This window comes from Myxococcaceae bacterium JPH2 (assembly GCA_016458225.1).
GTDB lineage: Bacteria > Myxococcota > Myxococcia > Myxococcales > Myxococcaceae > Citreicoccus.
In genome coordinates this window covers 398,131-512,165 of record JAEMGR010000001.1, presented here as the reverse complement: position 1 = coordinate 512,165, position 114,035 = coordinate 398,131, and the positions used below count along the sequence as shown (strand labels likewise).

The 114,035-nt window shown below is 70.1% G+C and carries 93 protein-coding genes and 1 pseudogene (2 of these 94 only partly in view); 55 read left to right on the top strand and 39 right to left on the bottom strand.

Features of this window, described 5'->3' with window-relative positions; translation table 11 throughout:
• On the top strand, positions 1-348 hold the final stretch of the coding sequence (locus tag JGU66_02180; GenBank protein MBJ6759552.1) for an MBL fold metallo-hydrolase. The gene continues 1,179 nt to the left of window position 1, outside the view; 348 of the gene's 1,527 nt are visible here — the last part of the coding sequence; the start codon falls outside the window, past its left edge; it ends in the stop codon at positions 346-348.
• Here JGU66_02180 and JGU66_02175 read toward each other — a convergent pair.
• From JGU66_02175 to JGU66_02155, 5 genes are all read right to left on the bottom strand, one after another.
• A complete protein-coding gene (locus JGU66_02175) occupies positions 345-1,019 on the bottom strand; it encodes a hypothetical protein (protein ID MBJ6759551.1) in 675 nt (224 codons plus the stop codon). The genes JGU66_02180 and JGU66_02175 overlap by 4 nt on opposite strands.
• Before the next feature lie 84 nt (positions 1,020-1,103).
• Positions 1,104-1,949 carry a GlsB/YeaQ/YmgE family stress response membrane protein gene (locus JGU66_02170; GenBank protein MBJ6759550.1) on the bottom strand — a complete coding sequence of 282 codons (846 nt, stop codon included), beginning with the start codon at positions 1,947-1,949 and terminating at the stop codon, positions 1,104-1,106.
• 8 nt (positions 1,950-1,957) lie between these two features.
• Entirely contained in the window at positions 1,958-3,841 is a 1,884-nt protein-coding gene (locus JGU66_02165; GenBank protein MBJ6759549.1) for an FTR1 family protein, read from the bottom strand.
• 92 nt (positions 3,842-3,933) lie between these two features.
• Positions 3,934-4,425: a dihydrofolate reductase gene (locus tag JGU66_02160; GenBank protein MBJ6759548.1), complete on the bottom strand. Its 492-nt coding sequence runs from the start codon at positions 4,423-4,425 to the stop codon at positions 3,934-3,936.
• Positions 4,422-5,216 (bottom strand): thymidylate synthase, encoded by a 795-nt coding sequence (locus JGU66_02155; GenBank protein MBJ6759547.1) that lies wholly within the window; start codon positions 5,214-5,216, stop codon positions 4,422-4,424. The genes JGU66_02160 and JGU66_02155 overlap by 4 nt, the downstream gene beginning before the upstream one ends.
• Before the next feature lie 56 nt (positions 5,217-5,272).
• On the opposite strand from JGU66_02155, the gene JGU66_02150 reads away from it, so the two are divergent.
• Genes JGU66_02150 through JGU66_02140 form a run of 3 tightly spaced genes read left to right on the top strand, consistent with a single transcriptional unit; the run spans position 5,273 to position 7,818 of the window.
• On the top strand, positions 5,273-5,836 hold the full coding sequence (locus JGU66_02150) for a cob(I)yrinic acid a,c-diamide adenosyltransferase (GenBank protein MBJ6759546.1): 564 nt from the start codon (positions 5,273-5,275) through the stop codon (positions 5,834-5,836).
• A gap of 42 nt (positions 5,837-5,878) precedes the next feature.
• The gene (gene queG, locus JGU66_02145; protein ID MBJ6759545.1) at positions 5,879-6,898 is read left to right on the top strand and encodes a tRNA epoxyqueuosine(34) reductase QueG; all 1,020 of its coding nucleotides are present in this window, start codon (positions 5,879-5,881) and stop codon (positions 6,896-6,898) included.
• A complete protein-coding gene (locus tag JGU66_02140; protein ID MBJ6759544.1) occupies positions 6,871-7,818 on the top strand; it encodes a DMT family transporter in 948 nt (315 codons plus the stop codon). Before queG ends, JGU66_02140 begins: the two co-directional genes overlap by 28 nt.
• A 246-nt stretch (positions 7,819-8,064) precedes the next feature.
• Here JGU66_02140 and JGU66_02135 read toward each other — a convergent pair whose 3' ends face one another.
• A complete protein-coding gene (locus tag JGU66_02135; protein MBJ6759543.1) occupies positions 8,065-8,898 on the bottom strand; it encodes a hypothetical protein in 834 nt (277 codons plus the stop codon).
• A gap of 93 nt (positions 8,899-8,991) precedes the next feature.
• On the opposite strand from JGU66_02135, the gene JGU66_02130 reads away from it, so the two are divergent.
• Positions 8,992-9,882, top strand: a complete 891-nt coding sequence (locus JGU66_02130) for an MTAP family purine nucleoside phosphorylase (GenBank protein ID MBJ6759542.1) — start codon at positions 8,992-8,994, stop codon at positions 9,880-9,882.
• Between the two features lie 27 nt (positions 9,883-9,909).
• Here the strand turns inward: JGU66_02130 and JGU66_02125 are convergent, their stop codons facing one another.
• Both JGU66_02125 and JGU66_02120 read right to left on the bottom strand, forming a co-directional pair.
• Entirely contained in the window at positions 9,910-10,734 is an 825-nt protein-coding gene (locus tag JGU66_02125; protein ID MBJ6759541.1) for a M48 family metalloprotease, read from the bottom strand.
• Between the two features lie 111 nt (positions 10,735-10,845).
• Entirely contained in the window at positions 10,846-11,457 is a 612-nt protein-coding gene (locus JGU66_02120; protein ID MBJ6759540.1) for a superoxide dismutase, read from the bottom strand.
• A gap of 157 nt (positions 11,458-11,614) precedes the next feature.
• Here JGU66_02120 and mutM point away from each other — a divergent pair, with 157 nt between their 5' ends.
• The 9 genes from mutM (at position 11,615) to JGU66_02075 (ending at position 20,285) form a co-directional block, all read left to right on the top strand.
• On the top strand, positions 11,615-12,421 hold the full coding sequence (gene mutM / locus JGU66_02115) for a bifunctional DNA-formamidopyrimidine glycosylase/DNA-(apurinic or apyrimidinic site) lyase (protein ID MBJ6759539.1): 807 nt from the start codon (positions 11,615-11,617) through the stop codon (positions 12,419-12,421).
• A 134-nt stretch (positions 12,422-12,555) separates the two neighbouring features.
• Positions 12,556-14,403 carry a TIGR04551 family protein gene (locus JGU66_02110; protein ID MBJ6759538.1) on the top strand — a complete coding sequence of 616 codons (1,848 nt, stop codon included), beginning with the start codon at positions 12,556-12,558 and terminating at the stop codon, positions 14,401-14,403.
• A gap of 3 nt (positions 14,404-14,406) precedes the next feature.
• Positions 14,407-14,607 carry a hypothetical protein gene (locus JGU66_02105; GenBank protein ID MBJ6759537.1) on the top strand — a complete coding sequence of 67 codons (201 nt, stop codon included), beginning with the start codon at positions 14,407-14,409 and terminating at the stop codon, positions 14,605-14,607.
• Positions 14,604-15,845 (top strand): diaminopimelate decarboxylase, encoded by a 1,242-nt coding sequence (gene lysA, locus JGU66_02100; GenBank protein MBJ6759536.1) that lies wholly within the window; start codon positions 14,604-14,606, stop codon positions 15,843-15,845. Before JGU66_02105 ends, lysA begins: the two co-directional genes overlap by 4 nt.
• Positions 15,846-15,861: 16 nt before the next feature.
• Positions 15,862-16,746, top strand: coding sequence for a 4-hydroxy-tetrahydrodipicolinate synthase (locus tag JGU66_02095; GenBank protein ID MBJ6759535.1), 885 nt, complete (start codon positions 15,862-15,864; stop codon positions 16,744-16,746).
• A 20-nt stretch (positions 16,747-16,766) separates the two neighbouring features.
• On the top strand, positions 16,767-17,561 hold the full coding sequence (locus JGU66_02090) for a 4-hydroxy-tetrahydrodipicolinate reductase (protein ID MBJ6759534.1): 795 nt from the start codon (positions 16,767-16,769) through the stop codon (positions 17,559-17,561).
• Positions 17,558-18,325, top strand: a complete 768-nt coding sequence (locus JGU66_02085; GenBank protein ID MBJ6759533.1) for a fumarylacetoacetate hydrolase family protein — start codon at positions 17,558-17,560, stop codon at positions 18,323-18,325. The genes JGU66_02090 and JGU66_02085 overlap by 4 nt, the downstream gene beginning before the upstream one ends.
• A complete protein-coding gene (folK, locus tag JGU66_02080) occupies positions 18,322-18,858 on the top strand; it encodes a 2-amino-4-hydroxy-6-hydroxymethyldihydropteridine diphosphokinase (protein MBJ6759532.1) in 537 nt (178 codons plus the stop codon). Before JGU66_02085 ends, folK begins: the two co-directional genes overlap by 4 nt.
• On the top strand, positions 18,855-20,285 hold the full coding sequence (locus JGU66_02075; GenBank protein ID MBJ6759531.1) for a hypothetical protein: 1,431 nt from the start codon (positions 18,855-18,857) through the stop codon (positions 20,283-20,285). Before folK ends, JGU66_02075 begins: the two co-directional genes overlap by 4 nt.
• A 13-nt stretch (positions 20,286-20,298) precedes the next feature.
• Here JGU66_02075 and JGU66_02070 read toward each other — a convergent pair whose 3' ends face one another.
• A complete protein-coding gene (locus JGU66_02070) occupies positions 20,299-21,363 on the bottom strand; it encodes a KpsF/GutQ family sugar-phosphate isomerase (GenBank protein MBJ6759530.1) in 1,065 nt (354 codons plus the stop codon).
• Positions 21,364-21,511: 148 nt separating this feature from the next.
• Here JGU66_02070 and fsa point away from each other — a divergent pair, with 148 nt between their 5' ends.
• The 4 genes from fsa to JGU66_02050 all read left to right on the top strand — a co-directional run bounded on the left by fsa (position 21,512) and on the right by JGU66_02050 (position 25,345).
• Positions 21,512-22,165 carry a fructose-6-phosphate aldolase gene (gene fsa, locus JGU66_02065; GenBank protein MBJ6759529.1) on the top strand — a complete coding sequence of 218 codons (654 nt, stop codon included), beginning with the start codon at positions 21,512-21,514 and terminating at the stop codon, positions 22,163-22,165.
• A 68-nt stretch (positions 22,166-22,233) separates the two neighbouring features.
• Positions 22,234-23,370: an acyl-CoA dehydrogenase family protein gene (locus JGU66_02060; GenBank protein MBJ6759528.1), complete on the top strand. Its 1,137-nt coding sequence runs from the start codon at positions 22,234-22,236 to the stop codon at positions 23,368-23,370.
• A gap of 156 nt (positions 23,371-23,526) precedes the next feature.
• The gene (locus JGU66_02055; protein ID MBJ6759527.1) at positions 23,527-24,324 is read left to right on the top strand and encodes an electron transfer flavoprotein subunit beta/FixA family protein; all 798 of its coding nucleotides are present in this window, start codon (positions 23,527-23,529) and stop codon (positions 24,322-24,324) included.
• Between the two features lie 55 nt (positions 24,325-24,379).
• The gene (locus JGU66_02050) at positions 24,380-25,345 is read left to right on the top strand and encodes an electron transfer flavoprotein subunit alpha/FixB family protein (protein ID MBJ6759526.1); all 966 of its coding nucleotides are present in this window, start codon (positions 24,380-24,382) and stop codon (positions 25,343-25,345) included.
• Positions 25,346-25,429: 84 nt separating this feature from the next.
• Here JGU66_02050 and JGU66_02045 read toward each other — a convergent pair whose 3' ends face one another.
• Positions 25,430-25,858: a hypothetical protein gene (locus JGU66_02045; protein MBJ6759525.1), complete on the bottom strand. Its 429-nt coding sequence runs from the start codon at positions 25,856-25,858 to the stop codon at positions 25,430-25,432.
• A 319-nt stretch (positions 25,859-26,177) separates the two neighbouring features.
• On the opposite strand from JGU66_02045, the gene JGU66_02040 reads away from it, so the two are divergent.
• The 10 genes from JGU66_02040 (at position 26,178) to JGU66_01995 (ending at position 38,939) form a co-directional block, all read left to right on the top strand.
• Complete coding sequence (locus tag JGU66_02040) at positions 26,178-26,510, top strand: PqqD family protein (GenBank protein ID MBJ6759524.1); 333 nt, start codon at positions 26,178-26,180, stop codon at positions 26,508-26,510.
• Positions 26,511-26,515: 5 nt separating this feature from the next.
• Positions 26,516-32,398 carry an FG-GAP repeat protein gene (locus JGU66_02035; GenBank protein MBJ6759523.1) on the top strand — a complete coding sequence of 1,961 codons (5,883 nt, stop codon included), beginning with the start codon at positions 26,516-26,518 and terminating at the stop codon, positions 32,396-32,398.
• Between the two features lie 10 nt (positions 32,399-32,408).
• Entirely contained in the window at positions 32,409-32,558 is a 150-nt protein-coding gene (locus JGU66_02030; GenBank protein MBJ6759522.1) for a hypothetical protein, read from the top strand.
• Between the two features lie 9 nt (positions 32,559-32,567).
• A complete protein-coding gene (locus JGU66_02025) occupies positions 32,568-33,341 on the top strand; it encodes a potassium transporter TrkH (GenBank protein MBJ6759521.1) in 774 nt (257 codons plus the stop codon).
• Positions 33,316-34,296: a GNAT family N-acetyltransferase gene (locus JGU66_02020; GenBank protein ID MBJ6759520.1), complete on the top strand. Its 981-nt coding sequence runs from the start codon at positions 33,316-33,318 to the stop codon at positions 34,294-34,296. The genes JGU66_02025 and JGU66_02020 overlap by 26 nt, the downstream gene beginning before the upstream one ends.
• An 80-nt stretch (positions 34,297-34,376) precedes the next feature.
• Positions 34,377-35,531 carry a calcium/proton exchanger gene (cax, locus tag JGU66_02015; protein MBJ6759519.1) on the top strand — a complete coding sequence of 385 codons (1,155 nt, stop codon included), beginning with the start codon at positions 34,377-34,379 and terminating at the stop codon, positions 35,529-35,531.
• Positions 35,532-35,582: 51 nt separating this feature from the next.
• Positions 35,583-36,494: a DMT family transporter gene (locus JGU66_02010; protein MBJ6759518.1), complete on the top strand. Its 912-nt coding sequence runs from the start codon at positions 35,583-35,585 to the stop codon at positions 36,492-36,494.
• A gap of 72 nt (positions 36,495-36,566) precedes the next feature.
• The gene (locus tag JGU66_02005; protein ID MBJ6759517.1) at positions 36,567-37,541 is read left to right on the top strand and encodes an MBL fold metallo-hydrolase; all 975 of its coding nucleotides are present in this window, start codon (positions 36,567-36,569) and stop codon (positions 37,539-37,541) included.
• A 36-nt stretch (positions 37,542-37,577) separates the two neighbouring features.
• Entirely contained in the window at positions 37,578-38,171 is a 594-nt protein-coding gene (locus JGU66_02000; protein MBJ6759516.1) for an MOSC domain-containing protein, read from the top strand.
• A 198-nt stretch (positions 38,172-38,369) separates the two neighbouring features.
• A complete protein-coding gene (locus tag JGU66_01995) occupies positions 38,370-38,939 on the top strand; it encodes a hypothetical protein (GenBank protein ID MBJ6759515.1) in 570 nt (189 codons plus the stop codon).
• An 87-nt stretch (positions 38,940-39,026) separates the two neighbouring features.
• On the opposite strand, the gene JGU66_01990 is transcribed toward JGU66_01995, so the two are convergent.
• Positions 39,027-40,499, bottom strand: coding sequence for a pentapeptide repeat-containing protein (locus tag JGU66_01990; protein MBJ6759514.1), 1,473 nt, complete (start codon positions 40,497-40,499; stop codon positions 39,027-39,029).
• A gap of 44 nt (positions 40,500-40,543) precedes the next feature.
• Between JGU66_01990 and JGU66_01985 the strand changes: the two genes are divergently transcribed.
• A complete protein-coding gene (locus JGU66_01985; protein ID MBJ6759513.1) occupies positions 40,544-41,509 on the top strand; it encodes an RluA family pseudouridine synthase in 966 nt (321 codons plus the stop codon).
• Between the two features lie 24 nt (positions 41,510-41,533).
• Entirely contained in the window at positions 41,534-44,107 is a 2,574-nt protein-coding gene (locus JGU66_01980; GenBank protein ID MBJ6759512.1) for a PBP1A family penicillin-binding protein, read from the top strand.
• Between the two features lie 94 nt (positions 44,108-44,201).
• Here the strand turns inward: JGU66_01980 and pyrF are convergent, their stop codons facing one another.
• Complete coding sequence (pyrF, locus tag JGU66_01975; protein ID MBJ6759511.1) at positions 44,202-45,059, bottom strand: orotidine-5'-phosphate decarboxylase; 858 nt, start codon at positions 45,057-45,059, stop codon at positions 44,202-44,204.
• Positions 45,060-45,067: 8 nt separating this feature from the next.
• Positions 45,068-45,829, bottom strand: coding sequence for an SDR family NAD(P)-dependent oxidoreductase (locus tag JGU66_01970; GenBank protein ID MBJ6759510.1), 762 nt, complete (start codon positions 45,827-45,829; stop codon positions 45,068-45,070).
• A 197-nt stretch (positions 45,830-46,026) separates the two neighbouring features.
• Between JGU66_01970 and JGU66_01965 the strand changes: the two genes are divergently transcribed.
• The gene (locus JGU66_01965) at positions 46,027-46,428 is read left to right on the top strand and encodes a response regulator (protein MBJ6759509.1); all 402 of its coding nucleotides are present in this window, start codon (positions 46,027-46,029) and stop codon (positions 46,426-46,428) included.
• Positions 46,429-46,431: 3 nt separating this feature from the next.
• Here the strand turns inward: JGU66_01965 and JGU66_01960 are convergent, their stop codons facing one another.
• Positions 46,432-47,466, bottom strand: coding sequence for a histone deacetylase (locus tag JGU66_01960; GenBank protein MBJ6759508.1), 1,035 nt, complete (start codon positions 47,464-47,466; stop codon positions 46,432-46,434).
• A gap of 108 nt (positions 47,467-47,574) precedes the next feature.
• On the opposite strand from JGU66_01960, the gene JGU66_01955 reads away from it, so the two are divergent.
• The 7 genes from JGU66_01955 to JGU66_01925 all read left to right on the top strand — a co-directional run bounded on the left by JGU66_01955 (position 47,575) and on the right by JGU66_01925 (position 56,205).
• Positions 47,575-49,638 (top strand): HAMP domain-containing protein, encoded by a 2,064-nt coding sequence (locus tag JGU66_01955; protein ID MBJ6759507.1) that lies wholly within the window; start codon positions 47,575-47,577, stop codon positions 49,636-49,638.
• Between the two features lie 65 nt (positions 49,639-49,703).
• Entirely contained in the window at positions 49,704-50,915 is a 1,212-nt protein-coding gene (locus tag JGU66_01950) for an MFS transporter (GenBank protein MBJ6759506.1), read from the top strand.
• Between the two features lie 53 nt (positions 50,916-50,968).
• A complete protein-coding gene (locus JGU66_01945) occupies positions 50,969-52,234 on the top strand; it encodes an MFS transporter (protein MBJ6759505.1) in 1,266 nt (421 codons plus the stop codon).
• Positions 52,235-52,409: 175 nt separating this feature from the next.
• Positions 52,410-52,868 carry a twin-arginine translocase subunit TatB gene (gene tatB, locus JGU66_01940; protein MBJ6759504.1) on the top strand — a complete coding sequence of 153 codons (459 nt, stop codon included), beginning with the start codon at positions 52,410-52,412 and terminating at the stop codon, positions 52,866-52,868.
• A 39-nt stretch (positions 52,869-52,907) separates the two neighbouring features.
• Complete coding sequence (locus JGU66_01935) at positions 52,908-54,113, top strand: twin-arginine translocase subunit TatC (GenBank protein ID MBJ6759503.1); 1,206 nt, start codon at positions 52,908-52,910, stop codon at positions 54,111-54,113.
• Positions 54,114-54,123: 10 nt separating this feature from the next.
• The gene (locus JGU66_01930) at positions 54,124-55,215 is read left to right on the top strand and encodes an NAD-binding protein (GenBank protein ID MBJ6759502.1); all 1,092 of its coding nucleotides are present in this window, start codon (positions 54,124-54,126) and stop codon (positions 55,213-55,215) included.
• 72 nt (positions 55,216-55,287) lie between these two features.
• Positions 55,288-56,205 carry an MBL fold metallo-hydrolase gene (locus tag JGU66_01925; protein ID MBJ6759501.1) on the top strand — a complete coding sequence of 306 codons (918 nt, stop codon included), beginning with the start codon at positions 55,288-55,290 and terminating at the stop codon, positions 56,203-56,205.
• On the opposite strand, the gene JGU66_01920 is transcribed toward JGU66_01925, so the two are convergent.
• The 3 genes from JGU66_01920 to JGU66_01910 form a co-directional block, all read right to left on the bottom strand.
• Complete coding sequence (locus JGU66_01920; protein ID MBJ6759500.1) at positions 56,206-57,903, bottom strand: hypothetical protein; 1,698 nt, start codon at positions 57,901-57,903, stop codon at positions 56,206-56,208.
• Positions 57,904-58,956: 1,053 nt separating this feature from the next.
• On the bottom strand, positions 58,957-60,273 hold the full coding sequence (locus JGU66_01915; protein MBJ6759499.1) for an alpha/beta fold hydrolase: 1,317 nt from the start codon (positions 60,271-60,273) through the stop codon (positions 58,957-58,959).
• 26 nt (positions 60,274-60,299) lie between these two features.
• Positions 60,300-61,592 (bottom strand): O-acetylhomoserine aminocarboxypropyltransferase/cysteine synthase, encoded by a 1,293-nt coding sequence (locus tag JGU66_01910; protein ID MBJ6759498.1) that lies wholly within the window; start codon positions 61,590-61,592, stop codon positions 60,300-60,302.
• A gap of 482 nt (positions 61,593-62,074) precedes the next feature.
• Between JGU66_01910 and JGU66_01905 the strand changes: the two genes are divergently transcribed.
• Positions 62,075-63,007, top strand: coding sequence for an NAD(P)/FAD-dependent oxidoreductase (locus tag JGU66_01905; protein ID MBJ6759497.1), 933 nt, complete (start codon positions 62,075-62,077; stop codon positions 63,005-63,007).
• Between the two features lie 10 nt (positions 63,008-63,017).
• Here the strand turns inward: JGU66_01905 and JGU66_01900 are convergent.
• Positions 63,018-63,758 (bottom strand): annotated as a pseudogene (locus tag JGU66_01900) (helix-turn-helix domain-containing protein).
• A gap of 186 nt (positions 63,759-63,944) precedes the next feature.
• A complete protein-coding gene (locus tag JGU66_01895) occupies positions 63,945-64,886 on the bottom strand; it encodes a hypothetical protein (protein MBJ6759496.1) in 942 nt (313 codons plus the stop codon).
• A 180-nt stretch (positions 64,887-65,066) separates the two neighbouring features.
• Here JGU66_01895 and JGU66_01890 point away from each other — a divergent pair, with 180 nt between their 5' ends.
• Positions 65,067-66,257: a cytochrome P450 gene (locus JGU66_01890; protein MBJ6759495.1), complete on the top strand. Its 1,191-nt coding sequence runs from the start codon at positions 65,067-65,069 to the stop codon at positions 66,255-66,257.
• A gap of 19 nt (positions 66,258-66,276) precedes the next feature.
• On the opposite strand, the gene JGU66_01885 is transcribed toward JGU66_01890, so the two are convergent.
• The 5 genes from JGU66_01885 to JGU66_01865 all read right to left on the bottom strand — a co-directional run bounded on the left by JGU66_01885 (position 66,277) and on the right by JGU66_01865 (position 70,959).
• Positions 66,277-67,443, bottom strand: coding sequence for a hypothetical protein (locus JGU66_01885; protein ID MBJ6759494.1), 1,167 nt, complete (start codon positions 67,441-67,443; stop codon positions 66,277-66,279).
• Positions 67,444-67,543: 100 nt separating this feature from the next.
• Positions 67,544-68,392, bottom strand: coding sequence for an aldose epimerase (locus JGU66_01880; GenBank protein ID MBJ6759493.1), 849 nt, complete (start codon positions 68,390-68,392; stop codon positions 67,544-67,546).
• Between the two features lie 9 nt (positions 68,393-68,401).
• Positions 68,402-70,057, bottom strand: coding sequence for an L-glutamate gamma-semialdehyde dehydrogenase (gene pruA / locus JGU66_01875; protein ID MBJ6759492.1), 1,656 nt, complete (start codon positions 70,055-70,057; stop codon positions 68,402-68,404).
• A 158-nt stretch (positions 70,058-70,215) separates the two neighbouring features.
• Positions 70,216-70,617: a response regulator gene (locus tag JGU66_01870; GenBank protein ID MBJ6759491.1), complete on the bottom strand. Its 402-nt coding sequence runs from the start codon at positions 70,615-70,617 to the stop codon at positions 70,216-70,218.
• 135 nt (positions 70,618-70,752) lie between these two features.
• Positions 70,753-70,959, bottom strand: a complete 207-nt coding sequence (locus JGU66_01865) for a hypothetical protein (GenBank protein MBJ6759490.1) — start codon at positions 70,957-70,959, stop codon at positions 70,753-70,755.
• A gap of 412 nt (positions 70,960-71,371) precedes the next feature.
• On the opposite strand from JGU66_01865, the gene JGU66_01860 reads away from it, so the two are divergent.
• The 7 genes from JGU66_01860 to JGU66_01830 all read left to right on the top strand — a co-directional run bounded on the left by JGU66_01860 (position 71,372) and on the right by JGU66_01830 (position 79,042).
• Positions 71,372-74,950: a protein kinase gene (locus tag JGU66_01860; protein ID MBJ6759489.1), complete on the top strand. Its 3,579-nt coding sequence runs from the start codon at positions 71,372-71,374 to the stop codon at positions 74,948-74,950.
• Positions 74,951-75,002: 52 nt separating this feature from the next.
• On the top strand, positions 75,003-75,659 hold the full coding sequence (locus JGU66_01855; protein MBJ6759488.1) for a DsbA family protein: 657 nt from the start codon (positions 75,003-75,005) through the stop codon (positions 75,657-75,659).
• Positions 75,660-75,672: 13 nt separating this feature from the next.
• Positions 75,673-76,320 (top strand): hypothetical protein, encoded by a 648-nt coding sequence (locus JGU66_01850; protein ID MBJ6759487.1) that lies wholly within the window; start codon positions 75,673-75,675, stop codon positions 76,318-76,320.
• A gap of 69 nt (positions 76,321-76,389) precedes the next feature.
• Positions 76,390-77,586, top strand: a complete 1,197-nt coding sequence (locus tag JGU66_01845; protein ID MBJ6759486.1) for an acetyl-CoA C-acetyltransferase — start codon at positions 76,390-76,392, stop codon at positions 77,584-77,586.
• 48 nt (positions 77,587-77,634) lie between these two features.
• The gene (locus tag JGU66_01840) at positions 77,635-77,847 is read left to right on the top strand and encodes a hypothetical protein (protein MBJ6759485.1); all 213 of its coding nucleotides are present in this window, start codon (positions 77,635-77,637) and stop codon (positions 77,845-77,847) included.
• A 144-nt stretch (positions 77,848-77,991) separates the two neighbouring features.
• Positions 77,992-78,189: a hypothetical protein gene (locus tag JGU66_01835; GenBank protein ID MBJ6759484.1), complete on the top strand. Its 198-nt coding sequence runs from the start codon at positions 77,992-77,994 to the stop codon at positions 78,187-78,189.
• 130 nt (positions 78,190-78,319) lie between these two features.
• Positions 78,320-79,042 carry a rhomboid family intramembrane serine protease gene (locus JGU66_01830; protein ID MBJ6759483.1) on the top strand — a complete coding sequence of 241 codons (723 nt, stop codon included), beginning with the start codon at positions 78,320-78,322 and terminating at the stop codon, positions 79,040-79,042.
• A gap of 50 nt (positions 79,043-79,092) precedes the next feature.
• Here the strand turns inward: JGU66_01830 and JGU66_01825 are convergent, their stop codons facing one another.
• Positions 79,093-80,733: a sigma-54-dependent Fis family transcriptional regulator gene (locus tag JGU66_01825; protein ID MBJ6759482.1), complete on the bottom strand. Its 1,641-nt coding sequence runs from the start codon at positions 80,731-80,733 to the stop codon at positions 79,093-79,095.
• A 145-nt stretch (positions 80,734-80,878) separates the two neighbouring features.
• Here JGU66_01825 and JGU66_01820 point away from each other — a divergent pair, with 145 nt between their 5' ends.
• The gene (locus JGU66_01820) at positions 80,879-81,721 is read left to right on the top strand and encodes a dioxygenase (protein MBJ6759481.1); all 843 of its coding nucleotides are present in this window, start codon (positions 80,879-80,881) and stop codon (positions 81,719-81,721) included.
• A gap of 34 nt (positions 81,722-81,755) precedes the next feature.
• The gene (locus JGU66_01815) at positions 81,756-82,379 is read left to right on the top strand and encodes a polyisoprenoid-binding protein (protein ID MBJ6759480.1); all 624 of its coding nucleotides are present in this window, start codon (positions 81,756-81,758) and stop codon (positions 82,377-82,379) included.
• 97 nt (positions 82,380-82,476) lie between these two features.
• Here JGU66_01815 and JGU66_01810 read toward each other — a convergent pair whose 3' ends face one another.
• The 4 genes from JGU66_01810 to JGU66_01795 form a co-directional block, all read right to left on the bottom strand.
• Positions 82,477-89,424 carry a hypothetical protein gene (locus tag JGU66_01810; GenBank protein MBJ6759479.1) on the bottom strand — a complete coding sequence of 2,316 codons (6,948 nt, stop codon included), beginning with the start codon at positions 89,422-89,424 and terminating at the stop codon, positions 82,477-82,479.
• Positions 89,425-89,541: 117 nt separating this feature from the next.
• Complete coding sequence (locus JGU66_01805; protein ID MBJ6759478.1) at positions 89,542-90,915, bottom strand: tetratricopeptide repeat protein; 1,374 nt, start codon at positions 90,913-90,915, stop codon at positions 89,542-89,544.
• A 45-nt stretch (positions 90,916-90,960) separates the two neighbouring features.
• Positions 90,961-92,178 carry a threonine ammonia-lyase gene (locus tag JGU66_01800; protein ID MBJ6759477.1) on the bottom strand — a complete coding sequence of 406 codons (1,218 nt, stop codon included), beginning with the start codon at positions 92,176-92,178 and terminating at the stop codon, positions 90,961-90,963.
• Positions 92,179-92,287: 109 nt separating this feature from the next.
• Positions 92,288-93,517, bottom strand: coding sequence for a glutamate dehydrogenase (locus JGU66_01795; protein ID MBJ6759476.1), 1,230 nt, complete (start codon positions 93,515-93,517; stop codon positions 92,288-92,290).
• A 95-nt stretch (positions 93,518-93,612) separates the two neighbouring features.
• On the opposite strand from JGU66_01795, the gene JGU66_01790 reads away from it, so the two are divergent.
• Positions 93,613-94,116, top strand: a complete 504-nt coding sequence (locus JGU66_01790; GenBank protein ID MBJ6759475.1) for a helix-turn-helix domain-containing protein — start codon at positions 93,613-93,615, stop codon at positions 94,114-94,116.
• 37 nt (positions 94,117-94,153) lie between these two features.
• On the opposite strand, the gene JGU66_01785 is transcribed toward JGU66_01790, so the two are convergent.
• Entirely contained in the window at positions 94,154-96,574 is a 2,421-nt protein-coding gene (locus tag JGU66_01785) for a DEAD/DEAH box helicase (protein MBJ6759474.1), read from the bottom strand.
• A 68-nt stretch (positions 96,575-96,642) separates the two neighbouring features.
• Here JGU66_01785 and JGU66_01780 point away from each other — a divergent pair, with 68 nt between their 5' ends.
• Entirely contained in the window at positions 96,643-97,755 is a 1,113-nt protein-coding gene (locus JGU66_01780) for an RNA polymerase factor sigma-32 (GenBank protein MBJ6759473.1), read from the top strand.
• Between the two features lie 30 nt (positions 97,756-97,785).
• Here the strand turns inward: JGU66_01780 and JGU66_01775 are convergent, their stop codons facing one another.
• The 4 genes from JGU66_01775 to JGU66_01760 form a co-directional block, all read right to left on the bottom strand.
• Positions 97,786-99,354 carry a beta-ketoacyl synthase gene (locus JGU66_01775; GenBank protein MBJ6759472.1) on the bottom strand — a complete coding sequence of 523 codons (1,569 nt, stop codon included), beginning with the start codon at positions 99,352-99,354 and terminating at the stop codon, positions 97,786-97,788.
• A gap of 28 nt (positions 99,355-99,382) precedes the next feature.
• Positions 99,383-100,828: a hypothetical protein gene (locus JGU66_01770; GenBank protein ID MBJ6759471.1), complete on the bottom strand. Its 1,446-nt coding sequence runs from the start codon at positions 100,826-100,828 to the stop codon at positions 99,383-99,385.
• 80 nt (positions 100,829-100,908) lie between these two features.
• Positions 100,909-101,616, bottom strand: a complete 708-nt coding sequence (locus JGU66_01765; protein ID MBJ6759470.1) for a hypothetical protein — start codon at positions 101,614-101,616, stop codon at positions 100,909-100,911.
• 14 nt (positions 101,617-101,630) lie between these two features.
• On the bottom strand, positions 101,631-101,894 hold the full coding sequence (locus tag JGU66_01760) for a molecular chaperone DnaJ (GenBank protein MBJ6759469.1): 264 nt from the start codon (positions 101,892-101,894) through the stop codon (positions 101,631-101,633).
• 56 nt (positions 101,895-101,950) lie between these two features.
• Here JGU66_01760 and JGU66_01755 point away from each other — a divergent pair, with 56 nt between their 5' ends.
• From JGU66_01755 to JGU66_01745, 3 genes are read left to right on the top strand one after another with little or no spacing between them, the layout of a single operon-like run.
• Positions 101,951-102,709: a DUF4159 domain-containing protein gene (locus JGU66_01755; GenBank protein ID MBJ6759468.1), complete on the top strand. Its 759-nt coding sequence runs from the start codon at positions 101,951-101,953 to the stop codon at positions 102,707-102,709.
• Positions 102,710-102,719: 10 nt separating this feature from the next.
• On the top strand, positions 102,720-104,999 hold the full coding sequence (locus JGU66_01750) for a theronine dehydrogenase (protein MBJ6759467.1): 2,280 nt from the start codon (positions 102,720-102,722) through the stop codon (positions 104,997-104,999).
• Positions 104,992-105,774, top strand: a complete 783-nt coding sequence (locus JGU66_01745) for a phytanoyl-CoA dioxygenase family protein (protein ID MBJ6759466.1) — start codon at positions 104,992-104,994, stop codon at positions 105,772-105,774. Before JGU66_01750 ends, JGU66_01745 begins: the two co-directional genes overlap by 8 nt.
• Here the strand turns inward: JGU66_01745 and JGU66_01740 are convergent.
• Both JGU66_01740 and JGU66_01735 read right to left on the bottom strand, forming a co-directional pair.
• Positions 105,738-106,346, bottom strand: coding sequence for a short chain dehydrogenase (locus tag JGU66_01740; protein MBJ6759465.1), 609 nt, complete (start codon positions 106,344-106,346; stop codon positions 105,738-105,740). The genes JGU66_01745 and JGU66_01740 overlap by 37 nt on opposite strands.
• Before the next feature lie 131 nt (positions 106,347-106,477).
• On the bottom strand, positions 106,478-107,050 hold the full coding sequence (locus tag JGU66_01735) for a superoxide dismutase family protein (protein MBJ6759464.1): 573 nt from the start codon (positions 107,048-107,050) through the stop codon (positions 106,478-106,480).
• A 353-nt stretch (positions 107,051-107,403) separates the two neighbouring features.
• Here JGU66_01735 and JGU66_01730 point away from each other — a divergent pair, with 353 nt between their 5' ends.
• Positions 107,404-108,147, top strand: a complete 744-nt coding sequence (locus tag JGU66_01730) for an AAA family ATPase (protein MBJ6759463.1) — start codon at positions 107,404-107,406, stop codon at positions 108,145-108,147.
• A 2,205-nt stretch (positions 108,148-110,352) separates the two neighbouring features.
• Here JGU66_01730 and JGU66_01725 read toward each other — a convergent pair.
• From JGU66_01725 to JGU66_01715, 3 genes are all read right to left on the bottom strand, one after another.
• Positions 110,353-111,690 carry a hypothetical protein gene (locus tag JGU66_01725; protein MBJ6759462.1) on the bottom strand — a complete coding sequence of 446 codons (1,338 nt, stop codon included), beginning with the start codon at positions 111,688-111,690 and terminating at the stop codon, positions 110,353-110,355.
• Positions 111,691-112,002: 312 nt separating this feature from the next.
• Positions 112,003-113,604, bottom strand: a complete 1,602-nt coding sequence (locus JGU66_01720; GenBank protein ID MBJ6759461.1) for an N-6 DNA methylase — start codon at positions 113,602-113,604, stop codon at positions 112,003-112,005.
• Positions 113,605-113,692: 88 nt separating this feature from the next.
• Positions 113,693-114,035: the 3' portion of a DoxX family membrane protein gene (locus JGU66_01715; GenBank protein MBJ6759460.1), read on the bottom strand. It continues 125 nt past the right edge of the window; only the last 343 of its 468 coding nucleotides appear in the window; the start codon falls outside the window, past its right edge; the stop codon is at positions 113,693-113,695.

The window sequence follows — 114,035 nt, the reverse complement described above, 5'->3', positions numbered from 1 at the left end:
GTCATCGACCCGCCCGAGGGCAACATGGGCGACTACCTGACGCAGCTGGCGCGCCTGCGGGACTGGCCCGTGACGACGCTGTACCCGGCGCACGGCGGGCCCATTCCAGACGGCCCGGCGAAGCTCCAGGAGTACCTGAAGCATCGCGCCGCGCGCGAGGCGGTCATCCTGGACGCGCTGCCTCCCGAGGGCGCCACGTTGTCGCGGCTGGTGGCGACGGCCTACGCGGACACGCACCCGCTGATGCACCCGGTGGCCGAGCGCAGCGCGCTGGCGACGCTCGAGAAGCTGGCGGCGGAGGGGCGCGTGCGCGAGGAGTCCCTCACTTGGTTCCGCACCGGGGCCTAGAAGCTCCCCGAGAGGCCCACCGCTCCGCCGTCCGGTCCCAGCGTCACGCTGGGCATGACGTGCGGGGCGCGCGCGGAGGACCACTCGAAGCTGGCGATGGCCGCGGCCAGGGGCAGTGACAGCAGCATCGTCACCCGGCCCGCGTCAGCGTCCTGCTTGCCCACGCCCGCGATGTACAGCGCCGTGGACGTCGCGCCCCCAATCAGCGCTCCCGCGTAGGTGGGCACCGCGCTCCCGCGGCCATCCATCCAGTGCCCCGCGACGTAGACGCCCGTCGCCGTGCCGAGCGAGAGCCCCAGCAGCGACAGCCCCACCATGGGCGTCTTGTCCGTGGTGCACACGTCGCCGTTGCACCGCCGCAAGCTGGGCTCGAGCACCAAGGACGTCAGCACGCCCACCAGCAAGCCCGCGCCACCGCCGAGGCCGCCGCCCAGCACCTCCGAGAACACGCGCCGCCCGGTCGATGCGGGAGGCGTCGCCCGGATGCCTTCGAGCCCCGCGCTCGGGGACGTGTTGTCCTCTCGGTGCGTCGGCGTGGCGGGTGGATCCTCGATGGCCGAGACGAGCGGGGGCGGCGTGAGGAGGGGCGCGTCTGTCGCAGCCCGGGCCGGCAGTGCGAGGCCCGTAGCCAGCAGCAGCAGCACTGCCGGAACGTTGCGAACTGGAAACATGGCGACGGCTCCTCGGCGCACCGCCAAGCCGCGGCCGCCAGGGAGGGCGGAAAGCAAGACTTGGACCCGCACCCGGAGGCGGGCCTAGAAGCTGCCCATGAGCCCCAGACGGGCCGAGCCCTGGGCATAGCCGGCCACGGGCACGAGCCGCACGGACTGCCGAGGCGCGACATCCGTGTCGTGGCGGAGGGGGGGCTGGGCCGGGGCTTGGGACAGCTCGTAGCCCACCGTGGCGCCGATGACCGGCAGCGCCAGCAGCGCGGCGGCCATGACGGTGGAGGGGGTGCCCCCACCTTCGCCGTTGTTCAGCGTCACCTGTCCCAGGAGGGCGCCTCCCCAGCCCACCAGGCTGCCCACCGCGGTGGGCCATAGGCGCCCCTGTCCCCCCATGAGCTGTCCGCCCAGGTAGGTCCCCAAGGGAACGCCGATGCATCCACCCGCGATGCCGGCCATCACCGCGAGGATGGAGCACTCATCCGAGTTGCACCCCACCGTGGGCGCGGCGGCCAGGTACCCCGCGAGCCCCAGCCCCAGCACGCCCACGACACCGCCGGCCGCGCCGCCCACCATGTCCACGGCGATGCGCGGCACCGGGTCTCGAGGCGTGTCCGTCACGATGTGGGGAGGCAGGGCCGCGGCGGCCACCGCATGGTTCTGCCCCGAGGCGCTGCCAGCGAAGTCAGGGCGCTCGGTCCGGGGCGCTTCGGGGGCATCCCACCGGGTTGGCGCGCCCTCGTCGGGGACGTCCACCAGGGGCGGAGGTGGGAGCACTCGCGAGGGGCCGCCGAGTGGCTCCTCTCGGGAGCCCACGGCGGTCTCGGTGGTGCTCGTGGAGCCTTCGGTGGCGGCCCTGGAGGTCTGCTGGGCGAACCCGAGGGCGGGCGCGAGCAGCAGGAACATCAGTGCGAAGAGGCGAGGGGGCGTCACCATGCGAAACGCTACTGCAAGGGCGGTGCCCGCGTCGCGCCACTCTCCGGCGGGGGCGCCATCCGCTCACCGCGTGGGCGACGGCGCGACCACACCCACAGCACGGGCGCCAGGGCCAGCAGCAGCTGCGGCAGCAGCGACATCATGTCCGGGTACAGGCCCAGCATGTCCACGGTGATGAAGCGGACGGGGGCCAGGGGCACCACGCCCACCTCCTGCATGGCGTGCAGTCCCTTGCCGAGCAGGATGACGGCCGTCGCCATGAGCACCACGGTGGAGACGCTGAACAGCGTCTTCATGGGCAGCCGGTAGCCCATGCGGCTCACGGCGAAGACGAGCAGCAGGATGACCACCACGCCCAACAGCGAGCCCCAGGCCACGCCCGTGGCCGAGTCCACCGCGAGGCCCTGGAGGAAGATGGCCGTCTCGAAGCTCTCGCGCAGCACGGACGTGAAGGCGATGATGAACAGGCCCGTGGTGCTGCCGCGGCCCAGCGCGCCCTGCATGCGCTGGCGCAGCTCGCCCATGAAGCTGCTCACGTTGGCGCGCGCGTTGAGCCACAGCGCCGCGTACATCAGCATGCCCACCGCGACGAGCGCCGTCAGGCCCTCCAGCCACTCGCGCTGCGCGCCCGCGAGCAGGTGCCGGCCGAGCACATAGGCCAGCGCGCCCACAATCAGCGCGGACACCCAGCCGATGTGCACCACGCGCACCTGCTCCATGGCGCCCATCTTCTTCAGCGCGGCCAGCAGCGCGGTGACGATGATGGTGGCCTCGAAGCCCTCGCGCAGCAGGATGAGCAGCGTCAGCCACACCACGGACAGCATGCTCGCGGTGTCGCCGCTGCTGTTGCGCGCCTGGTCCAAGAGCGACAGCAGCTCACGGCCGTCGTCCTGGAGCTTCGGGCTGCCGCGCTCGGCGGAGATGCGGGCCTGGAGGAACGCCGCCTCCAGGCGCGAGATGAGCTGCGGGTCCCTCGCGCGCAGCTTGGGCTCCACGGGCTCCAGGCCGTTGAGGTACGCGTCCAGGAGCGCCGTCTTCGCGGCGGCCGAGTCGCCCGCGGCGCCCAGGCGCAGCGCCTCGCCCACGCCATGGCGCGCCGTCAGGAGCGAGCGCTCCTCGTCCGCGTCCGGCATGTGGCGGCGCAGGCACGCGACGTTCTTCTCGCCGTACTGCCTCGCGAGCTGCGCGTCCGTGGAGTTGGCCAGGCGCTCCAGCGAGATGCTCGGCGGGGTGCCCTCGCACGGCGGCTGGCGCAGCGTGAAGAGGAAGAAGGCCATGGACCAGCGCTCATCCTCGGAGAGCGTGGGGTAGGCCGGCATGGCCGTGCCGGGCACTCCGAAGCTGGTGGTGTTGAAGGCCTTGTACGGGGTGATGCCGTCCATGCGCTCCGCGTCGTGGAAGCTGGCGGCGCGCGGCTCCATGGTCTCCGCGATGGCTACCTGCGCACGGCCGTCCGCTCCGTGGCACGCGGCGCAGTTGGCCTGGTAGAGCGTGGCGCCTTGCTTCAGGTCCGGCGGATGACGCGGGCTGCGCGCGAGTCCTCCCGCCATCACCAGGTCTTCCACCAGCGTGGCGCAGTCGCGGCTGACGCCCTCCGCGTCCTGGGCGTGCGACACGCGCGCCTGGATGGCCTGCACGCGCGCCACGAAGGCGCTCCCCGCCGGGCCCAGGTCCCGCGCCGTCTCCACGGCCTCGTTCGCGAAGCTCGTCTGCTCCGCCAACTCGAACGCGGAGCGGGACTCGACCGCCGCCGGATAGTCCGCCTGGAGATACTGGAGGATGCCCACCAGCCGATGCCAGGAGCGTCCCTCGTCGGGTGCGGCGGGTTCAGCCCCCAGGGACGAAGTCGACGCGAGCAACAGGCACAAGACCAGGGATGCGGAGCGAGTCACCCGGCCTATGTACCAACCGAAATCCTCTATTTCAATTTTGATATTCAAAATCAAAATTGAGCTGTCCTATCCTGGCGGATGGAGCGGGGCGCTCAGTTGGATTTCGGTCCGCGCTGGTAGGTGAGGAAGGCGTAAGGCAGCTCGCCCTCCGGGTGGCGTTGCTCCTCGACGAGTCGCCAACCGGACAGGTCCAGCTCGGGGAAGTACGTGTCGCCGGGGACGTCCCGCTCGATGCGCGTGAGGTAGAGCGTGTCCCAGCGCGGGAACGTCTGGGCGTAGAGGTCGGCGCCGCCCGCGATGAACACCTCGGCATCGCCCTGGGCCCGGGTGAGGGCGTCCTCCACCGAGTGCACCACCGTCACCCCGGGAGGCGCGTAGTCGCGCTGGCGCGTGACGACGACGGTCGTCCGGCCGGGCAGTGGGCGACCGATGGACTCGTACGTCTTGCGCCCCAGGATGAGCGTGTGGCCCAAGGTGAGGCGCTTGAAGCGCGCGAGGTCCGGGGGCAGCCGCCAGGGCAGCGTGTTGTTCGCGCCAATCACCCGGTTGGCGGCCATGGCGACGATGGCGGAGAGCTTCGTCATACGGCCACGGGCGCCTTGATGGCGGGGTGGGGCTCGTAGCCCTCGATGGTGATGTCCTCGTAGCGGAACGCGAAGAGGTCCGTCACCTCGGGGTTGAGGACGAGGCGCGGTAGCGGCCTGGGCGCGCGCACAAGCTGCTCCTTCGCCTGCGCCACGTGGTTCAGGTACAGGTGCGCGTCGCCGAGCGTGTGGATGAACTCGTGCGCTTGGAGCCCGGTGGCCTGGGCCACCATGTGCGTGAGCAGCGCGTACGAGGCGATGTTGAACGGCAGGCCGAGGAACAGGTCCGCGCTGCGCTGATAGAGCTGGCAGGACAGGCGGCCATCCGCCACGTAGAACTGGAACATCACGTGGCAGGGCGGCAGCTTCATGGCCGGCACGTCCGCCACGTTCCACGCGCTGACCAGGTGACGGCGCGAGTCCGGATTCTTGCGCAGCCCATCCACCAAGAGGCGCATCTGGTCGATGTGTCCGCCGTCCGGTGCGCTCCACGAGCGCCACTGGTGGCCATAGACGGGACCGAGGTCGCCGTCGGCGTTGGCCCACTCGTCCCAGATGGTGACGCCCTGGGCCTGGAGCGAGCGCACGTTGGCGTCGCCGCGCAGCATCCACAAGAGCTCGTGGACGATGGACTTCAGGTGCAGCTTCTTCGTCGTCACCAGGGGGAAGCCCTGGGTCAGGTCGAAGCGGAGTTGGTGGCCGAAGATGCTGAGCGTGCCCGTGCCGGTGCGGTCGCTCTTCTTCGTCCCGTGGCTCAGAACGTGGTCGAGAAGGGAGAGGTACTGTTGCATGGCGGGACCGTGGAACCGATGGACGGGTTCAGGCAGCCCCCATACAAGGGACGCGCATGAAGATCTACACGAAGAGCGGCGACGCGGGAGAGACGGGACTGTTCGGCGGTGGACGCGTGGCCAAGGACGACGCGCGTGTGGATGCGTATGGCGAGGTGGACGAACTCAACGCCACGCTCGGCATGGCGCGCGGCTTCTCGCTTCCTCCGGACCTGGACGCGCTGTTGCAGCGCATCCAGGATCAGCTCTTCACCGTGGGCTCGGTGCTGGCCACGCCCACGGGCACCAAGGCTTCGTCCTATATCCCCGAGCTGAAGGCGTCATGGGCCGAGGACATGGAGCACGCCATCGATCGGTTCGAGGAGGAGCTGCCGAAGATGACGCACTTCATCCTCCCCGGTGGGACGCAGGCCGCCGCGGCGCTGCACCTGGGGCGCACCGTGTGTCGTCGCTGTGAGCGGCGCTCCGTGCCGCTCGTGCGCGAGGGCGATGTGCCCGCGTCGGTGGTCGTCTATTTGAACCGGCTGTCGGATCTGCTCTTCGTGATGGCGCGGCTGGCCAACCACCGGGCGGGCGTGCCGGACGTGAAGTGGATCCCCGAGACGTCCGGCGCGAAGTAGGGCTCGCGGCGCGGGGGCCTTCGGAGGTACGAGGGCGGCGCCTTGAACGTCCTCCCCACCGCGCCCCTGCGTGAACTCGCCCAACAGGTGGGCTTCGACCTGGTGGGCTTCGCGCGCGCCGAGCCCATTCCTCCCGAGTCGCTCCTCTCGTGGGTGGAGGCCGGCTACGCGGCGGACATGGACTGGATGGGCGAGCGGGCCGCCGAGCGGCTGGACGTCTCGATTCTCCTGCCGGGCGCGCGCACGGTCATCTCGTTCGCCAACAACTACTGGCGCGATGACGCGGCGTCGGTGGACTCGCCCATCGCCCGCTATGCGCGGGGCCGCGACTATCACTCGACGCTGCGCGACCGGATGAAGGCGTTCCGCAAGACGCTCTCCGAGCGCTACCCGGAGCTGGGGACCTACGGCGGCGTGGACAGCGGTCCGATGATGGAGAAGGTGTGGGCCGCGCGCGCGGGCCTGGGCTACGTGGGCAAGAACGGGTGCTTCATCACCGAGTCCCACGGCTCGTGGGTGTTGCTCGCCACGCTCATCCTCGACGCGGAGGTGGATGACTACGGGGATGGCCCCGCCGCGGACCGGTGTGGCGCGTGTCGCCGCTGCCTCATGTCGTGTCCCACGGGCGCGCTGGTGGGCAATGGCCGCGTGGACGCGCGCGCCTGTCTGTCCTACCAGACCATCGAGAACCGGGAGCGCGAGGTCCCCGAGGCCTTCCGCCTGAAGTTCGACAACCTCGTGTTCGGCTGCGACATCTGCCAGGAGGTGTGTCCGCTGAATCGCCGGCCTGTGTTCGCGGACCATGCGCGCTTCGAGCCGCGCGCGGTGGCGTCGCTGGGCGCGGTGGAGCTGGCGGCCCTGACGCCCGAGCAGTACCAGGCGCTCATCCCCGGCACCGCGCTGGCGCGTGCACGCTACGACGGGCTTCGCCGCAACGCCGTGTACGCGTTGGGCGTGGCGAAGCAGGCGAGTGCGCGAGGGGTGCTCGAAAAGCTCAGCGGCGACGCGAGCGAATTGGTACGTACCGCGGCGCTATGGGCGCTCAGCCAGCTCGAACCGTGACTTCTTCGCCCGGCGCCTCGTCGCTGGGCTGGGTGTACGCGGCGCTCCTCGTTCAGGTCCTCATCAGCTCGGGGACGTACCTCGCGGGCAAGCGCGCCATGGCGGAGCTTCCGCCGCTCACCGTGGTGTTGTGGCGCTTCCTCTTGAGCGGCTCGGTGTTCGTGCTGCTGCTGTGCTTCACGCCGGGGCCGGTGTTGCCGCCGCGCTCCGAGTGGAAGCGCATCTTCGTGCTGGGGCTCCTGGCGGGGCCGGTGAACCAGGTGTTGTTCTTCACGGGGCTCGCGCGCTCGTCCGCGGCGCATGCGGCGCTGCTGTACGCGCTGACGCCCTTGGGGGTGTACCTGGCCAGCTTGCTGCTCGGGCGTGAGCGTGCGTCGGCGCGGGCCTCGGTGGGCATCGCCACGGCGTTCACCGGGGTGGTGGTGCTGCTCCTGGGCCGAGGGCTGGAGAGCGCGCGCGGGGCCCTGATGGGAGACCTGCTCATCCTGGCCGCGGTGGCGGCGTGGGTCGTCTACACGACCGAGGGCAAGCCGTTCGCGTCGCAGTTCGGGCCCATCCGAGCCACGGCGTGGAGCATGACGATGGCGGCCGTGCTGATGTTGCCGCTGACGCCATGGGTGATGCGGTGGACCCAGGTGAAGGCCGCGAGCGGCGCGGCGCTGGGGTCCATCGCGTACCTGGGCCTGCTCACGTCGGTGGTGGCGTACCTCATCTGGTACTACGCGCTGTCGAAGGTGCCCGCGTCGCGGGTGGCCATCTTCTCGAACCTCCAGCCCGCGGCCACGGCCATCGCGGCGTGGCTGCTGCTCAATGAGGCGCTGCACTGGGAGCTGGCCGTGGGCGGTGGGCTCGTGCTCGCGGGCGTGCGCCTCACTCAGACCGTGCCCGCGCGAGTTGTCGCGGCGAAGGCGCAGGGCTGAGAGACCGCCTCGTCGCGGGCGGCGGCTGGACGACGGCGGCGCAGCAGCCTGCGCTCAGGTGTTTCGCGAGGACCGGCCCGAGGGCTTCGAGTCGAGCCTGGGCAGTGGGTGATGCCGCGAAGTGGCCCGGAGCTTGGAGCCCCGAGGCTTGGGTGGGGCTTGGCGAATCGCCTGCGTTGCGCGCGAAGCCGTCAGGCCGTGCGCCGAGCTCCAGGCGCCCGTGAGATGACGGCCTCATTCGCGGCCTCAGTCACCCGGATCCCAATCGGAGATGTCGTGCTTGGGCTCGGGCGGAGGAACGGGACGCGTCGGCGCGGGCTCTGGCTTCTTGGCCACCGGGGGCGGAGGGGGCGGCGGCTCATCTTCGCTCGCGGCGTCATGCGGGACCGGGGCCGGCGCGGCGGTGCGCGCGACCGACGGCGCGGGGGCGGGGGGCGGGCGGGTCTCCGCTCGCGCCGGACGCGGAGCCTCTTCTTCCGGCTCGGGGGCGGTCGCGGGCGACGGCGCGGGTGCGGGCTTGGGCTCCGAGTCCGCGGCGCGATAGACGCCCTGGCGCGCGGGCGCGGCGGGTGGCGGAGTCTCGGGCGCGGGCGGCTGCTCGGCGGTCTCGAACTTCTGCCCGGGCGCGACGGTGCGGTAGCCCTGGCGCTCGACCTTGGGCGGAGGCGGCGGGTCGTCGAAGGTCTCCTCCTGGGAGCGGCGCGAGCGGGGCGCGGCGGGCTCGGAGTCTCCGAACGGATCGTCCTCGCGCGCCTTGTCCTTCTCCTTCAGCGTGGAGCCCTTGTGGACCGCCTGCCGCTTCAGCGTCGCGTCTGAATCTCTCGCGCCCTCGGGGAGGCCCAGGTCGCGCATCTCCTTCAGGGACGAGTGGCGCGCGCCGCACAGGTCCATGGACTCCTGGCACTGCTGGAGGCAGTGGGTCAGCTTCCCGATGGTCCGCGATTGCCCGCCGTACTCGATGGTGCAGTCCTCCTTGCAGCTTCCGTAATCCTCCTGACAGCCGGTGGGGACGGCGCCCGCCGCGTGGGCGACAGCGCAGACGGTGAACGTGAGCACGAGGACGGACGGAAGGGCACGCATGGCAAATGTGAAAGTTACCAGCCTTCTTCGCTGTCGGCTCCAGGTGCCCGCGATATCGTCGCGGCTCACGTCCGTTCGGGCGAGAGGAGGCACATGGCGGCGGTCAAGGTGGGCATCATCGGGGGCTACGGCCTCGCCCAGGCGCTCGGCGTGGCGGGTCGGGGCGAGTCCCATGTCCTGGAGACGCCGTTCGGTCCCCATGCTGCGCCCATCCTCACCACCGAGTTGGACGGCGTGCCCATCGCCTACGTGTCCCGACATGGCACCGGGCACGTCTACAACGCCACGCGCTCGCCCTACCGCGCCAACCTCTTCGCGCTGAAGCTGCTGGGCATCACCCACGTGCTGGCCGCGGGCTCGGTGGGCAGCCTGCGCGAGCAGGTGGAGCCGCAGCACCTCTTCCTGCCGGATCAGGTGTTGGACCGGACGTATCGCCGCCCCTGTACCTTCTACGACGACGTGGCGGTGCACGTGGAGATGGGCTCACCGTTCTGCGGCACGCTGCGGCGGTTGCTCGCGCAGGCCGCGCCCGCCGCGGAGACGGTGGTGCACCCGTCGGGCACGTATGTCTGCATCGAGGGACCCACGCTCAGCACGCGCGCGGAGAGTCAGCTCTACCGCACGTGGGGCGCGGACGTGGTGGGCATGACGGCCATGCCCGAGGCCCGGTTGGCGCGCGAGGCGGAGCTGCACTACGCACTCGTGGCGCTGCCCACGGAGTATGACGCGTGGTACCCGCGCCCCGAGGACGCGGAGCCCGAGGCGTGGAGCACGCAGGGCTCGGAGCGTCTCCAGGCCGTCACCGCGCGAGGCGCCGCGCTCATCCGCCGCGCGCTGCCCCGCATCGCCGAGTCGCGCGCGTCCTGCCGCTGCGACTCGGCGCTCGCCCAGGCCATCTCCACCGACCGGGGGCGCATCCCCGATGAGGTGCGCACCCGGCTGCGACCCTTGCTGGGGCGCTACCTGCCCGCGGGCGTCGTCTGACCGCGACGGCGCCCGAGCGGGCGCGGACTACTTGCCGCCCAGCTTCTTCTTGATGGCGGGCAGCTGACCCGGGTTGTTGTTGGCGCCGGTCAGCCGGTTCTGCGCGATGTACTTGTTCAGGTCCGCGATGCGCTGCTCATTCGTCGGGTGGGTGCTCAGCCACTTCATCACCGCGGGCGTCTTGCCCTGCTCGGCCTGGAGCTTCTGGAAGAAGGTGATGAGCCCGTGCGGGTCATAGCCCGCGCCGGACGCGTAGCGCGCGCCGTAGGTGTCCGCCTCGGACTCCTCGCTGCGGCCGTGCGCGAGCATGGTGCCGCCGGTGACGAGCTGCGAGGCGATCTGCGCGGCGGCGCCCGGGTTGTTGCCCAGCGCCATCTGGCTGATGGCCTGCAGTCCGTACTGGTTCACCATGGCGCGAGCCGAGTGACGCGCCACCACGTGGCCCGCCTCGTGCGCCATCACTCCGGCCAGCTCCGCCTCGGTGTCCGCCGCGAGCAGGAGGCCCGTGTACACGTAGAGGTAGCCGCCCGGCGTGGCGAAGGCGTTGACCGTCTTCGGATCATTGATGACGTTGACCTTCCACTTGACGTCCGGGCGCTCCTTGCTGGCCTGCGCGAGGATGGGCGCGGAGAGCTGCCGCACGTACTCGACCACCGCCGGGTCCTGCACGTATTGGATCTTCTCCTTCTGCTCCAGCTCCTGCTTCACCTGCTGGCCGATCTGCTCCTCCTGCTGCGGCGACACGACGACGCTGGCGATGGCCTTCTCCGCGCCGATGCGCTGCTTGGTGCAACCCGAGGTCAGGCTCGAGACGAGGGTGAGGCCCACAATCACGTGGAAGATGCGCTGCATGGCCGAGAGGCTCCTTTGCGTTGACTGGCGAATGGGCGACGACGTGCGTTCGCCTCGTAGTCAGCGCCCGGCGCCTGGGCAAGTGCCCCGTGTCGTCCCCCGCGAGCGCGCCTACGCCAGCCGCGACGCGCAGGCCTCGTAGTCGATGTTCTGGAAGTAGGCGTCCACGTACCGGGCGCGCTCCGTGGCCTTGTAGTCCGGCACGAAGGCGTGCTCCCACGCGTCCATCACGAGGATGGGGCGGAAGCCCGCGATGTTGTTCGTCTCGTGCAAGGTGACCCAGTGGTTGGACAGCCACCGGGTGCGCGGGTCCTGGAACGTCACGGCCCAGCCGATGCCCGGCATGGTGGCCACGGCGCGGAAGTCCGTCAGCCAGTTCTCGTACGAGCCGAAGCTCTCGACGAGCGCCTCGGTCAGCGCGTCCGGCACGGGCGTCGTCGCGCCCCCCGGCTGGAGGTTGCCGAAGTAGTACTCGTGCAGGACCATGCCGTTGTACTCGAAGCCCAATCGGCGGGTCAGCTCGGCGTAGGTGGGGTTGGAGCCCGCGGCCTCGCCTCGGGCCTGGAGCCCCGACAAGAGCTCGGTGAGCTTGTTGGTCCGGTTGACGTAGCCCTCGTACAGCTTGAAGTGCACCTCCAACACCGCGTCGCTGATGCCGTGGAGCCCCTTGAGGTGAGGGTAGTGCTGGGGTGCGTACTTCTTCTGCGGAAGGGGAACGGGCATGCGGCCTCCCGGCGCGAGGGACGGACGAGCACTGGACTTTCCTTCATACAGGAGGCCCGCCCACTCCGCGCCGGGCCCCGAGGCGCGGTGTGCTCGGCCGAACACGTGGAGACAGGCGCTGCGCCCGACGTGTGCGCGGTGGTATGTGCCCGCCACGATGCCCGAGCTGCCCGAAGTGGAGATCGCGCGAAGGAACCTGGTGCGTTGGTTCGACGGGCGGCGCGTCGTGCGTGCCGAGGCGGACGACTCCCGCGTCTTTCGCGGCGCCGAGCGCGCCCGCTTCGCGCGCCTGACCGGACGGGTCGAGTCCCTGGAGCGCAAGGGCAAGTACCTGCTGTTCACGTTCGAGCACGGGCGTGGGTTGATGGCGCACCTGGGGATGACGGGGCGCTTCGTGCGCCGGCCGGAGGACCACGTCGAGCGGCACAGCCGCGCCCGCTTCCACCTGGATGACGCCACCGTGTTGCACTTCGCCGACCCGCGCCTCTTGGGGCGCATGGAGCCCGTGCCCGCCAAGGAGCTGTGGGAGCTGGATCCGGTGAAGGCGCTGGGCCGCGACCCGTTGTCAGAAGGGCTCACGGCCGCGCAGCTCCGGGACGCGGTGGGAAGCACGCGCATGGACCTCAAGGTGGCGCTGATGGACCAGTCCCGCGTGGCCGGCCTGGGCAACATCCACGCCGCCGAGGCCCTCTTCCGCGCGGGCCTGCACCCGGCGCGCAAGGTCGAAACGCTGTCGCCGGAGGATTGGCGCCGCCTGGCCCGCGCCATCCACGCCAGCATCGACTTCGGATTGAAGGAACAGGAGGGTGAGGAGCCCGCCTATCTGGAGGATGGCGCCGTCAACCTCTTCCAGATCTACGGACGCGCGGGAGCGCCCTGCGCGAAGTGCGGTACGACGGTGCGCGCCATCACGCAGGGCGGTCGCACCACCCATTTTTGTCCCCATTGTCAGCCTTTGGATTGAAATGACCCGGGGGGTGAGGGCGTTGACGGCGCGAAACCTCGGGCCGGTAAGCGTTGACACCCCCATGGCCCATGGCTTGAATCGCCCGCCCTTTACAGTCGGCCGCGCCGAGCGGCCCCCGGAGCCTGTTGCCCATGTCTCACGCCCTGCTGGCGGCGCTGCTCGTCGCCTCGTCCACGGCCACCGCGCAGACGCCGGTGCCCGAAGGCGGCACGTCCACGCCCGCGCCCACCTCGGCGCCCGCGCCCACTTCGCCCGCCGCGGCGGCCTCCCCGGCGCAGGACACGCCCAGCCGGGATGAACTGGAGCAGAAGCTGGAGGCGGCCAAGAAGGAGTTGCGCGAGGAGATCCGCGCCCAGGCCGCCACGCAGTCCGTGTCCTCCGGTTGGCAGGAGGAGTGGACCGAGGAGAAGCGCAAGCTCGAGATGCTCAACCTGGACGGCTATCTGCGCGTCCGGCCCGTCCTCTTCTACAAGTTCAACCTCGGCAAGCCGGTGCGCGCGCCCGGGCAGCCCAACGGCCTGGAGATCTTCCCCCGCTCGCCGCGCAGCGCGAACGAGAAGACGCAGGCGGGCGCGGACATGCGCGTGCGCCTGGAGCCCACCGTCAACGTCTCCGAGGACGTGCGCGTGAAGCTCCAGGTGGATGCCCTGGACAACCTGGTGCTGGGCTCCACGCCGGACTCGTTCGCCTCGGCGGACGGGCGCAACACCTTCTCGCTGTTCTCCGACAGCCAGAGCCCGCCGAGCGCCGGCATCAACGCGCTGAAGGACTCCATCGTCGTGCGCCGCGCCTACGGTGAGGTGTCCACGCCGGTGGGCATCCTGCGCTTCGGCCGCATGGGCAGCCACTGGGGCCTGGGCATGCTGCGCAACGACGGCAACTGCCTGGACTGCGACTTCGGCGACACGGTGGACCGCATCCAGTTCGTCACCGAGCCGTTCGCGGGCTGGTACATCACGCCGATGCTGGACTTCAACTCCGAGGGCCCCACGTCCGAGCTGAAGAACAGCATGGGCGAGCCGGTGGACCTCACCCAGTCGGATGACAGCCACAGCCTGGTGCTGGCCATCGCCCGCCGCGACACGGATCAGCAGGCGCGCGCGAAGCTGGAGAACAACCAGGGCGTGCTGAACTACGGCCTGTACTTCACCTACCGCACGCAGGCATGGGCGGCCACGGGCTACGAGTCCACGGGCAACGCCAACAGCACGGACTTCGTCCAGCGCGACGCGCACATCTACACGCCGGACCTCTGGCTGAAGTACGAGGAGCAGAACTTCCGCCTGGAGTTCGAGTTCGCCGCGGTGCTGGGCAACGTGGGCAACAGCGCCCAGAGCGCGGCCAGCGCGGGCGCCCCGCTGCGCGACCAGTCGCTGCGCATCGCCCAGTTCGGCGGCGTGGCGCAGGGGGAGGTGCACCTGACCAAGAGCCGGCAGCTCCACCTGGGGCTGGAGCTGGGCTTCGCCTCGGGTGACAAGGCCTTCGGCATGGGCAACTACCCGGGCCGCAGCGGCACGGGCAGCAACGGCACCACGGCCGCGGGCGACGTCGAGGGGCCGCAGTACGGCTGCACCACCGACGGGGCTTGCGACAACGCCATCCGCAACTTCCGGTTCAACCGCGACTACCGCGTGGACATGATCCTCTGGCGCGAGCTGCTCGGCGGGGTGACGGACGCCTTCTACGTGAAGCCCACCCTGCGCTACTCGGTGGCCGAGGGCTTCGACGTGTTCGGCAGCGTCATCTACTCGCAGGCGTTCTACGCCGAGTCCACGCCCTCCGCGGTCAACCACGCGCTGGGCCTGGAAGTGGACGTGGGCGCGCGCTACGAGACCGAGGACGGCTTCGTGGCGGGCATCTCCTACGGCATCCTCTTCCCCATGGGCGGCCTCAAGGACGCGATGTTCCTCCAGCAGGGGCTGAACCAGGACCTCCGCACGCCGCAGAGCATCCGCGGCATGCTGGCCATCAAGTACTAGGCGATGCGCTCCGTGCTCTGGCGGTTGTGCATGGCGGGGGGCCTCGTCGTGGGGCTCTCCGCGTGCGGTATCAAGGGCAACCCGCGCCCGCCGCGTCCACCTCCCGTCACGGAGACGGCGCCGCCCACGGACCCCGCGCGCGGCGCGGTCGCTCCGGTGGGCCCCACTGTCCCCGTTCAGTCGGACGGCGGGATCCCCCCGTGAGCGACTTCGCCTATCAGAAGGGCAGCCTGCACGCGGAGGCCGTGCCCCTGTCGGCCATCGCGGACGCGGTGGGCACGCCCACGTATGTCTATTCGGGCGCGGCGCTCACCCGCCGCTTCCAGCAGGTGGCCGAGGCCTTCGCCGGGCAGCCGCACCTCGTGTGCTACTCGGTGAAGGCCAACTCGAACCTGGCCATCCTCCGGCTGTTCTCCGAGCTGGGCAGCGGCTTCGACATCGTGTCGGGCGGCGAGCTGGCTCGGGTGCGGCACGCCGGCGGAGACCCGCGCAAGACGGTGTTCGCGGGCGTGGGCAAGACGCCGGACGAGATGGCGCAGGCGCTGGACGCGGGCCTGCTGCTGTTCAACGTGGAGAGCGCCGAGGAGCTGGAGGCGCTGGACGCGGTGGGCCGGAGCATGGGCCAGCGCGCGCCGTTCGCCCTGCGCGTGAACCCGGACGTGGACGCGCGCACGCACCGCTACATCTCCACCGGGCTGAAGACCTCCAAGTTCGGCGTGCCGTTCGAGGAGGCGCTCGCGCTGTACACGCGCGCGAAGAAGATGAAGGGCGTGCGCGCGTTGGGGCTCGACTGCCACATCGGCTCGCAGCTCACCGCCACCGCGCCCTTGCGCGCGGCCTTGTCGAAGGTGGCGGAGCTGTACGGCGCGCTCCAGGCCCGCGGCCACGCGCTGGAGTACCTGGACGTGGGCGGGGGGCTGGGCATCACCTACTCGGACGAGACGCCGCCATCGCCCGTGGAGTACGCGCGCACGGTGCTGGATGCGACGCGTGCGACGGGCGCCACGCTCATCCTGGAGCCGGGCCGCTCGTTGGTGGGCAACGCGGGCGTGCTCCTCACCCGCGTGCTGTACCGGAAGCAGACGCCGGAGCGGACCTTCGTCGTGGTGGACGCGGGCATGAACGACCTGCTGCGTCCCGCGCTGTATGAAGCCCACCACGCGCTCCAGCCGCTCGTGCGTCGCCGAGGCAAGGCGGTGGAGGTGGACGTGGTGGGGCCGGTGTGCGAGTCCACCGACGTGCTGGCCAAGGCCCGTCCGTTGCTCCTCCCCCGAGCAGGCGAGCTGTTCGCCTTCATGAGTGCCGGGGCTTACGGGATGAGCATGGCCTCGAACTACAACTCGCGGCCGCGTCCCGCGGAGGTGCTCGTGGACAAGGCCGCCTGGCGTGTCATCCGAGAGCGGGAGCGCGTCGAGGAACTGTGGCGCGGCGAGCGGGCCTGAACGTATAAGCGCCGGCATGAAGACCTTCGAAGGCTCCATGACGGCGCTGGCCACCCCGTTCAAGGACGGGGCCCTGGATGAGGCGGCCTATCGCGCCCTCGTTCGCTATCAGATTGATGGCGGCACGGTCGGCCTCATCCCCATGGGCACCACCGGCGAAGCGGCGACGATGAACGCCGACGAGCGCGCGCGCGCCGTGGCCGTGGTGGTGGAGGAGGCGAAGGGGCGCGCGACGGTGATCGCCGGCGTGGGCAGCAACAGCACCGCGGAGACCATCGAGTCCGTGCGCCGCGCGCGCGAGGTGGGCGCGGATGCCTCGCTCATCGTCACGCCCTACTACAACAAGCCCACGCAGGCGGGCCTGGTGGAGCACTACCGTGCGGTGGCCAAGGCGCACCCGGGCTTCCCCATCGTGGCGTACAACGTCCCGGGCCGCACGGGCGTGGACCTCCTGCCCGAGACGATGCAGCGGCTGTGCGACCTCCCCGAGGTCGTCGCCATCAAGGAGGCCACCGGCAATCCGTGGCGCGCGCTGGAGCTGCGCGAGAAGTGCGGCGAGCGGCTCATCGTCCTGTCCGGTGACGACTTCACCGTGCTGCCCACCATGGCGTGCGGAGGCAAGGGCGTCATCTCGGTGTCCTCCAACGTGGCGCCCCGCATGATGGCGGACCTCGTCGCCGCGGCGCGCGGTGGGGACATGGCGCGCGCGCTCGACCTCCAGGTGCGGCTCAACGAGCTGCACCGGCGCCTGTTCGCGGAGTCCAACCCCATCCCCGTGAAGTGGGCGCTGCACCTAATGGGCCTGTTCGGTCCCGAGGTCCGCCTGCCGCTGGTGCCCCTGTCCGAGTCGCAGGCGCCGCTGATGAAGGCCGCGCTGACGCAGCTGGGGTTGCTGAAGTAGGCCGGCCCGAGGGCGCGCGCATGACTCGCATCGTCATCACCGGCATCACCGGCCGCATGGGCGGCACGCTCCTGCGGCTCGCGCGGGCCACGACGGACCTGCAAGTGGTGGGAGCCACGGTGCGGCCGGGACGCGCGGCGGAGGCAAAGGCCTCCACGGGCCTGACGTGCGTGGAGGAGGAGCTCGGGCTCGCGCTGGATGCGGCCTCCGCGGACGTGGTGGTGGACTTCACCAGCGCGGAGCTGAGCGTGGCCCACGCGCGCGCGTGCGCCGAGCGCGGCGTGGCGATGGTGGTGGGCTCCACGGGCTTCACGCCCGAGCGGACCGAGGCGCTGCGGGGGAGCGCGGCGAAGGTCCCCATCGTCGCGGCGCCCAACACGTCGGTGGGCGTGAACCTCGTCTTCCGCGTGGCCGCCGAGCTGGCGCGGGTGCTGGGCCCGAGCTTCGACGTCGAAGTGTTGGAGGCCCACCACCGCATGAAGAAGGACGCGCCCAGCGGCACGGCGCTGCGGTTGGCGGAGGTGCTGGCCGAGGCGCTCGGGCGCTCGAGCGACGACTTCACCTTCGCGCGGCAAGGCCAGGTGGGCGCGCGCCCGCCGGGCGAGATTGGCGTGCAGACCCTGCGCGGCGGCGACGTGGTGGGCGAGCACACGGTGTATTTCTTCGGCGAGGGCGAGCGCATCGAACTCACCCACCGGGCCACGAATCGAGACCAATTCGGGCTGGGCGCGCTGCGCGCCGCGCGGTGGGTGGCGAAGCGCGCGCCCGGGCTCTACGACATGGCCGACGTGCTCGGCCTCCAGGGGACGAAATGACCGCGCGTTACTGCCGCTTCCTTCACGAGGGCCGCGCGCACCACGGCCGGGTCGAGGGCAACGAGGTGGTGGTCCTCACCGCGGCGCCCTGGGCGGGAGGCAAGGAGACGGGCATCCGCCGCTCGCTGGGCGGGCTGACGCTGCTGGTGCCCTCGGAGGCGTCCAAGGTGGTCTGCATCGGGCAGAACTACCGCAAGCACGCGGAGGAGATGGGCAAGCCCATTCCCTCCGAGCCGCTCCTCTTCACCAAGCCCTCCACGGCCCTCAACGGCCACGGCTCGCCCATCCGCATTCCCCGCGCGAGCCAGGAAGTGCACTACGAAGCGGAGCTGGCGCTGCTCATCGGTGAGCGGCTGAAGAACGCGGACGAGGCCACCGCCGCGCGCGCCATCTGGGGCCTGACCTGCTTCAACGACGTGACGGCGCGCGACATCCAGAAGCGCGAGATTCAACACACGCGCGCCAAGGGCTACGACACCTTCGCCTGCGCGGGCCCGTGGGCCGTGACGGGGCTGGCGTCCGGAGACCTGCGCATCCAGGCCCGCGTCAACGGACAGGTGCGGCAGGACAGCCGGACGTCGGACATGGTGTTCAACGCCGCCCGCCTGGTGTCCTTCATCTCGCACGTGATGACGCTGCTGCCCGGCGACCTGGTGAGCACGGGGACGCCCTCGGGCGTGGGGAAGCTGGAGGCCGGGGACACGGTGGAGGTGGAGGTCGAGGGAATCGGAACCCTGGTGAATCCGGTTGAGATGGAGCCGTGAGCGCTACCGTCTACGTCGGCCTGGGGTCCAACGAGGGGGACCGCGAGGCTCAACTCGTCGCCGCCCTCTACGCCATGTCCCGCATTGACGCCGTGGCCGTGCTGGCGTGCTCGTCGTTGTTCGACAGCGCGCCCGTGGGGCCCGAGCAGCCTCGCTTCCTCAACGCGGTGGTGGCCCTGGAGTGCGGGGTGGCACCGCAGCGCCTGCTGTGCATCCTCCAGCAGATTGAGGAAGACCTGGGACGCCGTCGGGGAGGGCCCCGCTGGTCTCCCCGGCCCATCGACCTGGACATCCTCTTGTGGGACGAGCAGGTGGTCGCGGACCCGAATCTCCAGGTGCCGCACCTGGAGCTGCACAAGCGCCGCTTCGCGCTGGAGCCGCTCTCGCAGCTCGCCCCCGAGGTGAAGCATCCCGTGTTGGGGATGTCCGTGAAGGAACTCCTGGGGAAGCTCGCCCCGCAGGATGTCCACAAGCGCGAGGCCCTCTGGTGGCCCGACGCGAGCACTTCCCGCCTTCCGGTGAACGACTCATGAGCCTTCCCCTCGCCCTGGCGACCGCGGCGCTGCTCGCCGCCGAGCCCTCGACGCTTCCTCCCGGCCACCCGGTCATTCCTCCGGGGACGCAGGCCTCGCCCACGACCGCGCCCTCCGCCGCGATGCCCGCGGGCCACCCCGCGATGGGCACCGCGTCCGCGGCTCCCTCGGGCGCGCTGCCTCCCGGACATCCCACGCTGGGCGCGCCGGGCACGGCGCCGGCCGCGCCCAATGGGCCGCTGCCGCAGGGGCATCCGCCCGTGGCCGAGTCGGGCCGGGCGCCTCCGTCCGCCGAGGAGCTGCTCAAGCAGCTCGACTCCACCCAGGGCCTGCGCGAGCGCGAGAAGACGTTCGAGATCGCCTCGTCGCTGGGGCGGCTCTACTACCTGAATGGCCGGCACACGGACGCCATCACCTACCTGCAGCAGGCCGAGGGACGCGCGCAGCCGGTGCGCGACGTGTTCCTCGCCGCGCGCAAGAAGCTGGGCAAGGCGCCCGTGCCCACGGCGGAGGCGGCGAACTGCGGCTTCACGCCCGGCATGGCGCTGGAGGCCATGGCCACGGTGGCGCAGGAGCGGGTGAAGAAGGGCGACACGGCGGGCGCGGCGGCGTGCGCGCGCGCGGCGCTGACGCCGGTGCTGGACGTGGAGGTGATGCGCGGCAACTCGCTCTACCTCACCGGCAACTCGGCGGGCGCGCTCGCGGTGTACACCCGCGTGCTGGAGCTGGAGCCCGGCCAGGAGGAGGCGCTCTTCGCGCGCTCGTCGGTCCTGTTCGAGTCCAACGGTGAGGACCTGGCCGCGCTGAAGAAGGCGGCCGAGGGCTTCGACATGCTGGCGGATGCGCGCCCCAACTCGCCGCGCGCGCCCATGGCCAAGCAGCTCAGCCAGACGGCCAAGGACACGGTGAAGGCCGGCGGGCGTCAGAAGTACCTGGAGACGCGCGCCGCGGATCGCCGCATCCGGCTGTCCCAGGCGGTGGCCGCCATGCCGGCCCGGGGCAACCCCGCCGAGGCCGATGGCCCGCGCGCGCTCACGCCGGAGATGGTGGAGGCGGTGCAGAACACCGAGCACACGCCGGAGATGGACCAGGGGCTGGCGAAGCTGGTGGAGGAGGGCGAGGAGCACCTGGCTCACGGCCGCTACCAGGAGGCCCTGGCCAACTACACGCGCGTGGTGCCCTTCCAGCCGCAGAACGGGCGCGCCAAGGCGGGCATGGCCTGGGCGCTCGTGGGCCTGGGGCGTCCCATGGCCACGCGCATCTGGGGCGTGGCGGTGCAGTCGGACGCCGCCGCGGTGGACGCGCTGGGCGACACGCTCAAGTCCAAGGGCGACGCCAAGGGCGCCAAGGCGCTCTGGGAGAAGCTGGCCCAGGACGCGCCCGAGTACGCGGGCAAGGCGGGCCTCCAGGCCAAGATGGCCCAGTAGGCCCCGCCAGACTTCAGACGAACTTGGAGGCCAGCAGGTCCTGCACGTCGAGCAGGCCCACCGCGCGGCCCTCCACGTCCACCACCGGGAGCTGATCCACGCGCAGCTCCCGCATCTGCGCCGTGGCCGCGAGCACCAGCGTGTCCGGCGTCACGCACCGAGGGCGCTTGCCCATGACGGCGCGCACCGGCACGTCGAAGTCGGTGTGGCCGCGCTCCACGAGCCGGCGCAGGTCTCCGTCCGTGAAGATGCCCACCAGCAGTCCGTCCGCGTCCACCACGCAGGCCGCGCCCGGGCGGCCCGGCGTGTTGGTCATCACCACCACCGTCTCGGACAGGCGCGCGGTGTCGCGCACCACCGGGTTGGACGGCCCCGAGCGCATCAGCTCGAACACGCGCAGCACGGAGCGGCCCAGCTTGCCGCCCGGGTGCAAGAGCGCGTAGTCGTCCGTGCCGAACGGCCGCGAGCGCAAGAGCGTCATGGCCAGCGCGTCGCCCACCGCGTGCAGCGCGGCCGTGGAGGCGGTGGGCACCAGCCCCATGGGGCACGCCTCTTCAATCCGGCCGATGTCCAACACCACGTCCGAGCCCCGCGCCAGCGCGCTCTCCGCGTCGCCGGTGAGCGCCACCACGGGCACGCCCATGCGCTTGAAGGACGGCAGCAGGCGCACCAGCTCCTCGGTGGCGCCGCTGTTGGACATGGCGAGGATGACGTCGCCCCGGCCCACGCGGCCCAGGTCGCCGTGCACCGCCTCGGCGGGGTGCAGGAAGACGGAGCGCACGCCCGTGGACGCCAGCGTGGAGGACAGCTTCTGGCCGATGAGCCCCGCCTTGCCCATGCCCGTGACGACGACCTGGCCGGTGCACTCGCGCACCAGCTTGAGCGCGCGGAGGAAGGACGGGCCCAGTCGCTCGGTGACGCCGAGGATGGCGTGGGCCTCCGCCTCCAGCACGCCTCTCGCGTAGGCGAGCGTGGCGGCGGCGTCCTCGTCCACGGGGGGCGGCGAGGTGGGAGCGGAGCGGCCGGGGAGGGCCCGCAAGCGGGGCTTCTTGGCAGGGGAGCGAGGGGAGCGAGCCATGGCGACGGGCGCTACCTTTATCCCCGGGCCCGGGGCCCTGGCCACCCTTGACGCATGGGGGGCCATCGGTTACGGGCCTGCACGGCCGGCTGCCTGCGACTGGCCGCACCCACCCTCTACCTGCAGGTTCAATCCCAAAGGGGACGAGATGAAGTTCTTCATCGACAGCGCCGACGTCGGGGAGATCCGCAAGGCCCACGAGATGGGCTGCGTGGATGGCGTCACCACCAATCCGTCACTCCTGGCCAAGGTGGGCCGGAGCCTGGACGAGACCATCCGCGAAATCTGTACCATCGTGGACGGCCCCATCAGCGCCGAGTGTGTCTCGCTCGAGGCGCCCGAGCTCATCAAGGAAGGCCGCGGCCTGGCGAAGATTCACGACAACGTCGTCGTGAAGATTCCCATGGGCGTCGAGGGCATGAAGGCCGTCAAGGCGCTCACCGCCGAGGGCATCCGCACCAACGTCACCCTCTGCTTCTCCGCCAACCAGGCCCTCTTGTGCGCCAAGGCCGGCGCCACCTACGTGTCGCCTTTCGTGGGACGCCTGGATGACATCTCCCAGGACGGCATGGAGCTCATCGCCCACATCCTGGAAATCTTCCAGAACTACGACTTCGACACCCAGGTGCTGGTCGCCAGCGTGCGCAACCCGGTGCACGTGCTCCAGTCCGCCCGCATGGGGGCGCACGTGGCCACGCTCCCCTACAGCGTCATCACCCAGCTGGCCAACCACCCGCTGACCGACGCGGGCATCAAGAAGTTCCTCGCGGACTGGGAGAAGGTCCCCAAGACGAAGGGCTAGTACGTAGGACTGGCGGTCCGGCGGCTCCAAGGGTAATTGTTGACTACTGAATCAACCCGAGGAGCCGCATGGACTTCCAGCTCACCGAATCGCAGCGCGCTTTGCAGGACGCGGCGCGCAAGTACGCCCGCGAAGTGGTCCGCCCCAAGGCCGCGCACTACGACGAGACGTCGGAGTTCCCCAAGGACCTGCTGTCCGCGGCGTTCGAGCTGGGACTCATCAACATGGCCATCCCGTCCGAGTACGGCGGCCTGGGCCTGTCGCACCTCGAGCAGGTGATGGTGTGCGAGGAGCTGGCGTGGGGCTGCGCGGGCGTGGCCACGTCGCTCATCGCCAACGACCTGGCCAACCTGCCCATCATCCTTCACGGCACGGATGACCAGAAGAAGCGGCTGCTGACGCCCTTCACGCAGAAGGTGAAGTTCTCCTCCTTCTGCCTCACCGAGCCGGGCGCCGGCTCGGACGTGGCCGCCATGAGCACCACCGCCCGCCGCGAGGGCGACTTCTACGTGCTCAACGGCTCCAAGTGCTTCATCACCAACGGCGGCTATGCCGACCAGTTCACCGTCTTCGCCACGGTGGACAAGGCGAAGAAGCACAAGGGCATCACCTGCTTCGTGGTGGAGGGCCGTCCGCAGGGCCTGACCACCGGCAAGCACGAGAACAAGATGGGCCAGCGCGCCAGCAACACCACCACCGTCACGTTCGACGAGGTGCGCGTGCCGGTCGCCAATCGCATCGGCGAGGAGGGCCAGGGCTTCCTCGTGGCCATGGCCACGCTGGACAACAGCCGCCCGCTCACCGCGAGCATCTCCGTGGGCATCGCCCGCGCCGCGCTGGAGCACTCGCTGGAGTACTCCGCCCAGCGGCAGACCTTCGGCAAGCCCATCCGCGAGCACCAGGGCGTGCAGTTCATGCTGGCGGACATGGCCATGAACACGCACGGCGCGCGCCTGCTCACCTACGAGAGCGCCTGGGTGCTGGACCAGGGCCAGCGCAACACGCTCCAGTCCAGCTACGCGAAGTGCTTCGCGGCGGACATGGCCATGAAGGTCACCACGGACGCGGTGCAGGTCTACGGCGGCTACGGGTACATGAAGGAGTACCCCGTGGAGAAGCTGATGCGCGACGCGAAGCTCATCCAGGTCTACGAAGGGACCAGCCAGGTCCAGCGGCTCGTCATCGCGAAGGAACTGTTCAAGTAGTACAGCAAAACTGTGACCGGCGGCCGTTTCCCGTTGCCGCCGCGTCACGCGAATGCCTATTAATCCTGCCCGGTCGCGCGGTGCGTCAAGTCACCGCGCAGGGTGTTGTTGGCCCGCCGCACTTTCCAGTCGCTCCTCGCAAGGAGAAGCAACGCCGTGAAGATTCTCGTCACCGCCAAGCGCGTGGAAGATCCCGAGTCGAAGATCAAGGTCAAGCCGGACGGATCGGGCATCGTCCAGGAAGGGTTGAAGTACAAGATCAACCCCTTCGACGAAATCGGCGTCGAGGAAGGGCTTCGGCTCGCGACGAAGCACGGCGGCGAAGTCATCGTCGTGTCCATCGGCCCCAAGGACGTGCAGGAGCAGCTGCGGCACGCGCTGGCCATGGGCGCCCACAAGGCGGTGTGGGTGAACCACGCCGGGGCGTTGGATCAGCTCGGCATCGCGGCGCTGCTCCAGAAGGTGGTGGAGAACGTGAAGCCGGACCTCGTCGTGCTGGGCAAGCAGTCCATCGACGATGACCAGAACCAGGTGGGCCAGTACCTGGCCGAGTTCCTGGGCTGGGGCCAGGCCACGTTCGCCTCCAAGGTCGAGTCGCTGGAGAGCGAGGCGGAGAAGAACAAGGTGCCCGCGGTGGCGCTGACCGCGGACGGCAAGGCCGTGCGCGTGGTGCGCGAGGTCGACAACGGGTTGGCCACGCTGGAAGTGCAGCTGCCGGCCGTCGTCACCACGGACCTGCGCCTGAACCAGCCGCGCTACGCGAGCCTGCCGGGCATCATGAAGGCCAAGAGCAAGCCCATCGAGGAGCTGACGCCGGAGAAGCTGGGCGTGGACGTCACGCCGCGCATCCAGGTGCTGAAGATGTCCGCGCCCCCCGCGCGCAAGGCGGGCATCAAGGTGCCGGACGTGGCCACGCTGGTGGAGAAGCTTCACAACGAGGCGAAGGTCGTCTGAGTCGCGCGAGCGCTCCCTTCGTCACGCACCCTTTCGAGAGACTGGAGTCAGACAGATGCCAATCGTTCTCATCGTCGCCGAGCAGCAGCCGGACGGGAACCTGCGCAAGGCCTCCCTCAACGCCATCTCCGCGGGCAAGGCCCTGGCCGACAAGGCCGGCGCGGAGTTGCACCTGGTGTTGCTCGCCAAGGACCCGGCGAAGCTGGCCGAGGAGCTCAAGGGCACCGGCGCCAAGGCGGTCCACACCGCCGCCGCCCCCGAGTTCGAGCACTACCTCGCCGAGACCTACGCGCCCGCCATCGCGGCGCTCGCCCAGGAGCTGAAGGCGGACTACGTGGGCATGGCCTCCACGGCGCAGGGCAAGGACCTGCTGCCGCGCGTGGCCGGTCGCCTCAAGGCCGCCATGGCCACCGACGTCATGGCCATCAACGGCTCGGGCGCGGACATCACCTTCACGCGCCCCATGTGGGCCGGCAACGTGTTCGCCGAGGTGAAGCTCACCACGCCGGTGAAGGTGTTCACCGTGCGCGCCACGGAGTTCCCGGCCGCCGCGACGGGCGCGGGCGCCGCCGAGGTGAAGACCTTCGCCGCGAAGGTCGAGGCCTCCAAGACGAAGTTCGTCGACTTCAAGGAAGTGAAGAGCGCCCGCCCCGAGCTGACCGAGGCGCGCGTGGTGGTGTCCGGCGGTCGCGGCACCAAGGGCGACTTCAAGGAGATTGAGGCGCTGGCCGATGAGCTGGGCGCCGCCGTCGGTGCCTCGCGCGCGGTGTGCGACGCCGGCTGGGTTCCCAACGACTTGCAGGTCGGCCAGACGGGCAAGGTCGTCGCTCCGCAGCTGTACATCGCGGCGGGCATCAGCGGCGCCATCCAGCACCTGGCGGGCATGAAGAGCTCGAAGACCATCGTGGCCATCAACAAGGACCCCGAGGCCCCCATCTTCCAGGTGGCGGACTACGGGCTCGTGGAGGACCTCTTCAAGGTGCTCCCCGCGCTGCGCCAGGCCATCCACGGCCTCAAGTAGTCACGCGCCCCTCATGGGGTGACGGCTGAAGACGGGGGCGGACGCGGAGCAGCACTTCCGCGCCGCCCCTGTGCCGTTGTGGGGCTACAGCTCGATGTCGCGTCCGCGTCCGGGTGCGGCCTCCGGTGGAGGATGCGCCGTCCGGGGCGTGGCGTCCTCGCCCGAGCGCAGGTCGAGGATGCGCCCGTCCTCCAGCTCCACGTAGAGCTGCTGGAAGACCCACTGGCCCTCTTGCTCGTCGGCCTCCACGTGCAGCGTCCCGTTGGCGCGCGCGCCGTCGAGCGGCAGCGTGAAGGCCGTGCGCGTGTGTCCGTTGACGGTGCTCGTGGTGGCGTGGCGAGGGAAGCTCGGGTGGATGGGCGCGCCCAGCTCCTGCTGCACCTGGGGATGGTCCCTCGCGATGGCCACCGCCTCCGCGTAGGCGCCCGCGCTGTCCTTGAGCGAGCCGAGTCCGAGCAGCAGGGCGCCCAGGCAGCCGCAGGCACCGAGCGCGCCCACGAGGATGATGACCATCACCCACTTCCAGTGTCGTCCCCACCACCCCTGCCGCGGGGCAGGCGCGTGTCCACCATCCGGCATTGCCTCCATGGCGCCGCTCCCCTCCGCGCGCCGCTCCGGGCCGGAGGGAACGCGGGGCCGCCATCAACCATGGTCGCGCCGGGACGGCCATGGCCCCCGCGCCCATCCGGCCGCTTCCCCACACTTGGTGGCGTCCTCCCTCCCCGGGTAGCATGCCCGCCGTGCTCCGTCAGGGCCGGGGAAGCACGGGACACCGCGATTCCACTCCCGGAGACAGAACGGTGTCCGCCCCCATGCCCCGAGCCGTAACTCCATGGACGACTGGCTGAGCGCGGTGCCCCGACTGCACCCTGACGCCGTCTCCGTGCGGTCGCGGGGCGTGCTCTCGGTCCTGGGACCGGGGGAGACGTTCCTCCACACCTTCGAGGATGACGCAGGGGCCTCCCAGGTCGCCGAGCGCATCCTGGAGCTGGCGGATGGCGAGCGCTCGGTGGAGGACATCTCGCGGCAGCTGTGCGAGGAGTTCGACGTGGATCCAGCGCTATGTCGTCAGGACACGGCGCGCTTCGTGGCGCTCCTGGTGGAGCGGCAGGTGTTGGTGCTCGCGGCACGGGGAACCGGGTCCCCACTTCGGCACAAGGAGTGACGGGCATGCATCGAGCGACTTGGACTGGCTTGCTGGCGGCGATGGCCGCGGTGTGGATCTCCGGGTGTTCCTGCGGCGGCGAGCCGCCCGTCGAGTCACAGCTCGCGGTGGACTTCGAGTCCCCCAAGGACGGGCAGCGCCTGGCGCTCGACGAGGATGCGGACTCCGCCACGGACGGCTTCCAGCAGGACGTGGTGGCGGTGGGCCGCGACACGGCGGGCCGCGAGGTGAAGCTCTCCAGCGCGAAGCTGGAGGTGCGCGCCGGCAGTGAGCAGGCCTGGACGGCGGGCCCCTCCGCGCGCATCGACGGCGCCAAGGTGCGCTTCTCCTCGGTCACGCTGCCGCTGCGCACCAGCGTGCTGCGCGTGACGGTGGAGGAGTCCGGCTCTCACCGCACGGCCACGCAGACAGTCACGGTGGCGGTGGGCACGGAGGTGCCCAGCGTGGACCTCTCCTCGCCCGCCGAAGGTCAGGTGCTGCGCGAGGCGGACGACGCGGATCCGACCACGCCGGGCTACCAGGTGCGCTTCGGGCTGAAGGGCACCGCACTGCGCGGCGCCAGCGGCCTCCTGTCTTGCGCGGGCGTGTGCGGCCTTGCGCCCGTGCCCTTCACGCTGGGCCAGGACGGCAGCGCCACCGTGGTGGCCACGCTCACCGAGCCCGTGCGGGAGGCGCAGATGGCCCGCTGCACCGCGGTGCTCAAGCGCGCCACGGGTGACGTGACGTCCGCGCCGCGCGGCTTCACGCTGGACACCGAGGCGCCTCGGCTGGTGGTGGCCTCGCCCGTCGCTCCGGTGGCGAGCCCCACGTTCGACGTGGTGGCGGTGGTGCGCTCGGTGGAGGACGGCAGCACGGCGATGCTGTCGCGCGAAGGCGCGGACTCGGTGCAGACGCAGGTGCGCGCGGGAGCGGTCACCTTCACCGCGGTCACCGTGCCGGGGGATGGCGCCTTCGACTTCCGCCTGCGGCTGACGGACTCGGGCGGCAACGTCACCGAGCAGCCCCTGCGCGTGGTGGTGGCGAGCGCGGTGCCGGTGCTCGCGCTGGAGGTGCCCGCGCTGGTGACGAGCGACGCCAACGGCGACGCGGCGGACGGGGTGCAGGCTCCGGCGACCGTGAAGGTGAACGGGCTGCCGGTGGGCACGGACGTGGAGCTGTGGACCACCGTGACGAGCCGGCTAGGACAGCCGCTTCGCGTGGCGACGGTGGCGAGTGGCGCGGACCGGGTGGCGGCGTTCCAGTTGGACCTGGCCGAGGGCGCCAACACCGTGAAGGCGTGCGTGCGCAACGCGGCGGGCCTGCAGACCTGCTCGCAGCCCACGACGGTGTCCGTGCAGACGGGGCGCTCCACGTGCCGCATCGTGGAGCCGGCCGCGCGTGAGTTCGTCACGGGTGGCTCGGTGGCGGTCCGGGTGGATGCGCCCAACGGGGCGGTGACGCTGGCTGAGGTCGCGTCGGATGGCACCACCATCAGCGTGTCCGCCACGGCCTCGGGTGGCGCCGCGACGCTCACCGCGCCGCTGACGCAGGATGGCGCGTGGAGCCTGGTGGCCTCGTGCGCGGGCGGCGGTCGCAGCCAGCGTGTCATCGCGCGGCGAGACACGGCGAAGCCCGCGCTGACGGCCACCGTGCGCGACGCGGTGGACGGGCGCATCGGGGCGAACTTCGTCGACACGTCCGTGCAGCCCGGCATGCAGGTGGTGCTGGACGTGAAGACGGACGCGGACTCGCAGGTGTTCGTGGACGGCTGTGGCCTGACGGGCACCGCGTCCGCGGTCGCCAATGGCGCGGGGGTGGCCACGCTGCGTGGCATCAGCGTGCCGGCGACGGGGACGTGCACCTTGACGGTGCGCGCGGTGGACCCGGCGGGCAACTCTGCCACGCAGACGGTGGCGGTGGCGTCCGCCTTCGCGGAGTCCTCGCTGTCGTTCGCGGCGCCGGATCCGAACCGGACGCTGGGCCCCGCGGACGGCACGGCGGTGACGGGCGGACTGTCGGTGCCCATGACGCTCGCGTTCGGCGAGGGCGTGTCCGGCGTGCTGAAGCTGTACCGCGACACCACGGAGGTGGGCTCGATGGACGTGGCCTCCGCGGAGGAAAAGAAGACGTTCACGGCCGTCACGCTGAGCGAGGGCGTCAACGTGCTGCGCGCGGTGCTCACCAACACCGCGGGCGCGGGGGCCTGCGCCAGCGCGCTCTACACGCTGGACACCACGCCCGAGGCCATCGCGCTCACCGCGCCGGGTGCCTCCACGCAGTACTCGCTCAACGAGGACCAGGACCCCGCCACGCCGGGCATCCAGCGCCCGCTGTCCTTCACGCTCAACGGCGCGTCGTCGTCGGCCGTGGTGGACGTGTGCACGGACATCGCGCTCACCGTGGACCGCACGCCGTGCCGCGATGGCAGCGGCTGGTTCACCCTGGCGTCGTCGCTGCCCCCGGATACCACGCGCTTCTCATACCCGGATGGTCAGTACTCGCTGAAGGTGGTGCTGGATGACTCGGGCCGCACGTCCGAGTCCGCGCCGGTGACGCTGCGCGTGGACGGCGCGCGGCCGGAGGTGACGGCGCTCGAGTTCGTCGGGGATAGCAACGGCGACCGCATCCTCAACCTCGCTGAGTCTCCGAGCGGCGCGCCGGTGCTGCGCGTGTCCACCACGGGCCTGGAGGCCGGGCGGCCCGTGCAGGTGCGTGACGCGCGGTCGCTCGCGCTCATCGGGCAGGCCGTCTCCACGGGCTCGCGCACGGATGTCACCCTCACGTCGATGGCTTCGCTGTCCGAGGCGGATGCGGCGCTCGTGGTGGTGCTCACGGACACGGTGGGCAACGTGAACCGCACGGTGCAGGCCAATCCGCCCAACCCGTTGGATCCGCTCAACGCGGCGGCGCTGACGGACTTCCGAGTGGACCGCGTGCCGCCCACGGTCAACGTGAGCGCGCCCGCGGTGGGCGCCACGCTGGGGCCCGCGCAGGACGCGGATCCGATGGCCTCGGGCTATCAGCTCCGCGTCAGCATGCTGACCAGCGCGGACGTGGGCGCGGATGGCGTCCTCTTCACGCTGGAGCCGGGGCTCACGCCGGTGTCCCTCACGCCCTCGGGCCGCGCGGTGACGCACGACTTCACCGTGCCGGCGTCGGGCACGCAGACGTACACGCTGACCGTCACCGCTCGCGACAGCGCGGGCAACCCCAGCACGGCGGTGACTCGCATCGTGACGGTGGACCTGGAGGCCCCGGTGCTCTCGCTGGAGAGCCCCACGGCGGGCCAGCAGTCCGACTCGGCGCTCGTCGCGGTTCGCGTGGCGGTGCAGGGCGGAGACGGGCTGACGGCGCGCGTCTACTCGACGCCCGAGGGGAGCGGCACCCGCGTCCAGGTGGGAGCGCTGCCCGTGTCCCAGGGCGTGGCCCAGGGCACGCTCAACTTCCCGGATGGTCGGCAGGCGGTGACGGTGGAGGTGGATGACCCCGCGGGCAATCGCGGCACCGCCAGCGCGGCCGGCGTGGATGTCCACCTGGTGGGCTGTGACGTGTCGCTCACCTCGCCGGCCGACGCCGTGCGCGACTTCATCCAAGCGGACGACGCGGCTCCGGGTACGCCCGGGCTCCAGTACACGGTGCGTGGCCACACCTCGCGCTGCGCGGGCCGCACCGTGTCGCTGCTCAAGGGCACGCCGGCCGTCGCGGTGGGCACCTCGCTCGCGGACGCCAGCTCCGGCGACTTCACGTTCCCCGTGACGCTGGCCGATGGCGAGCAGGGCCGGCTGAGCGTGGAGATGGTGGACGCCAACAACAACCACACCTCCGACTTCGTCGACTACACGGTGGACATCACGCCGCCGACCATCTCGACGGTGTCGCCTCCCGCGACGCAGCTCACCTTCGTGGCCGCGTCCAACGCGCACCTGTTCCCCACGCCCGAGGCGGGCTACGTGAAGGACGTCTCCCCGGGCGGCGACGCCGAGGCGGACTTCGACGTGACGGTGGCGGGGGCCGTGGGTGGCGCGTTCCAGTTCTTCTACCGAGGCCAGCCCGTCTCCACCTCGGCGAGCGTGGCGCAGGACGGCCAGCCGCAGACGGTGCGCCTGGTGCTGCCGCATGACACCAGCGGTTCGCTGGAGCTTCGCGTGCGGGACCGGGCCGGCAACACGGCGGTGCGCACCGTCACGGCGGTGGTGGACGTGGTTCCTCCGGCGCAGGTCTCGGTGACGCGCACGCTCGTCAGCGGCGCGGAGCGCAGGGCGCAGGTGGACGTGGCGTGGACGGCCAGCGGCGACGACGGCGTGTCCGGCGTACCCACGGGCTACGACCTGCGCTGGACGACCGAGACGCAGCTCCCGGGCGGCATCCCGAACGAGACGACCTGGTACAGCAACAAGGTCCGTCAGGAGACCGGTGGTCTGTTGCCCGCGGGCGACACCTCGCGCCGGCTCACGTTGCCGCCGCTGGCGACGTACTTCATCGAGGTGCGCGCGCGCGACGAGGTGGGCAACCTCTCCGACCCGCGCACCATCCCCGCGCTGGTCAACTCGCACGCGACGACGCTGACCAACCCCACCGCCACGCTGGGCATCTTCGGCTCGGCGCTCGCCAGCGGCGACCTCAACGGTGACGGCCGCGATGACCTGGTGGCGGGCAACTTCCGCAACGCCTCGTCGGGCACCGCGGACATGGGCGGCGTGTACATCTACTACGACGCGACCAACGCGAGCGTCGCGCCGCAGGTGCTGCTGCCGCCCACGTCCGAGGCGCAGCAGTACTTCGGCACCGAGGTGGCCGTGGGCAACGTGGGCGACGCGGCCAACGAGCGGCGGCCGGACGTGCTGGTCGGCTCGCCGCGCTGGTCCGCGTTCCGGGGCCGCGCGTTCCTGTATTTCGGCCGGGCCAATCAGACGGTGGACCCCTCGCCGGTGGAGTTCCGAGGCCACGCGGGTGTCGGCGCCACCAACCTGGGCTGGGCCGTGCGCATCCTCCCGGACCTCAACGGCGATGGGATGGGCGAGGTGCTCCTCAGCGCGGACGGCGAGAATGGCGGACGCGGGCGCATGTTCCTCTTCTTCGGACGCACGCGCGCGGACTGGCTGGCCGCCGCGACCGGACACGAAGCGGACAACGTGCCCTTCATCCCCATGGACTCGGCGGACCGCATCATCGAGGGCACCGAGGCCCCCATCGCGCCCGCGACGTCCACGCTGTTCGGCCGGCGGCGCGGACAGGCGAACGTGGGCGACCTGGACGGCGACGGTCATCCCGAGCTGTCGCTCTCGGTCCCCAACGACAAGTTCAACCTCGTGTACATCTTCCGGGGCAGCCTGCTGGCGTCGCGCTCCGGGCCGAACGTGGCGGACCGCACGTTGCTCGCCTCCGAGGCGCTCCAGACGCTGACGCTGGGCGCGGCCGGTGGCGGTGGACCCAACGGCTTCGGCGTGGACGTGGTGGGCGCCACGAGCTTCGGTGGCACGGCGGCCGTGGACCTCGTGGTGTCCCAGCCGAGCGTGAACCGGGTGAACTTCTATCTGGACGGCACCACGGCCGGGTTCAGCGCGCAGCCCACCTCCAGCCTCCAGGTGGCGGACGATGCCAGCGTGTCGGGAGCGCGCTTCTTCGGCTACGTGCTGGCGACCGCGGACATCAACGGCGACACGCTGCCGGACCTCGTGGTGAGCGAGGCCGCCACGGCGGGCTCGTCGGTGTGGGTGATGTACCACGGCGCTTCCGGGCCCACGCCCTTCGACGCGGTGGCGGGCGACGGGTTCGCGCAGACGCGCTTCAAGGGCATCAAGTCGCTCGGCTCGGGGCTGGCGGTGGGCGACTTCAACGGCGATGGCGCCGTGGACGTGGCGGCGGGCGACCCGTTCGACACGCCCGGTAAAATCACGGTCTGGTATTAAGGGGACACCCATGAGGTCGGAACCGAAGGCGCCGTCCCAGAAGAAGCCCTACCGCCCACCCCAGGTGCGGTCCGAGAAGCTGCTCGTCTCGGACCTGTTCACGGTGAGCCGCCCGCTCGACTGCGACCCCGTTTACGATCCGCGGCCCGCCTGCAACTGAGGACCTGGCATGGCGCGGCTGCGCATCGGCGAGTGCGTCTGCGACGTCGATGACGCGCTCCTCGCAGCGGCGCGGCCGCGATGCCAGGCGGGCCCCTTCCTCGTGGGGCCCGAGTCTCACCCCGACCTGTGGCTTGAGCGCGACACTGCGCTGAGCCCGGGCGGGCACCTCTTCCAGCGCGCTCGGCCTGAACTCGGCGGCTTCGCGTTGGAAGGGAGCACGCTGCGCACCTCCGCGCCACTCTCCACGTACCCAGCCGAGTTCGCCCTGCGCGCGCTGTTCCAACTCGCGGTGCTGCGCCAGGGCGGCTTCTGCGTCCACGGCGCGGGCGTCGTCCTGGCGGACGCGGCGCTGGTGGCGCTGGGGCCGAGCGGCGCGGGCAAGTCCACCTTGTCTCGGCTGTGCCTCCAGTCCGGCGCGGCGCTGCTGTCGGATGAGCTCGTGGCGCTCTTGCCCGGGGGGCGTGTGCTGGGCAGTCCGTTTTCGTCCGAGCCGGACCTGGCCGCCTCGCGCGTCGAGGCCCGCGCCCACGCCCTGCTGCTCTTGGAGAAGGCCCCCGCCGAGCGGCTCACTCCCGTGGCTTCGTCCGAGCTGCTCGCGGCGCTGTTGGGCCAGCGGTTCCGCGCGGTGGCGGAGCTGGAGCCGGGGCCTCGGGTGCTGACCTCGGTGGGCGCGGTGGTGGCCGATGTGCCGGGCTTCCGGCTCGCCTTCCGCAAGGACGTGGCGGTGGCGGGCTTCCTCGCGGAGTGGGTGGCGCATGGCACGACAGCCTCCGGCCGCTGACGCCCTCCTGGACCTCCTGGCCCAGCTGCCTCACGGGCACCGTCTCTGGGTGCGCGGCGCGGGGCGGAGCCTGTACCCGCTCCTGCGCAGCGGGGATGCGGTCCGCGTGCAGCGCTGCGGCGTGGAGTCCCTGGCACCCGGGGACGTGGCCCTGGTGCGCCGAGGGCGGCAGCTCACCGCGCACGTGGTGTGCTCCACTGAACCTTGGACGACGGCGTCATTGCTGGGGAACCTGGACCCGCCTGGGGGCGAGCCGCTCGGGCGGGTCGTGGCGGTGCGGCGGGGAAGGGTGGTGGTGCCGTTGCCCCGGCCGTCCCGACCCGCGTTGTGGCTGGCACACCGGGGCCTCTCGGCCATCTGGGCGCGGCCCCGAGCCCGGGTAGTCTACCGGCACGTGCGCGACTTCTTCTTCTCCGGCTGGTCGCTTCCGTTGCGGCGCCTCTTCGTGGGGGCGCTGTCAGTGCGCCTGTTGCGGGAGGAGGACCTGGACGCGCTGCTCGTCTTCGCGGGCGAGGGGCTGGTGGTGTCCGCCGGCTTCCTGCGCCGCCAGCTCCGTGAGCGGTGGGGTCTGCGGCCCGAGGAGCGCGCGGGCGCGGCGGCTGGCGCCTTCGACGACTCGGGGCGCCTGCATGGCTTCGCCTGGGTGGACGACTACCGGCAGGAGGGACTGGCCCTGGAGGGGCTGTGGGTCCGCTCGCTGGTGGTGGCGCCCCGAGCGCGGCGGATGGGCGTGGCCTCCGGGCTGGTGCGCTGCCTGCTGGCCGAGGCGCGGCGGCAGGGCGCGGACCGCGTCCGGGCGGACATCGACGAGGACAACACGGCCTCGCTCAGGACTTTTCGCGGGCTGAGCTTTCGTCCGGCCCCGCCCTCGCTTACCCAGCGCACGAACCAGGAATGGGACGCGGCGGGAGGGAGCAAGCGCCTGGTGGTCCTCGAGCGGGTGTTCGAGGACTGACGCACCAGGGGTTGCGCTGCCCCGCCCGGCTGAGTGAAAAGCACGCGTCCCGTTTTCCGCCATCTCGAGCCGAGGCCCTCGTGAGCACGCCCGCTTCCGCGACTCCACCGCTGTCTGCCGTGACGCCCCCGTCGTCGGGTGCCCCCGCCCCCAAGAATGGGGACGGCTCGTGGCTCAACGCCGACCGCGTCTTCCTGGGGCTGCTGGTGGTGTTCTTCCCCCTGGCGGTCGCCTCCCACTTCTTCTTCCCGGGCACGTGGACGTTCATCCTGTGCGCCGTGGCGCTCGTCCCGCTGGCGCGCCTGATGGGCGAGGCCACCGAGGTCATCGCCCACAAGCTGGGCAGCGGCCTGGGCGGCCTGATGAACGCGTCGTTCGGTAACGCCGCCGAGCTCATCATCGCGCTGGCGGCGCTGCGCTCGGGCCACTCGGACGTGGTGAAGGCCTCCATCACCGGCGCCATCCTGGGCAACATCCTGCTGGTGCTGGGCGCGGCCATCCTCGCGGGTGGGCTGAAGTTCCCCAAGCAGACGTTCAACACGACGGCGGCCCTGTCCGGCTCGGCCATCATGTTCCTGGCGCTCACCGCCATGGCCATCCCGGACCTGTTCCATGCGGTGCGCGGGCCCGCGGCCGACGCGGTCATCTTCCCGATGTCCGTGGCCATCTCCATCATCCTGCTCATCGTCTACGCGCTGTCGCTGCTGTTCGCGCTGCGCACGCACGCGCACCTGTACGCGGGCGAGGACCACGGCACGCCCGAGGAGCTGCCGAGCTGGAGCCCCAAGAAGGCCGCCGTCGTCCTGCTGGGCGCCACCCTGGGCGTCGTCGTGGTGGCCGAGTTCCTGGTGCACGCCATCGAGCCGGCCATCGCCACGTTCGGATTCACGCACACGTTCGTGGGCGTCATCATCATCGCCATCGTGGGCAACGCGGCCGAGCACTCGACCGCCATCCTCATGGCGCTGAAGAACAAGATGGACCTGGCGTTCAACATCGCCTTCGAGTCCTCGAAGCAGATCGCCCTCTTCGTGGCGCCGGTGCTGGTGCTGCTCTCCATCCCGCTGGGCCAGCCGCTGACGCTGGAGTTCAGCCACATGGAGGTGCTGGGCATGGCCATCGGCGTGGGCGCCGGGACGCTCATCGCGCTGGATGGCGAGTCCAACTGGCTGGAGGGCGTGATGCTGCTGGGCGTCTACGCCATCCTCGGCGTGACCTTCTATTTCATCCCCTAGCGTTCCTTCTTTCGTGGCGGGCTGTCGGTGTTGAATTCCTCGTCGGACATCATGCGGAGCACCCCGGGGTCGGCGAGGCTCCAGGCCGACGGCGCCCTGGCGCTCATCACCGCGCTGTGGGGCGTCACCTTCGTGGTGGTGAAGGACGCGCTGGGCTACAGCGACCCCTTCTCGTTCCTCGCGCTGCGCTTTGGGGTCGGCGCGCTGCTCTTGAGCGCGCTGGCGGGCCGCGAGGTGCTGCGTCCGCGCAACCTGCGCCATGGCGCGCTCTTGGCCACGCTGCTGTTCCTGGGGTTCGCGCTCCAGACGATGGGGCTGGCGGAGACGACGCCGTCGCGCTCGGCCTTCATCACCGGCATGTGCGTGCTGTTCGTCCCGCTCCTGTCGCTGGTGTTGTTCCGTCGGGTGCCGCGCCTGGGCTCGGTGCTGGGCGCGGTGCTGGCGGCCATCGGCCTGTACGCGATGACCCGGCCGGACACGAGCTCGGGCACGTCGGGCTTCTCGCGGGGCGACCTGCTGACGCTCGGATGCGCGGTGGCCTACGCGGGCCACATCACCCTCACGGAGCGCTATGCGCCCAAGGAAGGGGTGATGGGGCTGGTGGCGGTGCAGCTGTGGGGTGTGTCGCTGCTGTCCCTGGCGTGCCTGCCCTTCGTGAATCGCTCGGTGACGTGGACGCCGTCCTTCGTGGGAGGCGTGCTGGTGTGCGGGGTGTTCGCCAGCGCGCTGGCCATCAGCGTCCAGACGTGGGGACAGGCGCGCACCACGGCGGTGCGCGCGTCGCTCATCTACGCGATGGAGCCGGTCTTCGCGGCGGGCTACTCGGTCGCGATGGGCTACGAGGTGCTGGGCCCGCGCGAGTGGTGGGGCGGCGGTCTCATCCTCACGGGGGTGCTGGCCTCGGATGTGGGCACCGCGGCGTGGGGCTGGTGGCGCGCGCGACAGCAGGGCACGGCCGCCTGAGACGCGGGCGGCCGAACGCCCAAGTGTCAGCGGCGCACGTCGCTCGGACGCGCTATACCCCCAGCCCTTCCGATGAGTGTGGAGCTGAGGCGAAACGGGTTGCACTTGACGGGGACCGCGCTGTCCCTGGACGCGAAGCGCAAGTCGCCGCTGTCCTTCGTCAGTCATGGGCACGCGGACCACATCGCGCGCCACGAGCGGACCATCGCCACGGCGGCCACGCTGCGCTTCATGACGCACCGGCTGGGGCCCATCAGCGCGCCGCTGGCCGTGCCCTACCGTCAGCCCTTCGAGCTGGGGCCGCTCGTCCTGGAGCTGCTGCCGGCGGGGCACATCCTCGGCAGCGCGCAGCTGCGCGTCATCCGGAGTGACGGCCGCCGCATCGTCTACACGGGCGACCTGAACGTGGTGCCCTCGCTCACCGCCGAGGCGACCGAGGTGGCCGAGTGCGACACGCTCGTCATCGAGTCGACGTTCGGCCACCCGCGCTACCGCTTCCCGCCGCGCGCGGAGGTGCTGGGGCAGGTGGAGTCGTGGGTGCGCGCGCACTTGGAGCGGGGCGCGGTGCCCGTGCTGTTGGGCTACCCGCTGGGCAAGAGCCAGGAGGCGATGAAGTACCTGTCCGGCCGAGGCTTCCGCCTGGTGGCGCACGACTCCATCTACGAGATGGCCGAGCTGTACGCGGAGCTGGGCATGCCCGTCGGGAACGTGCGTCGCTACGAGGGCGCGGTGGAGCCGGGCGAGGTCCTCTTCTTCCCGCCGCACAAGGTTCGCGGAGGTGGGCTCGCTCCGTTGTGGCCTCGGGCCACGGCGGTGCTGACGGGGTGGGCCATGGACCCTGGCGCGGCGCGACGCTACAGCGCGGACGTGGCGTTCCCGGTGTCGGACCACGCGGACTTCCCCTCGCTGGTGGCGTACGCGAAGGCCACGGGCGCAAGCGAGGTCGTCACCTGTCACGGCTTCGCGGATGAGCTGGCGCAGGCCCTGCGCGATGCGGGCCTGGATGCGCGAGCCTTGGGCAAGCCGCAGCAGCTCGCGTTGCTCTGACGCGGCGTCGCGCGGCGGAGTAGAACAGGGGCCTCCATGCGCGCTCCCCACCTCACTGGTCGCCTCGTCCGCGTGCTCGTGTGCACCGAGCAGAAGACGTTCGTCACGCGGGAGGTGCCCGAGGTGCGGCTCTCGTTCGAGGGCATCGAGGGAGACCGTCACGCGGGGCTGACGCGCCCAGCGGATGTCCGCACACCGTGGTTCCCTCGGGGCACGCCCATCCGCAACACGCGGCAACTGTCGCTCGTGGCGGACGACGAGCTGGCGGAGGTGGCCTCCAAGCTCGGTGTGCCGCAAGTGCTGGCCGCGTGGCTGGGCGCGAACCTGGAGCTGTCCCGAGTCCCCCGCTTGACGCACCTGCCGCCCGGCACCCGGCTCTTCTTTCCCGAGGAGGCCACGCTGGTGGTGGAGGGCGAGAACATGCCCTGCACCGGCCCGGGGGAAGTCATCGCGGAGCATCACCCGGACCGCGAGGGACTCGCGAGCCGCTTCGTGAAGGCCGCCTTCCAGCGCCGAGGACTGGTGGCGTGGGTGGAGCGTCCGGGCCTCGTGCGCGCGGGCGACGAAGTGCGCGTGATGCTGCCCGCGCCAGTGACGTACTCGCTGCCCGGCGGAAGTCCCGCGAGCTGACGTCTCGCGCGCAGCTCGCCGAGAGCGGGGCAGGGCGCCCGAAGTCCTGCTCGCCCTGGGCCGTTCCCGAAGCGGGGCCTCGGTCCACGCTCGCCTTACGGCCTGCCGCGGGAGCTGGGGAAGGAGGCCGGGCAGCACCTTGGGGGTCGTGCTGTTGCGGAGGTCCACCTGATGATGCCTAGGAGGCACCTCTTGCCGATGAAGCCCTCTCTCGTGGGACTCGCCTGTGTACTGGGACTGATGGCGGCCATTCCGGCCCATGCGGATGAAGCCAAGGATGTCCTGGGCCGAGACGTCCCCGTCGGCAAGGGGCGACCGGCGCTCGTGCTGTACGCGAACCGAGGCACCCGCGAGGTGCTGCGCGACCACGCCTTCCGGTTCGCCTACAGCCTGCGCCAGGAGCACCCCGTGGTGGTGGTGCACGTGGACCTGCGAGACATCCCCGGTCTCTTCAAGGGCACCGCGCGCAAGGAGATCCGCAAGAGCTACGCCGAGTCCTTGGACGAGATGCGCCAGCTCTTCCGCGAGCACGGCGAGTCCCCGCCCGCGGACCTGGACGCGTCCTTCTTCATGGTCGCGGACTCGGACGGCTCGCCGCACCAGGGGCTGGGGATGGAGAAGGGCTTCCACCAGGCGCAGGCCCAGGTGGTGAGCGCCACGGGCCAGGAGCTGGCGCGCGGCCCCTTCCCGAGCGCCGCCGCGAAGATGGGCCAGGCCATGGCCGCCGCGGGCGCGCCCTCGGTGGCGAGCGCCGCCACGCACCGGTGAGAAAAGCAGAAGGCCCGGCCGCTCTCACGCGCACCGGGCCTTCTCGTGCTTCCGTTCAGCGCCGGGCGGAGTGCGCCCGGCGTCGCCTTACTCTTCCGGCGACTGGACGATGAGCTTCTCCTTGCCGCACACGTCGCAGCGCAGGTGGACGAACAGGTCGCCCTCGCTCTCCTCGGGCACCTCGCCCTCGGGCACGCCCAGCTCGGCCTTCGCGAGCGCCGCGACCTTCTCCGGAATCTCCGAGGCCTTGAGCGACTGCACGTAGGTCATCTCGCGCTCGTGGCACTCGCGCGTCTCGGGCCCGGTGAGCCACGCCGGCTCCATGCCCTCGGGCAGCCGGCTGACCAGCTCCAGGTTGGTGACGGACTCGGCCAGGTACGCCAGCCGCCGCAGTCGCGACTCGTCCGGCAGCGCGGCGAAGACCTGGAAGCCCTCGAAGAGGGCGGTGCGGTCCTCCCCGGTGGCCAGCTGCGCCAGCTCCATGGCCGCGTCGCTGGACTCGAGCGCCTCGTCCCAGTTGTTCTCCGGGCTGAAGCCGGCCTCCAGCAGCGAGGTGTACAGCTGCGTGGCCGCCAGCCGGCGCCGCGCCTCCTGCAGGTGCTCCACCACCTCGTGCGGCAGCCGCAGCTCCAGGAGCGCGCCCGTCGTCCGCGGGTCGATGTCGCCCGTCAGGTCATCCACCTCCACCGAGGCGCGCAGCATGTCCTTGAGCGTCTTCGCGGTGGCGAAGCGGAACAGCGGCAGCACGCCCACTTCGCGCAGGTACATGGCCGCCACGTGGGCGTCCTTGGTGCCCATGCGCAGGGCCTTCTGCGCGCGGTCCACCGCGCCGGGGTCCGCCGACGGCTTCTTGTTCTCCAGCCGCGTCTTCACGGCCTCGCGGTAGAGCGTCTCCAGCGCGTTGCCCGGCGGAAGCCGCTGCGGCAGGAGCGGCCGGAGTCCCGGCACGTCCAACACCCACAGGGGCGGCATGGGCATCCGCTTGAGGGCCCGGAAGAAGAGCGAGCCGGGCGGGTCCTGCGGACGGAAGGGCGGCAGGTCGTCACCCAGGGGCTCGTTGCCCAGGATGGACGGGGCGCCACCCTGCGTGCCGAGCACCTTGTCTCGTTGCTCGCGGGTGAAGGCGGTGATGCCCTGAGCGGGCGGTGGGGGCGGCGGCGGCGCTTCTTCGCCATCCAGGCCCACGACGCGGTCCATGTCCACGTCGTCCATCTCGATGTCTTCCAGGCCCTTGGCGCCCGTGAAGTCACAGCGAAGCAGCTTCAACTTCTCGAAGGTACAGCCCTCGAGGTTGGCGCCGCGGAAGTCGCAGTCCTGCAAGCGACCTCCATGGAAGTAGGCGTTGGAGAGGTCCGAGTCGCGGAAGTTCACCTTCGACAGGTCGCACCGCTCCCATTCCGAACCAATCAGGCCAAGGCCCGACAAGTCCGTGTTGGCGGAGAAGAGCTGCGTGAACGTGGCGCCGGTATGATCGGTCGGAACCTGGCCGGCCTTGCGCAGCCGGTTCCATTCCGCCGAGCCATTCTGGAGCAGCTTCTCGATACTGGGGGCTTTCGGCATGGACCGGGAATTATTCGTGTGGTCTGGTCCGGGCGCCAGCACAAATGATCGAGTACCGAATCGAAGCCGACACCGCCGGGATGCGCCTGGACAAGCACCTGCGCAAGCGGATGCCCAACGTTCCCGTCAGCCACCTCTTCAAGATGATCCGCACCAAGAAGGTGCGGGTGAATGGGAAGCGGGCCCAGCCCGAGCAACAGCTCGCCGAAGGCGACGTGCTCACCATCCGAGGCAGTGAGGAGCAGCTGCTCCACGCGGAGCGTCCGAAATCGGACCGTCCGCCCCCCCCGCCGCCGCCCCTGGAGCCGGACCGGCTGGTCATCCTCACGGAGGACGACTGGTTCATGGCCGTGGACAAGCCCAGCGGCATGGCGGTCCACACCGGCAGCGGCATCACCGGCGGTACGCTGGTGGACTATGTGCGCGCCTACCTGGGCCCCAAGGCGGTCCGCAACGACTTCGCCGCGTCCCCGGCGCACCGGCTGGACCGGGAAACCTCGGGCGTCATCCTGGTGGCCAAGCGCCGCCCGGCGATGGTGCACTTCACCGAGATCTTCACCCACGGCCACCCCAAGAAGCGCTACCTCACGCTGGTGAAGGGGAAGATGCCCCGCGACTCGGGCACCATCGACCTGCCCCTGTCCGAGCACCAACAGACCGCCGAGTCCAAGGCGCGTCGGGGGGTGAACATGCAGGAGGCCCTCACCCGCTGGACGCTCGTCCGCCAATCGAGCGAGGCGGCCCTTCTTTCCTGCACCATCGAGACAGGGCGCACCCATCAGATAAGAAGGCACTTGACGGCCATTGGCCACCCGGTGGCCGGGGACAAGAAGTACGGTGACTTCGCCTTCAACCGCGACGTGCGGGCGCGCTGGGGGCTCAAACGTTTGTTCCTGCACGCTGAGCGCATTGAGTTTCCGCACCCCGAACATGGGGGGAAGGTCGCCGTCGAGGCGCCCATGCCCCCGGAGCTGCTGGACGTGCTGAAGCGGGCCGCGCTCCAGCCTTGAGCCCCAGGACTCGATAGAACGCGTATGTCCGACCCGAAGAACGACCGCAGCCGCTCGAAGCTGGTCCTCGACGGCGTGCCCCCCCAGCGCTTCTTTCTGGTGCGCTTGCTGAAGCTGGTGTGCGTGCTGGCGCTGTCGGGCGCCACCGCCGCCGTGCTCGCCGTGGTGACCGCCTACTACATCTTCTCCGATGGGCTGCCCGCCATCCCGAAGGTGGACGAGTACTCGCCCCCCATCGTCACCGAGGTCTACACCGACGACGCGGTGCTGGCCGGCGAGTTCTACAACGAGCGCCGCAAGGTGGTGCCCTACGAGCGCATCCCCAAGCGGCTCGTGCAGGCCTTCATCGCCAGCGAGGACTCGAGCTTCTTCGACCACCAGGGCGTGGACGTGCTGGGCACCGCGCGCGCTGTCTCCAAGACGGTGATGTCCAAGCTGCACCTGCGGGCCGGCGGCGTCCAGGGTGGCTCCACCCTCACGCAGCAGACCGCCAAGGCGGTGCTCATCTCCGCCGAGGGCTACAAGGAAGCCACCGCCAAGACGCCCAAGCGCAAGATTCGCGAGGCCATCCTCGCGTTCCGGCTGGAGCAGGCGCTGACCAAGGAAGAGATCCTCTATCTCTATCTCAACAACGTCTTCCTCGGGCACCACAGCTACGGCGTGCAGAGCGCGGCGGAGAACTACTACCGCAAGGATGTTCGCGACCTGACACTGGGCGAGATGACGCTCATCGCGGGTCTGCCGCAGGCGCCCAGCCGCTACTCGCCCTTCCTGCGTCCGGAGGCCGCGCGCCGGCGCCGCTCGTACGTGCTGGGCCGCATGCTGACGGAGGGGATGATCTCCAAGGCGGAGCATGACGCCGCCAACGCCGAGCCGGTGAAGGTGTATCCGGTGGAGGACGTCTTCCACGAGTTCGCGCCGTACTTCACCGAGCAGGTGCGCAAGGACGTGGTGGACCGCTACGGCAACCCCGTCCTCCTGAAGGAAGGCCTCAAGGTCTTCACCACCATGGACAGCGAGCGCCAGCGCGCCGCGCAGGACGCGGTGATGGACGGCCTGCTCTCCGTGGACAAGCGCCAGGGCTACCGCGGGCCGGTGCAGCAGCTCGCCGGTGAGGCCGAGCGCCGCGCCTTCATCGAGAAGGCCAAGAAGGCCATGGGCAAGGAGGAGCTGGTCGACGGCCGGCTCTACGTGGGCATCGTCACCGCGATGGACGACGACGGGAAGGGCGCCGACGTGCAGGTGGGCCCGTACCAGGGCCGGCTGCCGCTCTTGGGCATGCGCTGGGCGCGCAAGGTGAATCCGGAGGGTTACTACCCCGCGATGATGATCACCTCGGTGAAGAAGGCCCTGAGCGTGGGCGACGTCATCGTGGTGCGGCACGTGACGAAGAAGGACCTCACGGACGACAAGGAGCAGTGGGACAAGAAGCTCGCGGAGGACATCCCCGAGGAGGGCGCGAAGCTCTTCCGGCTGGAGCAGACCCCCGAGGCCCAGAGCGCGCTCGTCTCCATCGACCCGCATCGCCAGTACCTGAGCGCCATGGTGGGCGGGTACGACTTCGACGACAACGAGTTCAACCGCGCCTTCCAGGCGTGCCGTCAGCCGGGCAGCTCCTTCAAGCCGTTCGTGTACTCGGCGGCGCTGGAGAACCTGAACTGGACCGAGGCCACCGTCATCGTGGACTCGCCCATCGTGGAGCACGACCCGGACAACAAGGTGTCGTGGAAGCCGGAGAACTACAGCGAGGCGTTCGTGGGCGACGTGCTGCTGCGCACCGCGCTGGTGAACTCCATGAACATCCCCGCGGTGAAGACGTTCGCGGCGGTGGGCGTGAAGCCCATGGCCGAGTGGGCCAAGAAGCTCGGCATGACGACGCCGATGAACATGGACTTCTCCGCGGCGCTCGGCTCCTCGTGCGTGTACCCGTGGGACCTGGCCAACGTGTACTCGACGTTCAACCGCTACGGCCGCAAGAAGCCCACGTACTTCATCCGCAAGGTGGAGGACCGCTTCGGCCGCACGCTGGAGGACCACACCGCGTTCGATGACCCCTGGGCGCCGCTCCAGGACCGCGTCGCCGCGGGCTACGCGCGCCTCTTCGAGCCGGGCGATCAGGTGATGAGCCCCGAGACGGGCTTCATCCTCACGCACCTCCTGCGCGGCGTGGTGCTCCAGGGCACCGGCGGTCCCGCGCAGCGGTTGGGCAAGCCCGCGGCCGGCAAGACGGGCACCACCAACGACTCGTTCGACGCGTGGTTCTCTGGCTTCACGCGCGACCTCGTGACGGTGGCGTGGGTGGGCTACGACCTGAACCCGCACCCGCTGGGCCGCTACGAGACGGGCGGACGCGCGGCGCTGCCCATCTGGCTGGCGTACATGAAGCGCGCGCTGGAGGGCCGGCCGCAGTCCGAGTTCTACCCGTGGCAGTCCATGGACCTGGTGCGCCTCAACATCGACAAGAAGACGGGGAAGGTGGCCCCGCTCGGCGCGAAGAACTCCGAGATCATGTTCTTCAAGAAGGGCACCGAGCCGAAGGAAGAGGTGCCCGACAAGAACCAGGTCGGCGTCGACCAGTTCATGATGGGCGCCCAGTAGCGGCCGCCCTTCACGGGAGCGCACAAGCGCGGGCTCCCTTCGCGGGAGCGCCCATCAGTGGGCGCTGCTCGGGAGGTCCTTCTGGCGACGCGCTTCAGGCCCCGGCGCCGTGGAATCGGCGCGAGGGCTCGACGTGCTCCTCCAGCGCCTTGCGCAGCGAGGCCGCGTCGGGGCCCGCCTCCAACACGGAGCGCGCGGCGGTGGGGATGACCTGCCGCTCGCGCCCGGCGAAGAGGCGGGGCAGGTCTCCGAAGCCCGCGCCCTGCGAGCCGATGCCGGGCGTGAGCAGCAGCGCGCCGCCCAGCCGCTCGACGACGGCGCGGTCGCCCTCCGGCAGCGTGGCGCCCATCACCGCGCCCACGGGCAGCGCGTCCGGGCCCGCCTGCGTGTTGAAGGCGCGGATGCCGTCCGCCAGCGCCTGGGCCACGGTGCGGCCCTCTGAGTCCAGGGCGGACTGGAGGCCCACGCCCTCGGGGTTGGACGAGCGCACGACGACGAAGGCGCAGGCGCCGTGGGCTCGCGCGCGCTCCACCGTCTTGGCGAGCGCGCCCAGGCCCAGGTACGCGGTGAAGGTGGCCGCGTCCACGTCATAGGGACTGCCCGCGCCGAAGAGGGCCTCCGCGTACGCGTCCATCGTGGAGCCGATGTCGCCGCGCTTGACGTCCAGCAGCGTGAGCGCGCCCTCCTGCTTGAAGCGCACGAGCAGCCGCTGGAGGACCTGGAGTCCGCCGGGGCCGTGGCGCTCGAAGAAGGCGCTCTGCGGCTTCACCACCGCCACGCGCGGGCCCACCGCGTCCGCCAGCCGCTCGCAGAAATCGCCCAGCCCCTGGACGGTGTCCGGCAGTCCCCAGCGCGCGAGCAGGTCACGCGACGGATCAATGCCCAGGCAGAAGGGAGAGCGCTGCGCCGCGAGGAGCGCGAAGCGCTGGGCGAAGGATGGACGGGACGACATGGAGGACCTCACTTGAGCCGGCGCGCGGCGGCGTCGAAAAGGGGATTGGGCAGCACCTTCACCAGCCGCATGGGCGCGGAGAGCTGCCAGGGGAAGCGGACCTCGGCCTGGGCGCGGAAGATGGCGCGGCCCATGCGCTCCACGGCGTCCTCGGTCTCCATGAGGAAGGGCATGGGGAAGCGGTTCTTCGCCGTCATCTCGCTCTTCACGAAGCCGGGATAGACGCACGTGACGTGGACGCCCGTGCCGGACAGGTCCACCCGCAGGCTCTCCAGGAAGGTGGAGAGGAACGCCTTGGAGGCGGAGTAGGCGGCGTGGCCCGACAGTCCGCGCTGGCCCGCGAGGCTGGAGATGCCCACCAGGTGCCCGCGTCCGCGCTCCACCATGCGAGGCAGCACCGCGCACAGCGTGGCGCAGGCGCCGGTGACGTTGGTGTCGATGATGGCGCCCACGCGCTCCCACTCCATGCGCTTTCCATGGGTGGGGCCGCCGACGCCCGCGTTGGCCACGATGAGGTCCAGGCCGCCGCACTCGTCGTCGAGCTGCTGGATGCGCGCCCGGGTCCGGGCCTCGTCGGTGACGTCCATCTCCACCGGCTCCACGGTAGCGCCGGCCGCTCGGGCCTCGGCCGCCAGCGCGTCCAGCTGCGACAGGCGCCGTCCGGTGGCGAACACGCGCAGCCCTTGCTTCGCCAGCCACAGCGCCAGGCCTCGACCCAGGCCGCTCGAGGCACCTGTCACCAGGGCCGTCCGATAGCTCGTCTCCGCCATGTGTCCTCCGCGCCCGCGCTTCGGGGCGCAACGCTTCTGCCATGGTTGGCCGGGCCTCGGGCACACAAATGCGTGGCGGTGTGGCCCCATGGGGCGGGGTGCGGTTCAAGGGCCGTCATCGCCGCGCGCCACCAGGGCGATGGCGTGCGTTCTGACCCGGTCGCACCGTGGGGCATCCTCTTCAGGGAGCACCGCACATGGGGTCGTGGAACTGCGTGCTGGCCGTGGACGACGACCCCGACATCCTGCTCGCCTTCAAGGACGTGCTGGAGCTGGAGGGCTACGGCGTGGCGCTCGCGCGCAGCGGCGACGAGGCGCTGGCGCTCATGTCGCGCGGCCTGCGCCCGGCCGTCATCCTGTTGGACCTGCTGATGCCACGGATGAATGGCTGGGAGTTCCGCGCGCGCCAGCTCTCGGACGCGCAGCTGGCGGACATCCCCGTGGTGGTCGTGAGCGGACAGGGCGTGAGCGCGCGCGAGGCCGCCTCGTTCGGCGTGGACGGCTACCTGAAGAAGCCGCTGAGCCTGGACCAGCTCCTGGACGAGGTCGCGCGCCACACCGCGGCGGGGCGGCGCGTGGCGGAGCCTTCGCGCGGATGAGGCTCAGCCTCGCGTGAGCACCGGCCAGTAGCGCTGGAGCGCGAGGCGGCTGGCGGCCACGGCGTCGCGGGCATCCCGGTGGACGGGCTCGGTGGGGAACGAGTCGCGTCGGCCCGCGAGGACCTCCACGCAGGCATGCACGGACTGGGACAGGCCGGGCAGCGAGTAGCCCCCTTCCAGCAGCAGCACCAGCTTGCCGCCGCTGACCTCCTCGGCGAGCGCGCGCACCGCGGAGCACATGGCGGCGAAGCCTCGCTCGGTGAGGTCCATGCCACCTATGGGGTCGTGTCGGTGGGGGTCGAAGCCGGCGGACACGAGGATGAGCTGGGGGCGATAGGCCTGGGCCACGGGCAGCAGCAGCTCCTCGAAAATCATCCCGTAGTCCGCGTCGCTGTTGCCACCGGGCAGGCCGCAGTTGACGGTGTAGCCCTCGCCCTCGCCTGTGCCGATCTCGGGCGCCGCGCCGGTGCCTGGGTAGTAGGGGAACTGGTGGACGGACTGGTAGAGCACGTCGCGCCGGTTCCAGAAGGCGGCCTGCGTGCCGTTGCCGTGGTGGACGTCCCAGTCGAGCACCAGCACGCGCTCGGCGCCCAGCCTCCGGCCGGCCTCGGCCGCGATGGCGGCGTTGTTGAAGAGGCAGAACCCCATGGCGCGCTCGGGCTCGGCGTGGTGGCCCGGGGGGCGCACGAGGGCGAAGGCGTTCCGTGCCTCGCCCGCCATCACCGCCTCCACGGCCTGCACCGCGGCGCCCGCCGCCAGCCGCGCCGCGTCCACGCTGTCGGGGGACACCTGCGTGTCCGCGTCGATGCGCGCGCTCTGCCCGCTGAGCGCCTCCAGGGACGCGCGCATCGGGGCGGAGTGCACGGAGGCCAGCTCCGCCTCGGTCGCGGAGCGCGGCGCGATGAGCCGCGTGCCCTCCACGGGGGTGCGCGCCAGCACGCCGAGGATGCTCCGCAGCCGAGCGGGCGACTCTGGGTGTCCCGCACCCGGGTCATGCTGGAGGAAGAGGGGGTCGGTGAGCAGCAGCGTGCGCGTCATCCACACGACCTTACGCATCCGGGTGGGGGGAAGTCAGGCCCAGGGGCTTGTTCGCCGCTTCCCCGGTTCTTGCTCCGCGGGTGTCTCCCTCCCTACAGTGCGACGGCCTTGGCACGTCGCTTCAAGAAACCCGGTCTCCGGGGCATCCTCCTCGGCTCGTTCGCGCTGGCCCTGGCGCTCATCCTGGGCGCGCTCTACTTCGTCGTTCCCGCACAGGTGGAAGACCATCTGGTGCAGCGGCTGCTCGCGCACGGACACGACAAGGCCCAGGAACTCCAAGGGCTGCTCGCGGGGCAGTCAGGCACGCAGGCTCCGCTCGGATTGGAGCGCCTGTACCGCCCGGATGATGACTTCAAGGTCGTGGCGGTGCTGTCCGCGTCGGGCGACGTGCTCGCCGCCTCGCCCCTCACGCCGCCGCCCTGGTTCACCGACGAGCTGCGCGCGCGTCATGCGCGCTCGCCCCTTCCTCCGCTGGATGGGCTGACGTTCTCCAACGGGGACGTGGCGGTGGTGGAGCAGGTGGCGCTCGCGGGTGGTGCCACGGGGCAGGTGATGGTGGTGGTGGACTTCACGCGCCTCAACCCGGTGCTCCAGTCGCTGCGCCACACGGTGCTCGCGGCGTTCGGCGTGGGGCTGGTGCTGTTCCTGCTGGTGGCGTTCCTCATCTCGCACGCGTTCATCATCCTGCCGCTGGACGCGATGATGTCCATGGCGCGCAAGCTCGCGGAGGCGGACCTCACCGGCCGCGTGGAGGTGCGCCACTCCACGGACGAGCTGGGCGAGCTGGCCGAGGCGCTCAACCGCATGGGCCAGAGCTGGCGCGACACGCTGGGCCGCGTGCGCGGCGTGTCCGACGTGGTGGCGGGCGTCATCGAGCAGATCCACCGCACGGGCACCACGGTGTCCTCGGGCGCGGGCACGGTGCAGTCGCGCGTGGAGGAGACGTCCTCCTCCATGGTGCAGATGATGGCCTCGCTCCGCGGCATCGCGGAGAACGTCGAGGTGCTCTACCAGAGCGCCGAGGAGAGCAGCTCCTCCATCATGGAGATGGCCGCCACCAACGACGAGGTCGCGGAGAACGTGCAGGCCATGGCGGCCAGCGTGGAGGAGACGACCAGCGCCATCGAGGAGATGACGTTCTCCATCAAGGAAGTGGCGCTCAACATCACCGCGCTGTCCACGTCCACGGAGGACACGTCCTCGGCCATCAGCCAGATGGACGCGGCGATTGGGCAGGTGGAGGCCAACGCCAACGAGACGGCGCGCCTGTCCGAGCAGGTCTTCGAGGACGCGCAGACGGGCGTGGAGGCGCTGCGCAAGACGCTGTCGGGCATCGACCGCATCAAGGAGAACAGCCGCAGCGCGGCGGGCGTCATCGACAGCCTGGGGCGCCACATCTCCGAGATTGGCAACATCCTCAACGTCATCGACGACGTGGCCGAGCAGACCAACCTCCTGGCGCTCAACGCCGCCATCATCGCCGCGCAAGCCGGTGAGCACGGCAAGGGCTTCGCGGTGGTGGCCGAGGAGATCAAGGACCTGGCCGAGCGCACCGGCGCCTCCACGAAGGAGATCGCCGAGCTGGTGCGCAGCATCCAGGAGGAGAGCCGCAACGCCGTGGTGGTGATGAACCAGGGCGTGAAGAACGTGGAGGACGGCGTGCAGCTGGGGCGCGAGGCCGAGGGCGCGCTCCGGAAGATCAACGACAGCACGCAGAAGTCCACGCAGATGGTGAAGGCCATTGCCCGCGCCACGGTGGAGCAGGCGCGCGGCAGCAAGCAGGTGACGGCCGCCATCCACCGCATCTCGGAGACGGTGCAGCAGATCTCCAAGGCCTCCAACGAGCAGGCCAAGGGCGGCGAGCAGATCATGAAGAGCGCCGAGCGGATGAAGGCGCTCACCCAGCACGTGCAGCGCTCCAGTCAGGAGCAGGCGCACGGCAGCAAGCAGATCACCCGCTCCATCGAGAGCATCAACGAGATGGTCACCCACCTGAACCGCGCCCAGAAGGAGCAGACCAAGGGCAGCGAGCAGGTGCTCAAGGCGGTGGAGACCATCAAGGGCGTCTCCGAGCACCAGACGCGCTCGGTGCGCCAGTTGGAAGAAGCCATCGACAACCTCCAGCGCCAGGCGGAGATCCTCCGCGCCGAGGTCCGGCGCTTCCGCGTCTGAACCCCGCCTTCATGACCCCTCCCGAGTCTCGGTCGTCGTTCTCCCTCACCCCGGTGGAACGCGGGGTGGTTGTCATCGTCGCCATCGTCCAGGCGCTCATCTTCGCCTTCGGATGGCTCCCAATCGCCGGAATCGACGGAACAAGGCCCGCGCAGGAGCCCAGCGCCGTGCTGGCGGTTCTCTCTCGATCCACCTTGTTCATCGGGCTGGGCGTGGCGCTCTTGGGAATCGTGTTCCAGGATCGCTTCTCGCGCCGCGCCGTGCTGGCTGTGGGCACGGTGACGCTCCTGGTGGCGATGGGGCTGGGGTCCGTGCACGCAGACGCGACGCTGAGTGCCCTGTCCTACGTCGTCGCCGCGGTCTCAGGGGGCATCCTGCTGCCGTCGTCGATGGCCGTCATCGTGGAGCAGGTCGGCCCGGGCCGCCGCGGCCTGGTGATGGGGATGGCCTCGGCCCTGGCGGTGTTCGCCCAGAACGCAACGGTGTATGCCGTGACGCCGCCCGGGGATGCGTCATGGGGGCATGGTGCGGCGCTTCCCTGGCTGCGGGGCGCCGTGGTGCTCTTGTCCCTGGGGCTGGCATTTGCCCTCTGGAGGCTGCCGCCCGGTCGCGGGGGCCACGACGTGGACGCGGCTCGGGGGAGCGCGCGGTGGCTGTTCGAGCCGAAGGAGGCGTGGCTCGCGTACGTGCTGCCCGGCCTGGTCACCGTGGCCGGGGGCTTGGCGATCGCGGGTGCCATGAGGTACCGCCTTGCGAGCCCCTTCAATCATCTCTCGGCTCCTGTCGATGAGCGGCTCCTGGTGGGGGGGCTGTGCCTCGTGGGGCTGGTCATCGTGGGCCGGTTGTCCGATCGGTTCGGAGCGCTGCATGTGACGTTGAGGGCGCTGGCCGTGGGGTTCGTTTTCGTCAGTTGCCTGTGGTTTCGGACAGGAGCCCTGGCGGCGTTGGGGGTCGTCCTCTTCTCCGTGCTGCAATGGGTGCTGCGGGTAGCCAGCTTCGAAGCGGTGGCGCGGGTCGCGGGCTCAGGAGCAAGCGGACGCTTCATGTCGCTGGTCGCCGCGGTCACGTCCCTGGTCACCATCGCGGCCCAGTGGATCCACCCCGCCCCTCAGTCGGTTGAGGAACTGCACCGGCCGATGTCCGGGCTTACGATCGCGATCTGCGGAGGACTCGTGCTGGCGATCGTGGCGGTGCTGTCGCAGTTGCAGGAGGCCGTGCGCGAGCCCAGGGAGGACTCCTCCGACACGGAGTTGTCCGGCGCCTCCCCACCGCGTTAGTTCTCATCGCGGCGCTCTTGTCCGTTTCGCGCCGCGTCCTCTTGAAAGTCTTCATGTCTGCTCCCCAAGCCGCGCCTTCCTCTCTCACCCCCTTCGAGCGCACGGTGGTGCTGCTCATCGGCGCAGTGCAGTTCATCAACATCCTCGACTTCGTGATGGTGATGCCGCTGGGCCCCTACTTCTCCAGTGGCCTGGGCATCGCGTCGTCACACATTGGGACGATTGGCGGCAGCTACACCGCGGCCGCGAGCGTGGCGGGCTTGGTGGCCGGCACGTTCCTGGACCGGTTCGACCGTCGCAAGGCGCTGGCGGTCTGCATGATGGGGCTGGTCGCCTCCACGGCGGCGGGCGGTCTGTCCACGGGACTCGTGACGCTGTTGCTCGCGCGGGTGTGCGCGGGCGTGTTCGGCGGGCCCGCCACGGCGCTGTCCATGTCCATCATCGCGGACCTCATCCCCGCTGAGAAACGCGGCCGCGCGCTGGGCCTGGTGATGATGGCGTTCTCCATCACCTCGGTGCTGGGCGTGCCCATCGCGCTGCGGTTGGCGGAGATGGGCGGCTGGCGCATCCCGTTCCTCGGGGTGGCGGCGCTGGGCCTGTTGGTGGTCGCGGGCGCCATCTTCCTCTTGCCGCCGGTGCGCGGACATCTGTCACCGGAGCGACAGGCCGCGCGGCCGGTGAGCGTCCTGCAACTGCTGGGGCGCACGGATGTGCAGCTCTCCTATCTGACGACGGCGCTGGTGATGATGAGCGCGTTCATGCTCATCCCCAACATCGCGCCCTACCTGCTGCAGAACCTGGACTACCCGCGCGAGAACCTGGGCAACATCTACCTGGCTGGCGGCGTGATGAGCTTCCTCGCGCTGCGGACGGCGGGCCGGCTCGTGGACGTGTACGGCTCGTTCCGGGTGGGCACGGTGGGCGTGGCGCTGGGCGTCGCCTCCATCTACGTGGGCTTCGTCGACTTCCCCCGCTGGCTGCCCATCCCCGTGCTGTTCATGGCCTTCATGCTGGCCAACGGCGTGCGGAATGTGTCCTACAGCACGCTGGTGACCAAGGTGCCCGAGCCGGCGGTGCGCGCCCGCTTCATGTCGCTCCAGTCGGCGGTCCAGCACATGGCCTCGGCGCTGGGGGCCTTCCTGTCCTCGCAGATCCTGACGGACGAGCCGAATGGCCACCTGGGGGGCATCCCGACCGTCGCCACGGTCTCCATCGTCCTGGCCCTGGGGGTTCCTCCCATGCTGTGGATCGTCGAGAACCGGCTGCGCGCCCGAGCCCAGGCGGCCCCGGTCGGCGCCCCGGTACCGGCCACCCGCTGACGGCCAGCCCTGCCAGGCGGGCCGCCGCGCCGCGAATCCAGGCCGTGGGGTAGGGGGCGCGGTGGTCCGGTCGCCCGCCGCGCGGGGGGACATGCGAATGCCCGTGGGTCGGTGTTGGTTGCACCCGCCGTCCCGGGGCGCGATAACCCCGCCAGTCTTCTGGAGCCGTCAGACCATGTTCAACATCGGCGCAGGCGAAATGGTGCTCATCCTGGTGGCCGCGCTGCTCGTGCTCGGGCCGCAGCGGCTGCCCGAGCTGGCGCGCGCCATCGGCAAGTTCATGCGCGAGTTCCGCCGACACACGGACGATGTCCGCAACGTCGTGGAGCGCGAGTTCTACGCCATGGACGAGGAAGTCAACCGCGCGCCGCCCCCGCCCATGGGCCGCCCCGGTTCGCGCTTCGCGCCGCCGGATGCCGCGCCGCCCGTTGTGCCGGTGCCGGTGCCCCCACAGGCCGAGGCCGCCGTGACGCCCGCCGAGCCCGCGCTGCTGCCGGAGACGACCGCGGCCAGCGTGGCGACCGAGTCCCTGGCGGCCCCTTCCGAGACCGAGCCAGAGCCCGCGCTCGCCTCCTCTCCCGCGCCCACGCCCATTCCTGGCACGGTGGCGCGCAACGCCCCGAAACGGAGCTGAGCCCTGATTCGCCCGAGCGCTGACTCTTCCGAACTGCGCATGAGCCTGGTGGAGCACCTCACGGAGCTCCGCTCGCGCCTCTTCAAGTGCACCATCGCGGTGTTCGTGTTGGGGGCGGTGTCGCTCGTGTTCGCCAAGCCCATCTTCGGCCTGCTGATGCGGCCGGTGCTGGACGCGCTTCCCCCCGAGGGACGCTCGCTCATCTACACGTCGGGTATCGAAGAGATCAACGTGTTGATGAAGGTGGGTGTCTACTGCGGCATCTTCCTCACCACGCCCGTCATCCTCTGGCAGATCTGGGGCTTCGTCTCGCCGGGGCTGTATCCGGAGGAGCGCCGGTATGCCTCGCCCTTCGTGGTGCTGGGCTCGGTCGCGTTCCTCACGGGCGCGCTGTTCTGCTACTTCGTGGTGCTGCCCTCGATGTTCAAGTTCCTCCTCAACGAGGAGGACACGCTGGCGCTGGAGCAGCGGCTGGACACCGCGAAGCTGACCGCGGACGACGCGCTGCGCTTCCTGCGCGTGGGAGAAGCCGAGCGCGCGGGCCAGCTCGCGAAGCAGGCCAGCACGGCGCTCACCTCCGCGGGCGATGGACAGCTCGACGCGCCGCAGGTGGTGCCCGCGGCGAGCGTGGAGATGGCGGCGCGCCTGGAGGGACTCGGCAAGCTGGTGGACGCGGTGGCGGCCGGGTTGGGCTCGCAGGCGCGCGGCGTGCTGAAGCAGGCGGTGGAGAAGCGGGTGGAGGCGGTGGAGGCCTTCGGCAAGAAGGACTTCCTGGCGGCGGCGACCGCGATGGACGCGTCGGCCAGCCTGTTGGCGGGCGTGGCGCCCACGCACAGCGAGGAGCTGGCGGGGGTGTGGAAGCTGGAGAAGGAGCTGGCCGAGGGCCACGCGCGCAACCAAGCGGAGCGGTGGACGCGGCCCATGCTCACCATGGATGAGCAGCTCTCGCTGGTGCTGCTGCTCATCCTCGCCTTCGGCATCATCTTCGAGATGCCGCTGGTGATGGCGGTGCTGGGCATTGTCGGCGTGGTGCAGTCGCGCTGGCTGTTCCGCTACCAGCGCCACGCCTTCGTGGTGTGCCTCATCGCCGCGGCGGTGATTACGCCCACGGGCGACGTGGTGAACCTGTCGCTCATGGCTGGCCCCATGCTCATGTGCTACGAGCTGGGCGTCCTGGCGGTGTGGCTCATCGAGAAGCGCCGCAACAAGGCCGCGGCCACCACGGACATCGCGCCGGTGCCGTAGGATTGGCGCCATGGCCTCCTGGGGGCGACGGCTGCTGGTGAACCTGCGTTACCTGCGCGCGCTGATGCGCAGGTTCCGCACGACGTTGCTGTTGGCCCTGGGGCTGTACGGCGTGGGGCCGCTGCTCTTCCACTGGCGCTACGTGGGCCCGAGCGGCGAGGGCATCTCGTTCGGCGAGGCGCTGCACCACGTCTACTTCCTGCTCTTCGGTCAGCCGTCGTTGCCGTACGTCAACGACTGGCTGGTGGAGACGCTCAACTTCGTCATCCCGCCGGTGGGCATCGCGCTGGTGGCGGATGGCGTGGTGCGCTTCGCGTACCTGTTCTTCGCCCGCCACAAGAACGACAAGGAGTGGGTCGCCGTGGTCTCCGAGACGATGAAGGGACACGTCGTGGTGTGCGGCGCTGGCCGCGTGGGCTACCGCGTGGTGACGCAGCTGCGCGAGATGGGCCGCGACGTGGTGGTGGTGGAGAAGCGCGAGGATGCCGCCTTCGTCTCGGCGCTGCGCGACGAGAACGTCCCGCTGTTGATTGACGACACGCGCAGCCCGCTGTGTCTGCCGCGCACGCACGTGAAGCACGCGTCCGCCATCGTCTGCGCCACGGACGATGACCTGGCCAACCTCAACATCGCGCTGGACGCGCGGCGGCTGAATCCAGACATCCGCGTGGTCATCCGCCTGTTCGACGACGACCTGGGCGCCAAGGTGCGAGACACCTTCCACGTCGAGGCGCTCTCCAGTTCCTCGCTCGCGGCGCCGGCCATGGCGCTGGCGGCGTTGGATCCGCGCATCATCCACTCGTTCCGCATCGCGCAGCACCTGATGGTGGTGTCCCTCTTCGAGGTGCGCGAGGGGCTCACGGGCATGACGGTGTCGCAGGTGAGAGATCGCTTCGGCGCCCTCGCGCTGGCCCTGCACCGGGGGCCGCAGGAGGTGCTCAATCCCTCGGGAGATGAGGCCTTGCGGGACGGGGACCTGGTGACGCTCCAGGCGCCTTATCCCGAGTACTTGCGGCTTCGCGCCTTCACGCAGGAGGGGCCGCCTCCCGCGTGGACGGACCGCGACAACTTCCTCATGCCGGGCCACCGCGACGTCGGGTAGCCGCGCATTGGATTGCGGCGACGCGGCACGCTGAATAAGACACGCGCCCCCTGCTGCTTGGAGCGCTCGCGCATGTCTCGCTTCGTGTCCGTGCTGCTGTTCGTCCTGGTGAGTGGCTGTGTCTCGGCGCGTGCTCCGGTGGGGGCACAAGTGACCCTGGCCTCGCATGGCGATGCGCGCGTGGGCACGTATGTGTCCTCACCCTGGGGCTTCAGCACGTCGTCGTATTGGATTGAGGGCCCCACGGGGCTCATCCTCATCGACACCCAATTCCTGCCCTCGGCGGCGGAGGAGTTCGTCACCTGGGCGGAGCACGTCACGGGGAAGAAGGCGGAGCTGGCCATCGTGCTGCACGCCAACCCGGACAAGTTCAACGGCACGGACGTGCTGCGCCGCCGAGGCATCCGCGTGGTGACGAGCGCCCAGGTGCGCGCGCTCATCCCGGCCATTCACGTGAAGCGCACGAAGGCGTTCCTGTCTCGCTATCAGCCGGACTACCCGACCGAGGTGCCGTTGCCGGACAGCTTCGGGGATGCGACGACGGAGCTGAGCGCGGGCGGCGTCACGGTGAAGGCGCACGTCCTGGGCGCGGGGTGCAGCGAGGCCCACGTGGCGGTGGAGTACGAGGGGCACCTGTTCGCGGGAGACCTGGTGGCGAACAACGCGCACAGCTGGCTGGAGATTGGGAAGACGGACGAGTGGCTGCGGCGCCTCGCCGAGCTGCGCGCGCTGAACCCCAAGTTCGTCCACCCGGGGCGCGGACCGTCGGGGGGCGCGGGCCTGTTGGAGCAGGAGACCGCGTACCTGGAGCGCGTCATCGCGGAGGTGGCGGTGGAGAAGCCCCACGGTGCGCTGACGGACGCGGCGCAGAAGCGGATTCGCGAGCGTGTCATCGCCGCGTATCCGGGCCTGGGCTACTCGGTGTTCCTCGGCATTGGCCTGCCGGCCGAGTGGGCACGGCAGGCTCACGCCGAGGCCCGGGCGGAGTAGTCAGCGCCCGCGCAGGGCCTGGGCAATCTTCAGGATGTCCGCGAGCACGCCGGCCGCGGTGACCGCGCCGCCGGCTCCCGCGCCCTGCACGAGCAGCGGGAAGTCCGCGTAGCGCTCGGTGGCGAAGGCCACGAACGCCTCCGAGCCTCGCAGTCGCGTCGCGGGGTGCTCGGGGCCCACGGCCATCGGGCCCACGCGGAGCACCGCGCCGTCCTCCGCGCGCGGGTCGATGCGGGCCAGGTAGCGCAGCGTCTTGCCCTCGGCCCGCAGTCCCTCGATGCGCTGGGTGAAGGTGCCATCGAGCCCTTCGAGCGACGCGAGGAAGCGCTCCACATCGCGCTCTTCCAGCAGCGCCTGCGGGACAAACGGCTCCACCGTCACATCCTCCAAGGACAGGGGCAGGCCCATCTCTCGCGCGAGGATGAGCGCCTTGCGCGCGGCGTCCGTTCCGGCGAGGTCCTCGCGAGGATGGGGCTCCGTGAAGCCTCGCTCCCGAGCGGTGCGCACGGCGCGGGACAAGGGCACGCCGCGCATCAGCTCATCGCTGAGGTAGCCGAGCGTTCCCGAGAACGAGCCCTCCACGCGGTGCACGCAGTCGCCCGTGCGCACCAGGTCCTTGAGCGTCTGGATGACGGGCAGGCCCGCGCCCACGGTGGTCTCGTAGTGGTGGGCCCGGTGATGATGACGGGCCGTGCCGCGCAATCGCTCCCACGTCTCCAGCGAGCCCGTCAGTGGCTTCTTGTTCGCGGCGACGACGTGGATGCCCCGCTGGAAGGCCTCCAGGTAGAGCGACTCCATGTCCTCGGCGGCGGTGCAGTCCACCAGGATGGGCGCGGGCAGCCGGCGCAGCGGTTCCAGCAGTGCGCGCACCACGGGAGGCGAGGCGCCGATGGGCACGCTCTCGATGCGCTCACGCCACTGCTTGGGCGGAATGCCTCCCGGGGAGAAGAGGACGCGGCGACTGTCCGCGAGCCCCACGAGATGGAGCTGAACGCCGTGCTCGCGCGCGAGCGTCTCCTGCTGCGCGCGGATCTGCTCCAGGAGGTGACTTCCCACCGTGCCATGTCCGAGCACGAGCAGGCTGACTTCCTCGTGGGCGATGTGGAAGGCCGCGTGCACCGTGCGCACCGCGAGCGAGGTGTCCGGACCATCCACCACGAAGGACAGCGAACGCGCGGTCGCCGCCTGCGCCACCGCGCGCACGTTGATGCCGAGCGCTCCGATGGGATGGAACAGGCGTCCCGCCACGTTCACGCCCTGGCCCATGGCCTCGGCCACGAGCGCGACCTGCGTCACGGGGGCGCGAAGGCGAGGTGGAACCAGCTCACCACGTTCCAGCTCCGTGGCCAGCGCGCGGCGTAGGACTTCTTCCGCGCGAGCGACCTGGGCGCGCGGCAGCACGATGGCCACCGCATGGCCGGGAGGAGACTGCGCGGCCATCCACGCCGTGAGGCCCTCGGCCTCCAGCGCCTGGAGCGCGCGCGGGCCCACGTGTCGCGCGGACTCCACCGCGCCACTCTCCAGGGAGAGCAGCGCGAGGTCTTCCAGAGACACCACGCACGTGGGCAGGCTGCCGTCGCGCGAACCAGGCGAGTCGATGAGCGTGCCCGGCTCCTCGGGGTGCTCGAGGTGCCGGACGCGGGAGGGCACGTCCGCGTCGCGCAGCATGGCCAGCGCGCGAGGATGCAGCGTGGTCATGCCCAGGTGCGCCAGCTCCAGCGCCTCCGTGTAGCTCAGGTGCGGTACGGGTCGCGCATCCGCGACGTAGGCGGGATCCGCGGTCATCACCCCGGGGACATCCGTCCAGAGCGTGAGGGGCGTGCCGAGGAGCGCGGCGAGCACGGCGGCCGTCTCGTCCGCGCCGCCCGGGACGCGGAGGAGGGTGCGTGCATCGTGGCTTCGTCCGAAGCCACTCGCGTGGAGGCTCGTGCGGCCCTCCCACTGGACGCGCAGGTCCGCCACGCGGGCGCGCGTGTGTTCGCGACTGACTCGCGCCGGGCCAGGTGCTGCCTCCAGCACCACCCAGTCCGCGGCGTCCACCTCCAGCGTGGGCAGGCCGCGTCGGGCCAGCAAGCGCGAGAGCAGTGCGACCGTGAACCGCTCGCCCGCGCCGGACACGGCTTGCTCCAGCGAGACGTTGGGCTCACGGGTCGAGCGGGTGCCGTCCAGCGCGCGACGTGCGGGCTCCAGCCATGAACCGAGGTAGCGAGCGCCGTCCTCCTCCGGAGTCGCCAGCGGGTTCGACGCTCCGAGTCTGCGCTCCGCTTCTTCCAAGAGCAGCAGGCCCCGCGCGAGCACGGCATCGAGTTCCTGCCGAGCGCGCGCAGCGGAGCCCTGAAGGGACTCCGCGAGCGCGGCCTCCAAGCGCGCGGTCAGCCACGACGGAGAGGAGAGCACGGCCACGCGCGTGGCCGGCGCGGGCTCGCGAGCGAGCTGCAATGCGATGGACGCGAGTCCCTCCGCGGTGTCGAGCAAGAGGGGCGCATAGCGCGTGACATAGACAGGAGCGGTCATGAAGTCTTGAGAGCCACCGAGCGGGACAGAGTGGGTGCGCGCGCAGGAAGTGAAACGTGTCGGCCCTCTGAGTCCAGCCGAGTGGGCAAGTACCCCGCGACATAGACGAACGCGGTCAACATGTCCTGCACGCGATTGCGCAAGGCGGAGTGGGTGTGCGCCCAAGGATCGCGGCGTGTAGGACTGCTGAGTCCAGCCGGTGGGGTGAGTCGCACCTGATGGAGCGTGACCCCGTCATCACGTCCTCCTCGCCACCGCTCCAGGGAGCGCGGACGCGCGCGTCTCGCGACCGGGGACTCCCGGCGGGAGCGCGAGCGCGCGGGTGAGCAAGGCCGACAGCGGTCCCCACTCCAAGAGGAAGCCGTCATGCCCGTGCTGACTGGACAGTACGGCGTGCTCGGCGTGGCGGCCCGCCGAGCGCAGGCGCCGCGCGAGCGCCACCATGTGCTCGGGGAAGAAGAGCTGGTCCCGGTCGATTCCGATGCTCAGCGTGCTCGCGAGGATGCGGCCGATGCCGGGGCCTCCCCGCGCCTCGGGCACCCGTGACAGGTCGTGATGGTCCATCGCGCCGAGCAGCGCGAGGTAGGAGCGCCCGTCGAAGCGGGCCTCCAGCTTCGCGCCCTGATGCTCCAGGTAGCTCTGCACCGGATACAGCGCGCGCGATGACCACGCCTGCGGTCGAGGTTGCTTCGCGTCGAGGCCGGTCTCGGCGCGATACGTGAGCGTGGCGAGCTGCCGCGCCACCTCGAGCCCCCGTCTGGGGGACTCGGGATAGTCCGGGTCCAGCAGCAGCACTTGGCGCGCCACGTGGTTCCAGCCCACCACCCACGCCGAGGCGCACTCGGCCGTGGCGATGGGGGCCATGCGCGCGAAGCGCTCGGGATCCAACGCGGCGAGGCACAAGACAATCATTCCGCCCAGCGAGCCGCCCGTGACGAGCGCCACCTGGTCCACGCCGAGCGCATCCAGCGCGAACAGGATGGAGCGCGCCTGGTCCCACGGCGTCAGCGTGGCGGGCAGGAGCCGCTCATCCACTTGCAGGTCTCCCTTCTCCAGCGGAGCCGCGGGCCCGAAGCGCGAATCGTCCACGCGTCGAGGGAACCCTTCATCCGCCGGACCCGAGGTGCCGTAGCAGGAGCCCAGGTTGTTGAAGCACAGCAGCCGCATGCGCGTGGGGTCGAGCGCCCGGCCCGGGCCGATGACGGGCTCCCACCAGCCGCCCTCGCCACCCGCGCGCATGTCACCCGTGAGCGCGTGCACCACGAGCACCGTGGGCACGGGCGCGGGCGCGCGGGGAGGCGAGGGGCGACGCAGCGGCTCGACGACGGGGCGTTGCTCGGCGGCGGTGCGACGCACGACGCGGAACGTGGCCTCCCGTGCCGCCTCCTCGGAGAGCACCTGCGCGCGGGACTGGAGCCAGGGGAGATCCTCCTCGGGCCCCCACCACCAACCCCTCACGAGGTGCGGCGCCACCCGCGCGCCGGCCTCCAGGGGCAGGTCGGGCAGGGTCAAATCGAACAAGCGCGGCGATGGCGCGCGGAAGGCGGTGCTCACGGCAAGGCTCCGGTCGGGATGTGGCGTCAGGTGGTGGCGAGGGCCTGGTCGAGGTCCGCGTACAGGTCGTCCAGGTGCTCCAGGCCGACCGACAAGCGCACCAGGTCATCGGACACGCCTGTGCTCAGCCGCTCCTCGGGGGTGAGCTGCTCATGTGTGGTGGAGGCCGGGTGGATGATGAGCGAGCGCGTGTCGCCGATGTTCGCGAGCAGGCTCCACAGCTTCACGCAGTCGATGACCTTGCGCCCCGCCGCGAGTCCGCCCTTCAGGCCGACCGTGACGAGCCCGCCGAACCCATTGCGCAGGTAGCGCCGCGCGAGCGGATAGGACGGGTCCTCCTCCAGCCCGGGGTAGCGCACCCACGCCACCTTGGGGTGCTGCTTCAACCACCGCGCCACCGCGAGCGCGTTCTGCGAGTGCCGCTCCAGTCGCAGTCGCAGCGTCTCCAGTCCGAGGATGAACGCGTGCGCGTTGAAGGGGCTGAGCGCGGGGCCCAGGTCGCGCAGTCCCTCCAGCCGCGCCTTGAGGATGTACGCCGCGGGGCCGAAGGCCTCGGTCAGCTTGAGGCCGTGGTAGCCCGGGTTGGGCTCGGTCAGCTCGGGGAACTTGCCGTTCGCCCAGGGGAAGGTGCCGCCGTCGACGATGACGCCACCAATCGAGGTGCCGTGCCCGCCGATGTACTTGGTCGCGCTGTGCACCACGATGTTCGCGCCGTGGCGCAGCGGATTGAAGAGCGCGGGCGACAGCGCGGTGTTGTCCACGATGAGCGGGATGCCCGCCTCGCGCGCGACAGCCGCAATGGCCTCGAAGTCCGGCACATCCAGGCGCGGGTTGCCGAGCGCCTCCAGGTAGACGGCCTTCGTCTTCGGGCCGATGGCCTCGCGGAAGGCCTCGGGGCGTCCTGCGTCCACGAAGCGCGTGTGGATGCCGAGACGGGGCAGCGTCACCTTGAAGAGGTTGTACGTGCCGCCGTAGAGGCTGGCGCCGGATACCAGCTCATCTCCGGTGCGCAGGATGTTGAGGATCGCCAGCGTCTGCGCGGCCTGTCCCGAGGCGACCGCGAGCGCGCCCACGCCCCCTTCGAGCGCGGCGATGCGCTTCTCGAAGACGTCCGTGGTGGGGTTCATGATGCGCGTGTAGATGTTGCCGAACTCCTTCAGTCCGAAGAGCGCGGCGGCGTGGTTCGCGTCGCGGAAGCGGTAGCTCGTCGTCTGGTAGATGGGCACCGCGCGAGCGCCGGTGGTGGGGTCGGGCTCGTAGCCGGCGTGGAGGGCGAGGGTGTCGAAGTGCTGCGGACGCGGGGCGTTGGGCGTGCTCATGGCAAAAGGAACTCCTGCGCGGGCGCTCGAAGCGCTCGCGGGGGGAACGGCGTGGAAGTGAGTGGAACGTCAGTGGGACTGCGGACGGCGGGGCGGGGGACGGACGGCGCTGCGACGCTGCTCGGTAGGAGCGAGAGCGGAGGCCTGAAACGACGAAGCCCACCGACCCTCGCGGGTGGGTGGGCTCCGGTGACTCGCCAGGGGCGGCTGTGTCTCAGCCGACCGCGGCGGGCTTGGGCCCACCCGGAACAGGCTTCAGACACATGTACATGTTGGCGAAGGATGCGGACATGAGGGCAGCAGAAGTAGCGGCACCTCCGCGCGCTGTCAAGCCAGGGGCCTGTGACGCTCAGGTGTCACGCGTTGTCGGCCGGACGCTTGCTCGTGTCTCAACTTCCGCCGCTCGCATCGAAAGACCCGCCCTGTTGGGGCTGGAATGCCGCCGTTAGCTTTTCCGGAGGACATCTTCCGGAGCGAAGCGAATGCAGCGGTACGACGTGGTCATCGTGGGAGCAGGGCCAGCGGGCTTGAGCGCCGCGCTGGTGTTCGGGCGGGCGCGCAAGCGCGTGTTGCTGTGTGACGCGGGCTCTCCGCGCAACGCGAGGGCGGAGCACATGCAGGGCTTCGTCACGCGAGACGGCACGCCGCCGCCGGAGTTCCGGCGCATCGGGCGCGAGCAGCTCCAGCCCTATCCCAACGTGGAGGTGCGGGACGCGCGCGTGGCCGCGGTGGACGTGATGCGTCCTGGCTTCCAGGTGCGCTTTGAAGACGGCACACGGGTGGACGCGCGCCGCGTGCTCCTCGCGGTGGGTGTCATTGACGAGGTGCCGGAGCTGCCGGGCTTCCGCGAGCTGTGGGGCACCTCCATCGTCCAGTGTCCCTACTGTCACGGGTGGGAGGTGAGGGATCGCCCCTTCGGCGTGCTGGCCACCGAGCCCGCGCACCTGGACTTCGCGCTGTTCCTCACGGGCTGGTCGCGCGACCTCGTCGTCTTCGTCGCGGCGCCGCTCGTCCTCACCCCCGAGCAGCGCGCGCGTCTCGTGCGCGCGGGCCTGAAAGCGGAGGAGCGCCCCATGCGCGCGCTGCACGGAACGAACGGGCACCTGGAGTCCATCGAGCTGGTGGACGGCACGCGCGTGGCGCGCGAGGTCCTCTTCGCCCGGCCGCCTCAGCACCTGCCGGAGTTCGTGCGGCGGTTGGGGCTCGACCTCACCGAGCAGGGCTTCGTGATGGTGACCGAGCCGTACAAGGAGACCTCGGTGCCCGGCCTGCACGCGGCGGGTGACGTCACGACGATGCTCCAGGGCGCGCTCGTGGCGGCCAGCGCGGGAGCGAGCGCGGCCTACGCGATGAACCACGCGCTCAATCAGGAGAATGTGGAACGCGTCATCGCGGGCGAGCCCTGGCCCACCTGAGTCTTCGTCATCAGGGGCGATGCTGGCGGCGCCAGGCCGCGGGCGTCATCCCCTCCGCGCGGCGGAACACGCGGATGAAGTGCGTGGGGTCCGCATAGCCCACGCGCTCGGCGATGATGTCCACGCGCTCGTCGGTGTGCAGCAGCCGACGGCGCGCGTCCGCCACCCGGCCCGAGATGATCCACTCGACAGCGCTGCGGCCCGTGGAGCGCTTGAGCACGGTGGTGACGTGCGCGGGCGTGCGGCCCACCGCCGTCGCCACGTCGCGCAGGGAAATGGGCTCCAGGCAGTGCCGCTCGATGTACCCGAGCGCCTGCGCGACGAGCGGAGGTCGCGCCTCGCCGTGGCTCCAGTCTCGGGCGCGGGTGACCTCCGCGAGGATGAGTGTCAGCAGGCTCGCCGACACGCGCTCCCCGAGAGGACGGTCCGTCACGCGCGCCTCGTCCTGCAGCTCGGAGATGAGTCGGACCAGGTGCTCCTGTCTCGCGGAGGGGATGCGCACCACGGCCGAGGCCCCGCCGCGCACGCGCTCGAACGGGTCGAGCAGCGCGCTCGCTTCCGAGAGCGTGAGCGCCAGGGGATAGAGGCCCACACACCAGACGCCCGCCTGCTCGGAGCTGAGCAGGTGGTGCCGCTCGCCAGGGGGCACGAGGAGCACGTCGCCCGGCGTGAGGGACAGGCGGGTGCGCTGCTCCATGACGGCTCGGCCGCGCGTGTACAGGAGCAGCGTGGCGTGGTCATGCGTGGTCGCGGTGCACCGAGCGGGCACGTACGACTTCGCATCCTCCCGCGTCACGAAGAAGCCGCCGGCGTGGGCGGGGCTGAGAGAGGTGGGCACCGAAGGGATCTAGCGCCCATGCTCGTGCTCGGCAGGCCCTTCGTGTGGCGGTGCGAGAGCGAAGGGGACCGCCGCGCCCCTCGCTCTCCTGTCGTGCGGCTAGTTGCCGCCCGTCGCCGTGTTCCAGACCTCCACGGCCCGACCGATGTGATCGAACGCGCAGTGCTCCGCGTCCGCGATGACCTTCTCGTCCAGGGGGAAGTGCAGGTTGCGATAGGCGGTGATGCTGCCCTGGATGTCGGTGAGGTACATGTCCTTGCTGCCGTACGTGTAATAGAGCTTCGTCGAGCCGCGCTTCGTCGCGTTCGTGCTGTCCCAGTCGAGCGAGCCCGACCACGGCGCCTCACCGCCACAGCCGAGCGCATACACGCCCCGGTACGTGTCGCCGTACTTCGGCAGGAAGCTCGCGGTCAGGAAGACGGAGCCGCCCGACGAGCCGCCGAACAGGATGGGCTCATCGAGCAGGTCCCATCCCTTGCGCAGCGCCTCGATGACCTTCACCAGCGTCGCGGCGTTCTCGCCGGCCAGGTCCCGGTCCGCGCTGGTCGCGTTGTCCGTGCACGTCGTCAGCGAGGGCTTCGTCCACCAGGCGCAGTTGTTGGGGGCGCGCGCGGACACGTAGAGCGTGCGGTGGCTGGACGTCCACGGCACCTGGAGTCGTGGGGCCGTGTTGCCATCATGCGCGCGCGCGCCGTCGCCGTGCAGGTAGATGGCCAGCCGCAGCGGCTCCGTGGACGTCGTGGCGGCGGGCTCGACAATCTTCAACTGCGAACCCGCCACCTGCACCACGCAGTACGAGTACGTCGTCCCGTTGTTGACCACCGTGCCCGTCGTCTCGCACGTCAGCTTGCCGGAGCCGTGTGAGCTGCTCGGCCCCGTGCCGGCATCGGTGCCCGCATCCACGATGGGGTCCGTGCCGCTGTCCGGGGTTGTCCCGGCGTCGATGCCCGCATCGGTGGAAGTGGATGGAGGCTCAGTGGGCTCGTCGGAGCACGCGGCAACGCTCAGCACGAGCAGGGCGGACCAGAGGACTCGGGACATGATGCTCTCGGATGAAAAGGACCTACCGAACAGGTCCCGCCAGGGGTGGGTGCCGCGATTCTCGCCGGCTCGCCTCGACCGTGGGCGCCTTCTCGCGACAGGTCCGCGCACGACGGCTGCCGCTGGCCAGCCGGCTTCTTCCTCGGTATACGGATTTTAGTCCGGAAAGGAAGTTCTTCCATGAATGGACGCGTGAACTTGATGGCCCCGGAAGTCCGGGCCAATCCCTATCCTGTCTACGCGACGTTGCGGCGCGACGCGCCCGTCGTGCAGGTGGATCCCGGCGGGCTGTGGGCCCTGTCTCGGTACGAGGACGTGTCCGCGGCGTTCAAGAACCCGCAGGTGTTCTCCTCGGCGGGAGTGCGCACGACGACGGCGCCGGCGTGGCTGGGGCACAACCCGTTCTCCGAGTCGATGATCGTCATGGATCCGCCGAACCATGGCCGGCTGCGCGCGCTGGTGAGCCGCGCGTGGACTCCCACGGCGGTGCAGCGCATGGAGGCGCGCATCCGCACCTTCACCCAGGGACTGGCGGAGCGCCTGCGCGCCGAGCAGGTGACGGACTTCGTGGAGACGTTCGCCATGCCGCTGCCCGCGAGCGTCATCGGCGAGCTGTTCGGCTTGGACCCCGCGCTGACGGACCGCTACAAGCGCTGGTCGGTGGAGCTGTCCAGCGTGTCCGCCACGACGGAGAAGGACGTCCACCGGCACGCGTCCATCCGCGACACCGTGCGCGAGATGGAGCAGTACCTCTCCGAGGTGGTGGCGGATCGGCGCGCGCATCCTCGCGATGACATGGTGACGGACCTCCTCAACTCGCGCGTGGAGGGCGAGGCCCTCAGCGACGCGGAGTTGATGAGCTTCCTGTTCCTGCTCGTCGTGGCGGGGCTGGAGACGACGGTGCAGCTCGTGAGCCACTGCGTGCGCATGCTCATCGAGCACCCGCACCTGACGGCGCGCCTGCGCGCGGACCGCACGCAGATAGCTCGCTTCGTGGAGGAGGTGCTGCGCTTCGAGCCCTCCGTGCACGGCATCGTGCGCGTCACGACGCAGGACACCCCGCTGCACGGGGTGACGATTCCGGCGGGCGCGCGCGTGCTGCTGCTCATCGGCTCGGCCTGCCACGACGAGTCGCGCTTCTCCAACCCGGGCACCTTCGACATGGACCGCGAGGGCGTGAACAACCTCCCCTTCGGTCACGGCATCCACTTCTGCCTGGGCGCGCCCCTGGCTCGACTGGAGGCGCGCGTGGCGCTGGAGGTTTTGCTGTCGCGCTTCAGCGGCTTCAGCGCCGCGGGGCCGCTGAAGTGGAACGGGTCGCTCACCGTGCGCGGGCCGCTGTCCTTCCCGCTCATCGCGCACGCGGGATAGTCGCGCGCCGCGGCGTGACTCAGGTCGGGGCCTCCAAGGGGCCTCGGCCGCGCGCGGCCGCGAGGGTCATCGCGCCCAGGCCGAACAGCACCGTGGCCAGGGCCACGAGCCCACCCACGAGCGGCACCCAGCGCACCGCCATCAACAGCATCAGCCCCACCAGCAAGCTCAGCGCGAGCGAAGTGCCCGCGCGCCCGAAGCGCTGCATCAGCCACTGGCCCACCATCATCCCGACGACCGGGAACGCGAGGACGAGGCCCAGCGCATACACGGCCAGCACGAACAACCCCAGCCACCAGCCGCCCACCAGCGCACCCACGAAGAACACCCCGGCCGCGAGCACGGGCAGACCGAAGAAGAGCACCGCGCCCCAGCCCAGGCTCTTCCACGGTTGCTCTCGAAGCACTGCGGGCGCGCGGCGCGCGAAGCGAGGTGACAGCAGCGCGACCACCATGCCCAGCGCGAAGAGGCCCACCACCGAGCGGACCCACGTGTACGCGAGCATGAGCGGGCCCGCGCGTCGGTGCTGCACGGGGAGGCGCTCGAGCTGACCCGCCACGGAAGCGCCTGGGTCGATGATGGCGCCCTCTCCGCCGCGATAGCTCAGGTTGCCGTGCACGTCGGCGCCGCTCGTGAGCCGCAGCGTGTCCACCTGCGCGTGCACGTCGCCTCCCACGGGCGCGGAGACGATGAGCGTCTGCGCCGCGGCCTGGAGCCGGCCCTTCACCGGTGAAGCCACCTCGGCGCGGTTGCCCGCGAAGAAGAGGTCGCCCCCCACGCTGGCGGAGCGGCCCATCCGCAGGTCATTCGCGGCGAGCATGGCGTCCTTGCCCACCGGACCGCTCAGGTCGAGCACGTTGCTGGCTGCCCGCACGCTGCCGGCGATGCGCCCGGACAGGTGCGTCTCGCTCGCGGCGGTCTGCACGTCGCCGCCCACGGTGCCAGTGACGTCCACCTTCTGCCCGGCCGCCACCACGTCGCCCCGCACCGTGCCTTCGACGTGGACCTCTCTCGCGAAGACGTAGAGGTCATCGTTGATGATCTCCTGGGGCCCCACCGTCACCACCTGCCCGGTGCGCACCGTGGCCGCTCGCGCGGACAGCGGCGCGAGGACACCCCAGCACAAGAACATGAGGAGCAACGCACGCCCCTGTCCTCCGGGGCTCGGCCTGGACCTGTTGGACATGACGACCCTCCTCCCACGGCTTGGGGATGCGCGCGCCCGGAGGCAAGCGGGGAGGGGAGGGCGGGGCGAGCGGAGGTCCGCGTGCCCCTCGGGCAAGACGTCAGGCCTCGATGTCGAAGGCGAGCGACGCGCGCTCCCCCGGCGCCACGTGCAGCAGGCCCTCACCGGTGGCGAGCGCGCCCCCGGCCGCAGTCCAGGGCTCCACGCAGACGAAGTCCTTCCCCTTCAACGTCCACACGACGAGCAGGCGGAACTCGGGGCTCCACGAGAGCGTCACCGGACGCAGGCCCGGCCCTCGGTCCAGGCGGGTGCCAGGACGCGAGTGGTCGCGCAGGTGCAGGTCCACTTCATCGAGCGTGAGGTCGAACCCCGTGAAGGGCACCTCTCGCTTGTGGTGGTTGTCCCACGCGTGCGTGGCGTCGGTGTCCACGCGCGCCTCGGCCTTCGCTGCGTCGGGGACGCTGAAGTACGGGTGGAAGCCCAGGTGCAGCGGCAAGGGCCGCGAGTCCCGGTTCTCCACGTCGAAGTCCAGCGTGAGGCGGTGGCCCACCAGCGAGAAGGTGAGCTGCGCATCGAACGCCCAGGGGAACTGTTTCAGCGTCTCCTCGGAGGAGGACAGGCCCACCACCAAGAGCGAGTCCTCCGCCTGCCGCACGGTCCACGGCAGCCGCCGCGCGAAGCCGTGCTGCGGCAGGGTGTACGCCTTGCGCTCCGCCGGATACGTGTCGCCCGGCAGCGGGCCAGCGATGGGAAACAGCACGGGGATGCCGCCCCGCACGTTCTTGGAAGGGTCGGCCACGGAGGCGGCGTCGAGGAAGAGGACCTCGTCGCCTCCCACCACCATGCGCGTGACGAGCGCGCCGCGGGAGGGGATGACCTCCACGCGGCACTCGCCATCACGCAAGGCATAGGTGTCCAGACCCGCGATGCCCGGGAACGGAGCACTCATGGGTGAGGCTTACTTCCCCTCGCGCGGATCCACGTCCATGAACGGATAGGCGACCTTCGTCGGCGGGACGAAGTTCTCCTTGATGGTGCGCGGGCTGCTCCAGCGGAACAGGTTGATCATCGAGCCCGACTTGTCGTTCGTGCCCGACGCGCGCGAGCCGCCGAAGGGCTGCTGACCCACGACGGCGCCCGTGGGCTTGTCGTTGATGTAGAAGTTGCCCGCCGCGTGGCGCAGCTCGCGCTGCATGGTCTCGATGGCCTTGCGGTCGCGCGCGAACACCGCGCCCGTGAGCGCGTAGGCTGCGGACTGGTCGCACTCGCGCAGCGTCTCCTCGAAGCGGTTGTCCGGGTAGACGTGCAGGCCCACCAGCGGCGCGAAGATTTCCTCCTGCATGATGCGGTGGCGCGGGTTGGTCAGCTGCACCAGCGTGGGGCGCACGAACCAGCCCTCGCTGCGGTCCGTCTCGCCGCCGGCGACGATGGTCGCCTCGCTGCCGCCCGTCTTCGCCAGCTCGATGTACGAGGAGACCTTCTTGAAGGACTTCTCGTCGATGACGGCGCCCATGAAGTTGCGGAAGTCCGCCACGTCGCCCATGCGCAGCTCGTGGATCAGCTCCTGGAGGCGCGGCTTGAGCTTGCCCCACAGCGACTCGGGCACGTAGACGCGGCTGGCCGCCGAGCACTTCTGGCCCTGGTACTCGAAGCCGCCCCGGACGATGGCGACGGCGAGCGCCTCCAGGTCATCCGCCGCGGACGCGTGCGCGAAGATGAAGTCCTTGCCGCCCGTCTCGCCCACCAGCCGCGGGTACTGCTTGTAGCGGCCGATGTTCTCGCCCACGGTGCGCCACATGCTGTTGAAGGTCGGCGTGGAGCCGGTGAAGTGGATGCCGCCCAGGTGCGGGCTGGCCATCACCGGGTTGCCCACGGTGGGACCGTCGCCGGGCAGCATGTTGATGACGCCGTCGGGCAGGCCCGCCTCGCGCAACAGCTCCAGGCCGTACCACGCGCTGAGCGCCGCGGTGGAGGACGGCTTCCACAGCACCACGTTGCCCATGATGGCGGGCGTCACGGCCAGGTTGACGGCGATGGACGAGAAGTTGAACGGCGCGACGGCGAACACGAAGCCGTCCAGCGGCCGGTAGTCCAGCATGTTCCACGTCTGCGGCGAGTTCTCCGGCTGCGTGGAGAGGATCTGCTCGGCGAAGTGGACGTTGTAGCGCAGGAAGTCGATGAGCTCGCAGGACGCGTCGATCTCCGCCTGATGCGCCGTCTTCGACTGGCCCAGCATGGTGGACGCGTTGAGCAGCGGGCGGTAGCGCGTGGCCAGCAGCTCCGCGGCGCGCAGGAAGATGGCGGCGCGCGCGTGGAAGGGCATCCGCGCCCACTCTTCCTTGACGGAGAGGGCGTTCTGGATGGCCTGCTCCACGTGGCTGGCATCCGCCTCGTGCAGCGTGGCCAGCACGTGCTGGTGCTTGTGCGGCATGCGCACGGTGTCCGTCTTGCCGGTGCGGATGTGCTTGCCGCCGATGACGACGGGGATCTCGATCTTCTCGCCGCTCATGCGCTTGAGCGTGGCCTGGAGCTCGGCGCGCTCCGGCGTGCCGGGGGCGTGCGAAAGGACGGGCTCGTTCTTGGGAGCGGGGACGCGGGGAATGGCGTTGATCACGCGAAGGACCTCGGGACGAAAAGAAATGAGCGGGGGGACATATAGCCCGCCAGACGCCCCGGGTCAGCGTGCAACCCAGGACGCGCGTTCGGGCTCCGACATCGGCGCCAACGCGCTCACTCGGCCGTTTCTTCCGGTCCGCTCGCCGTGAGAGCGGCTCAGCGCTCGCCCGCTGCCCGCTCCGCCGCGGCGCCCCGCGCGCGCTGCAGCACGGCATGGAGCTGCGCGATGAGCACCGCGGGCTTCACGGGCTTCACCAGGTACGCATCCGGTCCGGGCTGCTCGGCGGCTTCGCCTGGACGCGGTGCGTAGCCGCTGACGAAGACGACGGGGATGTGCTGGAGGCTCGGCTCGGCGCGGAACCGACGGCACAGCGCGTAGCCATCCAGGCCGTCCATGTTCACGTCCGACAGGAGCAGGTCCGGCGGCTGCGCCAGCGCCAGCGCCAGCCCCGCTTCGCCGTCGGCGGACACCGTGCAGTCGAACTCACCGGACAGCAAGAGCCGCAGCGTCTCGCGCATGGTCCAGGAGTTCTCGACGATGAGGACCTTGGGCTTCACGGGCTTCGACTCCGAGGGGACCAGTGTCCGGCGCATGGGCGCGGCCTTCGCGCCAGAGGGACGGGCACGCAGCATCCCCCCACTGTCCGGTACCGAGCAAGAGGTCCGTGCCACCCCATGGAGGGCGACTGTGCCCTAGCGTTTGGGCGGCGTCTTCTTCTCCGTCGTCCACTGTTCGCCGCGCTCCACGCTCGCCTCCCACGGTGTCTCCTCGAGGGGGCTGGGGTCCACGTCCGCGCGCGCGGACAACTCCCGGCTCGTCTCGGCGGCGTCACGGTCGAGGGCGTCCTCGACCTGGCCGCGATCTCGCGGCTGGAAGTCTTCGTGCTGGGGGCTGGCCATGGTGACTCGCCTTTCCTTGGGTCGCGCTCGCGCCCGCGTGTCTCAAGCTGCGGCGTCTCGCGCGCCCTGGACACCCGTGCGTCCGACTCGCTTGGGCGCGGTGGGGGCGGACAGACGCGCGGTCTCACCCACCCGGTGCGTGGATGGAGGCGATGTCGGACCCAGCTTTCCTCGAAAGTGTCCAACTTGGTGTGTTCCCACCTCTCCCACCCTGCGTCGTTCCCATGAAAACGTGATATTCCTCTGACTTCTGAATTAGCCCGGCTTGACCCATCGTGTGAGCGACGAAGAGAAAACGACGGTCCTCGACGAGCGCACGCGCGCGTCCTCCAGCACCTGGGGGGAGCGGCCGCGCACACCCGTCACCTTGCCGTGGGCGGGGTTGGGGGAGCGCCGCTCGTTGGAGCCGGGGATGGTGGTGACGGGCCGCTACCGGGTGGCGTCGCTGTTGGGCGAGGGCGGCATGGGCCGCATCTGGCTGGCGGACGACACGCACGAGATGCGCCGCGTGGCGCTCAAGGAGATGCAGGTCCCCGCGGGGCTGACGCAGTCGAAGGTGGAGGACCTGGTGCTGATGTTCCGGCACGAGTTCTTCGCCATGAAGAAGCTGCAGCACCCGTCCACGCTGCGCGTGTTCGACTGCGGACTGACCGAGGCGGGCAATCGCTTCATCACGATGGAAGTGGTGGGCGGGCAGGACCTGAGCACGCTCGTGCGGGACGTGCCGATGGAGGCGAGCGCGCTGTACCGGGTGCTCATCCAGATGGCGCAGGTGTTGGCGTTCATCCACTCGCGCCTCTACGTGCACTGCGACATCAAGGCGAGCAACGTGCGCATCACCGAGTCCGGCGCGGTGAAGCTGATGGACTTCGGCGTGATGCACCAGCTGGGCACGCCGAGCCCGGGCCGCCTCAAGGGGACGCTGGAGTACCTGGCGCCGGAGTGGCAGCGCGGCGCGAGCATCGACGGGCGCGCGGACCTCTACTCGCTGGGCGTGATGGCCTACTACCTGGCCACGCGTCGGCTGCCGTTCAAGCGCACCAACCCCGCGGTGCTGCTGGCGGATCACCTGACGCGCCCGCCGCCGCGGCCCTCCAGCCTCTGCCCGGTGGATCCGCACCTGGAGGAGATCATCCTCCTGCTCATGGCGAAGGATCCGCGCGAGCGCTTCCAGGACGCGGGTGAACTCCTGGAGGCGCTGTGCCACGCCAGCGGCGAGCCGCTGCCCGAGGAGCCGCTGTCCGCGCGAGCCAGCTACCTCCACGTGCCCGAAGTGGTGGGGCGCGAAGCGGAGCTGGAGGGCCTGATGAACGGCCTGGCCGAGGCGGACTGGGGCCAGTCGCGCGCGGTGCTCATCGGCGCGCCCGCGGGCGTGGGCAAGACGCGGCTGCTGCAAGAGTTCGAGCTGCAGGCGAAGCTCGCGGAGCTGCCCTTCGGTCGAGGCCAGTGTCGCGCGGAGGGACTGGCGCCGCTGACGCCCGTGACGCAGGCCTTGCGGTGCCTCTTGCCGCACACGCCCACGGAGATGCTGGAGCGGCTGTCGCCCAGGCTGTCGCGCCTGTTGCCGTGGCTGTCCTCGGACGCGCCCGAGGGAGCGCTGCGCGAGGAGGGCGAGGAGAAGCTGGCGTTCTTCGAGGCGCTGGCCGAGTGGGTGCGCGCGCTGGGGCAGCGGTTGCCCTTCGTGCTGTGCTTCGAGGACCTGCAGTGGGCGGACAGCGCCTCGCTGGAGGTGCTCAACGTGCTCATCCGCGCGCTGCACGGCACGCGCGGAATGCTGGTAGGCAGCTTCCGCTCCGGTGAGCTGAGCCGGCTGAGCCTGGCCTTCCAGACGGTGGACGAGAAGCTCACCGCGCGGCTGGACCTGGAGCCCTTGTCCGCGGCGCACGTGGGCACGTTGGTGGAGCTGGCGCTGCCGGGCTTGTCCATGCCGGAGGGCTTCGTGACGCGGCTGCATGCCACGACAGGCGGCAACGCGTTCTTCGCCACCGAGTGCCTGCGCATGCTGGTGGAGGCGGGGGCGCTCACGCGCGTGGGCGGACGTTGGAGCGCGGCCGAGGACCTGGGCACGCGCGAGCTGCCCGCGAGCATCCAGGACGCGGTGCTGGCGCGACTGGCGAGCGCGCCCCAGGAGCAGGTGGCGCTCTTGCGGCGGCTCGCGCCCGCGGGTCGGTTGTTGGATCTCCCGCTCGTGCGCGCGCTGGCGGAGCTGCCCGAGGCGGAGCTGTTCGCGGTGCTCGATGGCATCGTCGAGCGGCAGTTCCTCCAGGAGGTGGAGGGCCGCTACGTCTTCACGCACGACACCGTGCACCAGGCCGTCTACGACACCACGCCCGAGGCCGAGCGGCGCGTCCATCATGGCCGGGTGGCTCGCGCGCTCCAGGCGCTGCACGCGCAAAGAAAGGGCCTGGCTCGGGCGGTGGGTTGGCACTTCGCGCGCTCGGAGGAGCCTCAGCGCGCCATCGTGCCGTTGCTGGAGGCGGGGCGCGCCGCCATCGAGGCCCAGGCGCTGCTGGATGCCACGCTGCTGCTGACGGAGGCCGCGGGGCTCCTGGAGGTGGCGCCAGACTTCCCGGAGCGCGCGGATCAGCTGCTGCGCACGTGGGTGTCGCTGGTGGAGGTGGGCTATTCGAGTGACCCGCCCACGTCGCTGACGTACGCGGAGCGCCTGTCCGCGCACTGGGCCGCGTCACCTGCGCTGGAGCTGGGCCGACGCGAGGCGCTCGCGAGGTTGGAGTCCGCGCGGGAGGGCTCGGCGACCGAGCGCGCGGAGCGGCTGTGCCCGCTCTTCCGCGAGGTGGCGGTGGATGCGCGCATGGCGCCGGTGGATGTCTTCTGGAAGCACTCCGAGCTGCGCATCCTGGAGAGCATGGCGCTGACCGTGCTGGGGCGCACCGAGGACTTCGAGCGGCTCCAGGAGCGCGTGAAGGCCGAGCACCCGGAGGACTCGCCGTATCGCGCGGGCGTGCTCATCGCGCGCGCTTCGCTCAGCGCATACAGCGGCCAGTGGGCCGGCGTGCTGGAGGCGCAGCGCGAGCAGGTGGAGCGGCTGCGGGGCTTCCGCAACCTGGTGGGCCGGCCGCCTCGGCGACTCGCGTGGGCGCTGGGGATGGGCGGCTACTTGATGAACGTCAACCGCGCCCTGCGCGGTGAGCCGCTGGACGAAGAGGTCGTCCACGAGGGGCTGGCGCTCGCGGAGGCCTACGGCTTCCTGGACGTGCGCGCCTTCCACCTGTTCTCGCGCGTGGCGCGCGCGGCCTTCACCGGAGACGGCGCCGCGTTCGTGCCCGCGTTCACCGAGAAGGCCGAGCTGGTGCGCCGGCTGGGCAACCCCCGGTTGATGGAGCGCAACCTCGCCGTCTTCACGCCGCCGTACTACCTGGAGCGCGGCGAGCACGAGCTGGTGGCCGCGGTGGTGGCGCGCGCGGAGTCGCTCGCGCGGGTGATGCCGGAGGATCAGCGGCTGCAGTACCACGTGCGCGTGTACCAGGCGTGCCGGGACGTGCTGTTCGAGGACGCGGCGGCGGCGCGCGAGTCGCTGCCGCGGGCGCTGGAGGCCGCGCGCGCGGGCCACCTGCGCATGGAGACGCTGGTGCGCGTGTACGAGTCCCGCTTCGAGCGGGAGCAGGGCAACCTCGCGGCGGCGCGCACCGCGGCGGAGGCCGCGCTGGCTCGCGCGTTGGATCCCGTGCTGGCCAATCCCTGGGACGAAATCCTGGCGCGCCGGGCCCTGGCGCCCTTGGTGCCCGCGGAAGAAGGCGCGCAGCACCTGCGGCGCGCGCTGCTCCTGGCCGAGGCCACGGGCAACGTCCTCCAGGTGGGCCACGTCTACCTCGCCCATGCGGAGCGCCAGCCCGCGCCCGAGGACTCGGTGCGCGAGCTGGAGATCGCCGAGCGCGCCTTCCTCGCGGCGAAGGCGGTGAACCTCCATGCGCTGGCCGAGTCGCTGCGGGGCGCGATGCAGCGCCAGTGTCTGGTGAAGCGCACGGCCTGAGCGGTGGGCCCGGCTTCCCCGCGCCTCGGGTGGGAGGGGTAGAGTGCCCGCCATGGCGAATGCCCCGCTGCGCTTCTATTTCGACTACATCTCACCCTACGCGTACCTCGCCTGGACGCGGATGCCCGCGCTGGCCGCGCGGCACGGGCGCGCGCTGGAGCCGGTGCCCGTCCTCTTCGCGGGGATGCTCAACGCGCTGGGCTCCATTGGCCCCGCGGAGATTCCGCCCAAGCGCGTGTGGGTCTTCAAGCAGACCTTCCGACTGGCCCATGACCTGGGCGTGCCCTTCGCGCCCCCGCCCGCGCATCCGTTCAATCCGCTCCTCGCGCTGCGCGTGACGGCGGCGGTGAGCGAGCCCGAGGCGCGCGCGCGGCTCATCTCGGCGCTCTACGCGGCCACCTGGGGCGGCGGCACGGGCATCGAGACGCCGGAGCAGGTGGGCGCCGTCATCGCGTCCGTGGGGCTGGATGCCCCGGCGCTCCTGGCCGCGGCCCGCTCGGACGAGGTCAAGGAGCGCGTGCGCCGCGACACCGAGGCGGCGCTGGCGGCGGGCGCGTTCGGCGTGCCCTCCGTCCTGGCGGATGGCGAGCTGTTCTGGGGACAGGACTCGCTGGGTCACCTGGAGCAGTTCCTGCGCGGCGAGGATCCGCTCACCGCCGCGGACCTGGCGCGTTGGCAGCACCTGCCCGCGTCGGCGTCCCGGCGCTGACGGTCGCCCGCGCATGCACGTCTTCACCCAGCTTGGCATCGTGGTCGGCGGCATCGTGCTCGCCGGCGTGCTCCTGTCCCTCAACTTCTGGCGGGCGCTGCTCTACCTCTTCCCGAGCAGCGTGCGGGTGGAGGCGGAGGCCCCCGCGGACCAGATGGCGCTGCCGGAGGCACTGCGGCCGCTCGCCCGGCAGTTGGAGGCGCTCGGCTTCGTGGCGCTCGGCAGCCACGACGAGAAGCCGCTCCTCCAGCGAGCCAGCCGTTCCTACGACTGGGCCCACCCCACCGAGCAGGTCTTCGCCACGCTCCACGAGGGGCGCCAGGGCTCGCCCCGGCTGTACCTGCTCACGCCCCTGGCCCCCGAGGGCTTCGTCATCACGGCGGACTACCGCCGCCCCGCGCTGGACCTCCCGGGGCGCTACCGGTCGGGTTCACTGGACGACGCTTCCCCCGAGCGCCTGCTGAGGGCCCACGCGCGGCGCCTGGAGGGGCTGTCTCCCACGGGAGACTTCACCTGGGAGGGGCGCGTGCAGGCGGGGCGTTCCTGGTATCAGGGGCTGGGGCGCCATGAAATCCGCCGGCAGAACCTGCAAGGGCTGTTGTGGACCGCCATCGCGCTTGCCATCGTCGCCAGCGCCTTCCTGGGGCGGCGGGCTTCCTGACTCGCCTCACCCTGGATATCCACGGCGCGCGTGCACCGCGCGCCCCACGAGAGTAGGTAGACGAGCACCATGAAGAGCGTGTCCAAGTCCGAGGAGATCTTCTTCCTGTCCGGCAAGCGCACCCCGTTTGGCACCTACGGGGGCAGCCTCAAGGATCTCAGCGCCACCGACCTCGCGGTGGAGTCCGCGAAGGCGGCCCTCGCCCAGGCGAAGGTGGCCCCTGAGCTCATCGAGCACGTCGTGTACGGCAACGTGGTCCAGACGAGCGCGGACGCCATCTACCTGCCTCGGCACGTGGGCCTGCGCACGGGCGTGCCGGTGCCGGTGGGCGCGCTGGGCGTGAATCGGCTGTGCGGCTCGGGCTTCCAGGCCTTCGTGACGGCCGCGGAGATGATGCTCACCGAGCAGGCCGCGTGCGTGCTCGCGGGCGGCACCGAGTCCATGAGCCAGGCGCCCCACGTCATCCGCGGGGCCCGCTGGGGCCTGCCGCTGGGCAAGGGTGGCCTGGAGGACATGCTGTGGACGGCCCTGACGGACAGCTACACCGGGCAGGCCATGGCGCTCACCGCCGAGCAGCTCGCGGTGGACTACTCGCTCAGCCAGGAGCAGGTGGACGAGTACGCGGTGCTCACGCAGAAGCGCTTCGCGGCCGCGCAGGAGGCCGGGCGCCTCAACGACGAGATCTCCGCCGTCACGCTCAAGGGCAAGAAGGGCGACACGGTGGTCTCCCGCGACGAGCACAACCGTCCGGAGACCACGGTGGACACGCTGCGCAAGCTGCCCAAGGTGTTCAAGAAGGACGGCGTGGTGCACGCGGGCGCGGCCAGCGGCATCTGTGACGGCGCGGGCAGCATGGTCATGGCCACGCGCGGCTTCGTGGAGAAGCACGGCCTGAAGCCCATGGCCCGGCTGGTGAACTGGGGCATCTCCGGATGTGACCCGAAGGTGATGGGCATTGGCCCGGCGCCGGCCATCCGCAACCTGCTGGCGCGCGCGCAGTGCAAGCTGTCGGACGTGGACCTCTTCGAGGTCAACGAGGCCTTCGCGCCGCAGTACCTCGCGGTGGAGAAGGAGCTGGGGCTGCCACGCGAGGCGACCAACGTCAACGGCGGCGCCATCGCCGTGGGCCACCCGCTGGGTGCCTCGGGCGCGCGCATCACCATGTCGCTGGCGTACGAGCTGAAGCGTCGCGGCGCTCGCTATGGTATCGGATCCGCCTGCATTGGCGGTGGGCAGGGAATCGCCGTGCTGATTGAGGCGCTCTGAGCGCGCGGGCGGGGCTGGCGGGGACACGACTTCGGGACGGGACGTGAGATGAGCAACGAGGTGGATGCGAAGACGGCCCGCGAGCGGGCCAAGGCCATCGCCGAGCAGCGCCGCGCGGAGCGTCGCAACCGCAAGCGCAAGTGCGTGGTGTGTGGGGTGGAGGAAAGTGACAAGACGCCCCTCACGGCCCACCCGGAAGGCATCGGGCCCGCCTGCAAGGACGAGGTGGCCTGTCTGTCCCGCCGCGCCGCCGCGCGGTGAGCCCCTGCCGCCTCCCAGGGCGGAGCTCGGGCGTGGGCGCGGGTGTGCGCAAGGCACGCCCGCGCCGGTTTGTCGGGCCCGTTTCTTGATGGTGGCGGGCCTTCGGTGTAAACGTCGAGAATCTCTGGTTACTCGAGGGTCGGAATGGGCGTTGCCAGCTTCACGGGAGTCAAGGTGTTCTCCACCACGCTCGCGCGTGACCGCGAGAACATGGGTGAGAACATCACCAAGTGGCTCAAGGAGAATTCCCAGGTCGATATTGTGGACAAGGTCGTCACCCAATCCTCCGACAAGGAATTCCACTGCCTGACCATCACGCTCTTCTACCGCCACAAGACCTGAGCGGACGGACCTGTCGTCGGACAGGGACTCTCGAGGGCGCTTTGCTCCGTTCATCCGGAGTGAGGCGCCCTTCGTCGTTGTGTCGTTTGGGGTTGCGAAGCGGGCGACCTTCCACCAACTTTGGGCGGCTATGCGACCGATGAGGAGCTTTGGCGGGGGTGGTGGTGGGTTTGGCCTGCCCAGCCTGGAGACGCTGTCCGCGAAGCTGGCGGTGGCCCTGGTGGGCATCTCCGTGCTGTTCCTCGCCACGGAGCGTGGCCAGGGCAACTTGCTGCTGCTGCACCCGGCGGACGTCCTGGGGCGGTTCTTCCTCTGGCAGCTCGTCACCTACGCCTTCGTCACGCCGGACGTGCTGGGCATCCTGTTCGGCGCGCTCATCACCTGGTCCATCGGCGGGTTCCTCGAGTCCACCTGGGGCGGCCGCCGGCTGCTGATGGCCTCGCTGGGCATCACCACGCTCTCCGGGCTGCTCACCTGTCTGCTGGCGCTCGTGACGCCGCTGGCGGGCGCGTACGCGGGCGGGCGGATCCTCACCACGGTGCTCTGGGTGGCGTACGGGCTCGTCATCGGCCGGGGGCAGACGAACTTCTGGGGCATCCCGCTGTCCGGCAACATCTTCGCCGCCATTGGCGCGGCGTTCACGGTGCTGCAGCTGTTGAGCAGGCCGTGGCAGTACCTCGCGCCGGACATCCTGAGCCTGCTGCTCGTGTTCGCCTACGTGCGCGGTGGCAGCCCGCGCCGGCTCTGGCTGTACTTCCAGCACTGGCGCCTGCAGCGGCAGCTGCGCGACCGCTCCAAGCACCTGCGCGTGGTGGAGCGGGACCGCAAGGATCGCGACCAGTTCCTCAACTGACGCTGACGTGACGCAGCCCCGCGCTCGCAGGGCCGCGTCCGTGGCTTCGCTCAGTGCGCGGCCTCGGCGTGGCCGTACTGCTTGAGCTTCCGGTAGAGCGTGGCCACGCCGATGTCGAGCTGCTCGGCCGTGCGCGCGCGGTTGCCGTCGTTCCGCGCCAGCACCGCGAGGATGTATTCCTTCTCCATGTCCTCCAGCCGGCGTGGGTCCCCGGTGGGAACCAGGCTGGGCGGCGCGACGCGCACCTCCTCGGGCAGGTCATCGCGCTCCACGCGAGGGCCCTCGCACAGCGCCACGGCGCGCTCGATGGCGTTGCCCAGCTCGCGCACGTTGCCCGGCCAGGGGTAGCGCAGGAGCTGATCCGCCGCTTCGGGGGAGAGTCCGGACACCTTGCGGCCCAGCCGCTCGGCGGCCTCGGCGAGCAGCATGCGCGCCAGGGGCAGCACGTCCTCGCGGCGCTCGCGCAGGGGCGGGATTCGCAGCTCGATGACGCGCAGCCGGTAGTAGAGGTCCTGGCGGAAGCGTCCGGTGCGCACCTCCTCGGCGAGGTCGCGATTGGTGGCGGCCACCACGCGCACGTCCACCTTGCGGTGGGTGTTCTCGCCCACGCGGCGGACCTCCTTCTCCTGGAGGGCGCGCAGGAGCCGGGCCTGCATCGTCGCGGGCACCTCGCCCACCTCGTCGAGGAAGAGGGTGCCGCCGTGCGCCGCCTCGAAGAGTCCGGCCCGGTCGTTCGTGGCGCCGGTGAACGAGCCCTTCGCGTGGCCGAACAGCTCGCTCTCCAGCAGGCTCTCGGTGACGGCGGCGCAGTTGACCGCGACGAAGGCCTTGTGGGCGCGGCTGGACTCATCGTGGATGAGCCGCGCGACGCGCTCCTTGCCCACGCCGCTCTCGCCCGTGACGAGCACCGTGGAGTCCACCTTCGCCGCGCGCCGCGCGAGTCCGAGCACGCGCTGCATCGACTCGGCGCGGGCCACCATGCCCGAGGGGTCCTCCGTCACGCCGGACACGCGGGCCAGGGATTGGCGCTTCGCGCGCAGCTTGCGCTCCGTCTGCTTGAGCGCCTCCGTCACGTCTCCGAGCACGCCCTCCATGCACTGCGTCTCGTAGAAGCGCAGCACCTCCTTGCACTCGGTGCTCCACTCCTCGGCGGGGCGCCCCACGATGCGGCAGTCTGCGTCGCCCTTGCCCACGCAGCGGACCTCGGTGCAGTAGATGGGCTTGCCGTTGCAGAAGCTCATGTACCCGGAGGCGAAGCCCGTGAGGCTCCAGCACACGGGTTGATCCGCCAGCCCCAGGTGCAAGAGGTGCTGCTCGGCCTCATAGGACTCGCGCCACTGGGCCTCGGCGAAGGGCTCGGGGCCATCCTCGGGCTTGCGCTCCAGGCGCTCCACCAGCACCTGTCCTTGGAGGGTGTGCAGCCTGCCGCCCGCCCGGCGCCACTGTGATTCGTCGGGCCAGGGGACGGCCGTTCGCATGGCCTCGGCGGTGCGCCAGCCGTGCGCGTAGCCCATGCGCGTGAAGATGCCGCGCGCCGCCGTCATCCCCAGCAGGCCCACCAGCTCCTTGCGCTGGAGCCCCAGCGCCACCGGATCCATCAGCAGCGCCCGCTGACCCGCGAAGTGGATGAGCCCGCCCCCCGGATCGAATGACAGCAGCTCCTTCAGGTTCAGCTCCAGCCTGGCCGGCACGGTCGTCTCGCCCCCGTTCAGAGTGATGTGTCTGTCTATCGTTCTGAGAGGCTCGGCGCACGCGAGAACGCGGCCCCTCACGCGATTTCAACAGGTTGGAGGGGCGGGAGGGGATGGTCTGCGGGTTGCAGTCCATGGGCTCGCGATGAGTGACGTGAGCAACTCCAGTGGACTTCTCCAGTCAGGCGGGCCGGCGGCTCCCTGGCGGCATGCTCCGGCGCTCTTCGTGTCGCATGGCTCGCCGATGGTGGCGCTGGACGCGGATGCGTATCCGCGCGCGCTCCATGACTTCGGGGCGAGCGCGAGCCAGGCACGGGCGCTCGTGGTGGTCTCGGCGCATTGGGAGACCGAGGGCGAGGTGGCCGTCACGTCGAGCGAGGCCCCGCCGCTCATCTACGACTTCTACGGGTTCCCCGCGCCGCTGTATCAGCTCCGCTATCCCGCGCGAGGCGCGCCTGGGCTGGCGGTGGACATCGTGGCGCTGCTGCGCGAGGCCGGCATCCCCGCGCGCGCCGAGCCGACGCGTGGGCTGGACCATGGGGTCTGGGTGCCGCTGCGGCACGCCTTCCCCGATGCGCGCGTGCCCGTGATTCAGGTGTCGCTGCCGGCGGATGCGGAGCCCGCCGAGGTGGCTCGGCTGGGCGAGGCGCTGCGGCCCCTTCGCTCGGAGGGCGTGGTGCTGGTGGGCAGCGGGGGGCTGGTGCACAACCTGCGGCGGGTCAACTTCCGCTCCAAGGAGGCTCCAGTGGAGCCCTGGGCAGCCGAGTTCGATGGCTGGGTGGCGAGCCGGCTGGCCTCCCGAGACTTTGCTGGACTTCAGGCTTGGAGAGGTGCACCGAATGCGGCGCTGGCGCATCCTTCCGCCGATCATTTCTTGCCGCTTTTCTTCGCTCTCGGCGCTGCTCTCCCCGAGGATGGAATCACCTCGGTGTTCGAGGGTTTTCATCACGCGACTTTGTCGATGCGCAGCTTCGCGCTGCGCGCATGAACCCGCTGTACTCATTCCCCAAGGAGCACACCCCATGAAGCTGTTCATGAAGTCCGCCGTTGCCATGCTCGCGCTGTCCCTGCCGTCCGCCGCCCTGGCCTCGAACTGGGAGATTGACTCGTCGCACGCCAGCGCCGACTTCTCCGTGCGCCACATGATGGTGTCGAACGTGAAGGGCAGCTTCGGCAAGGTGACCGGCGCCATCAACCTGGACGACAAGGACGTGACCAAGTCCACCGTCGAGGCGACCATCGACGTGTCCACCGTCAACACCAACGAGCCGAAGCGCGACGAGCACCTGAAGAGCCCGGACTTCTTTGACGTGACCAAGTTCCCGACGATGACCTTCAAGTCGAAGAAGGTCGCGAAGGCGGGCGCGGGCAAGCTGAAGGTGACGGGCGACCTGACGCTCCACGGCGTGACGAAGGAAGTCGTCCTGGACGTGGAGGGCCCGGCGAAGGAGTCGAAGGATCCGTGGGGCAACACCCGCTCGGGCGTGTCCGCGACCACGAAGATCAACCGCAAGGACTACGGCCTGGCGTGGAACAAGGCGCTGGAGACCGGCGGCGTGGCGGTCGGCGAGGAGGTCGCCGTCAGCCTGGAGATCGAGCTGACCAAGAAGGCCGACGCTCCCGCGACGGCGAAGGACGCGAAGTAGTCCTCGCGAGTCCCTGGACCGCGGAGACACAAAGAGGGGCCTCGGTGACGAGGCCCCTCTTCTTTTTTGCGAGCGACGCGGGCGCGCCGCCGGGCGGTCAGCCCTCGGCGACGGCCTGCACGCTGGAGCGGTAGATGAAGATGCGCGCGGTGTTGGTGCGCGTGTCCGCGGGGACGACGAAGAACCCCGGGATGGTGCTCTTGAAGTCGCGCGAGAAGCCGGCCACCTGGCGACCGTCATTGAAGGTGACGCGAATCTTCTGACCGTCCAGCTGCGGCTGGCGCGCGCCCGCGGCGAGCATGAAGAAGATGGCCTTCACGCGCTTGCCCTGGATGCGCTCGGGGGCGAAGCCGCTCTGCTGCTCCAGGGAGATGACGTCGTCCAGGAGGTCCAGGTCGCGGATGGTGCCGCGCTTCACCTGGCCTTCCACGGTGTGGATGATGACGCGGTGCTCGCCCTCCACGAACGAGGTGCGCTCCTCCAGCGTGAGTGAGGCGGCGGGAGGTGCGAACAGCGGCGGTTCGATCGCGCCAACGATGGGCGGCTCGGGCAGCTCCTCCTCGATGGCCTCGGGGGCCTCCTCGACGAGTTCGATCTCCGCCAGCTCCTGCTCTGCCTCCACCGCCACTTCCTCTTCGACGAGGGGCGGGGCAGGGGGCTCTTCCTGCCAGGGGACTTCGGTGGTGGGCGCGGCGAACCGAGCCGTCTGGGGCGCGCCTCGCCACATGGGCTGCGGGGGCGGGGCATTCCAGGTCGACTCGACGACGTCGACAGGAGTTGTCTCCAGGACGGGCTCGACCTCGACGGCGGGCTCATGCCACTCGGTGGCCTGCACCGGTTCCGACTCCGCTTCCGTGAGGGAGATCTCCTCGGACACGGGCGTGTTCCAGTCCGCGGTGGCCGAGACGGGCTCGGGCTCCGGCGTCACCCACTCGGGCTGAAGCTCGACCGTGCCGGAGGGCTCCGCGGGGGCGGACCACTCGGGCTCGGACTCGGTTGCTTCCCATGCGGGCGTGGACTCCTGCGCGCTCCACTCCGGAGCGGCGGGCGTGGCAGGCAGGGCTCCCCAGGTCTCGGTGCTGGGCGCCTCGTGCGAGGCCCATTCGGTCGCCGGGGTGGCGGCTGGTGCTGCGCCGTGCGCGGGGCTCTCCCAGGTGGCCTGTGGTTCCGATGCGGTGGGCTCGGCGGCGGAGGCCCACTCGGGCTGGAGGTCGATGGGCTGAGCGTCGTCACCCGGCTGCGCCCAATCGGTCTGGGCCTCGGGGGCGGGCTGCTCCTCCGGGGTAGCGGCCCACTCGGGCTGAAGCTCGATGGGCGCGGTCTCGGCGGCGGGCGTCTCCCATTCGGGCTGCGCCTCGATGGCGGCCTCTTCGATGGGTTGCTCCCATGCCGGGGCGGCCGCGCTGGAGGCTTCGGCCGTGGCGGGGGCTTCCCACTCGGGCTGCGCGTCGATGAAGGCGACCTCTTCGGCGGGCTGCTCCCAGGCGGCCGACTGCGGTGGCTGGGACTGAGCCGCGGCGCCCGTTGCGTTGGCGTGGGCCCAGTCATTCTGCGCTGGAGCGGGGGCGCTGGCGGACTGCTCCCACTCGGGCTGCGCCTCGATGAGTTCAGCCTCCGCGGGCTGCTCCCACGCGGGCTGGGCTTCGAGTGGCGCAGCCTCGGAGGCGGACTGCTCGTCGAGCGTCACGACCTCGGCGGTGGACGTCTCCCATTCGGGCTGAGCGGCGTCGGTCGGCTGTGCCCACTCGGGCTGTGCCGTGACGGGTGCGGCAGAGGAGGGCGTCTCCCACGAGGACTCTGCGGCGTCGGAGGGCGCGGCCCAGTCCGGCTGATTCGAGACAGGGGCCGGCGTGGAGGGCTGATCCCATTCGGTCTCGACCTCGATGGGAGTCGCATCGGCGCTGGACGCCTCGGCGGTACCGGGCTGCTCCCACTCTGGCTGTGCCTCCAGCGTGGCGACTTCCGCGTCAGGCTGAGCCCACTCCTGCTGCGCATCGAGCGGGGCAGCATCGGCCGTGGCTTCGGGCTGCGGCCACGCGGGCTGGGCCGCGTTCGGAGCAGCATCGGCGCCGGCCTGCACTGCGGCAGGATCGGATTCCGTGGGCTGTTCCCACTCCGGCTCCGCTTCAAGGACAGCGACCTCCTCGGCGGGCTGCTCCCACGAGGGCTGCGCCGCTGCGGAAGCCGCGTCGCTGGGCTGCTGCCATTCGGATTGAGCCGTAGCGGAGGCCGCGTCAATCGGCTGCTCCCACTCCGGCTGTGCTTCGAGGACAGCCACATCCTCAGTGGGTTGCTCCCATGCGGGCTGGTCCGCCGTGGAAGCGGCGTCAGCGGGCTGCTCCCACGCAGGCTGAGCTGTGGTCGCTGCGGCGTCGGTGGGCTGCTCCCATTCCGGCTGTGCTTCGAGGACGGCCACTTCCTCCGCGGGCTGCTCCCAGGTGGCGTGAGCCGCAGGAGTGGCTACCTCGTTGGGCTGTTCCCATTCAGGCTGCGCCTCGAGGACAGCCGCATCCGTGTTGGGCTGTTCCCACGTAGGCTGAGCTGTGGTCGCTGCGGCATCGGCGGGCTGCTCCCACTCGGGCTGCGCCTCGAGGACAGTCGCATCCGTGTTGGGCTGTTCCCACGCAGGCTGTGCCGTCGTGGAGGCGGCAGTGTTGGGCTGCTCCCATTCGGGCTGCGCTTCGAGGACAGCTACTTCCTCCGCGGGCTGCTCCCAGGTGGAGTGAGCCGTAGGGGCGGCTGCCTCGGCGGGCTGCTCCCACTCAGCCTGAGCTTCGAGGGGAACTTCCTCTGCCTCAGGTGTCACCCATTCGGGCTGCGCCTCGAGGACAGCAGACTCCGCAGTGGGCTGCTGCCATGTGGCTTGGGCGTCGGAGGATGCAGCGCCGGCAGGCAGCTCTTCCTCGGGCTGAACTTCGAGTGGTGCTTCTTCTGTCGCGGACACCTCCCACTCGGGCTGCGTGTCGACAGGCTGTTCCCAGGCAGGCTGATCAGCGGCGGAGATGCTTTCGGCGGGCTGCTCCCACTCAGGCTGCGCTTCGAGGACGGCAGCATCCGTCGCGGGCTGCTCCCACTCAGGCTGAGTGGCGACCGGTGCAGCTTCAGCGGGCTGCTCCCACTCAGGCTGAGTGGCGACGGGTGCAACTTCGGCGGGCTGTTCCCATTCCGGCTGTGCTTCGAGGACCGACGCATCGGTTGCAGGCTGCTCCCACTCAGGCTGAGTGGCGACCGGTGCAGCTTCAGCGGGCTGCTCCCACTCAGGCTGAGTGGCGACGGGTGCAACTTCGGCGGGCTGTTCCCATTCCGGCTGTGCTTCGAGGACCGACGCATCGGTTGCAGGCTGCTCCCACTCAGGCTGAGTGGCGACCGGTGCAGCTTCAGCGGGCTGCTCCCACTCAGGCTGAGTGGCGACGGGTGCAACTTCGGCGGGCTGTTCCCATTCCGGCTGTGCTTCGAGGACCGACGCATCGGTTGCAGGCTGCTCCCACTCAGGCTGAGTGGCGACCGGTGCAGCTTCAGCGGGCTGCTCCCACTCGGGCTGAGTGGCGACCGGTTCAGCTTCAGCGGGCTGCTCCCACTCGGGCTGCGCTTCGAGGACCGCCGCATCCGTCGCGGGCTGTTCCCACTCAGGCTGCGCTGAAGTCGTTGCGGATCCGGCGGGCTGTCCCCACTCAGGCTGCGCCTCGAGGACCGCCGCATCGGTCGCGGACTGCTCCCACTCAGGCTGCGTGGCGACCGGTGCCGCTTCGGCGGGCTGCTCCCACTCAGGCTGCGCATCGAGGACGGCAGCATCCGTCGCGGGCTGTTCCCACTCAGGCTGCGCATCGAGGACGGCAGCATCCGTCGCGGGCTGTTCCCACTCAGGCTGTGCATCGAGGACGGCAGCATCCGTCGCGGGCTGTTCCCACTCAGGCTGTGCCGCAGTCGTTGCGGATCCGGCGGGCTGTTCCCACTCAGGCTGCGCCGCAGTCGTTGTGGATCCGGCGGGCTGTTCCCACTCAGGTTGTGCTTCGAGGACCGCCGCATCCGTTGCGGGCTGCGCCCATTCGGGCTGCGCCGCGTGAGGCGCGGCGTCGGCAGGCTGCTGCCACTCGGGCTGGGCTTCGATGAGCGCGGGCTCGGACTGCCAGGTGGAGCTGGCTTCGCTGGACCCGACGGTGGCGGAGTCCGTGGGGATTCCCCATGCGGACGGCGTGGCTCCGGTCGGGGCCGCTGGGGTTTCCCACTCGGGCTGGGCCTCGATGAGCGCGGCTTCCTGGCCAACAACGGAGGTGGCCTCGGTTGGCTGTGCCCACTCGGTCGATACTTCTTCCGGCGCGGCTTCCAGCGTGGGCTGCTCCCACTCGGGCTGCGCCTCGATGAGTTCGGCCTCGGGCGTCGCGGCTTGCTCGTGCGACGGGGCTTCGGTGGCCGGCTCGGCCCACTCGGACTGAAGCTCTGTCGATTCCGAGCCGAAGCCCTCGTTCGAGGGCGCATCGGCGGTCGGTGCCGTGGCGGCCCACTCGGTCGTGCCGGGCGCGTTCGGCGCGTTCCACGTCGTCGTGGAGGCTTCCGCCTCGGGCGAGACCCACTCGGGCTGCAGATCGATGGGAGAGGCGTCCGCGGTCTCACCTTCGAGCGCTACGTCCGATTCCGCCGTCGCGCCGGTCTGGCCGTAGTCGAGGAACTCTCCCGCTGCGGCGAGCGGCACTGCCTCGTCGGGATTCCCGCTCAGGTCGAAGGCGTCCTCGATGGCCGGGCGCGCCATGGCATCCGGCGACTGCGCGAGCGCCGCGAGCGGGGCGTGATCGACATCGTCCTCGCCTACGTCGATGGTGTCGGCGTGGAGATCCGGCGCGACCTGCACCTCGCGGAGCTGGAGGGACGGCGGGTTCGACTCGAAGAGAGAGGCCGGTGCGCTCGGCGCTTCGGCTTCGCTGATGTCACCCGTGTCGAGGGCGATCTCTTCGGGGGAGCCCTCCACCAAGTCGGCATGCGCATCGAACGAGCCGACGGCGTCGCTCGAGTCCCCACCGGCGGCCGAAAGGTCCTCGGTGGTATCGAAGAGAGGCTGGGCGTCCGTGCCCGCATCGAAGTCCGTGCCCGATGCGTGCACGTCACCCGACGCCGCTTGCTGCGCGGCGATGGATGCCTCGAAGTCAGCGCCGAGGCTCGTGGGCGCTCCGGCCTCCCCGGACGCCTCCGCGTTCGCGGATGTGCCCGCGGGCTCACCGAGTTCCGCGGAGTCGAGCGAGAACTCCTCGGAAGAGACCTCGGGCGAATCGTCGAGCGCGCTCACCTCCGAGGAGGCTTCGAGCACAGCGCTCGCGGACGCGTCCTCACCCGACATGGGGTCGAGTGGCTCGGCGTCGAAGACCTCGGTCGCGTCGGACGCGAACTCCGTCGTTGCGACGTCGCCGCCTGGCTGCGTCTCCAGCGGATCCACCGCGAGGGGAGCCGCGTCCCACGCCGCATCCATGGGCGAACGCTCACGCTCCTCCGCGAGCACGGGCTCCGAGCCCGCATCCATCAGCTCCGCATCAACAGAGGCGAAGTCGGCCTCGGACGCCGTCGCGTCCAAGGGCATCGCTTCGACCGAGGCGAAGTCGGTCTCGGACGCCGTCGCGTTCAAGGGCATCGCTTCGACCGAGGCGAAGTCTGTCTCGGACGCCGTCGCGTCGACGGATGCAAAGTCGGTCTCGGATGCAGTCGCACCCATGGCCGTCGCATCGACCGACCCGAAGTCGGTCTCGGACGCCGCCGCATCCATGGTCGTCGCATCGACCGACCCGAAGTCGGTCTCGGATGCAGTTGCACCCATGGCCGTCGCATCGACCGACCCGAAGTCGGTCTCGGACGCTGCCGTGTCCATCGGAGTCGCGGCGGGGGCCACGGCCTCGGATTCGACCTCCATGGACAGCTCGGCGAACGACGCCTCCAGCGAGGACTCCGCGCTGGCCGGGCCCCGTGTCGCGCGTCCAGTGGCGTGCGTGGCCTCGTCACGGACCGAGGAGAAGTCGGTCTCTTCTCCCGACCCCGAGGCCGGCTCTGCCGCTCCCAGATCGGAGTTCAGCGCATCGAAGGACGCGGACGAATCCTCGGCATGCTCCACGTCCGCGACATCCGCGTCGGCGACCTCGAAGAGGTCCTCACCGGCCTCTTCCTCGGTCGGGGCCGGCATCGCGGTCGGGGCCACGGCGGGCGCCATCCACGGGGCCGGCTCACTCAGGGCGGGGATGTCGACGTCATCCGCGCTGAGGTCGAGGCTGTCTGCCTCCTGCGGTGCATACGCGGCCTGCTCAGGCGTCTGCTCCGGATACCCCGTCCACGCCTGCTGCCCATAGGCCGCGTTGGGGTCGTAGGGCGCCTGGGAGGGATCCGCGTAGCCCTGGTTCGGATCCACGGGGTACTGCTCGGCATAGCCCTGGTTCGGATCGTACGGCTGCGCGTACCCCGTGTTCGGATCGACCGGGTACTGCGCGGCATAACCCTGGTTCGGGTCGTACGGCTGCGCGTAGCCCGTGTTCGGATCGACCGGGTACTGCGCGGCATAGCCCTGGTTCGGGTCGTACGGCTGCGCGTAGCCCGCGTTCGGATCCACCGGGTACTGCGCGGCATAGCCCTGGTTCGGATCGTACGGCTGCGCGTAACCCGGGTTCGGATCGTAGCCGCCTTGCTGCTGAGGCCAAGCCTGGGCGGGGTAGGCGTACCACTGGCCATCCTGGCCGTAATAGCCCTGCGGCTGGGCGTAGGCCTGTGGCTGGGCGGGGTAGGCGTACCACTGGCCGTCCTGGCCGTAGTAGCCCTGCGGCTGGGCGTAGGCCTGCGGCTGCGCGTAATCGGCGGGGTAGGCGTACCACTGGCCGTCCTGGCCGTAGTAGCCCTGGGGCGCGGGTTGCTGCCAGTCCTGGGGCGCCAGGACAGGCTCACCAGTGGGCGTGTCGCGGATACCCAGGTGTGCACGCAGCTCTGCCCAGCGAGCCTCCTCGTCGGGAGACAGGCCTCCCAGCTTTCGCCTCTCGTCGAGGAAGCGAAAATCTTTCATCGCGGTGCGCGTGTCGGACATCCGTCACCTTGCTGCGGACAGCACACGGCTTGGATTCCCGCCGCAGCGAAAATGGAGGCCGCGAGTGTAGGGGAGTCCCGCCGAGGGGTAAACCAATCCGACGGGCCCGTTCGCCAGCTATCTCCCCGAGAGGGCGGATCGGACCTGTTCGTCCAGTGTCGCCACGCTCATGCCGTACTGGGTCTGGAGCGCCTCTTCGAAGGACTTGCCACCCCCCACGGCCCGGATGAGCGTCAGGACCTTGGCCGTCCCACCCTGGCGCACCAGCTCACCCACGGCCACGGCCGAGGTGCCATAGGCAACGGTGGGGTTTCCCTTCGAGATGAGCGCCCCCTGGGACATGTCCGCCAGTCGGGGCAGCGCGTCCGCCTTCAGGGCGCCGCGCAGCAGGTCGCGCATCATGCGCGGCGGGCCGTCGCTGCCCAGGTAGCGCCACTCGACGAACTCGGCCAGCCCCTCGTTGAGCCAGGTCGGCAGGCGATGGTCCTTGCCGCCGCAGAACTCGTCCACCGCGGCGTGCACGTACTCGTGGACCAGGGTGCCCTTGGTGTCCTGGGTCAGCTCGGCGGCGTCGTTGATGCGGATGGCATCGTCCGAGTACAGCCCGGCCACCGTCCGCGCCATGGCCGCGCCGTGGTGCGTGCGGAACTCGTCGCGGGTGTAGAGGACCACGTCCACGGGGGACTCGCGGGCCTCGCCCAGCAGCTCCTGCGTGAAGGAGTACGCTTCGTCGAGCGCCTCGACGATCTTCCCCTCGTACTCGGCCCGCTGGCCGAAATCGCGCGCGTTATTGAAGTAACGGATGACGAAGTGCCGGTTGGAGCGCGTGCGCATGCCGTCCTTGCCCACGCCGGACTCGTAGCTGAGGCTCGTGGAGCGCACCTCGCCCGAGTCCCCGCCGACTGCGGGCTGGGTGGTGCCGCCCGTGGGCTGGCCGTTGTCCAGGCGCTTCTCGATGCGCTCGACCTCGCGGCGGGCCGCGGCCTCGTCGTTGCTCTGCGCGCGAGCCTTCTGGAGCAGCTTGCGCGCCTCGGCGGCTTCCTTCGTCTTGGGGGGAACCTTCTCCAGCGCGGCGATGGCCTCGGTGGGGTTCTTGTCCTCCAGCAGCATGCGCCCCAGCTCCAGGCCGAACGCGCCGTCCTTGGCGTACTGCTCCAGGCCCTTGCGCAGCGCCTCCTCGGCCGCGGCGCGTTGATCCGTCTTCAGCGCCGCGCGCGCCAGACAGCGCAGGCTGGCGGCGGACTCCTGGAAGGCCGAGGCGCGCTCACCCAGCGAGTACGCCAGCACCGCGTCGTCCTTGAGCAGCGCCTCGCAGCCCTTGAGGAGCGCGGACGCGAGCACGGGGCGCTCCGCTTCCTCGTAGTTGGCGGGCTCGGCCGTGGCGAACGCCAGATACAGCTCATCCCACTGCTGCCGCGAGGCGAACTCCTTGGCCTTCTGGGGCGGAGGGGCGGCGGCGAGCAGGAGGGCGGCGAGCAAGGATGCAGTCATCCCCCGAGTATGGCCGAGCCCCCGCTCGCCCGCGCAAGAGGGGGATTACTTGCGCGCCACTTGCCAGCCCTGGCTCTCCAGGGCGGACATCAGCTCCTGGATGTGCCGCTGGCCCGTGGTCTCCAGCGTCACCTCGACCATGGCCTCGCCCAGCCCCGCGTGGGAGAAGGCGCGGTCGTGGTGCAGGTCCACCACGTTGGCGCGCTGCTCGGCGATCTGCGCGGTGAGGCGGGCCAGCGTGCCGGGCCGGTCCGGCATCCGCACCTCCAACTGCACCAATCGGCCGGCCTTGACGAGCCCGCGCTCGATGATGCGGCTGATGACGTTCATGTCGATGTTGCCGCCCCCGAGGATGAGCGCCACGCGCTTGCCCTTGGCCTGGGGGACGTGGCCGTTGAGCAGCGCGGCCAGGCCCACCGCGCCTGCGCCCTCCACCACGCTCTTCTCCTGCTCGAGCAGCGTGAGGATGGCGGCGGCGATCTCCTCCTCGTCCACGGTGACGACGGCGTCCACGTACTTGTGGACCATCTCGAAGGTGCGCTCGCCGGGGCGCTTCACCGCGATGCCGTCCGCGATGGTGGTGCCCGCCGCGGTCAGCTCCACGCGGTGCCCCTCCTTCAGCGACGCGGCCATGCTCGCGATGGTGGCGGCCTGCACGCCGATGACCTGGATGCGCGGGTTGGACTCCTTCAGCGCGCACGCCACGCCCGAGATGAGCCCACCCCCGCCGATGGGGACCAGCACCATCTCCAGGTCCGGGCACTGCTCCAGCAGCTCCAGACCGATGGTGCCCTGTCCCGCGATGACGTGCGGGTCGTCGAACGGGTGGACGAAGACGAGGTTCTCCTCGGCCTGGATGCGCAGCGCCTCGGCGTAGGCCTCATCGTAGTTGGCGCCCTTGAGCACCACGCGCGCGCCGTAGTCATCGCGCGTGCGTGTGACTTTGATGAGCGGCGTGCGCTCGGGCATGACGATGGTGGCCTTCACCCCCAGCCGACGCGCGTGGTACGCGACGCCCTGCGCGTGGTTGCCGGCCGACGCCGCGATGACGCCCCGGCGCTTCTCCTCGTCCGTGAGCGTCAGCAGCTTGTTGAGCGCGCCGCGCTCCTTGAACGCGCCCGTGCGCTGGAGGTTCTCCAGCTTGAAGTACACCGCCGCGCAGTCCGTCTTCTCCGTGAAGGCGTCCGACAGCGGGCAGGGCGTGGGGCGCAGCGCGGCGCGCAGACGCTCGCGTGCGGCCTGGATGTCCGGGAGGGTGACCATGTCCGCGCCGTGTATCGGAACCGCGCGGCGCGCGGAAGGGACCGCGCGCGAGCGCCCGGTTGTCCGCCCGCCATGGACGCGGCGCGGCATGGCCTGACGCGCACCTGCTTCAGATGCCGCGGAGCACCGTGGCCTTGCCCACCCGGCCAATGGCCAGGATGTAGGCCGCCGTCCGCATGGAGACCTTGCGCGTGCGCGCCACCTGGGCCACGCGGTCGTAGGACTCGCGCATCGTCTTCTCCAACTCCGCGTTGACGCGCTCCTCCTCCCACGACAGGTGCTGGAGGTTCTGCACCCACTCCAGGTAGCTCACCGTCACGCCACCGGCGCTGGCCAGGATGTCCGGCACCACGAAGATGCCGCGCTTCTCGAAAATCTCGTCCGCCTCGGGCTGGGTGGGCCCATTGGCGCCCTCGATGATGAGGCGGGCGCGCACGTGGTGGGCGTTGTCGCGGGTGAGGACGTGGCCGAGCGCCGCGGGGATGAGCACCTCGCAGTCCGCCGCGAGCACGTCGTCGTTGCTGCAGGCCGTGCCACCGCCGAAGCCCGTCACGGTGCCGGTGCGCTTCACGTGCTCGAAGAGCGACGGGACGTCCAGGCCCTGGGGATTGCGCACGCCGCCGAGCACGTCCGCCACCGCCACCACCACGCCGCCGTCTTCCCAGATGAGCCGCGCCGTGTGGCTGCCCACGTTGCCGAAGCCCTGGATGGCGAAGCGCGTGCCCTTCACGGGCAGGCTCAGGTCGCGGAGGATTTCGCGGCACACGTAGAGCAGGCCGCGCCCGGTGGCGGCCTCACGGCCCTTGGAGCCGTACAGCTCCAGGGGCTTGCCCGTCACCACGGCGGGGGAGTGGCCGTGGTACTTGGAATACTGGTCCATGATCCACGCCATCACCTGGGGGTTGGTGTTGACGTCGGGCGCGGGGATGTCTCGGGTGGGCCCGATGACGTCCTGGATCTGATCCACGAACTTTCGCGTGAGCCGCTCCAGCTCCTTCATGCCCATCTGCGACGGGTCGCACGCGATGCCGCCCTTGGCGCCGCCGAAGGGCAGGTTCACCACGGCCGTCTTCCACGTCATCAGCGACGCGAGCGAGACGCACTCCTCCTGGTCGAGGCCCGGGTGGTAGCGCAGGCCGCCCTTCATGGGGCCGCGGCTGTTGTCGTGCTGGATGCGGTAGCCGGGGAACGTGCGGATCTCCCCCGAGTCCATCTCGATGGAGACCTGGACCTTCACCTCGCGCAGGGGCGTGGCGAGCAGCGTCTCGATGGGCGTGCCCACGTCCATGATCCGCGCGGCCTTGCGGAAGAAGTAGTTGGTGCCCTCGACGGGGTTCATAAGTCGGCTGGCTCCTGGTGGGCGGCGATGGGGCCCGAGGCCGCCGTCGCCGCGCGAGACCTTAACAGAAGGGGTGCGCTACCATGCGCGCCCGCATGTCCCCTGGCACTCCGGATGCGCCCGACGCGAGCGGCCCGTTGCAGGGGCTGGCCCGGCGGATCCGCGCGCTGCGCGAGCGACGAGGCCTCACGCAGGAGGACTTCGCCGAGCGCTGCGGCATCTCCGTGAGCTTCGCCTCGCTGCTGGAGCGCGGTGAGCGCAACCCCAGCTACGACACGCTCCTCCAGGTGGCCAGCGCGCTGGAGCTGCCACTGTGGGAGCTGTTCCGGCTGGAGGACGCGGAGGACGCGGGGGCTCATCGGTTGGTGGAGCTGGTGCGGGCGCGAAAGCTGCGCCGCGAGGACGTGGATCGCCTGCTGGCGGTGGGTGAGGTGATGTTCAGCGGCCCGGCTCCAAGCGCCGCCACGCCCGGACCCGAGCCCACCCCGTGCGACGAGCCCGGCTGCGGCAAGCCCGTGCTGGCCCGGGGCCTGTGCTCCGCCCACTACCACCGGGCGAGGCGCCGCAAGGCCAGCGGGCCGGGCCCCGACGAAGGGTGAGGCGGTCGCAGAACGCGACCGCCTGGGGCCCTCGGGGTTACTTGCGCCGGGCGCGCTCGACCTTGAGCGTCCGGTCGCCGTGGGGCTTGCCCTGGGTGGCCTCGAAGCCGGTGACATCCTCCTCGGCGACGAAGACGTAGGCGTACGTCGGGCGCAGGTCCATGCGCAGCACCTTGCCCGCCGGAGCGCCCGCGGCCTCCAGCGCGCTGGCGACGCCGGCCTCGTCCAGGCCGTCCTGGCGGCCCAGGCTCACCCAGAGGCGCGCCTGGCCCGGAACGTCCGGGAGGGCCTCGGTGCGAGCACGCCGCTCGTCGCGCTGACCGCGCGGGCGGTGACGCTCGAGCTTCAGCGGCTTGTCGCCGTGCGTCTTGCCGTTGAGCGCCTCGAAGCCGGGCGCCTCGGACTCGGGCACGTAGACGTAGCCGTAGGTGGCGCGGGTGAGCGCGCGCAGCACCTGGGCGGCGGGGGCGCCGAGCGCCTCCAGCGTGGCGGGCAGCTTCGCCTCGTCCATGCCGTCATCCGAGCCCAGGTTGACCCACAGCTTCACCTCGCCGGGGCCCGCGTCCGGGGACGGGGGCGGGCGGGGCGCGTGCGTGTCGCGCTCGCTGCGCGGCTTGCTCTTCTCCACGCGCAGCGTCTTGCCGCCGTGCTGCTTGCCGTTGAGGGCCTCGAAGCCCGCCGAGTCGTCCTCGGCCACGAAGACGTACGCGAACGTGGGGCGCATCTCCGCGCGCACCAGCTTGCCCACCGGCGCGCCCGCTTCCTCCATGGCCGTGGCGATGCTGCCCGGGCCCAGGTTGTCCGCGGTGCCCAGGTTGACCCAGAGCTTCACCTCGCCCGGGCCGGCCTCCAGCGCGGCGGAGGGGGCGGGGTGGCGGCCGCGCTCCTCGCGACGGGGCTCGTCGCGGCGGGGACGGCGCTCGCGCTCACCGTGCTCGGCGCGGGCCGGACGCTCGGCGCGCTCGGTCCGCTCACCGCGCTCCTCGCGGCGGGGACGCTCGCGCTCGCGGTCCTTGCCGCGGCGGGGCTCGGACTTGCGCGACTCCACCGGCTCGCGCTTCTCGGTCTCCTGCGCGGCCTGGGCCTTCTCCATGCGCAGGTGGCTGAAGAAGTACTTGAGCAGGAAGGCGACCAGGTCATCCGCGTCCGGCCGCGTCTTGAGCTGCGCGGCCAGCGGGAGGAAGCCCTCGAAGATGCTGCTGCCGGCCGCCTCGCGAATCTCGCGCACGTGGCGGTCCGTCCACAGGCGCATGGCCTCCTCGGGGGCCGGCATCTCGCGCTGCTCGAACTTGATGCCGTACTTCTTCTCCAGCACGCTGTACGTGGCCAGCTCGCGACCAGAGAAGAGGTTGATGGCCGTGCCCTTGTTGCCGATGCGGCCGGTGCGGCCCACGCGGTGCAGGTACACGGCGGGGTCCTCGGGCAGCGAGTAGTTGATGACGTACTCGAGGCCGGAGATGTCGATGCCGCGCGCCGCGATGTCCGTGGCGACCATGAAGGCCACCTCGCCGCGCTTCACCTTGCCCATCACCCGCTCGCGCTCCTTCTGCGGCAGGTCTCCGTTGAGCAGCTCCGCGTCGAAGCCGTTGCGGTTGAGCACCGCCGTCACCAGCGCCGTGTCATCCCGCGTGTTGCAGAAGATGATGGCGTTCTGGGGCTCTTCCTTCTCCAGCACGTAGATGAGGTTGCGCGGCTTGGGGAAGGCATCCGACACGTTGTAGCGGATGTGGTGGATGTGCTCGACCGTGAAGACGTCACCGGAGAGCAGCAGCGTCTCCGCGTTCGTCGTGTACCGGGCGATGAGGTTCTGGATGTCGGTGGGCACCGTGGCGCTGAAGAGCAGCACCTGCCGCGTCTTGGGAAGACGGTCGAGGATGCGGGTGACCTCCTCGTAGAAGCCCTGGTTGAGCATCTCGTCCGCCTCGTCCAGGACCGCGTGGTCGCAGGCGTCGAGCTTGAGGTTGCCGCGCTGGATGTGGTCGAACACGCGGCCAGGGGTGCCCACGATGATGGGCGTGCCGTCCACCAGCGCGTCCTCCTGCTGCTTCATGGAGGCGCCGCCGTAGATGGCCGCCACCTTCACGCCCTTGTGCTTGGCCAGGAGCGTCAGCTCCTCGGCCACCTGGAGGGCCAGCTCGCGGGTGGGGCAGAGGATGAGCGCGCGCACGCGGCGCTCATCCGCGGGAATCTTCTCCAGCAGCGGCAGGCCGAACGCGGCGGTCTTGCCGGTGCCCGTCTTGCTGCGAACGATGATGTCCTTGCCGTCCATGACTGGACGGAAGGCCTTGGCCTGCACAGGGGTGGGGTGCGAATACCCGCGTTCCGCCACGGCACGGCGGAGGGGCTCGGAGAGGTTCATGTCGTCGAAGCTGATGTCCGCGACGTACTCAGCGGGACGCATCGGAGCTTCGTCAGTCGCCGGGCTGCCCGGCGCGGGGGGCTCTTGGTTGTCGCTCATCGAGCAGGGGCATAGCCCCTGCATTACCCTCTGGCAACAATCGCGGCACTTTGCTCTATGGGGCGGCCATGGCGAATGGGCGGAAGAGAACCAAAGGCACGGCCGCGCCGAGCCGCGTGAAGCGGCCCGCGCCGGCCGCGTCTGACGCGGGGGACTCGCCCGAGACGGGGGCGGAGGAGTCTACGCTCGATCCGGACTCCCTGGAGCCGGACCCCTCCGAATTGGAGGCCGAGGCAGAGGTCGAGGTGGAAGTCGAGCCCGTAAGTGCCCCCCGCGCCCCCAGCGCGTCGCTCATCCGCGCGGGCGAGGCCGGACTGGTCAGCCGGGACCCGCTCCAGGCCTACATGGCCGAGGTGACGCGCCACCCGCTGCTGTCGCGCGAGGAGGAGTTGGAGACGGCGCGGAAGTACCGGGATACGGGGGATGTGCAGGCGGCCTACCGGTTGGTGGCGTCCAACCTGCGCCTGGTGGTGAAGCTGGCCCACGAGTACCACCGCAATCCGTTGTCCCTGCTGGACCTGGTGCAGGAGGGCAACATCGGGTTGATGCAGGCGGTGAAGAAGTACGACCCGGAGCGCGGCGTGAAGCTCAGCAGCTACGCCGCCTGGTGGATCCGCGCGTACATCCTTCGCTACATCATGGACAACTGGAAGATGGTGAAGCTGGGCACCACCGAGGCCCAGCGGAAGCTCTTCTTCAAGCTGCGCCAGGAGCAGGAGAAGCTCGTCGCCCAGGGCTTCGAGGCCAGCCCGCGGCTCTTGGCCGAGCGGCTCAACGTCTCCGAGCAGGACGTGGTGGAGATGGATCAGCGCCTGGGCCACGACGAGATGTCCATCGACGCGCCGCTGGGCCCGGACGATGACTCGCGGGGCACGCGCGCGGACCGCTTCCTCCCGTCCGGCGCCATGCCCGCCGACGAGCGGCTGGGCGCCGAGCAGCTCAAGGCCCTCTTCCGCGAGAACCTCCAGGAGTTCGCCAAGACGCTCGAGGGCAAGGAGCGGTTCATCTTCGAGAACCGGCTCATCGCCGACGAGCCGCTCACCCTGCAGGACATCGGCGACAAGTACGGGGTGAGCCGGGAGCGCGCCCGCCAGATAGAGGCCGCGCTCATCAACCGGATGCGCGAGTTCATGCGCGAGCGCATCCCGGACTTCGACCTGGTGGCCATGCCCAAGGGCTGAGCCACCGGGTCCGAGCGACTGCTTCCGGAGCTACTTCTTCCAGGGGCGGGAAATCACGCAGGCGTTGATGCCGCCCACGCCCATGGAGAGCTTGCCCGCGCAGCCTGCGGGGGCAGGCTCGTCGTGGTTGAACACGAAGCGGCCGTGCACCTTGGCGATCTGCTTGTTCAGCTCCGAGCCATCCAGCGGCGTGGCGAACACCTTGCCCGCGGCGTAGCCCAGGTACTGGGCCGTCAGCTCCCAGCCGCCGCCGGCGGACATGCCGTGGCCGAAGGTGCCCTTGCGCGCCGTGATCAGCACCGACTCGGGCAGCACGTCGCGCAGGTTCTGCACCTCCAGGAAGTCTCCCGGGGTGGCGGTGGCGTGCAGGTCCCAGCTCCCCACGTGCTCCGGCGTGCACTGGGCCTGGCTCAGCGCCTCGCGGATGGCCACGGTGGGGCCTTCCTTGGACGGGGTGATGATGTGGTCCGCGTCCGCGGTGACGCCCACGGCCACGGGCTCCATGCCCAGCGCCTGGAAGCCCTTCTGGGTGAAGTAATCGTAGTCGCCCAGCACCCAGACCACCGCGCCGCCCGCGATGTGCGTGCCGCGCAGGGCGGTGAGGGGCTTGGAGAGGGCCGCGTCCGCGGAGATGACGCGCGCGTTGTAGAAGCCGCCCACCACCAGCGGGTTGGGCGCCGCGTCCGTCATGCCCATCACCACGGCCTTCGCCTGGCCCAACTGGATGGCGTTCATCGCCAGCTTGAGGCCGTAGCCAAAGGACGAGCACGCCGCCACGGGCGCGAACGTCATGCCGGTGATCTTGCCCAGCATGGAGATCTGCGACGCGGGCGTGTTGTGGATGTTCCACAGCACGTTGGAGGACACCGCGTTCCAGGGCGGCTCGGGCGCGTTCCACTTCTTCTGGAGGCGCGCGTTGCGGGTGCGCTTCTCCTTGATGACGGCCAGCTTGGCGGACTCGACGTCGCCCTCGTCGGGCACGCCGATGGCTTCAATCTCGCGCAGCTCCTCCAGGTACTCGCGCAGCTCCGCGGAGCGGCCCGCCCAGAAGTGCCACCACGCGTCCTCGGCCTTGTCGCGCTCGTCCTCGACCACGGTGGACGGCTCGGGGGGCAGGCCCTCCAAGGGCTCGCGCGTCTCCATCCACTGGCGCGCCTTCACGTTGCGCTCGGGGTTGGCCCAGAAGCGGTCCCAGCGGCGCTGGGCGCGGTACAGGTCCAGCGAGATGTTCTGGATGGTGGGCAGGTCGCCCAGGCCGGTGCCCACGTAGACGTGCGCGCGGGGCCCCAGCGCCTGGAGCTCCTGCTCCAGCCCCGGGTTCTGCGCGAGCGACTGGATGAACGCGCCAATGGCGAACTGCGTCGGTTGCCCCATCTTCCGCTCGAGCTGCGAGAAGCGGCTGGCCTGGAATCGGGCGTCGATCCACGGCTTGTAGTCCGCCAGGCTGAACTCAGGCGTGCCGACCAGGAAGTTGTCCGGTCCGAAGCCGTTGAAGGGGGTCAGCCAGCTCTCGGACGACGCGAGGTTGCGCTCGAAGGCCTGGATGTTGGGGGAACGGGGGGCGACCACGCCCCAGCCGAAGATTCCGACTCTGCGCACAGGTGTGTTCCTTCGCCGCTCGGGGGGATTACAGCGGCTGGATCTTCAGATTGTCGAAGTGAACGCGGGTCTGCCAGCCCGAGAATCCGAAGTACTGGTTGCCAGGGCCCTCCAGCGGTGACGCGTCCTGGAGGGACAGGAAAGGCTGCCCGTCGATCTCCCACGAAAGGGAGCCGCCGCGGCGAGTAATCTTGAAGTGATAGTGCCGTCCGGGTTGGACGGCCGCTCCCGCGCGCGCCGCGCGGTCCGCCGTGTGCTCATGCTGCCGGGCGATGACGGACTGGGTGTTTCGCCATCCGCCAAAGATGAACACGTAGCCGGTGGCGGTGTACTGCAGGCGCAGGTCCCCCGTGTAGAACGACCGCCCGTCTCCCCAGGCCTCGACCTTGATGTCGCCCTCCGGGCTGTCCGACCAGGCGTCGAACTCCACGGTGGCGTTGGGCGGGAGGGGCTGCTTGAGCCACACGGGCCGGTTGGCGGTGTGCTCCACGACCAGGGCGCCATCCTCGAGCTTCACCGCATCCGGACCGGTGACGTTCCAGGCCTCGCCCAGCTCGGCGCGGTTGAAGTCGTCCGCGAACGGACCGGCGGGGGGCGGAGGCGGCGCGGGGGGGCGCGCGACGAACGTGGCCGGCATGCTGTCCGGCGTGCCCACGCGCAGGTTGTCGAAGAACAGCTGGGACTCCCAGCCGGACAGGCCCAGCCGGTCGTGGCCCGAGCCCTTGAGCGGGAACGGATCATCCAGCTCCAGCAGCAGCGTGCCGTCGATGAACCACCGCAGCACGGTGCCGCGCCGCTCGATGCGCCAGTGGTAGACGCGGCCGGCCTGCACCGTGTTGCCCCGAGCCTCCACCCGCACCGCGGTGTCCCGCTTGAACGCGCCCGTGGCGACGAGGTCGGTGCCCTGGCCGCCGTTGCTCTCCGCGATGCGGGCCGCGCGGCGCTTGAGCACCTCCATCGAGGGGGCGTTGATGTCGTTGCGCGCGAGGACCGACAGCGAGTTGTTCCACCCGCCCTGCACCAGCGTGTAGCCGCTGGACGGGTCACGGCCGTTGCCGAAGACCTCCACGCGGATGTCGCCTTCGGGATACTCGGAGCGGACGTCGAACTCGATGGCCACGTCGTCCGGCAGCCGCGCCTGGAGCCACAGCGGGTTGTTCTTGGGCGAGGGGCCGAGCAACTCGCCCCCCGTCACGCGCCAGTAGGCGCCCGTGGAGAAGAAGTCCCGGGCCACCACGGAGGGGTCGGAGAAGGTCTGCTCGTACGGCACCTTCGTGGTGACGTCCGCCTCGCCACGAAGGAGCGCGTAGTGGATGAGCGGGAACTGGATGGCGAGCACGATGCCGGCCAGGATGACCCACCCGCGGCGCGTCAGCCCCTGGGGCTTCTGCCAGGGGGCAGCGTCCGTTTGCGGGCGGGAGGCCGACTCCATGGGGGATTCGACCTGCTTCTCCTTGCGGCTGGCCTGGGCCATTGCGTCTCGAGGGTTTCCGGGGGGAAAGGCGGCGGAATGTACGCGCCGCGACCCCTGAGGTAAAGCACGGCTCCGGTGGGTTACTTGGCCCCCCAACGCTTTTCGAGCGCCCGCTGCTCCGCCTGTCGGAGCTTCAGCCGCTCCTTCTCGCCGCGGAGCTTTTCGGCCTCCTCGGGAGAGGGGCGCACGGCGAGCTGGTAGACGCTTCCGGCGATGGCGAAGAGCAGCGCGGCGATGATGACGCCCCACGGCTGATTGGCCACCGAGCCGACGAGCCCGCTGAACTGGTGCAGCGCGGCCAACGCGCCGATGACGAGCACCCAGCCGCCCACCGCCGAGGCCACCAGCGTGCTCACCACGCGGTGCAGCAGCGCCCCCACCACGCCGCCGATGATGACGCCGGGCGCGAAGCCGAGCAGGAAGTCTCCGGGGCCGGCGATCTGCCCGGCCACCAGGCCCAGGGGGATGCCCACGCCCACGAAGGTGATGGCCGGGGGGAAGAGGAAGCCCAGGACCATCAGGCCGGCGGCCACGAAGGTGGGGAGCTGCGGGGACAGCTCACCCATGCCGAGCTTCTGCGTGACGGCGCCCGTCCACACCAGCCCGAGGATGGCGCCCACGGGGCCGGCGAGGACGCGGAATGCTCGGCCACCGCCCGCGACCAGCAGCACCAGCCCGACGACGCACGCGACGATGCCGGCCCACATGGGCAGCAGTCGATAGATGGCCACCCAGCCGGCGGGGTTGAACGTCTGATAGGCCTTGAGGGCCGTGAGAAAACCTTCCATGGGTGTCACCAACCCTACGCGTAGCGCGTGAGCGCCAGCAGCAACAGGACGACGAAGATGGCCGCGGCGAGCGCGGCGAAGCGATAGAGCGACGGCGGGGTGGACGTGGCGCGCAAGAGGGCGCGGGCCTCGTCCTCGTCCACGGGGGAGGGGCGGGTGGAGAGGATCCGCTCCGCCTCGCGTCGGGCGCCGACCACGTCGCCCGCGTCCTTTCGTGCCCAGGCCGCGCGCATCTCTTCGGAGCCAGGCCCCGGGGGCGTCTGTCCGCCTTTCGCCATGGCGGTTCTCTATACCAGGGAATGTGGGGACCCGCGGACGGTATATAGAGCCCGCTATGCCCGTGCGGCGCCTGACCCGTCGAAACCTCCTGCTTGGTACTGCCGCGCTCGGTTCGCTGCTTTCCCGGGGGGCGTCCGCCTTCGGTGAGCGCGGGCGCTTCATCCCCGCGGTGGCGCGCCATGGTGGGCGCTGGGACGCGCGACTGTCGGGCCTGCGACGCATCGCCTGGGAGCTGCAGCGGCGCACCTCGGTGGAGGTGGTTCCGGACGCTCGCGCCATCCCCGTGGGCAGCCCCGACCTCTTCGAGTATCCCTTCCTGTACTTCGGCGGAGACGGGGCGTTTCCGGCGCTCACCGACGCGGAGGTGGCCAACCTCCGGCGTTACCTCACGTACGGCGGCTTCATGCTGGCGGACGCCAACGATGGCAGCGATGGGGACGGCTTTGACGCCAGCTTCCGCCGCGAGATGGCGCGCGTGCTGCCGCAGAGTCCGCTGGCCGAGGTGCCCTCCAGCCACGTGGTGTTCAAGTCGTTCTTCCTGTTGGACGCGGCGCCCGGCCGGCTGTTGAACAAGCCGCTGCCGCTGGCGGCCACGTTGGGCAAGCGCGCTGCGGTGCTGTACTCGCAGAACGACCTGGCGGGCGCGTGGAGCCGCAGCGAGTCCGGCGACTACGAGTTCGATGTGTCCCCGGGCGGTGAGCCGCAGCGCGAGCTGGCACTGCGCATGGGCATCAACGCCTGCATGTACGCGCTCTGTCTGGACTACAAGGACGACGCCGTGCACCTGCCTCTCATCCTCAACAAGCGGCGTTGAGCGCGACCGGATGAACACCCCCTCCTTCAACGCGTGGAAGCTCGTCAGCCTGTCGCCCTTGCCGACCTGGGCGCTGGTGGCGCTCGGGGTCTGCGTGGCGCTGGGCGTGGGGCTGGCGGCCTGGGGCGTGCGCCGCGAGCCCTCTCGCGCCCGCCGCGTGCTGCTGTGGCTGCTGCGCGTGGGCGCGGGCGTGGCGGCGCTGTTCTTCCTGCTGGAGCCGGGCATCCGTCACCTGCAGGTGGCGCGGATGAAGAACCGCGTGGCGGTGCTGGTGGATCGCTCCGCGTCCATGAACTTCCCCACCGAGCCGGGCGGGCCCACCCGCAGCGCGCAGGTGGCGGCGTTCCTGGAGAAGGCGTCGCCTCGGCTCGCGGCGTTGCAGGACCGCTTCACGGTGGAGATGTATGGGTTTGATCCCGAGCTGACGCCGGTGACGCCTGCTTCACTGGCGAGTGAGCCGGCGCGGGCGGGGAGCACGGATTTGCTGTCGGCGCTGCGCGCGGTGGGGGCGGCGGGGCAGGGCTCGCGCAAGCTGTCCGGGGTGTTGCTGTTCAGCGATGGCGCGGACAACGCGGAGCTGAAGGCGGGCGCGGCGGGTCGGGCTCGCGCGGCGCTGGCGGACCTGGGCGTGCCGGTGTCCACGTTCCTGGTGGGTCGCGAGGCGCTGAAGGACCTGGCCGTGGAAGGGCTCAAGGTCGATGACTTCGCCTTCGTGCGCAACTCGCTCACGGTGGAGGTGGACATCCACGGGCGCGGCTTCTCCGGGCGAGACATCCCCGTGGTGCTCAGCCAGGAGGGCAAGACGGTCGCGACGAAGTCGGTGCGGATGGACTCCGGCGACGACGTGAAGCCCGTGACGTTCACCTTCACGCCGGACCAGACGGGGCGCTTCGTCTACACGGTGACGGTGCCCACCTTCCCGGACGAAGCGGTGAGCGACAACAACAGCCGCTCGTTCACGCTGAAGGTGATTCGGGACCGGGTGCGCGTGCTGCTCGTGGTGGGGCGTCCGTCGTGGGACGAGCGCTTCCTGCGCGGACTGCTGCGGCAGGACGCCAACGTGGACATGGTGTCCTTCTACATCTTGAGGACGCTCTCGGATGATCCGGGCGTGACGAACGACCGCGAGCTGTCGCTCATCCCGTTCCCGATGGAGGAGATTTTCGACACGAAGCTGGACACGTTCGACGTCGTCATCTTCCAGAACTTCGGCTACGCGGATCCGTCGCTGTCCATCTCGGAGTACGAGCGCAACCTGGAGCGCTACATCCACAACGGTGGCGCGTTCGTGATGATTGGCGGCGACAGCGTGCTGGGCGAGGGGCGCGCGAGCATGCCCACGCTGATGGAGGCGCTGCCGGTGGAAGCGGCGGGGCCGGCGAACCTGGAGTCCTTCAAGCCGCGGCTGACGCCCGAAGGACTGCGGCATCCGGTGACGTCCATCGGGACGGGGGCGGCGAGCACGGAGGGCGCGTGGGCCGAGCTGCCCGCGATTCCTGGCGCGAACCTGACGCGCGCGCGGCCTGGCGCCACGGTGTTGATGGACCATCCGTTCCTCACGGCGGATGGCAAGAACGCGCCGGTGGTGGCGGTCTGGGATTACGGGCGGGGGCGCTCGATGGTGGTGGCCACGGATGCGACGTGGTCGTGGGCTTTCACGGCGCACCGGGATGGCTCACCGAACCGCGCGTATGACCGCTTCTGGGGCAACGCGCTGCGATGGTTGGTGAGAGATCCGGACCTGACGACGCTGAAGGTGGCGGCGGATCCGCCATCGGTGGAGCCGGGGCGGCCGGTGGGCGTGGTGGTGCAGGCGCGGATGGCGGACTACCAGCCGGCGCAGGACGCGCAGGTTCGGGTGGAGCTGCTGTCGGTGGCGACGCAGAAGCCGGTGGCGGTGCAGACGGGGACGGCGGGGCCGGATGGCGTGGTGCGGTTGGAGTTCGCGCCGCCCGCGCCGGGGCCGTACAAGCTGTTGGCCTCGGCGAAGAAGGGCGAGACGGATTTGGGCAAGGGCGAGGACGCGGTGGCGGTGCGCACCGTGGGGCCCGAGCTGTCGGATGCATCGGTGCGGCCCGCGCTGCTGGAGCAGATTGCCAGCGTGACGGGCGGCAAGGCGTACCACCTGCCTTCCGATGGTCTGCCGGACGTGCCGCTGTTGGACCCGCCGGTGGTGGAAGTGGGCCGGGCGCAGGACCAGCCCTTGTGGGACCGCTGGTACTACCTCATGGCCTTGCTCGCGCTGCTGGGCGCGGAGTGGTTCGCGCGTCGCCGCTTTGGCTATGTCTGAGCTCGCGTCGGGTCCGCTGTCATCGCCGTGGCGGACTCGACTGGAGCAAGAGGGCTTCGCGCTCATCCCCGAAGCCGTGTCCGCTGAAACCGTCGAGTCCCTGCTCCGCGCGCTCCCGTCAGTTGAGTCGTCCTCGAATGCATCTCGACGCGGCGGTGTGCGCAACCTCTTGGAAGACGTACCCGAGGTCCAGGCCCTGGCGCTCCACGGGCCCCTGCGTGACGTCGCGGAGCGCGTCCTCGGACGTGACTGCTTCGCGGTGCGGGGCTTGATGTTCGACAAGACTCCCGAGTCGAACTGGAAGGTCATCTGGCATCAGGACCTGACCATCGCGGTGCGTGAGCGCAGAGAGGTGCCGGGGTTTGGCCCCTGGTCGCACAAGGCCGGTGTGGAGTGTGTGCAGCCGCCGCCCGAGGTGCTGGAGTCCATGGTCGCGGTGCGCCTGCACCTGGACGACTGCGGGAGTGACAACGGGCCGGTGCGCGTGCTGCCGGGCTCGCACCGAGAGGGGCGGTTGTCATCCGCGCAAACCCAGACCCGGCTGGAGCAACAGCCGGCCGAGGATTGCCTCGTGTCCGCGCGAGGCATCCTGGTGATGCGGCCGTTGCTCCTGCATGCCTCGTCGCCCGCGCGAGTGCCTGCGCACCGTCGCGTCGTGCACCTGGAGTTCGCGGCGTGCGAGCTGCCCGCGGGGCTCGAATGGCACACCCGCATTGGCGGGCCGGGCCATGCGCAAACTCAAGGAGTCGCGAACGCGCGGGCGTCGATGACCTGACCTGTGCTCTTGCCTTCAATGCTGGCGAGATAGGCGCGAGCCACCTCCGCGGCAGGCATCCCTGGAATGCCTTTCATGTTGAAGGCCTTGAGTGTCTCGTCCACCCAGGGTGGGCTCACGACGTTGATGCGGATGTTTCTCGGCATCTCGAGCGCCGCCGCGCGAGTGAACCCCTCCAGTCCCGCGTTCACCATGCTCACTGCTGCTGAGCCTTGCATGGGCTGCTGTGCGAGCACGCCGGTCGTCAGCGTGATGGAGCCGCCGTCGCGAATATGCGCGAGCCCGACCCGCGCCAGGTTCACCTGACCCATGAGCTTGTTGTTCAGGCTGAATTGGAAGTCGTCGTCGCTCAGTGCGACCAGCGGCTTGAACGCCGCGGCACCCGTCACCGAGACCAGCGCATCGAAAGGCCCCACCGCCTTGAAGAGGCGCTCCAACGCGTCCTTCGAGGCGATGTCTGTCTGATGTTTCCCGCCTTTGCGGGCGACCTCGACGACCTCGTGGCGGCCGGACAAGACCTGGACGACCGCACGACCGATGGTGCCTGTTGCGCCCACGACGACGACCCTCATGGTGCCTCCCGACGCGAGGATGTTCGCGTCTCAGGCTAGGCGCCTCTCGTGGACTGAGTCCCTCGCCGCGCCGTGGATCCGTTCCCTTCCGGGCACTTGCTCCCGTGCGGCGAGGTTCAACAATGCGGCTGTTACTTCGCGACCACGCCGCACGCGATGCGGCCACCGGCGTCGCCCGCGGGATCCGTGTGGTAGTCGTCCTGCTTGGCGTGCACCACGAAGGCCGAGCCGTCCGCGTCAAAGAGCGACGCGACCGTGAGGCCCTGGTTGGCGAAGAAGTCGAAGGACACCTTGCCGTCCGCGCCCACGTGCAGGTTGGGCAGGTCGCCCTCGTGCTTGCCATTGGGGGACAGGATGCCGTGGGCCTTCTTCTCCGGGTTGAAGTGGCCGCCAGCCGTCTTGAAGTCCGGCGCGTCGCACTTGCCCACCTCGTGGATGTGGATGGCGTGCTCGCCCTCGGGGAGGTTCTTCAGCGAGCCCTTCACGAGCACGCCGTGCGGGGTCTGCTCCAAGGTGACCTCGCCCACGTCCTTGCCCTGGGCGTCCTTGAGGCTCGCCTTCGCCGACTCACCCTTCGCGGGCGCGGGCGTGTCCTTCTTCTCCGGAGCCTTCGCGGGAGCAGGAGCCGCGGGCTTCGCGCCTTGTGCCAGCGCGGGCGTAGCGGCAGTGAGCATGGCGGCGAGCAGCAGAGAGCGGATCTTCATGACGCGAGACCTCCAGGGTTCGGTGACGAGGCAGGACACTAGCGCCGGCCCTCTGCCGCCGCTCTGGAAAGTAGTCCGAGCGGCACGGGATCCACCGCTCCACGACACCTCCTCACCGGCAGGCTCCTGGTTCAGCCCATCGCCGCCCTCGCGGAGTCCGAGCGCGGACTCATCCGCGCCCGTGCCGGCCGGCTCTGAAGGCCACAACCCTGTTGTGAAATCGGTGGGCTGGGTCCTCGGCGGAGGGGATGGTGCACACGGCCCTCGTTGTGCCCGGGTGTCCAGGTACTGTGTGGCAGATGGCCAGATCCGAACGCGAGCGAAGAGGGAAGGGGCACCCCGGAGATCCCGGCATGGACGTGTTCCTTCGGTATATGGAACTGCGCCGCGACGAGGTGCCCGACTTCAGGGTGTACCCGTTCGCCATCCCAGCCGTGCGCAATCTGGAGCGACTCGACTTCCATCCCCAGGTCACATTCTTCGTGGGGGAGAACGGCAGCGGCAAGTCCACGCTCATCGAGGCCATTGCCGTTGCGGCCGGCTTCAATGCTGAGGGTGGCAGCAATAACTTTAACTTTGCCACGCGCAGGTCCGAGTCAGACCTGCATCGGTACCTAAGCCTTGCCCGTGGCGTTCGCCGTCCAAGGACAGGGTATTTCCTCCGTGCCGAGAGCTTCTTCAACGTGGCCACCGAGATCGAGAAGCTGGACACAGGATTTGCGCTCGGACCGCCCGTCATTAACAGCTACGGAGGGCGATCTCTCCACGAGAAATCGCATGGAGAGTCCTTCATCGCGCTCGTGACCAATCGATTCGGGCCGGGTGGCCTCTACATCCTCGATGAGCCTGAAGCCGCTCTCTCACCGCAACGCCAACTGGCCTTGCTGAAATTGATCCACGATCGCGTCCGTGAGAGATGCCAGTTCATCATCGCGACCCATTCCCCGCTGATTCTTGCCTACCCTGGTGCCAGCCTCTACCACTTGTCAGAGACGGGCCTCGAATCGGTGAGGTACGAGGACACGGACCACTACAGGCTGACGCGAGACTTCTTGGAGCACCGAGCGCGTTACTTTCGACATCTCTTCGAAGACTGAACCGGTCAAGGGCGACCGTGTCCCGGCACTGTCTGAGCAATCAATCTCGCGAAAGCCTCCAGGCTCCCCATGACGGTCGCGAGCTCGGACGCCAATTCCGGGGCCATCGGCCGAATAGCGAGAACCCGATCTTCAACGGCGCCAATGTCGAGCAGCAGGCGTGTCCGGGTGTCGTCAGTGGGTGCGATTGCGCTACGGCCAGCACGGTTGGATTCAATTAATCCCCATTCGCTGTCAGTCAGCTTTAGCTCTGGAATTAGGCTGGTGATACGGTCAATCACAGCGCCGAGGTCAATGATCGCGAGACCGCATGCGATGATGCATTCCCGTGCCATCGGGTCTACAAGCCTTTGGCGCATGAATCCCGCGCAGGACGCCAGGCGACCCGCACTTCCCACTGCGACGTCGCGACAGTCCCTGGCAGTCCCGATCTCGATTGCATCCATCCTTCACCCTGCATTCAGTTCCACATCGTGTGTTCGGCCAGCTTGGCCGCACTTGCCCAGCAGGGTCCAGCCTTCTCGCTGCCCTGGCGGAGTGCGAGCGCAAGCTCAACTGCGTCCGCGCCGGGATGCCCGGCAGGTGGTGTCAGCGGTCAGCCCCTCCGCTCGATGGATCTCGAAGCTTCGGCTGCGCTCAGGGGCCTCTTGGTGGGACATTGCCCAGGCCGTACACCTGCCAGGGCGGACGCTGGCCTCGGGCCTGGCGGAGGATCAGAAAACAGGGCCCGTTCAAGCCGCCTGAGCCATTGCGGCAAGTAGGTGAGGCGCAAAGGGGCGGTTGTTCCGCGAGGGCTCGCGGTGAGCGCCGAGTCCATGATCGAGTTTGGATTCTGGCTCTGCACCCCAGCTGTCGCCCAAGGTCACGAACTCCTCCGGCGGCGTAGAGTTCGTGACACGACTATCAAGGCGATGATGAGTGCCAGTACGAGCAATGGCAGTCGCAAGATCCCGAACATCAGAAGCTGGAACTGCCAGGTTTGGGCGTACAGGTCGGGGGAATCCAGCCCCGTTCGACTGTGGACGTACATTGCGGCGTAGCCGGTCGTGATCACCAGCCAAACCAGCACGACTCCGGCGTATCTGCTCACGGTCCACCCCAGTTGTCGGGCGTCTTGTCGAACTGGAGGAACGGCGCGTAGAGAGTCGAATCCATCGCTTGGACCTGGGGATGTCAAGTGTCCACGTGCTGAGCAGCGCCACACGTGGTCTGCTTGGGAGTTGGAGCCGAAGTTGAACGTTTCGTCACCGTTAGTGGCAAGGGCCGTGGGGTGTTGTTCGCGTAAGCGTCGGCAGGCAGGTTCAGCCCTGCAACGCCATGCCTTCGACAAAGTCCGGGTTCTGCCGCATCGGCTCCGGCAGAGATGATAAAGGGCAGGGGCTACTCCTTCTTCGGCGACGGGGGAGACGGCTTGCGTTGAATCACTGCCCCAGTGCTGTGCGAAGCAGGTGCGCCAGCTTTGTCTTGGACTTGCTTGGTCTCATCACAGAGACCTGTGGCGAGCCCATTGCCCGGGAATTCCCGAGGTCGCATCCGGGCCACGACCCGATACTTGCTACCGACCTGGAACGAGAAGCCGCAGTCCCCGTCCCATACACCCGTGTAGATACACTGGTTTGGCTGGACCTCTCCTTTCTCAACGGAGGAGACGGAGAAGCAAACAACCTTGAAGTTAGCTTTCCGGCCGTCCTTTGGCTGGGGTATCTGACTCTCTGTGATGCGAGAGACTTTGCCTGAAAACACCGCGGCAATTGGAGCGCTCCGTGGTCCATTTGCTTCGGGTGGGGCGCAACTGCAAGCCTCGGCATCTACGTGCCAGAAGGTCACGCTGATCGCGATTGCGGCAACCGTGCCAGGCCAGCTCAGTGCATTCGATAAAGCAGACAAATCACACCGTCCCGTTCACTCAAGACCTTGACGTTTCCGCCGCAGGCCTCCTCTACCTGACGAGCCTGACACGCGTTCCCTCCGCACGGAGGCATGTCCTCGTGGAGAAGGGCAGCGCGAGATCGTATCCGGTGTCCCCTCCTTTGCAAAGCGGGTTGCAGACCTGCACGTCTTGAGGGCCGTTGCGGGTGATCCCAGCGCAGTAGTTCGCATCCGTGGGGAGGCCAAGGCCGCTTCGTCTTCCAGGAGCGGGCAGTCGGTGCACTGCCGCTGAGCGCACAGGCACCGACTCTCGCGTGAACACCGGGGAGTGACGCCTTACCTGCTGGCGGCAGTTCTCAATTCGTCGACAATGCGAAGCTGTGCTTCGCGTCGCTTGGACCACCCCTCCGAGTCAGCCCTACGCCTCTGGCTAGAGAGAAACATGTGTCGTATCTCTTCAGCACGTTTGTTGTCTGATTCGAGGTTCCAGATGCGTTTCATTTCGTCTCGCTCGTGCTGCCACTCTCTAGGATTTCGCCGCGCGTCATCCGCCTTCACTTCCGCTCCTACACAAGAATAAAGAGCGCGCAGGAGAAGTGTGATGGATTTCGAGACATCGCCAATGGTGCGCAGCGAGCGCCAGTACTCATAAACGGCATCGTCGATATATGAGAGCAGGCCATCTTCCAACTCGAGCATCCTCAGTTCTTCCGTCAATCGTTCCGCCGAGACGTTGAAGGATGCCGCATCTTTTGCTGTTGCGACGTCGCGGAACACCTCGGCAAGATCCGAAGGCACCTTCATTGAGTTGATGGCTTTTGAGATGATGCGTCGCGTGACGTCGAGGGCCGCCTCGGATGGAATGGTCGCCAATGCGACAAATAGCCACTTTTGTGCTTCTATCTGGGCTCTGTTGTCGGCCGTTCCGGAGTTGATCGGGCGGGTATTGATTGCTGCTTCGAATCGACCAAGGACTTCTGTGAGGAGACCATCAATCATGGATTGTTCGCATCCGCCGCTGTCAATGCCGGGCGCGAGATCCGGCCGAAGGGTTTCAGTTCGAAACTCTTCGACAATGCGGAACAGTGCTTCGCGTTGCTTGGCCCAGCGCTGCGAGTCTGCCGTGCGCCTTTGGGCAATGAGCGCCATGCTTCGTGCCTTTTCGGCATAGGTGCTCGCTGATTCGAGTCCGGAGACGCGTTTTGATTCTTCTCGCTCTCGATGCCACTCCGTCGGATTGCGTTCTGAGTCATCCTCCTCCACCTCGGCCGCGACGCAAGCGTTCAGCGCGCGCCAGAGCGACGGGGTGAATCTCGAAACGTCGCCAGTGACGCGGCTCGCCCGCGTGTAATCGTCAACCGCGTCCTCAATGCAGGGGAGCACGATTCGATTCGAGTCCAGCCACTTCAGCTTCTCTCTCACTCGGTCCCATGCGGCACCAAATGATGCCGCGTCTTCTACCGTAGCGGCACCGCACGTCGCATCGGGAATCCACGACGGCACGCTCATGCCGCGAGTGGCGTTCGCAATGCAACGCCGCGCAACGCCTAGCGCGATTTTGGGTGGGGTGACTGCCACTGCAACGAACAACCATTTCTCTGTGCTGGGGCGGTCGGTCGAATCGATTGCTGCGGTGAGGCGACGGAGGGCTTCCGGAAGCAGATTGTCAGTCATTCAAGCGGTTGCTTGGCAATTGTCCGTGTCTGGAACTCAATGCCATGGCGGTACGAACAGTCGGCGATGGAGCGTCTTCGCTCGTCGCCGTCTTCGACGATGCGCAATTGGATTCAACTGCGTCCCACTGGGTTAGCACTTGGGCCGCGCAACAGCAATCCCTGCAGGGGCGCTGGCGGAAGATGAAGAAGTGCCGGCGTGACATCGGCGCGCAGGTCCTCGCTTCCCTCGGCATCCACGTCAGGTGTGAGGTGGACTCGCGAAGGGACCGCGAAAGGCGGCCATTGGGTTCTCCTGCCGCAGCTGTCCGCCTCAGCCGCTCTGTTCGCCTGCGGCGTCCGCCCTGGACAGGAGCGCGAGCGGCACGGGGACTACCCGGGACGCTCCGAACGCTGGCGCCCACACTTGCTGGACCTGCTCGCTGTTGAGGAAGCGCACCAGGCGCCGGAAGGCCTCGGCGGGACCTCCCACGGTGTCGGCCCAGGCGCGTCCTCTCACCGAGAGGTTCGGGACCAGTGGCCCCAACTCCTCGCGCGTCAGCGCTGCCCGCGTGACTCCCAATCCGTGGTCGCGGATCCGCTCCGGAACGAAGAGGGGCGCGAAGCGCGCGTGACGATGATCATGCACGCAGCCCTCTTCCTCCAGCAATGCGGCGGACAGCGGCAACTCGCGCACGTTGAACAGCAACTTCACCGCGCCCAGGTGCGGATCATACGGGCCGCGCAGCCGGTGATCGCCCCGAGGAATGAGGCGACGATCCAGATAGCAGTACGCTCGCGCCTCGGGGGGCACCGTGCCGCGATGCCTCGCCCCGCCGTATCGGAAGAAGGGCCGCATGTGGCGCGCGTCCACGTCCAGCGGTGCCCCTTCCTTCAGCGCATGCAACTTCGACAGCACCGACAATGGCAGACCGTGCGCCTTCGCGAAGTCAGTCAGCGCATCCCGAGGACACGCCGCGAAGGCTCGCACGCGTAAGAGCAAACGCTCCGGATCCTCATCCACGAGCAGCTCATCGAAGCGGGTCTTCACGCCGGGCAAGCTCACCGGGACGAGCGCATCGAGCAGCTCACCCTCCGCGCGCCACTCCGTGTCGAGCGCCACGGCCTCGGGTGAGATAGGGACCAGGCGCCACTCGGGAGCCTCGGGCTGGAAGGATTGTGTCTGTCCTTGCCTCTCAAAACGGGGCAGGGCCGCTGCTCCGGGAGGCGACGTCCAAACCGTGATGCATGTGCGGACCTGCGTGCCCGCGAACGCTCCAGGCCCCAGGTCCACCACCTCGCGCAGCGACAGGGTCTCCAGCAGCGCGTGGCGCAGCGGCGCGTACAGGAACGATTCGAGCAGACTGCTCGGCGTGATGAAGGCGAGGACTCCGGGGCGCGTGGCGAGCCGGCTCGCCGCGACGAGCAGGAAGAACGCGAAGTCATCCCGGAGGCTGGTTCCCGCGGGCAGCTCGCGAGGCAGGAGCGCGCGCAGTCGCGCATAGGCCGCACGGTCCTTCAGCAGCGCGGACGTTCCGTTGTACGGCGGATTTCCAATCCACAGCTCGCGGTGGTTGGGAGGAATGGCGGCGAGCAGTGGCTCCAATCCATCGCGCAGCGCATCCCCGGGACGGATGTCCGCGCTTGGGATTCGCGCATGGCACATGCGCGCCACGTCCGCGTCCAACTCCAGACCCCACAGCCTCGCATCCGGCCGCAGTCGCGCCGTCGCCGCGAGGAACGCGCCCGCGCCACATGCGGGGTCCACCACCGCGAGCGGCCCTTCACCCAGATACGGCAGGGCGAGGGCCAGCGTGCGCTCCACCAGCGGCGCGGGAGTGAAGAAGACGCCGGTGGCCTTCCGGTCGAGCCCGGAGAACTGGTGGACCAGTGACTCCTCGTCCACTTCCGCGGGTGGAGGGTGGGGCCGGGGCATCCGGGCGGCATCCTATGCACCACCCTTGGATGCCTCCTCGGGGACCCCCATGCCATTCGTGCACTACCGGACGAATGGCGTGTGTGACTCACTTTCGACGCGAGGCCAGCGCCAGGAGCAGGGCGCCCGCGGACGCGGAGTACACCGAGTAGTCGAGCGGCTCCTTGGGCCCGAGCGACACCGCCATCGCCGTGCCGAACACCGCCAGCAGCACGGAGCTGGCGAAGGCCACATGCCTGCGCCACAGCCCGAGCACGAGCAGCGTGCCCAGCGTCGTCTCCGCGACGGTGGCAGCCCAGGCAAGGGCGGGGACGCACGCCGCGGGCGCGAAGGCGTTCACCTGCGCGGTGTAGGCGATGAAGCGCTCGAAGCGCGGGCCCCAGGGCTCTCCACTCCAGACGCCGAACCGGCTGGCCACGGCGGAGAGGAAG

Excerpts from the sequence above, each read along its gene's own strand:
- JGU66_01840 (MBJ6759485.1), top strand. The coding sequence starts at position 77,635 with ATGAGCAACGAGGTGGATGCGAAGACGGCCCGCGAGCGGGCCAAGGCC.
- JGU66_02085 (MBJ6759533.1), top strand. The coding sequence starts at position 17,558 with ATGACCGCGCGTTACTGCCGCTTCCTTCACGAGGGCCGCGCGCACCAC.
- JGU66_02155 (MBJ6759547.1), bottom strand. The coding sequence starts at position 5,216 with ATGCAACAGTACCTCTCCCTTCTCGACCACGTTCTGAGCCACGGGACG.
- JGU66_02170 (MBJ6759550.1), bottom strand. The coding sequence starts at position 1,949 with ATGGTGACGCCCCCTCGCCTCTTCGCACTGATGTTCCTGCTGCTCGCG.
- JGU66_02035 (MBJ6759523.1), top strand. The coding sequence starts at position 26,516 with ATGCATCGAGCGACTTGGACTGGCTTGCTGGCGGCGATGGCCGCGGTG.
- JGU66_01815 (MBJ6759480.1), top strand. The coding sequence starts at position 81,756 with ATGAAGCTGTTCATGAAGTCCGCCGTTGCCATGCTCGCGCTGTCCCTG.
- JGU66_02150 (MBJ6759546.1), top strand. The coding sequence starts at position 5,273 with ATGAAGATCTACACGAAGAGCGGCGACGCGGGAGAGACGGGACTGTTC.
- JGU66_02090 (MBJ6759534.1), top strand. The coding sequence starts at position 16,767 with ATGACTCGCATCGTCATCACCGGCATCACCGGCCGCATGGGCGGCACG.
- JGU66_01755 (MBJ6759468.1), top strand. The coding sequence starts at position 101,951 with ATGCCCGTGCGGCGCCTGACCCGTCGAAACCTCCTGCTTGGTACTGCC.
- JGU66_01795 (MBJ6759476.1), bottom strand. The coding sequence starts at position 93,517 with ATGAACCCCGTCGAGGGCACCAACTACTTCTTCCGCAAGGCCGCGCGG.
- tatB (MBJ6759504.1), top strand. The coding sequence starts at position 52,410 with ATGTTCAACATCGGCGCAGGCGAAATGGTGCTCATCCTGGTGGCCGCG.
- JGU66_01720 (MBJ6759461.1), bottom strand. The coding sequence starts at position 113,604 with ATGCCCCGGCCCCACCCTCCACCCGCGGAAGTGGACGAGGAGTCACTG.
- JGU66_01965 (MBJ6759509.1), top strand. The coding sequence starts at position 46,027 with ATGGGGTCGTGGAACTGCGTGCTGGCCGTGGACGACGACCCCGACATC.
- JGU66_01740 (MBJ6759465.1), bottom strand. The coding sequence starts at position 106,346 with ATGAGGGTCGTCGTCGTGGGCGCAACAGGCACCATCGGTCGTGCGGTC.
- JGU66_02120 (MBJ6759540.1), bottom strand. The coding sequence starts at position 11,457 with ATGCCCGTTCCCCTTCCGCAGAAGAAGTACGCACCCCAGCACTACCCT.
- JGU66_02030 (MBJ6759522.1), top strand. The coding sequence starts at position 32,409 with ATGAGGTCGGAACCGAAGGCGCCGTCCCAGAAGAAGCCCTACCGCCCA.
- JGU66_01780 (MBJ6759473.1), top strand. The coding sequence starts at position 96,643 with ATGGCGAATGGGCGGAAGAGAACCAAAGGCACGGCCGCGCCGAGCCGC.
- JGU66_01725 (MBJ6759462.1), bottom strand. The coding sequence starts at position 111,690 with ATGACTGACAATCTGCTTCCGGAAGCCCTCCGTCGCCTCACCGCAGCA.
- JGU66_01890 (MBJ6759495.1), top strand. The coding sequence starts at position 65,067 with ATGAATGGACGCGTGAACTTGATGGCCCCGGAAGTCCGGGCCAATCCC.
- JGU66_01805 (MBJ6759478.1), bottom strand. The coding sequence starts at position 90,915 with ATGACTGCATCCTTGCTCGCCGCCCTCCTGCTCGCCGCCGCCCCTCCG.
- JGU66_02105 (MBJ6759537.1), top strand. The coding sequence starts at position 14,407 with ATGCGCTCCGTGCTCTGGCGGTTGTGCATGGCGGGGGGCCTCGTCGTG.
- JGU66_01960 (MBJ6759508.1), bottom strand. The coding sequence starts at position 47,466 with ATGACGCGCACGCTGCTGCTCACCGACCCCCTCTTCCTCCAGCATGAC.
- JGU66_02045 (MBJ6759525.1), bottom strand. The coding sequence starts at position 25,858 with ATGGTCATCATCCTCGTGGGCGCGCTCGGTGCCTGCGGCTGCCTGGGC.
- JGU66_02050 (MBJ6759526.1), top strand. The coding sequence starts at position 24,380 with ATGCCAATCGTTCTCATCGTCGCCGAGCAGCAGCCGGACGGGAACCTG.
- JGU66_02110 (MBJ6759538.1), top strand. The coding sequence starts at position 12,556 with ATGTCTCACGCCCTGCTGGCGGCGCTGCTCGTCGCCTCGTCCACGGCC.
- JGU66_01735 (MBJ6759464.1), bottom strand. The coding sequence starts at position 107,050 with ATGAAGATCCGCTCTCTGCTGCTCGCCGCCATGCTCACTGCCGCTACG.
- JGU66_01880 (MBJ6759493.1), bottom strand. The coding sequence starts at position 68,392 with ATGAGTGCTCCGTTCCCGGGCATCGCGGGTCTGGACACCTATGCCTTG.
- JGU66_02060 (MBJ6759528.1), top strand. The coding sequence starts at position 22,234 with ATGGACTTCCAGCTCACCGAATCGCAGCGCGCTTTGCAGGACGCGGCG.
- JGU66_01845 (MBJ6759486.1), top strand. The coding sequence starts at position 76,390 with ATGAAGAGCGTGTCCAAGTCCGAGGAGATCTTCTTCCTGTCCGGCAAG.
- JGU66_02075 (MBJ6759531.1), top strand. The coding sequence starts at position 18,855 with ATGAGCCTTCCCCTCGCCCTGGCGACCGCGGCGCTGCTCGCCGCCGAG.
- JGU66_02175 (MBJ6759551.1), bottom strand. The coding sequence starts at position 1,019 with ATGTTTCCAGTTCGCAACGTTCCGGCAGTGCTGCTGCTGCTGGCTACG.
- JGU66_02135 (MBJ6759543.1), bottom strand. The coding sequence starts at position 8,898 with ATGCGTGCCCTTCCGTCCGTCCTCGTGCTCACGTTCACCGTCTGCGCT.
- JGU66_02160 (MBJ6759548.1), bottom strand. The coding sequence starts at position 4,425 with ATGACGAAGCTCTCCGCCATCGTCGCCATGGCCGCCAACCGGGTGATT.
- JGU66_01790 (MBJ6759475.1), top strand. The coding sequence starts at position 93,613 with ATGTCCCCTGGCACTCCGGATGCGCCCGACGCGAGCGGCCCGTTGCAG.
- JGU66_02020 (MBJ6759520.1), top strand. The coding sequence starts at position 33,316 with ATGGCACGACAGCCTCCGGCCGCTGACGCCCTCCTGGACCTCCTGGCC.
- JGU66_02140 (MBJ6759544.1), top strand. The coding sequence starts at position 6,871 with ATGGGCGCTCAGCCAGCTCGAACCGTGACTTCTTCGCCCGGCGCCTCG.
- JGU66_02000 (MBJ6759516.1), top strand. The coding sequence starts at position 37,578 with ATGCGCGCTCCCCACCTCACTGGTCGCCTCGTCCGCGTGCTCGTGTGC.
- JGU66_02130 (MBJ6759542.1), top strand. The coding sequence starts at position 8,992 with ATGGCGGCGGTCAAGGTGGGCATCATCGGGGGCTACGGCCTCGCCCAG.
- JGU66_01990 (MBJ6759514.1), bottom strand. The coding sequence starts at position 40,499 with ATGCCGAAAGCCCCCAGTATCGAGAAGCTGCTCCAGAATGGCTCGGCG.
- JGU66_01930 (MBJ6759502.1), top strand. The coding sequence starts at position 54,124 with ATGGCCTCCTGGGGGCGACGGCTGCTGGTGAACCTGCGTTACCTGCGC.
- JGU66_01745 (MBJ6759466.1), top strand. The coding sequence starts at position 104,992 with ATGTCTGAGCTCGCGTCGGGTCCGCTGTCATCGCCGTGGCGGACTCGA.
- JGU66_01750 (MBJ6759467.1), top strand. The coding sequence starts at position 102,720 with ATGAACACCCCCTCCTTCAACGCGTGGAAGCTCGTCAGCCTGTCGCCC.
- JGU66_01905 (MBJ6759497.1), top strand. The coding sequence starts at position 62,075 with ATGCAGCGGTACGACGTGGTCATCGTGGGAGCAGGGCCAGCGGGCTTG.
- JGU66_01925 (MBJ6759501.1), top strand. The coding sequence starts at position 55,288 with ATGTCTCGCTTCGTGTCCGTGCTGCTGTTCGTCCTGGTGAGTGGCTGT.
- pyrF (MBJ6759511.1), bottom strand. The coding sequence starts at position 45,059 with ATGTCGTCCCGTCCATCCTTCGCCCAGCGCTTCGCGCTCCTCGCGGCG.
- JGU66_01865 (MBJ6759490.1), bottom strand. The coding sequence starts at position 70,959 with ATGGCCAGCCCCCAGCACGAAGACTTCCAGCCGCGAGATCGCGGCCAG.
- JGU66_01730 (MBJ6759463.1), top strand. The coding sequence starts at position 107,404 with ATGGACGTGTTCCTTCGGTATATGGAACTGCGCCGCGACGAGGTGCCC.
- JGU66_01860 (MBJ6759489.1), top strand. The coding sequence starts at position 71,372 with ATGGTGGTGACGGGCCGCTACCGGGTGGCGTCGCTGTTGGGCGAGGGC.
- JGU66_01770 (MBJ6759471.1), bottom strand. The coding sequence starts at position 100,828 with ATGGCCCAGGCCAGCCGCAAGGAGAAGCAGGTCGAATCCCCCATGGAG.
- JGU66_01910 (MBJ6759498.1), bottom strand. The coding sequence starts at position 61,592 with ATGAGCACGCCCAACGCCCCGCGTCCGCAGCACTTCGACACCCTCGCC.
- JGU66_01820 (MBJ6759481.1), top strand. The coding sequence starts at position 80,879 with ATGAGTGACGTGAGCAACTCCAGTGGACTTCTCCAGTCAGGCGGGCCG.
- JGU66_01935 (MBJ6759503.1), top strand. The coding sequence starts at position 52,908 with ATGAGCCTGGTGGAGCACCTCACGGAGCTCCGCTCGCGCCTCTTCAAG.
- JGU66_01980 (MBJ6759512.1), top strand. The coding sequence starts at position 41,534 with ATGTCCGACCCGAAGAACGACCGCAGCCGCTCGAAGCTGGTCCTCGAC.
- JGU66_01895 (MBJ6759496.1), bottom strand. The coding sequence starts at position 64,886 with ATGTCCCGAGTCCTCTGGTCCGCCCTGCTCGTGCTGAGCGTTGCCGCG.
- JGU66_01850 (MBJ6759487.1), top strand. The coding sequence starts at position 75,673 with ATGCACGTCTTCACCCAGCTTGGCATCGTGGTCGGCGGCATCGTGCTC.
- JGU66_01810 (MBJ6759479.1), bottom strand. The coding sequence starts at position 89,424 with ATGTCCGACACGCGCACCGCGATGAAAGATTTTCGCTTCCTCGACGAG.
- fsa (MBJ6759529.1), top strand. The coding sequence starts at position 21,512 with ATGAAGTTCTTCATCGACAGCGCCGACGTCGGGGAGATCCGCAAGGCC.
- JGU66_02040 (MBJ6759524.1), top strand. The coding sequence starts at position 26,178 with ATGGACGACTGGCTGAGCGCGGTGCCCCGACTGCACCCTGACGCCGTC.
- JGU66_01835 (MBJ6759484.1), top strand. The coding sequence starts at position 77,992 with ATGGGCGTTGCCAGCTTCACGGGAGTCAAGGTGTTCTCCACCACGCTC.
- JGU66_01985 (MBJ6759513.1), top strand. The coding sequence starts at position 40,544 with ATGATCGAGTACCGAATCGAAGCCGACACCGCCGGGATGCGCCTGGAC.
- JGU66_02095 (MBJ6759535.1), top strand. The coding sequence starts at position 15,862 with ATGAAGACCTTCGAAGGCTCCATGACGGCGCTGGCCACCCCGTTCAAG.
- JGU66_01970 (MBJ6759510.1), bottom strand. The coding sequence starts at position 45,829 with ATGGCGGAGACGAGCTATCGGACGGCCCTGGTGACAGGTGCCTCGAGC.
- JGU66_01855 (MBJ6759488.1), top strand. The coding sequence starts at position 75,003 with ATGGCGAATGCCCCGCTGCGCTTCTATTTCGACTACATCTCACCCTAC.
- JGU66_01785 (MBJ6759474.1), bottom strand. The coding sequence starts at position 96,574 with ATGAGCGACAACCAAGAGCCCCCCGCGCCGGGCAGCCCGGCGACTGAC.
- JGU66_02125 (MBJ6759541.1), bottom strand. The coding sequence starts at position 10,734 with ATGCAGCGCATCTTCCACGTGATTGTGGGCCTCACCCTCGTCTCGAGC.
- JGU66_01800 (MBJ6759477.1), bottom strand. The coding sequence starts at position 92,178 with ATGGTCACCCTCCCGGACATCCAGGCCGCACGCGAGCGTCTGCGCGCC.
- JGU66_01830 (MBJ6759483.1), top strand. The coding sequence starts at position 78,320 with ATGCGACCGATGAGGAGCTTTGGCGGGGGTGGTGGTGGGTTTGGCCTG.
- JGU66_02010 (MBJ6759518.1), top strand. The coding sequence starts at position 35,583 with ATGCGGAGCACCCCGGGGTCGGCGAGGCTCCAGGCCGACGGCGCCCTG.
- JGU66_02070 (MBJ6759530.1), bottom strand. The coding sequence starts at position 21,363 with ATGGCTCGCTCCCCTCGCTCCCCTGCCAAGAAGCCCCGCTTGCGGGCC.
- mutM (MBJ6759539.1), top strand. The coding sequence starts at position 11,615 with ATGCCCGAGCTGCCCGAAGTGGAGATCGCGCGAAGGAACCTGGTGCGT.
- JGU66_01760 (MBJ6759469.1), bottom strand. The coding sequence starts at position 101,894 with ATGGCGAAAGGCGGACAGACGCCCCCGGGGCCTGGCTCCGAAGAGATG.
- JGU66_01885 (MBJ6759494.1), bottom strand. The coding sequence starts at position 67,443 with ATGTCCAACAGGTCCAGGCCGAGCCCCGGAGGACAGGGGCGTGCGTTG.
- JGU66_01920 (MBJ6759500.1), bottom strand. The coding sequence starts at position 57,903 with ATGACCACGCTGCATCCTCGCGCGCTGGCCATGCTGCGCGACGCGGAC.
- JGU66_01995 (MBJ6759515.1), top strand. The coding sequence starts at position 38,370 with ATGAAGCCCTCTCTCGTGGGACTCGCCTGTGTACTGGGACTGATGGCG.
- JGU66_01765 (MBJ6759470.1), bottom strand. The coding sequence starts at position 101,616 with ATGGAAGGTTTTCTCACGGCCCTCAAGGCCTATCAGACGTTCAACCCC.
- JGU66_01945 (MBJ6759505.1), top strand. The coding sequence starts at position 50,969 with ATGTCTGCTCCCCAAGCCGCGCCTTCCTCTCTCACCCCCTTCGAGCGC.
- JGU66_02005 (MBJ6759517.1), top strand. The coding sequence starts at position 36,567 with ATGAGTGTGGAGCTGAGGCGAAACGGGTTGCACTTGACGGGGACCGCG.
- JGU66_02025 (MBJ6759521.1), top strand. The coding sequence starts at position 32,568 with ATGGCGCGGCTGCGCATCGGCGAGTGCGTCTGCGACGTCGATGACGCG.